The organism is Acidiphilium sp. C61, from assembly GCF_905116885.1.
Taxonomy (GTDB): domain Bacteria; phylum Pseudomonadota; class Alphaproteobacteria; order Acetobacterales; family Acetobacteraceae; genus Acidiphilium.
Window position 1 is genome coordinate 1 of record NZ_CAJHNI010000003.1, and the last position, 115,343, is coordinate 115,343.

104 protein-coding genes and 12 pseudogenes (1 of these 116 running past the window's edge) are annotated in these 115,343 nt (G+C 63.3%); 64 read left to right on the forward strand and 52 right to left on the reverse strand.

Annotation, left to right across the window (positions count from 1 at the left end; genetic code table 11):
• Both HUW10_RS00330 and HUW10_RS00335 read right to left on the reverse strand, forming a co-directional pair.
• Positions 1–217: transposase (locus HUW10_RS00330; protein ID WP_174501826.1), on the reverse strand; the 217-nt coding region annotated here is incomplete at its 3' end.
• A 119-nt stretch (positions 218–336) separates the two neighbouring features.
• Positions 337–651 (reverse strand): annotated as a pseudogene (locus tag HUW10_RS00335) (transposase); the annotation flags it as partial.
• 369 nt (positions 652–1,020) lie between these two features.
• Between HUW10_RS00335 and HUW10_RS00340 the strand changes: the two are divergent.
• Entirely contained in the window at positions 1,021–1,293 is a 273-nt protein-coding gene (locus HUW10_RS00340; protein ID WP_081432806.1) for a hypothetical protein, read from the forward strand.
• Between the two features lie 437 nt (positions 1,294–1,730).
• The gene (locus HUW10_RS00345; RefSeq protein WP_174501827.1) at positions 1,731–2,882 is read left to right on the forward strand and encodes an ISAs1 family transposase; all 1,152 of its coding nucleotides are present in this window, start codon (positions 1,731–1,733) and stop codon (positions 2,880–2,882) included.
• Here the strand turns inward: HUW10_RS00345 and HUW10_RS18195 are convergent.
• Positions 2,856–3,127, reverse strand: a pseudogene (locus HUW10_RS18195) (transposase); the annotation flags it as partial. The gene HUW10_RS00345 and the pseudogene HUW10_RS18195 overlap by 27 nt on opposite strands.
• 532 nt (positions 3,128–3,659) lie before the next feature.
• On the opposite strand from HUW10_RS18195, the gene HUW10_RS00355 reads away from it, so the two are divergent.
• From HUW10_RS00355 to HUW10_RS00385, 7 genes are all read left to right on the forward strand, one after another.
• Positions 3,660–3,854, forward strand: a complete 195-nt coding sequence (locus HUW10_RS00355) for a YMGG-like glycine zipper-containing protein (protein WP_155856290.1) — start codon at positions 3,660–3,662, stop codon at positions 3,852–3,854.
• 51 nt (positions 3,855–3,905) lie between these two features.
• Positions 3,906–4,244 (forward strand): hypothetical protein, encoded by a 339-nt coding sequence (locus HUW10_RS00360; protein WP_011930511.1) that lies wholly within the window; start codon positions 3,906–3,908, stop codon positions 4,242–4,244.
• A 13-nt stretch (positions 4,245–4,257) separates the two neighbouring features.
• Positions 4,258–4,482, forward strand: coding sequence for a hypothetical protein (locus HUW10_RS00365; protein WP_043508772.1), 225 nt, complete (start codon positions 4,258–4,260; stop codon positions 4,480–4,482).
• A 129-nt stretch (positions 4,483–4,611) separates the two neighbouring features.
• Positions 4,612–5,169 (forward strand): helix-turn-helix domain-containing protein, encoded by a 558-nt coding sequence (locus HUW10_RS00370; RefSeq protein ID WP_011930509.1) that lies wholly within the window; start codon positions 4,612–4,614, stop codon positions 5,167–5,169.
• Between the two features lie 434 nt (positions 5,170–5,603).
• Positions 5,604–5,774, forward strand: a complete 171-nt coding sequence (locus HUW10_RS00375) for a CsbD family protein (RefSeq protein WP_011930545.1) — start codon at positions 5,604–5,606, stop codon at positions 5,772–5,774.
• A gap of 349 nt (positions 5,775–6,123) precedes the next feature.
• The gene (locus HUW10_RS00380; protein ID WP_050751056.1) at positions 6,124–7,197 is read left to right on the forward strand and encodes a PHB depolymerase family esterase; all 1,074 of its coding nucleotides are present in this window, start codon (positions 6,124–6,126) and stop codon (positions 7,195–7,197) included.
• A gap of 44 nt (positions 7,198–7,241) precedes the next feature.
• The gene (locus tag HUW10_RS00385) at positions 7,242–9,224 is read left to right on the forward strand and encodes an AI-2E family transporter (protein WP_011930506.1); all 1,983 of its coding nucleotides are present in this window, start codon (positions 7,242–7,244) and stop codon (positions 9,222–9,224) included.
• Between the two features lie 212 nt (positions 9,225–9,436).
• Here HUW10_RS00385 and HUW10_RS00390 read toward each other — a convergent pair whose 3' ends face one another.
• Together HUW10_RS00390 and HUW10_RS00395 are read right to left on the reverse strand one after the other, a co-directional pair.
• Positions 9,437–9,856 (reverse strand): DUF3141 domain-containing protein, encoded by a 420-nt coding sequence (locus tag HUW10_RS00390; RefSeq protein ID WP_043508783.1) that lies wholly within the window; start codon positions 9,854–9,856, stop codon positions 9,437–9,439.
• Between the two features lie 390 nt (positions 9,857–10,246).
• Positions 10,247–10,666 carry a hypothetical protein gene (locus HUW10_RS00395; RefSeq protein ID WP_043508784.1) on the reverse strand — a complete coding sequence of 140 codons (420 nt, stop codon included), beginning with the start codon at positions 10,664–10,666 and terminating at the stop codon, positions 10,247–10,249.
• A gap of 1,065 nt (positions 10,667–11,731) precedes the next feature.
• On the opposite strand from HUW10_RS00395, the gene HUW10_RS00400 reads away from it, so the two are divergent.
• Positions 11,732–12,568, forward strand: coding sequence for a slipin family protein (locus HUW10_RS00400; RefSeq protein WP_011930502.1), 837 nt, complete (start codon positions 11,732–11,734; stop codon positions 12,566–12,568).
• Between the two features lie 174 nt (positions 12,569–12,742).
• Here HUW10_RS00400 and HUW10_RS00405 read toward each other — a convergent pair whose 3' ends face one another.
• The gene (locus HUW10_RS00405; protein WP_011930454.1) at positions 12,743–13,996 is read right to left on the reverse strand and encodes an ISL3 family transposase; all 1,254 of its coding nucleotides are present in this window, start codon (positions 13,994–13,996) and stop codon (positions 12,743–12,745) included.
• A 435-nt stretch (positions 13,997–14,431) separates the two neighbouring features.
• On the opposite strand from HUW10_RS00405, the gene HUW10_RS00410 reads away from it, so the two are divergent.
• From HUW10_RS00410 to HUW10_RS00435, 6 genes are all read left to right on the forward strand, one after another.
• Positions 14,432–15,688, forward strand: a complete 1,257-nt coding sequence (locus HUW10_RS00410) for an IS701 family transposase (protein ID WP_011930501.1) — start codon at positions 14,432–14,434, stop codon at positions 15,686–15,688.
• A gap of 187 nt (positions 15,689–15,875) precedes the next feature.
• Entirely contained in the window at positions 15,876–17,120 is a 1,245-nt protein-coding gene (locus HUW10_RS00415) for an IS1634 family transposase (protein ID WP_011930500.1), read from the forward strand.
• Positions 17,121–17,475: 355 nt separating this feature from the next.
• Entirely contained in the window at positions 17,476–18,153 is a 678-nt protein-coding gene (locus tag HUW10_RS00420) for a hypothetical protein (protein ID WP_011930499.1), read from the forward strand.
• 17 nt (positions 18,154–18,170) lie between these two features.
• Positions 18,171–18,587, forward strand: a complete 417-nt coding sequence (locus HUW10_RS00425) for a hypothetical protein (protein ID WP_011930498.1) — start codon at positions 18,171–18,173, stop codon at positions 18,585–18,587.
• A gap of 214 nt (positions 18,588–18,801) precedes the next feature.
• Positions 18,802–21,141 (forward strand): DUF3141 domain-containing protein, encoded by a 2,340-nt coding sequence (locus tag HUW10_RS00430; protein ID WP_201712556.1) that lies wholly within the window; start codon positions 18,802–18,804, stop codon positions 21,139–21,141.
• Between the two features lie 129 nt (positions 21,142–21,270).
• Positions 21,271–23,952: a plasma-membrane proton-efflux P-type ATPase gene (locus HUW10_RS00435; protein ID WP_011930496.1), complete on the forward strand. Its 2,682-nt coding sequence runs from the start codon at positions 21,271–21,273 to the stop codon at positions 23,950–23,952.
• Positions 23,953–24,205: 253 nt separating this feature from the next.
• On the opposite strand, the gene HUW10_RS00440 is transcribed toward HUW10_RS00435, so the two are convergent.
• From HUW10_RS00440 to HUW10_RS00450, 3 genes and pseudogenes are all read right to left on the reverse strand, one after another.
• Positions 24,206–25,237 (reverse strand): IS110 family transposase, encoded by a 1,032-nt coding sequence (locus HUW10_RS00440; protein WP_011941795.1) that lies wholly within the window; start codon positions 25,235–25,237, stop codon positions 24,206–24,208.
• A 124-nt stretch (positions 25,238–25,361) separates the two neighbouring features.
• Entirely contained in the window at positions 25,362–26,168 is an 807-nt protein-coding gene (locus HUW10_RS00445) for an IS5 family transposase (RefSeq protein ID WP_011930494.1), read from the reverse strand.
• A gap of 173 nt (positions 26,169–26,341) precedes the next feature.
• Positions 26,342–27,109 (reverse strand): annotated as a pseudogene (locus tag HUW10_RS00450) (IS6 family transposase).
• A gap of 29 nt (positions 27,110–27,138) precedes the next feature.
• Here HUW10_RS00450 and HUW10_RS00455 point away from each other — a divergent pair.
• Positions 27,139–27,318: pseudogene (locus tag HUW10_RS00455) on the forward strand (IS5/IS1182 family transposase); the annotation flags it as partial.
• Between the two features lie 221 nt (positions 27,319–27,539).
• Positions 27,540–28,907 (forward strand): IS5 family transposase, encoded by a 1,368-nt coding sequence (locus tag HUW10_RS00460; protein ID WP_013635006.1) that lies wholly within the window; start codon positions 27,540–27,542, stop codon positions 28,905–28,907.
• 49 nt (positions 28,908–28,956) lie between these two features.
• Here the strand turns inward: HUW10_RS00460 and HUW10_RS00465 are convergent, their stop codons facing one another.
• On the reverse strand, positions 28,957–29,334 hold the full coding sequence (locus HUW10_RS00465; RefSeq protein ID WP_174501830.1) for a LexA family transcriptional regulator: 378 nt from the start codon (positions 29,332–29,334) through the stop codon (positions 28,957–28,959).
• Between the two features lie 123 nt (positions 29,335–29,457).
• On the opposite strand from HUW10_RS00465, the gene HUW10_RS00470 reads away from it, so the two are divergent.
• Complete coding sequence (locus tag HUW10_RS00470) at positions 29,458–29,760, forward strand: SOS response-associated peptidase family protein (RefSeq protein ID WP_236656131.1); 303 nt, start codon at positions 29,458–29,460, stop codon at positions 29,758–29,760.
• Between the two features lie 80 nt (positions 29,761–29,840).
• Here the strand turns inward: HUW10_RS00470 and HUW10_RS00475 are convergent, their stop codons facing one another.
• On the reverse strand, positions 29,841–31,520 hold the full coding sequence (locus tag HUW10_RS00475; RefSeq protein ID WP_236656132.1) for an IS1634 family transposase: 1,680 nt from the start codon (positions 31,518–31,520) through the stop codon (positions 29,841–29,843).
• 70 nt (positions 31,521–31,590) lie between these two features.
• Between HUW10_RS00475 and HUW10_RS00480 the strand changes: the two genes are divergently transcribed.
• A complete protein-coding gene (locus HUW10_RS00480) occupies positions 31,591–32,013 on the forward strand; it encodes an SOS response-associated peptidase (RefSeq protein ID WP_255540005.1) in 423 nt (140 codons plus the stop codon).
• Positions 32,014–32,074: 61 nt separating this feature from the next.
• Here HUW10_RS00480 and HUW10_RS00485 read toward each other — a convergent pair whose 3' ends face one another.
• From HUW10_RS00485 to HUW10_RS18205, 5 genes are all read right to left on the reverse strand, one after another.
• Positions 32,075–32,284 (reverse strand): hypothetical protein, encoded by a 210-nt coding sequence (locus HUW10_RS00485; protein WP_155856286.1) that lies wholly within the window; start codon positions 32,282–32,284, stop codon positions 32,075–32,077.
• Entirely contained in the window at positions 32,281–32,904 is a 624-nt protein-coding gene (locus tag HUW10_RS00490) for a DUF6338 family protein (RefSeq protein ID WP_174501831.1), read from the reverse strand. The genes HUW10_RS00485 and HUW10_RS00490 overlap by 4 nt, the downstream gene beginning before the upstream one ends.
• A 100-nt stretch (positions 32,905–33,004) precedes the next feature.
• The gene (gene mobF, locus HUW10_RS00495; protein ID WP_236656133.1) at positions 33,005–37,060 is read right to left on the reverse strand and encodes a MobF family relaxase; all 4,056 of its coding nucleotides are present in this window, start codon (positions 37,058–37,060) and stop codon (positions 33,005–33,007) included.
• The gene (locus tag HUW10_RS18200) at positions 37,011–38,102 is read right to left on the reverse strand and encodes a hypothetical protein (protein WP_236656135.1); all 1,092 of its coding nucleotides are present in this window, start codon (positions 38,100–38,102) and stop codon (positions 37,011–37,013) included. The genes mobF and HUW10_RS18200 overlap by 50 nt, the downstream gene beginning before the upstream one ends.
• Positions 38,103–38,243: 141 nt before the next feature.
• Positions 38,244–38,432: a hypothetical protein gene (locus HUW10_RS18205; protein WP_236656137.1), complete on the reverse strand. Its 189-nt coding sequence runs from the start codon at positions 38,430–38,432 to the stop codon at positions 38,244–38,246.
• A 215-nt stretch (positions 38,433–38,647) separates the two neighbouring features.
• Here HUW10_RS18205 and HUW10_RS00505 point away from each other — a divergent pair, with 215 nt between their 5' ends.
• From HUW10_RS00505 to HUW10_RS00525, 5 genes are read left to right on the forward strand one after another with little or no spacing between them, the layout of a single operon-like run.
• Positions 38,648–39,250, forward strand: coding sequence for a hypothetical protein (locus HUW10_RS00505; RefSeq protein WP_035185453.1), 603 nt, complete (start codon positions 38,648–38,650; stop codon positions 39,248–39,250).
• 9 nt (positions 39,251–39,259) lie between these two features.
• Entirely contained in the window at positions 39,260–40,150 is an 891-nt protein-coding gene (locus HUW10_RS00510; protein ID WP_035185451.1) for a hypothetical protein, read from the forward strand.
• Positions 40,147–40,284 carry a hypothetical protein gene (locus tag HUW10_RS00515; RefSeq protein ID WP_174501832.1) on the forward strand — a complete coding sequence of 46 codons (138 nt, stop codon included), beginning with the start codon at positions 40,147–40,149 and terminating at the stop codon, positions 40,282–40,284. The genes HUW10_RS00510 and HUW10_RS00515 overlap by 4 nt, the downstream gene beginning before the upstream one ends.
• Positions 40,285–40,322: 38 nt before the next feature.
• Positions 40,323–40,850, forward strand: coding sequence for a hypothetical protein (locus HUW10_RS00520; RefSeq protein ID WP_236656138.1), 528 nt, complete (start codon positions 40,323–40,325; stop codon positions 40,848–40,850).
• Positions 40,851–40,854: 4 nt separating this feature from the next.
• On the forward strand, positions 40,855–41,259 hold the full coding sequence (locus HUW10_RS00525; protein WP_011930473.1) for a hypothetical protein: 405 nt from the start codon (positions 40,855–40,857) through the stop codon (positions 41,257–41,259).
• Positions 41,260–41,726: 467 nt separating this feature from the next.
• On the opposite strand, the gene HUW10_RS00530 is transcribed toward HUW10_RS00525, so the two are convergent.
• Entirely contained in the window at positions 41,727–43,934 is a 2,208-nt protein-coding gene (locus HUW10_RS00530) for a heavy metal translocating P-type ATPase (RefSeq protein ID WP_174501866.1), read from the reverse strand.
• Between the two features lie 80 nt (positions 43,935–44,014).
• Between HUW10_RS00530 and HUW10_RS00535 the strand changes: the two genes are divergently transcribed.
• A complete protein-coding gene (locus tag HUW10_RS00535) occupies positions 44,015–44,428 on the forward strand; it encodes a helix-turn-helix domain-containing protein (protein ID WP_371808602.1) in 414 nt (137 codons plus the stop codon).
• 9 nt (positions 44,429–44,437) lie between these two features.
• Here HUW10_RS00535 and HUW10_RS00540 read toward each other — a convergent pair whose 3' ends face one another.
• Together HUW10_RS00540 and HUW10_RS00545 are read right to left on the reverse strand one after the other, a co-directional pair.
• Entirely contained in the window at positions 44,438–45,685 is a 1,248-nt protein-coding gene (locus HUW10_RS00540) for an MFS transporter (RefSeq protein WP_174501834.1), read from the reverse strand.
• Positions 45,682–46,413, reverse strand: a complete 732-nt coding sequence (locus HUW10_RS00545; RefSeq protein WP_011930465.1) for an MBL fold metallo-hydrolase — start codon at positions 46,411–46,413, stop codon at positions 45,682–45,684. Before HUW10_RS00545 ends, HUW10_RS00540 begins: the two co-directional genes overlap by 4 nt.
• A gap of 85 nt (positions 46,414–46,498) precedes the next feature.
• On the opposite strand from HUW10_RS00545, the gene HUW10_RS00550 reads away from it, so the two are divergent.
• Complete coding sequence (locus HUW10_RS00550) at positions 46,499–47,164, forward strand: metalloregulator ArsR/SmtB family transcription factor (RefSeq protein ID WP_011930464.1); 666 nt, start codon at positions 46,499–46,501, stop codon at positions 47,162–47,164.
• Positions 47,165–47,336: 172 nt separating this feature from the next.
• On the opposite strand, the gene HUW10_RS00555 is transcribed toward HUW10_RS00550, so the two are convergent.
• Together HUW10_RS00555 and HUW10_RS00560 are read right to left on the reverse strand one after the other, a co-directional pair.
• Positions 47,337–47,624 carry a HigA family addiction module antitoxin gene (locus tag HUW10_RS00555; protein WP_011930463.1) on the reverse strand — a complete coding sequence of 96 codons (288 nt, stop codon included), beginning with the start codon at positions 47,622–47,624 and terminating at the stop codon, positions 47,337–47,339.
• An 11-nt stretch (positions 47,625–47,635) separates the two neighbouring features.
• Positions 47,636–47,914: a type II toxin-antitoxin system RelE/ParE family toxin gene (locus tag HUW10_RS00560; RefSeq protein ID WP_011930462.1), complete on the reverse strand. Its 279-nt coding sequence runs from the start codon at positions 47,912–47,914 to the stop codon at positions 47,636–47,638.
• 165 nt (positions 47,915–48,079) lie between these two features.
• On the opposite strand from HUW10_RS00560, the gene HUW10_RS00565 reads away from it, so the two are divergent.
• The 3 genes from HUW10_RS00565 to HUW10_RS00575 all read left to right on the forward strand — a co-directional run bounded on the left by HUW10_RS00565 (position 48,080) and on the right by HUW10_RS00575 (position 52,575).
• Complete coding sequence (locus HUW10_RS00565; RefSeq protein WP_174501835.1) at positions 48,080–48,649, forward strand: recombinase family protein; 570 nt, start codon at positions 48,080–48,082, stop codon at positions 48,647–48,649.
• Between the two features lie 359 nt (positions 48,650–49,008).
• Complete coding sequence (locus HUW10_RS00570) at positions 49,009–51,771, forward strand: AAA family ATPase (protein WP_174501836.1); 2,763 nt, start codon at positions 49,009–49,011, stop codon at positions 51,769–51,771.
• A gap of 243 nt (positions 51,772–52,014) precedes the next feature.
• Positions 52,015–52,575 carry a hypothetical protein gene (locus HUW10_RS00575; RefSeq protein WP_174501837.1) on the forward strand — a complete coding sequence of 187 codons (561 nt, stop codon included), beginning with the start codon at positions 52,015–52,017 and terminating at the stop codon, positions 52,573–52,575.
• A gap of 388 nt (positions 52,576–52,963) precedes the next feature.
• On the opposite strand, the gene HUW10_RS00580 is transcribed toward HUW10_RS00575, so the two are convergent.
• Positions 52,964–53,920 carry an alpha/beta hydrolase gene (locus HUW10_RS00580; protein WP_174501820.1) on the reverse strand — a complete coding sequence of 319 codons (957 nt, stop codon included), beginning with the start codon at positions 53,918–53,920 and terminating at the stop codon, positions 52,964–52,966.
• Positions 53,917–54,891, reverse strand: a complete 975-nt coding sequence (locus tag HUW10_RS00585; RefSeq protein WP_174501819.1) for an MBL fold metallo-hydrolase — start codon at positions 54,889–54,891, stop codon at positions 53,917–53,919. The genes HUW10_RS00580 and HUW10_RS00585 overlap by 4 nt, the downstream gene beginning before the upstream one ends.
• A gap of 49 nt (positions 54,892–54,940) precedes the next feature.
• On the opposite strand from HUW10_RS00585, the gene HUW10_RS00590 reads away from it, so the two are divergent.
• Positions 54,941–55,927 (forward strand): LysR family transcriptional regulator, encoded by a 987-nt coding sequence (locus HUW10_RS00590; RefSeq protein ID WP_174501818.1) that lies wholly within the window; start codon positions 54,941–54,943, stop codon positions 55,925–55,927.
• Position 55,928: 1 nt separating this feature from the next.
• Here the strand turns inward: HUW10_RS00590 and HUW10_RS00595 are convergent, their stop codons facing one another.
• A complete protein-coding gene (locus HUW10_RS00595) occupies positions 55,929–56,720 on the reverse strand; it encodes a hypothetical protein (protein WP_201712558.1) in 792 nt (263 codons plus the stop codon).
• Positions 56,721–56,793: 73 nt separating this feature from the next.
• Between HUW10_RS00595 and HUW10_RS00600 the strand changes: the two genes are divergently transcribed.
• A complete protein-coding gene (locus HUW10_RS00600; protein WP_174501816.1) occupies positions 56,794–57,276 on the forward strand; it encodes a GNAT family N-acetyltransferase in 483 nt (160 codons plus the stop codon).
• A 134-nt stretch (positions 57,277–57,410) separates the two neighbouring features.
• On the forward strand, positions 57,411–57,851 hold the full coding sequence (locus HUW10_RS00605; protein WP_174501815.1) for a VOC family protein: 441 nt from the start codon (positions 57,411–57,413) through the stop codon (positions 57,849–57,851).
• A gap of 143 nt (positions 57,852–57,994) precedes the next feature.
• Here the strand turns inward: HUW10_RS00605 and istB are convergent, their stop codons facing one another.
• Both istB and istA read right to left on the reverse strand, forming a co-directional pair.
• The gene (istB, locus tag HUW10_RS00610) at positions 57,995–58,870 is read right to left on the reverse strand and encodes an IS21-like element helper ATPase IstB (protein ID WP_174501838.1); all 876 of its coding nucleotides are present in this window, start codon (positions 58,868–58,870) and stop codon (positions 57,995–57,997) included.
• Positions 58,867–60,327, reverse strand: a pseudogene (istA, locus tag HUW10_RS00615) (IS21 family transposase). The gene istB and the pseudogene istA overlap by 4 nt, the downstream one beginning before the upstream one ends.
• Positions 60,328–60,542: 215 nt before the next feature.
• On the opposite strand from istA, the gene HUW10_RS00620 reads away from it, so the two are divergent.
• The 3 genes from HUW10_RS00620 to HUW10_RS00630 all read left to right on the forward strand — a co-directional run bounded on the left by HUW10_RS00620 (position 60,543) and on the right by HUW10_RS00630 (position 62,998).
• On the forward strand, positions 60,543–60,788 hold the full coding sequence (locus HUW10_RS00620) for a hypothetical protein (RefSeq protein WP_174501811.1): 246 nt from the start codon (positions 60,543–60,545) through the stop codon (positions 60,786–60,788).
• Between the two features lie 81 nt (positions 60,789–60,869).
• Complete coding sequence (locus HUW10_RS00625) at positions 60,870–62,066, forward strand: hypothetical protein (RefSeq protein ID WP_174501839.1); 1,197 nt, start codon at positions 60,870–60,872, stop codon at positions 62,064–62,066.
• Positions 62,063–62,998 carry a hypothetical protein gene (locus HUW10_RS00630; protein ID WP_174501840.1) on the forward strand — a complete coding sequence of 312 codons (936 nt, stop codon included), beginning with the start codon at positions 62,063–62,065 and terminating at the stop codon, positions 62,996–62,998. The genes HUW10_RS00625 and HUW10_RS00630 overlap by 4 nt, the downstream gene beginning before the upstream one ends.
• A 97-nt stretch (positions 62,999–63,095) precedes the next feature.
• On the opposite strand, the pseudogene HUW10_RS00635 reads toward HUW10_RS00630, so the two are convergent.
• Positions 63,096–63,428 (reverse strand): annotated as a pseudogene (locus tag HUW10_RS00635) (transposase); the annotation flags it as partial.
• 26 nt (positions 63,429–63,454) lie between these two features.
• On the opposite strand from HUW10_RS00635, the gene HUW10_RS18605 reads away from it, so the two are divergent.
• Together HUW10_RS18605 and HUW10_RS00645 are read left to right on the forward strand one after the other, a co-directional pair.
• Positions 63,455–63,790, forward strand: coding sequence for a hypothetical protein (locus HUW10_RS18605; RefSeq protein WP_371808605.1), 336 nt, complete (start codon positions 63,455–63,457; stop codon positions 63,788–63,790).
• Between the two features lie 17 nt (positions 63,791–63,807).
• Positions 63,808–64,428, forward strand: coding sequence for an Imm5 family immunity protein (locus HUW10_RS00645; protein WP_236656140.1), 621 nt, complete (start codon positions 63,808–63,810; stop codon positions 64,426–64,428).
• A 464-nt stretch (positions 64,429–64,892) separates the two neighbouring features.
• Here HUW10_RS00645 and HUW10_RS00650 read toward each other — a convergent pair whose 3' ends face one another.
• From HUW10_RS00650 to HUW10_RS00695, 10 genes are all read right to left on the reverse strand, one after another.
• A complete protein-coding gene (locus HUW10_RS00650) occupies positions 64,893–65,183 on the reverse strand; it encodes a type II toxin-antitoxin system RelE/ParE family toxin (protein ID WP_174501841.1) in 291 nt (96 codons plus the stop codon).
• Positions 65,184–65,185: 2 nt separating this feature from the next.
• Positions 65,186–65,359: a hypothetical protein gene (locus HUW10_RS00655; protein ID WP_162839082.1), complete on the reverse strand. Its 174-nt coding sequence runs from the start codon at positions 65,357–65,359 to the stop codon at positions 65,186–65,188.
• Between the two features lie 137 nt (positions 65,360–65,496).
• Positions 65,497–65,715, reverse strand: coding sequence for a hypothetical protein (locus tag HUW10_RS00660; RefSeq protein WP_174501842.1), 219 nt, complete (start codon positions 65,713–65,715; stop codon positions 65,497–65,499).
• A gap of 436 nt (positions 65,716–66,151) precedes the next feature.
• Positions 66,152–67,213: an ArdC family protein gene (locus HUW10_RS00665; RefSeq protein WP_174501843.1), complete on the reverse strand. Its 1,062-nt coding sequence runs from the start codon at positions 67,211–67,213 to the stop codon at positions 66,152–66,154.
• Complete coding sequence (locus HUW10_RS00670; RefSeq protein ID WP_174501844.1) at positions 67,203–67,391, reverse strand: hypothetical protein; 189 nt, start codon at positions 67,389–67,391, stop codon at positions 67,203–67,205. Before HUW10_RS00670 ends, HUW10_RS00665 begins: the two co-directional genes overlap by 11 nt.
• Positions 67,392–67,605: 214 nt before the next feature.
• Positions 67,606–67,809, reverse strand: a complete 204-nt coding sequence (locus tag HUW10_RS00675) for a hypothetical protein (RefSeq protein ID WP_174501845.1) — start codon at positions 67,807–67,809, stop codon at positions 67,606–67,608.
• 65 nt (positions 67,810–67,874) lie between these two features.
• Positions 67,875–68,285 (reverse strand): type II toxin-antitoxin system VapC family toxin, encoded by a 411-nt coding sequence (locus HUW10_RS00680; protein ID WP_011930441.1) that lies wholly within the window; start codon positions 68,283–68,285, stop codon positions 67,875–67,877.
• Entirely contained in the window at positions 68,282–68,584 is a 303-nt protein-coding gene (locus tag HUW10_RS00685; protein ID WP_231844541.1) for a type II toxin-antitoxin system VapB family antitoxin, read from the reverse strand. The genes HUW10_RS00680 and HUW10_RS00685 overlap by 4 nt, the downstream gene beginning before the upstream one ends.
• Positions 68,585–68,713: 129 nt before the next feature.
• Positions 68,714–69,235 (reverse strand): GNAT family N-acetyltransferase, encoded by a 522-nt coding sequence (locus HUW10_RS00690; protein WP_371808603.1) that lies wholly within the window; start codon positions 69,233–69,235, stop codon positions 68,714–68,716.
• On the reverse strand, positions 69,232–69,531 hold the full coding sequence (locus tag HUW10_RS00695) for a DUF1778 domain-containing protein (protein WP_174501846.1): 300 nt from the start codon (positions 69,529–69,531) through the stop codon (positions 69,232–69,234). The genes HUW10_RS00690 and HUW10_RS00695 overlap by 4 nt, the downstream gene beginning before the upstream one ends.
• A gap of 392 nt (positions 69,532–69,923) precedes the next feature.
• On the opposite strand from HUW10_RS00695, the gene HUW10_RS00700 reads away from it, so the two are divergent.
• Positions 69,924–70,190, forward strand: a complete 267-nt coding sequence (locus tag HUW10_RS00700) for a WGR domain-containing protein (RefSeq protein ID WP_174501847.1) — start codon at positions 69,924–69,926, stop codon at positions 70,188–70,190.
• A gap of 113 nt (positions 70,191–70,303) precedes the next feature.
• Here the strand turns inward: HUW10_RS00700 and repC are convergent, their stop codons facing one another.
• Entirely contained in the window at positions 70,304–71,704 is a 1,401-nt protein-coding gene (gene repC / locus HUW10_RS00705) for a plasmid replication protein RepC (RefSeq protein WP_174501848.1), read from the reverse strand.
• A gap of 867 nt (positions 71,705–72,571) precedes the next feature.
• On the opposite strand from repC, the gene HUW10_RS00710 reads away from it, so the two are divergent.
• The gene (locus HUW10_RS00710; RefSeq protein ID WP_013635079.1) at positions 72,572–72,985 is read left to right on the forward strand and encodes an MbcA/ParS/Xre antitoxin family protein; all 414 of its coding nucleotides are present in this window, start codon (positions 72,572–72,574) and stop codon (positions 72,983–72,985) included.
• Complete coding sequence (locus HUW10_RS00715; protein WP_236656141.1) at positions 72,982–73,671, forward strand: RES family NAD+ phosphorylase; 690 nt, start codon at positions 72,982–72,984, stop codon at positions 73,669–73,671. Before HUW10_RS00710 ends, HUW10_RS00715 begins: the two co-directional genes overlap by 4 nt.
• Positions 73,672–74,653: 982 nt before the next feature.
• Here the strand turns inward: HUW10_RS00715 and HUW10_RS00720 are convergent.
• The gene (locus tag HUW10_RS00720; RefSeq protein WP_013635080.1) at positions 74,654–75,577 is read right to left on the reverse strand and encodes a replication protein RepA; all 924 of its coding nucleotides are present in this window, start codon (positions 75,575–75,577) and stop codon (positions 74,654–74,656) included.
• 484 nt (positions 75,578–76,061) lie between these two features.
• On the opposite strand from HUW10_RS00720, the gene repA reads away from it, so the two are divergent.
• Positions 76,062–77,255: a plasmid partitioning protein RepA gene (repA, locus tag HUW10_RS00725; RefSeq protein ID WP_174501850.1), complete on the forward strand. Its 1,194-nt coding sequence runs from the start codon at positions 76,062–76,064 to the stop codon at positions 77,253–77,255.
• The gene (gene repB / locus HUW10_RS00730; RefSeq protein ID WP_174501851.1) at positions 77,252–78,292 is read left to right on the forward strand and encodes a plasmid partitioning protein RepB; all 1,041 of its coding nucleotides are present in this window, start codon (positions 77,252–77,254) and stop codon (positions 78,290–78,292) included. Before repA ends, repB begins: the two co-directional genes overlap by 4 nt.
• 776 nt (positions 78,293–79,068) lie before the next feature.
• Here the strand turns inward: repB and HUW10_RS00735 are convergent.
• Complete coding sequence (locus tag HUW10_RS00735) at positions 79,069–80,196, reverse strand: site-specific integrase (protein ID WP_174501852.1); 1,128 nt, start codon at positions 80,194–80,196, stop codon at positions 79,069–79,071.
• Positions 80,197–80,407: 211 nt separating this feature from the next.
• Positions 80,408–80,671 carry a hypothetical protein gene (locus tag HUW10_RS00740; protein WP_050751058.1) on the reverse strand — a complete coding sequence of 88 codons (264 nt, stop codon included), beginning with the start codon at positions 80,669–80,671 and terminating at the stop codon, positions 80,408–80,410.
• Here HUW10_RS00740 and HUW10_RS00745 point away from each other — a divergent pair.
• From HUW10_RS00745 to cobA, 5 genes are all read left to right on the forward strand, one after another.
• Positions 80,670–81,785, forward strand: coding sequence for a hypothetical protein (locus tag HUW10_RS00745; RefSeq protein ID WP_050751059.1), 1,116 nt, complete (start codon positions 80,670–80,672; stop codon positions 81,783–81,785). The genes HUW10_RS00740 and HUW10_RS00745 overlap by 2 nt on opposite strands.
• Before the next feature lie 268 nt (positions 81,786–82,053).
• A complete protein-coding gene (locus HUW10_RS00750) occupies positions 82,054–82,530 on the forward strand; it encodes a serine hydrolase (RefSeq protein ID WP_011930428.1) in 477 nt (158 codons plus the stop codon).
• 26 nt (positions 82,531–82,556) lie between these two features.
• Positions 82,557–83,264, forward strand: coding sequence for an IS6 family transposase (locus HUW10_RS00755; RefSeq protein ID WP_371808606.1), 708 nt, complete (start codon positions 82,557–82,559; stop codon positions 83,262–83,264).
• A complete protein-coding gene (locus HUW10_RS00760; RefSeq protein WP_011930426.1) occupies positions 83,218–85,632 on the forward strand; it encodes a molybdopterin-dependent oxidoreductase in 2,415 nt (804 codons plus the stop codon). The genes HUW10_RS00755 and HUW10_RS00760 overlap by 47 nt, the downstream gene beginning before the upstream one ends.
• On the forward strand, positions 85,610–86,395 hold the full coding sequence (cobA, locus tag HUW10_RS00765) for a uroporphyrinogen-III C-methyltransferase (protein ID WP_174501853.1): 786 nt from the start codon (positions 85,610–85,612) through the stop codon (positions 86,393–86,395). The genes HUW10_RS00760 and cobA overlap by 23 nt, the downstream gene beginning before the upstream one ends.
• Here cobA and HUW10_RS00770 read toward each other — a convergent pair.
• Positions 86,364–86,948 (reverse strand): NAD(P)-dependent oxidoreductase, encoded by a 585-nt coding sequence (locus HUW10_RS00770; protein ID WP_011930424.1) that lies wholly within the window; start codon positions 86,946–86,948, stop codon positions 86,364–86,366. The two genes, cobA and HUW10_RS00770, sit on opposite strands and share 32 nt — an antisense overlap.
• A 131-nt stretch (positions 86,949–87,079) precedes the next feature.
• Between HUW10_RS00770 and HUW10_RS00775 the strand changes: the two are divergent.
• The 11 genes and pseudogenes from HUW10_RS00775 to HUW10_RS00825 all read left to right on the forward strand — a co-directional run.
• A pseudogene (locus HUW10_RS00775) lies at positions 87,080–87,442 on the forward strand (transposase); the annotation flags it as partial.
• Between the two features lie 266 nt (positions 87,443–87,708).
• Positions 87,709–88,867: pseudogene (merA, locus tag HUW10_RS00780) on the forward strand (mercury(II) reductase); the annotation flags it as partial.
• 15 nt (positions 88,868–88,882) lie between these two features.
• Entirely contained in the window at positions 88,883–89,524 is a 642-nt protein-coding gene (locus HUW10_RS00785; protein WP_231295198.1) for a MerR family DNA-binding protein, read from the forward strand.
• A 136-nt stretch (positions 89,525–89,660) separates the two neighbouring features.
• Entirely contained in the window at positions 89,661–90,383 is a 723-nt protein-coding gene (locus HUW10_RS00790) for a TVP38/TMEM64 family protein (protein WP_011930421.1), read from the forward strand.
• 162 nt (positions 90,384–90,545) lie between these two features.
• Complete coding sequence (locus HUW10_RS00795) at positions 90,546–92,606, forward strand: LssY C-terminal domain-containing protein (RefSeq protein ID WP_011930580.1); 2,061 nt, start codon at positions 90,546–90,548, stop codon at positions 92,604–92,606.
• A complete protein-coding gene (locus HUW10_RS00800) occupies positions 92,603–93,280 on the forward strand; it encodes a heavy metal response regulator transcription factor (RefSeq protein ID WP_011930579.1) in 678 nt (225 codons plus the stop codon). Before HUW10_RS00795 ends, HUW10_RS00800 begins: the two co-directional genes overlap by 4 nt.
• Before the next feature lie 28 nt (positions 93,281–93,308).
• Positions 93,309–94,652 carry a heavy metal sensor histidine kinase gene (locus HUW10_RS00805; RefSeq protein ID WP_174501854.1) on the forward strand — a complete coding sequence of 448 codons (1,344 nt, stop codon included), beginning with the start codon at positions 93,309–93,311 and terminating at the stop codon, positions 94,650–94,652.
• Positions 94,653–94,961: 309 nt separating this feature from the next.
• On the forward strand, positions 94,962–96,128 hold the full coding sequence (locus tag HUW10_RS00810; protein ID WP_236656142.1) for a TolC family protein: 1,167 nt from the start codon (positions 94,962–94,964) through the stop codon (positions 96,126–96,128).
• Entirely contained in the window at positions 96,125–97,051 is a 927-nt protein-coding gene (locus HUW10_RS00815) for a hypothetical protein (protein ID WP_011930576.1), read from the forward strand. Before HUW10_RS00810 ends, HUW10_RS00815 begins: the two co-directional genes overlap by 4 nt.
• Before the next feature lie 9 nt (positions 97,052–97,060).
• Positions 97,061–100,162 (forward strand): efflux RND transporter permease subunit, encoded by a 3,102-nt coding sequence (locus HUW10_RS00820; RefSeq protein ID WP_011930575.1) that lies wholly within the window; start codon positions 97,061–97,063, stop codon positions 100,160–100,162.
• A 96-nt stretch (positions 100,163–100,258) separates the two neighbouring features.
• A complete protein-coding gene (locus HUW10_RS00825; protein ID WP_011930574.1) occupies positions 100,259–101,302 on the forward strand; it encodes an IS110 family transposase in 1,044 nt (347 codons plus the stop codon).
• 246 nt (positions 101,303–101,548) lie between these two features.
• Here HUW10_RS00825 and HUW10_RS00830 read toward each other — a convergent pair.
• Positions 101,549–101,830: pseudogene (locus tag HUW10_RS00830) on the reverse strand (IS5/IS1182 family transposase); the annotation flags it as partial.
• Between the two features lie 10 nt (positions 101,831–101,840).
• Here HUW10_RS00830 and HUW10_RS00835 point away from each other — a divergent pair.
• Positions 101,841–102,239 (forward strand): annotated as a pseudogene (locus tag HUW10_RS00835) (IS701 family transposase); the annotation flags it as partial.
• 94 nt (positions 102,240–102,333) lie between these two features.
• Here HUW10_RS00835 and HUW10_RS00840 read toward each other — a convergent pair.
• Positions 102,334–103,041, reverse strand: a complete 708-nt coding sequence (locus tag HUW10_RS00840; RefSeq protein WP_371808607.1) for an IS6 family transposase — start codon at positions 103,039–103,041, stop codon at positions 102,334–102,336.
• 137 nt (positions 103,042–103,178) lie between these two features.
• Here HUW10_RS00840 and HUW10_RS00845 point away from each other — a divergent pair.
• Positions 103,179–104,212 (forward strand): annotated as a pseudogene (locus tag HUW10_RS00845) (IS630 family transposase); the annotation flags it as partial.
• Between the two features lie 334 nt (positions 104,213–104,546).
• Here the strand turns inward: HUW10_RS00845 and HUW10_RS00850 are convergent.
• Both HUW10_RS00850 and HUW10_RS00855 read right to left on the reverse strand, forming a co-directional pair.
• A complete protein-coding gene (locus tag HUW10_RS00850) occupies positions 104,547–105,587 on the reverse strand; it encodes an IS110 family transposase (protein WP_011930570.1) in 1,041 nt (346 codons plus the stop codon).
• A gap of 420 nt (positions 105,588–106,007) precedes the next feature.
• A complete protein-coding gene (locus tag HUW10_RS00855; RefSeq protein WP_011930569.1) occupies positions 106,008–107,024 on the reverse strand; it encodes an IS110 family transposase in 1,017 nt (338 codons plus the stop codon).
• Positions 107,025–107,092: 68 nt separating this feature from the next.
• On the opposite strand from HUW10_RS00855, the pseudogene HUW10_RS00860 reads away from it, so the two are divergent.
• A pseudogene (locus HUW10_RS00860) lies at positions 107,093–108,134 on the forward strand (IS3 family transposase); the annotation flags it as partial.
• Between the two features lie 582 nt (positions 108,135–108,716).
• On the forward strand, positions 108,717–108,881 hold the full coding sequence (locus tag HUW10_RS00865; protein WP_231295199.1) for a transposase domain-containing protein: 165 nt from the start codon (positions 108,717–108,719) through the stop codon (positions 108,879–108,881).
• Here the strand turns inward: HUW10_RS00865 and HUW10_RS00870 are convergent.
• The 4 genes from HUW10_RS00870 to HUW10_RS18570 form a co-directional block, all read right to left on the reverse strand.
• A complete protein-coding gene (locus HUW10_RS00870) occupies positions 108,854–109,117 on the reverse strand; it encodes a hypothetical protein (RefSeq protein ID WP_155856271.1) in 264 nt (87 codons plus the stop codon). The two genes, HUW10_RS00865 and HUW10_RS00870, sit on opposite strands and share 28 nt — an antisense overlap.
• Positions 109,086–110,444, reverse strand: coding sequence for a Na+/H+ antiporter NhaA (nhaA, locus tag HUW10_RS00875; protein WP_236656143.1), 1,359 nt, complete (start codon positions 110,442–110,444; stop codon positions 109,086–109,088). Before nhaA ends, HUW10_RS00870 begins: the two co-directional genes overlap by 32 nt.
• A gap of 351 nt (positions 110,445–110,795) precedes the next feature.
• Positions 110,796–111,056: a hypothetical protein gene (locus HUW10_RS00880; RefSeq protein WP_155856272.1), complete on the reverse strand. Its 261-nt coding sequence runs from the start codon at positions 111,054–111,056 to the stop codon at positions 110,796–110,798.
• A gap of 699 nt (positions 111,057–111,755) precedes the next feature.
• Entirely contained in the window at positions 111,756–112,277 is a 522-nt protein-coding gene (locus HUW10_RS18570) for an entericidin A/B family lipoprotein (protein WP_081432801.1), read from the reverse strand.
• Positions 112,278–112,699: 422 nt separating this feature from the next.
• Here HUW10_RS18570 and HUW10_RS00890 point away from each other — a divergent pair, with 422 nt between their 5' ends.
• A complete protein-coding gene (locus HUW10_RS00890) occupies positions 112,700–113,011 on the forward strand; it encodes an SMP-30/gluconolactonase/LRE family protein (RefSeq protein WP_011930564.1) in 312 nt (103 codons plus the stop codon).
• A 10-nt stretch (positions 113,012–113,021) separates the two neighbouring features.
• On the opposite strand, the gene HUW10_RS00895 is transcribed toward HUW10_RS00890, so the two are convergent.
• Positions 113,022–114,104 (reverse strand): IS5 family transposase, encoded by a 1,083-nt coding sequence (locus tag HUW10_RS00895; RefSeq protein WP_011930563.1) that lies wholly within the window; start codon positions 114,102–114,104, stop codon positions 113,022–113,024.
• Between the two features lie 38 nt (positions 114,105–114,142).
• Positions 114,143–115,343, reverse strand: partial view of an IS256 family transposase gene (locus HUW10_RS00900; protein WP_011930562.1) — the 3' portion only. 8 nt of this gene lie beyond the right edge of the window; only the last 1,201 of its 1,209 coding nucleotides appear in the window; the start codon falls outside the window, past its right edge; the stop codon is at positions 114,143–114,145.

The following is a 115,343-nucleotide window of genomic DNA, read 5'->3' on the forward strand; positions in this document are numbered from 1 at the left end:
GCTGCAAGCTGCCAAGCCGCGTGTCCAATGCGCGTTCCCGGTAGCCGTTGCGATAGGTCGCGCGCTCGCCGCTGCGCTCGTAGCGGCTGGCGCCGATCAGCCCATCCACATCCGTCTCCATCAGCAGTTGAACCACCGCCTCCGCAACGCTGCGCAGAAAATCGCCGTCCCCGGCTTTGGCCAGTAGCTCAGCCAGTGGTAATCTATCTTCGGTCATCGGGTTCTCCAGGCTTCAGGTTGAAGTCTCGCAACTCCACCATAGCCGACTGATCCGATGGCCACCTCAAACTACACCGTTACAGGGCCCAAAAGTCCACCACGACCCCGGACACTACCGACGAACTGCGCCAAAGTTTCGGCTTCGTGTGCGTCAGTCTTGTTCCGCTGCAACGCTGTCGCCACGCGTGCATGGCGCGCATCGAGGCAGATCACCGGAAAACCGAGGTCCTTGAGCGAATGGTAGAGCCACGGCGCCAACTGTCCGGTCTCGAGCCCGACCCGAACGAGTTCGGGCGCATGCCGGCGCAGGGCCGCGGCGAGCACCTCCGGCTCGCTGGCCCTCTTGCCCCGCCAGACCAGCTTCCCGTTGTCGTCCACAACGTGAATGGCGGTGTCTTTGTCCGAAATGTCCAGTCCTGCGTAGTGCGCCATGATTGCCTCCCTCGGCTCCAACAAGCGGACCACCCGCTCGCTTCGCGCCCCCGGTTTGACAGATCAAACCGCTGGATCGCGATCACCGCATGGGGAACGCATCATTGCCTGGTCGAACCGATGCCGGGCCTGAGCATGGATTGGGAGGGCCTCAACCGAACCAACGCCCTGGCATTCATCCTCTGGGCCTCAATTCGGCTGATGCTACGAAGGCACTGTAAGAATAGAATATCATCTTGGACCGAATCTAAGTGTGACGTCGGATAGTTGGCGATGTAAGTATTTCCCGATCCTACCGGGCAATGCGATGGTCTGATATCTTGAGTTTGTTCTTGGCAAGCTATCATATGCCTCCCATGAACGGTAACCTTGGACCATTTCTGGAGAAATCACATGACAATAGCGAATCCCGCCGCGGTCAGCCCCGGCACCCACCAATCGGCCCCCAATCATCCGGCGGCCGCCGTGCATATCGCTGCGGCATCGCATCACGCCGTAGCAGAACACCATCACCTCGAGGCCGCACACCATCTCAACATGGGTGAGCACGAACCCGCCAGGCTGCATGCTGCCGCGGCCATGGCGCATTCCGAGAAGGCCCATTCCAAGACGGTTGAAGCGGCCAAACCACCTGCCAGATAGGTCTTGGTATAGCTTAAGACTTTTCCGAGTGGCCGGTCTTTCCTGAATTACCTGATCTGGCAATTCTCGGTATCATGTTTTTCGGAGCGGGCTTGCGGTGCTGGGACAGTCGATGCGGACAATAACAGGAACGATCGGCACAGGAACTTGGGATTGCATAGAGGGTGTCTGTCTAACACATGCATATCGCATATTCACACAGGTCGTGAATATGCGGCTGCGGATGCAACGTGACGATCAACTGGGTAGGCAGCCTCAACCGGACTCTTACTTAACAGTCTGTAATAGGCTACACTGGCGGTAGGGCTGTTCAACGCTGGTTTCTGAGTTGGGGTGGTCGGATGCGCAACACTGTGGGGGCGAACTGACTTTCTGGGGAATATGGGGATTCCCGACCGGCGGATTTTGGGATTCTTGGAAGGCAACCGATACGGAGGTTGTCATGGCCGCGTTCAGCTCGTTGCTCGATATCCTGGCAGAGGTTCCCGATCCGCGGCGCGCGAAGGCAAGCTCTACAAGCTGCCGCATGTCCTGCTGTTCTCGATCCTGGCGATCATCAGCGCAGCAACTCGTATCGCGGCATCGTCACCTTCATCGACGTCCATCGCCGCCGGTTGAACCGCAGCTTCGGCCTGAAATGGCGCCGGGCGCCTCGCACACGGCGATCCGCTACATCCTCCAGGGGCTCGATCCGGGCGCGGTGGAGGCCGGCGTTCCGACGCCACGCGGCACTGCTGCAGGCGGCCAGGACCAAGCCCGGCACGGCCAGCATTGCGCTCGACGGCAAGACCCTGCGCGGCAGTTTCGACAGGTTCCATGACCGCACCGCGGCTCATGTGCTCAGCGCCTTCGCCACCGACACCAAGCTGGTGCTCGCTCATGTCGAGATCGGCGAGAAATCCAGCGAGATCCCCGCCGCCCAGGCGCTGCTCGCCGAACTGGGCATCGCCAAGGACACACTCGTCACCTGGATGCCCTGCACTGCCAAAAAAGCCTTCAACGTCGCCCAGGCGGGCAACATCAGCCTCATCGTCCAGGTCAAGGACAATCAACCGACGCTGAAGCAGGCGATCCACCATATCGCCACATCGAGCGCCCCATACGACGTCTTCCGGACCCGCGACCGCGGCCGCAATCGTGACGAAACCCGCACCGTCTCCGCCTTCAATCCCGCCTGCGCGCTCGCCGGCACCGACTGGCATCCCCATGTCACCGCCATCATTCAGGTCGAGCGCGCAATCGCCACCCGCAATCCCGAAACCGGCCTGCTCAAGCTGACACACGACACCGCCTTCTACGTCGCCAACACATCCCTCACCGCCGCCATCGCCGCCAAGGCCATCCGCGCACATTGGGGCATCGAAAATTCCTCCCACTATGTCCGAGACGTCACCTTCGCAGAGGATCGATCCCGGATCCGAACCAACCCCTGGCGTCATCGCCCGATTGCGCAGCTTCGCCTTCAACATCCTGATGAACAGCAAACCCAGCGCCAGCACCCTCAGCCAGGACCGCTACCGCGCCGCGCTTGCCGACCTCTACCACATCCTCGCTCTCAATCACTATCCCAAAGCGTTGAACAGCCATGACACTGGGGCGAGGAAGAATGAGCGCACGAGTGCAGGTACTCGCTTGATGGCGGCGAGTTGGGCGTCGATCTTATCACGCAGCTTCTCACCCTTGCGCAGCGGATTCCTGGCCACGCCGGTGCGCTTCACATGGCTCCAGACCAACTTGTCCGGGTTCAGTTCCGGCGCGCAGCCTGGAAGGAAATGCAGCGTCAGACGCCCGCGGTCGAGGCCACGTAGTCCTTGACCAGGCGCGTCTTGTGGGCAGAGCCTCGGAGAACCTCCTGCCTCAATGCATCTTAATCTCGTCGCCTGACCTCGTCAGGCTCCCCAAACCAGAGACGCCGCCACAGGCAATTTCCACACAATCCAAGACGCCAACGTTCTCGGCGAAGGTGACGTCTTGGACATAGTGGGAGGAATTTTCGACTGCGCCCACGGCGCACGCTGAGAAGGGCCCACTCCAAGACCGTCGAGGTGGACAAGACTCCGGCCAAATAGCCCACAATGCCGCGCCCCGGCTTTGCAAGGCTCGGTATCGCGCGCGCTCGGAAGCCTCGGCCACATTGGCGAGATCGGATTTCTTCCACTGGGAACTACGTAGATTCCGGTCCTGCATGATCGTTTCGCGGGTCGCCATGTTGAGCAGTGCGACTATCTCGGCATGCGCGTCAAACACCCGCCTACCGGCCAACACAGAGGTGCTGCGGACCCGACGCGCGACCATGGCGCGTCCATCAGGAGCTTTAGCATGAGATCGTATAGACTGGCTTGGTTCACCGTTGCGCCGGAGCCGGGTTGCTACTCGGCGGCTGCGGCTATTCGCCGGGAGGCCGTGCCCTGTCCGGTGCTGCGATCGGCGCAGGGACGGGCGCGGTTGTCGGTTCGGTGACCGGCATCGGGCCGGGTGGTGGCGCGCTGATCGGCGGTGGCGTGGGTGCAGCCGTCGGCGGTCTCACCAGTCCGAGCACGATCAACCTCTCGCCCCGTTAACCGGAACCCGCCCAGGTGACGTTTAAACACCCTGAAAGCAGGAAAGAATCCATGAACCGCATTCAGGTTATCACGCCGCTCGGCGCCGGCCTCGCTCTGGCGACGGCTGGCGCGAACGCGCAGACGACGACCACAACATCCACCGCCCATACGCTACAGCCTACCGCGATGACGTGGACGCCGGTCATGCCGTCGCCGAGCGGCACGCTGAGCACGACCGAAACCAGCCGCAGCGTCGATGCGGCCGGGAATACGTCGCAATCGCGGAAGACGACCTATGGCAGCGAAGACGGTGCGGTCAGCCAGTCCACCAGCACCACCACGATTACACCTGTGCCACACACTAGCACCACGACCGACACAACGTCTCCATACTCGACCACGAAATGAACCGGAGGACATCATGCGATCGAACAAGACCACCGCGGCACGCATTCTGCTTGCCACGTGGATGAGCGGGGCCGTCCTGGTCCTCGCCGGCTGCGGTGGCGGTTCGCCGGACACCGCGACGACGACGACGACGCAACATACGAGCACCTCGACCACAGCGACCGCGGCGGCGCCGCCAATGCTGGGCGCGCCCGTGACCACGACCACGCAGACCACGCGCTCGACGACGATGGAGTAGCGCGATGGCGTGCGCCGCCACCGCGCTGCATGAGTAATTTCCGAGGCTGTCCGGCGAGCGGTCGGGTCTGCCAGATTGTAGGCTCGACCGCTCGCTTCGCGCGTGCCGTCAATAGGTGGGGTATGGAACATGGATGACAGAACAGGCCGTCCGCGCAACATAGTGTCATTGCAGGTCGCATCTCTCGACGCCCATATCGGCGGTCAGATCACGGCACGGCGCGCGGAAATTGGACTCTCTCGCCGGCAACTGGCGATGACACTGCGCGTGCCAGTGAGAGGGATCGCCGCCTACGAGCGCGGCATACAGCATGTCGCACCAGCGGACCTGTTCCGGTTAGCGCAGGCGCTCGGCGTGGACCTCGCCTATTTCTACACGGATTCGGCGTCCTCGCCGCAGGCGCCAAAGGCCGAAACCGGGTGTCCGGTCGGCGGTCGCGCCGCGGGCGGCGTCGGGCAGGCCGCCGTGGACATGCGCCAATATGACGATATCGACCAGATCGCCGATAGATTCAGTCGGATTCGGAATCCGGCAATTCGGCGATGCGTTACCCGGATGCTGGACAGCCTTGCCGAGCATGAGGTATCGAGTGTCACGGTCGGAGATGTCCGGACCGAGCCACTGATCTCCGCGTTCGAAGAGCTCGCCGAGTTGGCATATGCGCCGCCCTCGGCATCGCGCGGATGAGCGCGTCGCGCCGGCGCGCGTGCGCGTGAAGGCATGCCGAACCGGACGCCCGCCACGCGCCCTTCGCGGAACGCTCGGGCCGTGGCCTGGCGGGCCTCTCGCGGGCGTCGGAGCGTATATGTGTGCCCTACATTGGAGCCGCAGGTGGCGGCTGAGCTGGTCGCCGCGCCGGGGTATGCCGCGACCGCATCGTCGAACGCTTTGATGAAGTGTGATAAGCCTCCTCGAGACGCCCGCCCTGGCGCGGCCTCCACGGGGCGAGTACGCAGAGCCGGAGATGCGTAGTTTCCGAGCCTTCTATGGGAAGTGAGGCCCTGCTAATTATTGAGGCCTCGGCAGGCCGGATCACACGATCCAGTATAGCGATCGACAGCGAACGAGCCGCACCGGGTTTCGTGCAAAGCCTTAGCAGAGATCGTAACGGGAGCCGGCTGATGGACAAGGATCGCGTAGCTGGATTGGCGAAAGAGATCAAGGGCGCCGTGAAAGAGGCCGTCGGTAAACTCGTCGGCGATGCCAAGCTGCAAGCCGAAGGACGTGCCGGCAAGACCGAGGGCAGGGTGCAGAATACGGTCGGCGGTCTGAAGGATTCCGTCCGGAAATAGCATTCCGCACGCGCGCTACTATGTGGGACGGCTGCGTTCACATCCGCAGCGCGCGCTTGAGTGCCCCACCCGATGTCTGGCTCGACGCCAAGGCAGATCCATCGGCGCTCGGCGGTGGTTGATCGCAACCTGCCCAAGCGTGCCCATGTCTGAGAACATCACAGATACATTCGCTTCAAGAGCAACAGCCGATCGGATGGAAGCATATGATCGGATGATAGTCACGCTATCAGACAGCTCACGCGGTGAGACAGACAGTGCACCAAGCCGGCCGTTGGTGCGGACAAGAAGGTGTTGCAGACGTGAGGTGAGTGTCTTGTCGAAAAGGTTGACTGGAAAGACCCCATTCATGCGCATGTGGCTGGGTGGGGCGAACGCTATCGCACGCCACTCCCGCGCCACCAAAGTCGCGCGGCGGCAGGCCGCGGCGCTGGTAAAGGATGCCGCCCGCGTCTGGAAGCGGGCGTTGGTGGATCGGCCGGTGTCGGCGGCTCGCATGTCGGCAGGTTGCGTGTCGGAAGTCGTCGGGTTCGGCTCCAATCCCGGCGCATTGAGGATGCTGGTTCATGCCCGCGCCCGGCTGCCCGCGGGCCGGCCGCTGGTCGTCGTCCTGCACGGCTGCGGCCAGGATGCCGCAGCCTTTGCCAACGCGTCCGGCTGGCTCGCGCTGGCGGACGAGTTGGGGTTCGCGCTGCTGGTGCCCGAACAGGTTCACGCGAACAACCGTGGCCGCTGCTTCAACTGGTTCCGCCCTGATGACGTCCGCCGGAGCGGCGGCGAGGCGATGTCGATTCGCCAGATGCTGAGAGTCGCGGTCGCACGCTATGGGTCCGACCCAAGACGAATCTACATTGTCGGATTTTCTGCCGGCGGCGGCATGGCCGCTGCGATGCTCGCCGCATACCCTGCGGTGTTCGCTGCGGGGGGCATTGTCGCGGGCATGCCGGTCGGCTGCGCGCAAACCCAGGTCGCAGCGATGCTTCACATGCGACGGGCAAACATGTCGCGGTCGCGGCAGGCGCTCGCTGGCGACGTCCGTGCAGTGACGCAGGCCCGTTCACGACGGTCGTGGCCACGCGTCTCGATCTGGCAAGGCGGCCGAGATCGCACGGTTGATCCGGCGAACGCCGAAATACTCGCGGCGCAATGGGGCGAGTTGCATGGCCAGGATACGGCGCCGAGGACCGACAACGTGGCATCGGGGCATCGGCATCGGACCTGGGGCCGGCCCGATCGACCGCCCGCCGTCGAGATCTGGACGCTGCCCGCGATCGGGCATGGCTTTCCCGTCGATGCCAGCCTGCCCGGGAGCGGCCGCACCAGCCCGTATCTGGCGCGCGCGGATCTGTCCGCCGCGCGCCAGATCGCGACGTTCTGGCTTCTGAACAATGACCACGCCAAACGCGCGGCCTTGCACCGCTGAATGGGTTCGCCGATGCTCGTAACACCAGTACCACGGCTACGTTGATGATAGATCTGTCGCCGCCACGGGCGCGACCGGGCACGCCAGCCGCGATCAATGACACCTCGGGGCTGATGACGCTGATCAGCGTGGTGGTGGCGGTCGCCACGCTGTCGATCGCCCGCGACGTGCTGATCCCGATCACGCTGGCGGTGCTGCTGTCGTTCCTGCTCGCCCCGCTGGTAAATCTGCTCCGCCGCACCGGGCTGGGGCGGGTGCCGGGGGTAGTACTCGCAGTGCTGTTGGCGCTCGGCGTCATCCTCGGCACCGCCGGCCTGATCGGCACCCAGGTCGCCGATCTTGCCGACGACATCCCGCGTTATACGGACACCATCCAGCAGAAGGTCGATGCCGTTCAGAGCGCGACGTTTGGCCGCCTCTCCGCTTTCGTCGGGAGCATGGGCAGCCAAATCAATCGCGACAGCCACGCGTCGGCCGGCGCGCCGGCGAGCGCCGGCACGACCGTCAGTGCAGCGTCCGCCGCGGCACCCACCAACGCGGCCGCGAAGCCGATACCGGTGGAGGTCCATCAGCCGGAACCGTCGCTGATGAAGCTGGCGAGGCGCGTCCTCACGCCGATCCTATCGCCGTTGATGACTACGGCCATCGTCGTGGTTGTGGCGATCTTCATTCTGCTGCGGCCCGAGGATCTGCGCGACCGACTCATCCGCATGCTCGGCACCGGCGATCTGCACCGGACGATGACCGCGATGGATGAGGCCGGGCACCGCCTGAGCCGGTACTTCCTGACCCTGCTGGCATTGAACACTGCATTCGGCAGCATGATCGGCCTCGGTCTGTTCGTCATCGGCGTGCCGAGCGCGGTGCTGTGGGGCATCATGGCGATCCTCATGCGCTTCATTCCGTATATCGGCCCGTGGCTCGCGGCCGCGCTACCGCTTGCGCTTGCCGCGGCAGTCGATCCGGGTTGGTCGATGCTGCTGTGGACGGGGACCCTGTTCGTGGTTAGCGAGGGCGTGATGGGCCAGGTGATCGAGCCGATGGCATATGGGCACAGCACCGGATTGTCGCCGCTGTCCGTCGTGGTCGCGGCGATCTTCTGGAGCTGGCTGTGGGGGCCGGTCGGGCTGATCCTGTCGATGCCGCTCACACTCTGTCTGGTCATTCTGGGCCGCCATGTGGATCGATTGAAGTTCCTCGACGTGCTGCTCGGCGACCGTTCAGCGTTGACGCCGGTAGAGAGCTTCTACAACCGGATGCTGGCAGGCCGACTGGACGAAGTGCAAGACGACGCCGAGCAGCTGCTGAAGTCGTGTACGCTGTCGGCATACTACGATGAGGTCGCGATCCCCGGCTTGCGACTGGCCACAATCGACATCGAGCGCGGGGTGCTGACCGAGGCGCAGACCATTCGGATCATCGCCGGGGTGCAGGGACTGCTGGAGGAAATCGGCGACCATGACGACAGCGATACGCTTCTGACTGCCGCGGGACCGGCGAGGCTGCCGTCAGATCGGCAGGCAACGCCGGAATCGCGCGAGCCCGGGCCGCCTGCCGGGCTGGGCGAGCCGGTCGGCCTGTCGCCGGACTGGCAGGCCCCTTCCGCGGTGCTGTGCGTGGCCGGCCGCGGCCCGCTCGATGATCTGGCGTCGGCGATGCTCGCTCAGCTGCTCGGCAAGCGCGGGATCGGCGCCAGCGTCGTGACGCATGAAGCCGTTAGCCTGCGTGCGGCCGACACGCTCGACATCGTGGGCGTGCAGATGGTCTGCCTGACCTATTCCGGCATTGCCGGCACATCCTCCGATCTGCGCTACACCGTGCGTCGGCTGCGGGCACGCAGCCCGTCGGTTTGCATTCTTGTCGGATTTTGGCCCTCCAACATGGTGAGTGACGACAGGCTGCGTGCTGCCGTGGCCGCCGATATCTATGCAGGTTCGCTGCACGACATGGTCGTCGCCTGCCTCGCGGAGGCGCTTGGCCCGGCAAGCGACAGAGTGCGTCAGTTGGCACCTGTCCCCGAGCCGTAGCCGGACGACGGCGTGCGCCCGATGGCAGCAGGGCCCGCCACCGTCACATTCACCGCGTCATAGCAATCGACTGACCATCCCCGAGGGTCGATCGACGATCATTCCGACGCGGCTTGCCGGGCACCGTCTTGCCTGACGCGAGGCTGATCGTCTGCTTCCGACAACGCGACCAGTGCCAGCCGGGCCAGGGCTGGCCGCGATTTCGCGCCGTTTCACTCCATGATCTCGGTGCGAGGGTTCTCGACGGTGCGCTGACTGATCTTCAGTTCGTAGGCGATGTTCTTGTTCGGATGCCGGTGACCACCAGTTCCATGACCACACGGTGACGTGCAGTGAACCGCGCCGGAAATCCCGCGCTCCACCTTGAAGCCGCCGATGCCGGGTCCCTGGCCGGCCCGCGGATCCACCACCACGACCAGCCGCTTGCGCGGGTCGGCAATCATCCCCGGCGGTGGCGTGATGCGCAGCAGCGAATAGTTCATCGGGAGCAGCAGTGCGCTGTCGCTCATCACCATTTCATGGTCGAACCGCAACGCCGTCGACATCAGCCACGCGGTGCTCGCGATCTCCTCGTTGACACGCTGCTGCAGCAGCTCAAGGAACAAGACGCCGCGCTGGAACGCGTCGATCATGTATTCGGGCCAAGCGGAGGCAAGCTGGGCCGCTGCAGAGCTGGCGGCGCCGGCGACTGCCGCCGGTCCGTGCCCTGCCCAGCGTCGGCTTGTGTCGCGCTCCGAAGTCAATGGTCATCCCGATCTCCCAGGGCCGTCGCTCGGGCCCGGATGCGATTGCCACGTAACCACCGCATCGCACGGCGGCCACCAGGGCGGTTTCGTTTCTTGCAACCATCGGCCTGCTGCACGTCCTGGCCGGGCGGCAGCGTCAACCGAATGCCAGAAGCGGCATGGATACCGCGTTCAGACATATCCTTCCCCTACGCGGCGACAGACAGACTCGGAAACCATCGATCCGTCTGCGCCGTCCCGCCGGACGCCCGGCTTCCACCAGCGGACGTCCTCGCTTCATTTAATGCTGGGGCCAGCCTTCCATTGCGGCCAGATGGTCCAAGCTCCGCAAGATCGAGGGATCATTGCGAAGGCTCGCACAGGCATCCGGTGTCGTCCGGGCGGCGGCAAGTCGGATCCGCTGCAGCGATCGCCCATCTTCTCGAAATGAACCAGGGCGGTCAGCGACAAGTACTTGCCCTGCATCCCCCACAGAGCACCGGCCTGGGTATAAGCCTCGATCATCGATGCCCCTTGAATCAGCGCGTTCCACCGCCGACTTCGCAACTTGCACGACGCGGCGCGCGAAGCGACCGCCACGATACTGCTCATCGGCTGCATCTGCGCCTGATACGCTGGGGCCTTCTCTTCGGGCTGCGCCGCACCGGCAACGATCGGTGCCATAACCAGTGCGATCACCGCAACGGCCCTTATCATCAAGATCCTCCGTTGCCATCAATGCGGTAAGGTGATCGATCGGGTCGCCGGTCCTGCAGCACCGGGCACGTCGGTGTGCGGAATCGCATGGCCGCCATCCTCCGCTTCAGTCATGGAAGTCTCGCGCCCGTCGGTCGGGCCTTTCGGCGTGGTAGTCGACGTGCCGACAGCCGCCGTGGCATCAGTAACTCCCGCGTGTCCGACCCGATTGGGCAGGAGGGCCAGCACCTCGGTCGCGATGGAGGCTGGCTCCGCTGCAGGGGCGACCAGTTCGGCAGATCGGCGATCATCGCGGCAAGGCGCGTCTGCACAGCTTCCTGCCACGGCTCGAAATCGAGCCTGGCCAGTGCGGAGAGGACGCTGCCGACCAGGCCTTTGCTGTCCTCGCCCATGGTTGCGAACAGGAACGCGTCGAAGGGCGAGCGAGCATTCAGTTGCGGGCGGGTCATTTCGGCTCCCGACTTTTATGATCGCTGCAATGGGCGGATCATGATCGACCCCCACGAGGCTGAACGATCATGCGACCATAGGACAATTTCGAAATTAGCGTCAGGGTCGGAAACTACCGGCCTCTGCGCGCCGGGGCGGCGACCTCCGGGACTACGTGTACAGGTCCGCGCACGCATCGCCCCGATCTGCTCGTTTCGGATCAATGATGAGCGCGGTATGACTTGCCGATTATTCGGATATAGAAACACCTATACTCGTGAATGGCATCGGATAGCTATAGAGGTAAGTACTTCCCGATTGACATTCAGTTGCGGCCGCCCCTCACCAATGAGTAATTTCCGAGTCTGCCGCGGAAGTGCGGCCGCGCGTAGTCTGCCTTGCATTCCAAAATCGGCCCGGTGCGTTCCGACGTGACCGGCCGGACGGCGTGCCGACCGAGCATTTGGCAGATCCCCATCTACCGCGCTGAATGTCTTCCGCTAGTGTCCTGCCCCTGAAATTCGTGGGTGAATTTCAGGGATAAGGAGGTCATTAAGTTACTGATTTTCTAATGTCCCGAATATAAAATCCATCAGATTTCAGATTCGGGACACTAGGTCGGAAAGGAGCAGTGCCTTGTTTCTTTATGTCGTCCCGGTCCTGGTTCTGGCTGCGCTTGTTGTTCTCGCCGCCACGGTGAAAATTCTGCGTGAGTATGAGCGCGCCGTGGTCTTTACCCTTGGGCGCTTTCAAAGGGTGCGGGGTCCAGGCCTTGTGCTGCTTCTCCCCTTCTTCCAGGAAATGGTTCGGGTCGATCTGCGCATTCGCGTCATCGAGATCCCCAGCCAGGACGTGATCTCGCATGACAACGTGTCGATGAAGGTCGACGCCGTATTGTATTTCAACGTCGTCGATCCAGAGAAGGCGATTATCCACGTCCAAAACTATCTGCCAGCCACCAACATGCTCGCACAGACCACGTTACGTGCCGTGCTCGGGCAGCATGAGCTCGATGAGATGCTGTCCGAGCGAAAGAAGCTCAGCGCCGATGTCCAGAGCATTCTCGACGCGCAGACCGAAACCTGGGGCATCAAGGTCAGCAACGTCGAGATCAGAACGGTAGAACTGACTGACAACATGGTGCGGGCCATCGCCAAACAGGCGGAAGCGGAACGCGACCGGCGTGCCAAGATCATTCACGCGGAAGCCGAGTTCCAGGCATCCCAAACCTTGGTCAACGCCGCGCAGATCCTGGGAAGCGTCCCAGCCGCAATGCAGTTGCGCTATCTGCAAACGCTGACGGAGATCGGCGCCGAACAGAATTCGACGGTCGTTTTCCCGATGCCAATCGACATTATCAAACCGTTCCTCGAGCTGCTTGATAAGGCCGGCAAACCGGCTGGCGCAAACGGCGCCGATCGCGCGTTGCCCCTGAAAGGCGTCCCGCTGAGTGTGCCAGATGCGAATGCGTGACCACACTGTCACCTGCTCTGTAGGGAGAAACGGCTCCGATCCAGCCGATCCGGCCCGCGGGGTATGGGATGTCGTGCGGCGCTTGATGTCTTGGGCATGACCATCTCCGTTTATCCATCTATAGACCCATATCCATATCGGGATTTAGTCTATAGATGTTGGCTCTTCGACGTCTCAAGTGGAATGGAAGACGTCGAGCATGGCGTTGATGGGCGCGCCGAGCAGGTAGATGATGCACGCGAAGGTAGCGGTGTTGCGATAGCCTCGGGCGCGAGCGCGGGCTGCCTGGAACAGCCCATTGAGCGCTTCGAGGCGGGCATTGGAATGGCCTGACTTCCAGCGTCGAATGATCCGCTTGGCATTGCGCCGTACGGTATCGACGGCCTGTCGAACAGGATCGAGCAGGTGGTCGGGATCGTCCAGCCGGGCGGTGACGTGGTTGAGGAAGTTGGTCAGCCGCCAGCGCGCGGCCTGTGGCGTTGCGGCCAGGCGAACCCAGCGCAGCATCTCCTTGGCGCGATAGGCTTCGGCTGTGGCGAAGCCGCTGTTCTCCAACTGGTCGAGCGCCTGCCGCTGGGCCATGGTCAGGTTTTCCGGTCGCTTCAACGTGGCCCAGCGTACCCCCTTGGGCAGGTTGTGCTGATGCGCCTCGGCGCGCCGCACCTGCTCGACCGCGGTGGTGAAGATCTGCACGACGTGGAACCAGTCCACGGTGACCGAGGCCTGCGGGAAGCTCTCCGCCGCAGCAGCAAGGAAGGCCGCCGACATGTCACACACCACCTCGGCGATGCGGCGGGCCTCGCCGCCGTGCTCCGCCAGGAAGGCCCGGAAGGCGGTCATGCATTCCTTACCCTTTCCGGGGGTGACGAACAGCACCGGGCGCTCGGCCGCATCGAGGTCAATGAACACGGTGACGTAGCTGTGGCCTCGCTTGGCCGCGGTTTCGTCGAGTGCGATCGCCTCGACCCCGCTGAGATCGAGCCGCTCGATCGCCCGGCCGACATAGTACCGCAGAATGCGCCACAGCCGCTGGTCGGTGACGCCGATGATGCGCGCGGCAGCGGCAACCGGCATCTCGCGCATCAGAGCCAGCGCGGCCTGCTCGAACAACAGCGTGAAGCCGCTGTCGGGACGTGCCCAAGGCACAGCAATGCGGAGTACGCCGTGCTCCGGACAGTCGGTGCGTGGCACACGGGCCTCGATGATGCAGGCGTGCTGAAAGAAGTTGAGGTGCCGCCAGCTCAGTTCCTTCCAGTCGTGCGGTTTGCACAGCCGGCCGCAGGTTGGGCAGGGGAAGCGGGCGCCTGGGTCGGCGGCGACGGCCAGATGCAACTCATGCGGCTGGTAGTCGGTTTCCAACCGCTGGTCGACCACGCGCCAGGGTGGGGTCAGTCCGAGGCCGAGGGTGAAGATGTCGCTGCTTGCCATGGCGGTGCTCCGCGCAATCAGAGTGTCCCGTGCGGGCTGGCACCGCATGCCGCGCCAATGCGCGATCGGACTGCGGGATGCGGCTGCTCGGCCCGTCTGCCTCAAGACTGGCGCCGTGCTCGCCGCCGTCAAGAACGCTGCGCGTCGCTACGCGATGGCCTGCGGCCATTCTTGACCGCGGCTGTGCACGACGCCCCGCGCACGATCAGGCCGGGACGAAGAAACGGCACTCCAGCCGAACCAAGAAACTGGCCCCAGCGTGGCAGGGCTGCTACCTGCGGTGGTGGTCACGCCACTTTCAGGAACCGCCGAAGTTCCACTCGCGGCGTCGAGGAGGCTAGATGTTAGCACTACTTTGGCAGAAATCTGATTTTTAGGATTCCCATGGCACGGATTGCGTGATTCATGGGGAGCCAGCTTTGATGGAGGCTGGCGATGGACGAGGACTGGCAGGGAGATCTGGAGCGGTGGCTTGCCCCTTATCTGAAAGGTCTGGGCAACAAGACGCGACGACGGATGTGCCCGGCTTATATCGCCGGCTTGATCGGGCCGGGTGATCGCAAAAGCATCCAGCCCATGGCGGCCCGGTCGGACGCCATTTCCTATGACCGGCTGCATCATTTCATCGGGGCTGGTCTGTGGGACAGCGCGCCACTGGAAGCGACCTTGTGGGACCAAGCGGATAAATTGGTTGGTGGCAATGAAGCCTGGCTGATCATCGACGACACCGCCTTGCCCAAGAAGGGTAAGGCCTCGGTTGGCGTCGCGCCGCAATATGCTACGGCGCTCGGCAAGAATGCCAACTGTCAGACGCTGGTGTCGGTGACGCTGGCTTCGGGCGCAGTTCCGCTCATGCTGAGCTTGCGGTTATTTCTGCCGGAAAGCTGGACGAGCGATATCGCGCGCATGGACAAGGCGGGCGTGCCTGCCTGTTTCCAGGAATACCGCACAAAGCCCGAGATCGCGATCGAGGAGATCGATCGCGTCATCGCTGCCGGCGTGCGCTTCGGCTGTGTGCTGGCCGATGCCGGTTACGGGCTGTCGGCTCCGTTCCGGCAGGCGCTGAGTACACGCGGCCTTTGCTGGGCTGTCGGCATCCCCCGGCACCAGAAGGTCTATCCGGCGGATGTGCAGCTGATCTTCCCGGTCGCAGGCCGCGGTCGCCCACGGGTGCGTCATGTGCCCGACGTCAAATCCATGGCGGCACAAGCGATGCTCGAAGGCGCGAAGTGGCGGCAGCTCGGTTGGCGCAAGGGAACAAAGGGGCGTCTGACAGCCCGCTTTGCCGCCATGAGGGTACGCATTGCTGATGGCGCGCCCCAGCGAATCGGTTCTGCCGGTGCCCAGCACATGCCGGGAGAGGAAGCCTGGCTGGTGGGTGAGCATCGCTCGAATGGCGAACGAAAATACTATCTCTCGAACCTGCCTGCCGACACCCCGATCAGAGCTCTGGCTGGCGCCATCAAGGCGCGCTGGATCTGCGAGCAGGCCCATCAGCAACTCAAAGAGGAACTCGGCTTGGACCACTTCGAGGGCCGATCCTGGACTGGCCTCCACCGCCATGCCCTGATGACGATGATGGCCTACGCCTTCTTGCAATCCCGAAGGCTCGCTCAGGCGGGACGGAAAAAAAAGAGTCCCCGGTCCGCCTCCCCAACCCACCCTGCCAGCAGTGCGCCAAGCCATCCTTGACCGTCTTTCTCGCTCACCGCCGCGGCATTGCCCTCATTGCGGATGTAGCCTCATCGGACATCACAACAAACTTCTGCCAAAGTAGTGTTAGGGGTGCAGGGAGCGATCAAGTTCTGATCAGCTTTGGATCCGCTCGAAGCCGCACGCCGACACAACGCCCTGAGCAGCGAGGCGCACGGCGATTGTAGTGGGTTACGCCATCGATAGCGCGGAGGATCTGGCGCTACACCACTTCTATCGCGTGATGGCCTGGCTGGGCGAGGAACTCGGCGACAGGCAAGCGGGCGCCCTCGCGCCACGTTGCGTCAAGGACGTGATCGAGGAGCAACTCTTCGAACGCCGGCGCGACCTGTTCACCGATCTCAGCCTGGTGTTCATGGATACGACCTCGCTCTGCTTCTACGGCGAGGGCGGCGAGACGCTGGGCCGGCGTGGCCATTCGAAGGACTATCGCCCCGACCTCGCGCAGATGATCCTGGCCCTGGTGATCGATGCCGAAGGGCGGCCAATCTGCACCGAGATGGTGCCGGGCAACACCGCCGACGTGAAGATCCTGATGCCGGTGGTCACGCGCCTGCGCGAGCGCTTCGGCATCACCCGCGCCTGCGTGGTCGCTGACCGCGGCATGATCAGCGCCGATACCATCGCGGCACTGGAAGCGCTGGGGATGGAATACATCCTCGGCGCGCGCGAGCGCACCAGCCGGGTGATCCGCGACGTCGTGCTGAAGGACAAGGCCGCGATGGTCCCGCTCGTGCTCGATCGCCAGCATGGCGAGACCCAGCTGTGGGTGAAGGAGGTGCGCATGGGCAAGGGCAAGGCGGCCCAGCGCTACATCGTCACGGTGAATGAGGCAGAGGCGAAAAAGGACAGGGAGAACCGCCAGGCCATCATCGATGGGCTGCAGGCCCAGCTGAAGAAAGGCGACAAGGCGCTGGTCGGCAACTCGGCCTACCGGCGTTATCTCCGCAGCCGCGGCAACGCCTTCGAGATCGATCCGGGCAAGCTGGCCGAGGAGGCCCGCTTCGATGGCGTCAGCGTGCTCAGGACCAACGCAAGGATCACGCCCCTGCAGGCCGTGATCCGGTATCGCGACCTGCTCGAGGTCGAGGCCCTGTTCCGCGCCGCCAAGGCCAGCTTCGATACAAGGCCGATCTTTCACCAGGCTGACGCCGCGATCCGCGGCCACGTTTTCTGTTCCTTCCTGGCCCTGACCCTCGCCAAGGAACTGAAACGCCTGTGCGGCGCCAGGGGCTTCCAGCCCGAATGGCAGAAGTTGCTGAACGATCTCGACAGGCTCCAGCAGGCAACCATCGAAAAGGGCGGCAAGGTCATCACCACGAGGACCCACGTCACCGGCCAGGTCGGCAATGTCTTCAAGGCCGCCGGCATCGCGCTGCCCCACAACATCAGCGAGCACCCCGCAGACTGAAGCCGCGGCCACGCACCGCCGACACAACGCCCCAAAAATGTAGTGATGGCAACACCCGCACGCGGGCAAATAAAATATTGATATCGCCAGTATTTATTAAACCCACTGCCCAAGTGGGGCTTGATTCCATGCGGAGTGATCTGAATATTACGTATTATTTATAAATAACCTGATGCCGATTGCGGCAGCTCGCATGGATTTGCAGATATAGTGATTGACGTCCGGGCGCGCACAGCCCGTAGATTCCGACCCTGACGCGGATTTCGGAACTGTCCTATGGTCACCGCATCGCTCAGCCTAGTGGCGGTCGACCATGACCCGCCCATTGCAGCGATCATGAAAGGCGGTAGCCGAAATGGCCCGCGCGCAATTCAATACCCGCTCACCCTTTGATGCGTTCCTATTCGCACCCATCGGCGAGGACAGCAAAGGCCTGATCGTCAGCGTGCTCTCTGCGCTGGCCAGGCTCGATTTCGACCCCTGGCAGGAAGCGGCCGTGTTCGCGCGGCTGCCGAAGGAAGCCGCTCAGGCGCGGCTGACCAGGATGATCGCCGATCTGCCGAATACATCGCCCTTGCAAATGGAGCCGGGCACCATCGCGACACAGGTGCTTGCCCTCCTGCCCGATCGGCCCGAACCCACAGTAGTTCCCGATGCCACGGCGACCGTCCGGAATTCGACGACCGTGCTGCGCCCGGCCGGGCTGCTGGTCGCCTTGGGTCCGATCGTGCTGCTGATTGCATCGGCGGTCGTCTTCGCCCTGTGGTCGGCCTCGATCATCACGATGGCGAGCCAGCGGGTCCCGACGGCGAAGGCGAGTCAGGTCGATATACGCGGCGGCAATCGACCCGACGCCGCCCGCGTACCGCTCTCGGCCGCAACCGGCATCGCGGCGACCGCCGGTGCCGGGCGCGCGACCGACGGCCGAGGGACGTCCACGACTGAAACTGGAGATGGCGGAGATGCTCATGCTCGAACCGACATGCCGGCTGCTTCGGGACCGGCGACCCGGTCGATCATCTCGCCGCATTGATGGCAAGGAGGATCGCGATGATGCGGGCAATTGCGATGATCGCACTGGTTATGGCGCCGATCGTCGCCGGAGCGGCGCAAACCGAAGAGAAGGCCGCGGCGTATCAGGCGCAGATGCAGCCGATGAGCAGGATCGTCGCGGTCGCCGCGCGCGCCGCCTCGTGCGAGGTGCGAAGTCGGCAGTGGAACGCGCTGATTCAGGGCGCATCTGTGATCCAGGCCTATGCCCTGGCCGGCGCTCTGTGGGGGATGCAGGGCAAGTACCTGTCGCCTGCCGGCCTGGTTCATTTCGAGAAGATGGGCGATGCGCTGCAGCAGATCCGACTTGCCGCAGCCCGGAAGACACCGGATGCCTGCGCAAGTCTTCGCAACGATCCCTCGATCATGCGCAGCCTGGACCATCTGGCCGCAATGGAGGGCTGGCCAGAGCATTGAATGAAGCGCGGCCGGCCGCTGGTGGCAGCCGGGCGTCCGGCGGAATGGCGCAGACGGATCGATCGTTGCCGAACCTGTCTGTCGCCGCGTCGGGTAACGCCATGACTCAACGCAGGATCAGCGCCATTTCGGGCATCCGGATGGCGCTGCCGCCGGGCTGGGACGTGCAGCCGCGCCGTGCAGCGGGCCGATGGCCGCAAGCAACCAAACCACCTTGGCGGCCGCCGCGCGTTGCGGCGGTGGCGTGGCAATCGCATCCGGGCCCGAGCGACGGCCCTGGGAGATCGAGATGACCATTGATTTCGCAGCGCGACACAAGCCGGCGCCGGGCAGGGCCGGGCGCGGACCGGCGATAGCCGCCGGCAACGCCGGCCCTGCGGCGGTCCAGCTTGCCACCGCCTGGCCCAACTACATGATCGACGCGTTCCAGCGCAGCGTTCTGTTCCTCGAGCTGTTGCGGCAGCGTGGCAACGACGAGATCGCGATCACCGCACGGCCGGTAGCGACGGTGTTGCGGTTCGACCATGACCTGGTGATGAGCGGCCAAGCGCTGCCGCGGCCGATGAACTACTCGCTGCTGCGCATCACGCCACCGCCAGGGGTGATCACCGACCTACGCAAGCGGCCGGTCGTGGTGGTGGACCCGCGGGCCGGCCAGGGTCCCGGCATCGGCGGCTTCAAGGCGGAGAGCGAGATCGGCGACGCCCTGGACGCCGGGCATCCGGTCTACTTCATCAGCTTCGCGGCGACGCCCGAACCCGGCCAGCAGTTCCTCGACGTCGTCGAAGGTCAGGTGGCGTTCTTCGAGCGCGTCGTCGCGCTGCATCCCGGCGCACCGCGTCCGTTCGCGATCGGCAACTGCCAGGCGGGCTACCAGACCCTGATGGTGGCGATGCTGCGGCCGGACCTGTTCGGGCCGTGCCTCGTCGCCGGCTCGCCGATGTCGTACTGGCAAGGCGTGCACGGCAAGTATCCGATGCGCTATGCCGGCGGTCTGCTCGGCGGCAGCTGGCTGACCGCGATGAGCAGCGATCTCGGCCGCGGCAGGTTCGACGGCACCGCGCTGGTGATGAACTTCGACAGCCTGAACCCGGCGAACTGGCTGTGGGGCAAGCAGTACGACGTCTATACCCATATCGACACCGGAGGCGCGCGCTACCTCGCATTCGAGAAGTGGTGGGGCGACTTCATCCAGCTCAACGGCGATGAATTGCAGTTCCTCGTCGACAATTTGTTCATCGGCGATAAATTGACGCGCGGTCAGTTGGCGTCGAGCGATGGCAGGATCTTCGATCTTCGCAACATCAGATCGCCGATCATCGCTTTCGCCTCGACCGCCGACAACATCAGCCCGCCGCCGCAGTCGCTTGGCTGGATTCTCGATCTGTATCGCAACGTCGATGAGATCCGTGCCGCCGATCAGACGATCGTCTATTGTCTGGACCACAAGATCGGGCATCTCGCCATCTTCGTCTCCACCAAGGTGGGCGCCGAGCAGGACGAGGAGTTCGTACAGATGATAGATGTCATCGACTGTCTGCCGCCGGGTCTGCATGAAATGATCATTTCGCCGCGGCCAGCCGAAACGCCGCGTGGCGGCTTCGTAACCGGCGATTGGATCGCCCGCTTCGAGACCCGCTCACTCGACGACATCCGTGCGCTTGGCCGCAACAGCCCCGAGGACGATCGCGCCTTCGCCGCCGTCGCGCGCCTGTCGGCCCTCAACCTCGCGGCCTATCGCAGGATCCTCCAGCCGCTGGTGCGCGCGCTCGCGAACCAGCCGATGGCCGACCTCACCCGCGCCCTGAATCCGCTGCGGCTGAGCTACACGATCTTTGCCGACCGCAATCCATGGATGCAGGTTGTGCGGACGATGGCCGCCGGCGTGGACGCGGCGCGCCGACCGGTGGCGGCCGACAATCCGTTCCTCGCGCTGCAGACGCAGGTTTCCGACCAGATCATCGCCGGACTGGATGCCTACCGCGCCGCGCGGGACGTGATGGCCGAGCAGGTCTTCTTCGGTGTCTATGGCTCGCCGTTCGTGCAAGCGCTGCTCGGCATCACAGACAGGACCGAAGCAAGGCCAACGCCCGGCCCGTCCCCCGAACAACGGGCGCTGCAGGAGGTCCATGCAAAGGTATACGCCGCCAAGCTCAAGTCCGGCGGCTTCGACGAAGCGCTGACCAGGGCGGTGCTCTACGTACTCGCGGCCGACCACGTGCTCGACCAGCGCTGCGCGCTCGCGCTCAACGCCGCGCGTTGGACGATCATGCACCTGTCGCTTGCCGCGTTCAAGGCGGTGGTGCGGGATCAGGCATTCCTGCTGCTGCTCGAGCGCGAGCAGGCGATAGCGGCGCTCGCTGTGCTGGTGCCTGAGGCGGACGCGCGGACAGCGCTGCTGAGCCAGGTGCGCGCGATCGTCGGCGCGGCCGGCCCGCCGAGTTCGGCCGAGAGCGACCGCCTGCTCCGACTGAAACAAGCGCTGGCGCCGCCACCGCGCCGCCCGACCGCCACCGCCGCGGCCTCGGGAAAGCCGCAGGCGGTGTCGCACTGAATCGAACGTGCCCGATCTCGGCGAGCGGGACGGCGCGTGACGATGGCAATGCCCTGGTGACCCAGGCGTGACATCACCCATGCCGCGGCTCACCCGACGCGAGGCGCGGCGCAGACAGGACGATGAGACATGACGAAGACCGCTGTCGGTCACGCCGACGCGCCCGCCTCCAAGCCGAACGCCGAAGCCGTGGCCACGGCGGGATCGAAATCCGAGGCGAAGGACGATTTGAAGACGCTGCCTTTGGCGGCGGTCGAGAAAGAGCTGCGCTCCTCGCCCGACGGTCTCAGCCAGGCCGAGGCGGAACGGCGGCTGAAGCAGTATGGTCCGAACGAGATCGAGGAGAAGAAGACCAGCGAGCTGCTGACCTTCCTCAGCTATTTCTGGGGTCCGATCCCTTGGATGATCGAAGTGGCGGTGATCCTGTCGGCAGTCGCGCGGCATTGGCCGGACTTCGTGATCATCCTGGTGCTACTGCTGGCCAACGCCCTTGTCGGATTCTGGGAAGAGCACGAGGCGGGAAGCGCGATCGCCGCCCTGAAGGCCACGCTGGCGGTCAAGACAAGGGTGCTGCGGGACGGCAAGTGGGTCGCGCCGGCGGCGCGGGAGCTGGTGCCGGGCGACGTCATCCGCGTTCGCCTGGGCGACATCGTGCCGGCGGATGCGCGCCTGCTGGACGGCGACCCGGTGGAGGTGGACCAGTCGGCGCTGACCGGCGAGTCGCTGCCGGCCACCCGCAAATCCGGCGAGGCGATCTTTTCCGGCTCGATCATTCGTCGGGGCGAGATCGGCGCGCTGGTCTATGCCACCGGCGCGAAGACCTATTTCGGCAGAACGGCCGAGCTGGTGCAGGGGGCGAAGAGCGTCAGCCATTTCCAGCGCGCGGTCCTGAAGATCGGCAATTATCTGATCATCCTGGCGGTGGTCATGGTATCGGCGATCATCGCCGTCGCAGTAATCCGCGGCGATCCGATCCTCACCACGCTGCAATTCGCCCTGGTGCTGACGGTGGCGGCGATTCCGGTGGCGATGCCGACGGTTCTGTCAGTGACAATGGCGGTCGGCGCGCGCATGCTGGCCAGAAAGAAGGCGGTCGTCACACGGCTGGTGGCGATTGAGGAGCTGGCGGGCGTCGATGTGCTGTGCGCGGACAAGACCGGCACGCTGACGCAGAACAAGCTCACGCTGGGCGATCCGTTCGGCGTCGATGGCGTCACGCCGGCGGAGGTGGTGTTGGCCGGCGCTCTGGCGTCGCGCGTCGACAATGACGACACCATCGATCTGGCAGTTCTGGGCGGGCTGAAAGACGATCAGGCCCTCAAAGGCTATGAGCCGGGCCATTTCCAGCCATTCGACCCGGTGCACAAGCGCACCGAGGCCGCCGTCACCGGTCCTGACGGCAAGCTGTTCAAGGTGACGAAGGGCGCGCCGCAGGTGATCATGGCGCTCGCCGCCAATGCCCCGCAGGTGAAATCCGCCGTCGACAAGGCGGTCGGCGATTTCGCCGCGCGCGGCTTTCGGGCCTTGGGCGTGGCACGGGCCGAGGGCGATGGCGACTGGCAGTTCCTTGGTGTTCTGCCGCTGTTCGATCCGCCACGCGAGGACGCCAGAGCCACGATCGCGGCGGCCGAACGCATGGGCGTGAAGGTCAAGATGGTGACCGGCGATGCGCTGGCGATCGCGCAGGAGACCGCCGGCAAGCTCGGCATCGGGTGCAACATCCTCGATGCCGGCACCCTGGGCGACGAAGCGCAGCAGAAGACCCCGGCGGCGGCCAAGGCGATCGACGATGCCGAGGGCTTCGCGCAGGTGTTCCCCGAGCACAAATTCCACATCGTCGCGGCGCTGCAAAGTCGCGGCCACATCGTCGGTATGACCGGCGACGGGGTGAACGACGCGCCGGCGCTGAAACAGGCCGATTGCGGCATCGCCGTCGCAAGCGCCACGGATGCGGCGCGCGCGGCGGCGGCCATCGTGCTGATGACACCCGGTTTGTCGGTGATCATCGACGCGATCCAGGAGAGCCGGAAAATCTTCCAGCACATGAACAGCTACGCGATCTACCGCATCGCGGAGACCCTGCGTGTGTTGCTGTTCATGACGCTCGCCATCCTGATCTTCAACTTCTATCCGCTGACGGCGGTGATGATCGTGTTCCTGGCGCTGCTCAACGACGGCGCCATCCTATCCATCGCCTATGACAACGTCCGCTACAAGAACGCGCCGGAGGTGTGGAACATGCGCCTGGTGCTGGGGATCGCCACGGTGCTGGGCGCGGTCGGGCCGATCGCCGCGTTCGGGCTGTTCTTCCTCGGCAATCGCGTGTTCCATCTCAGCCATCCGCAGCTCCAGACCATGATGTATTTGATGCTGTCGGTCGCCGGTCTAATGACTATCTTTCAGGCCCGCACCCATGGGCCGTGGTGGTCGATCCGCCCGGCGCCGATCTTCCTGGGCGCGGTGACCGGCGCGTGGACGGTGGCCACTCTGCTGGTGCTGTTCGGGGTGCTCATGGCGCCGCTTGACTGGCGGTTGGTCCTGTTCGTCTGGGCCTACGCCCTGGCGTGGTTCCTCGTGACCGACCCGGTGAAACTGCTTGCGTATCGGCTCCTCGATCCGGTCAAAGACGCGAGCAGGCCCGAACCCGAAACTGGAGCCAAAGCCAGGCACAAGCCGGACTCCCGCGCCAGGCCAACGGCCACGACCGAAGTCGGTGCCAATGCCACCGCCACCAGCGAAGCCGGACCTGACGCCACGACCCAAGGCAAGTCCGCGGCAGCGCCGAAGCCCGAACCTGAGAGTCCTCTCTGATTGGGGTTATTGGTGTCAAGCTGTTCCTCTTTTCGCAGGCCATTCCCGTAGGTCACTCGCTTCTCTCCGCGGTCGGCGCGTGGCCGCCGCATGATGGGATCAGGAGGATGAGGTGTCTCAATCTGTTTCGCGACCTCCGCGGCATACATCCAGTCGCGGGGATCCGGACTCTCAACGAGATCACCTCGTCCATCGTCCCCACGGGAACGACACTGACTCCGCCCTCGTCAGGCGGAAGCTGCAACTCCTTTTCTCATGCTACGGTGGCCTGTTTGCCCCAGCAGAACTCGCTGCCATCGATCCACATGCGATGCAGGATCACCGCCAGCTTGCGCGCCACAGCGACGCGGGCGCGCGCCATGCCCCGGCGCTTGGCCACGTTCATGCCCCATGCCCGCAGCGCCGACCATTTGGTGCTGCGGATCAGCAACGAATGGGCTGCCTCGTACAGCGCCGTTCGGGCCAGTTCGTCACCACATCGGCTGATGCGGCCCTGCACGTCGGTTTCGCCGGACTGGTAGCGTCGCGGCGTCAGGCCAAGATGCGCGCCGACATCGCGCGACCTTCGAAAGCGGTCCGGTTGGTCGATCGTGGCACGGAACGCCAACGCCGTCAGCGGGCCGACGCCCGGCACTGTCATAAGCCGCCTGCATGTTGGCTCCACGCGCACCTCGTCGAGCACGCGCCTGGTCAGCCGCTCCACCTCCCGGGTCATTGTCTCGACAGCGGCCAGCAGCGATCCAGCCAGGCTCACCAGCACCGGGTCATCCGCTACCAATTCACGCACGCGAGCTCCAAAGTCCTTGCGGCTTGGCGTACCAACCTTCAACCCGACCTCGCGCAGCAACGCCCGAATGCCGTTCTCGACATCACGACGCTTGTTCAGCAGCATCCGCCGCGCCGTCAGCAACGCGCGCCAGGAGCGGCAGGGCGGGCTTTTCACATGCACCGCACGATACCATCCGGTGCGCATGATCTGCGCGATGCCGCGCGCGTCGTTGCGGTCGGTCTTGTTCGGCATCGCACCCATCGCGGCCTTCGCCTGACGCGCTTCGATACAGATCGCCGGAATGCCAGCATCCGAAAGCCCCGCTTGCAGCCAGGCCGTCAGCGAGCACGCCTCCAGACCGACCCGCGCCATCTCCATCCCGGATGCCCCGAAGAAGGCGACCAGCGCCTCCGGCTCGCTGGCAACCCGCGCTTCACGCACAATTCCACCCGTCCCATCGACCACGCAGACCGCGGTCTCTTCCAACGACACATCCAACCCGGCAAAGTATTCCACGGCTGCTCCTCCTCGATGCTTGCGGCCGATGCACACACAACCACGCTCTATCATCCCGAGAGGAGCAGCCACCCAGATCACCCGGGTGAGACCCCAATCACCCCATCTATTTCGAATCGGATAGTCAACGAGCGAGGCGCCTCAGCAAGAACACGCTGGAGGCGGCGTAGAGGAAGGCCTCGACGCTCTCGATGCTTGCCTCGAAATCCTTTGCCAGCCGCCTGTTGCGATTGATCCAGGCGAAGAACCGCTCGACGACCCAGCGTCGGGAGATGACGGCGAAGCCGACCTGGTTGTCGGCCTTCCGCACTACCTCGATGCGGATCGGGCTGGCATTCGCAACCCGAGCGCCGGCATAGCCACCATCTGCGTAGCCCAGCGCCACGAACGGCCAACTCGCACGTGACGCACGGAGCAGCGGCCCAGCCCCGTCACGATCCTGAATGGCCGCCGAATGGGCCTGCAGCTTGAGCGCCCGGCCGTCGGTATCGACCATGGCGTGCCGCTTGCGCCCCTTGATCTTCTTGCCCGCATCGTATCCCCGGGGGCCGCCACTCTCTGTCGTCTTGATGCTCTGACTGTCGATCACGGCCGCCGTCGGACTGGCCTCCCGACCCGCCCTCTCGCGGTCGCGCATCACCAGATGGTGGTTGATCCGCTCCCAGGTGCCATCGTCACGGAACCGGGCAAACCAGCGATAGGCCGTGGGCCATGGCGGAAAATCCTTCGGCAGCAGGCTCCAGGCAATACCGCCTCGCAGGACGTAGAAGATCGCGTTGACAATCTCGCGCATCTCCCACTTCCGATGCCGGCCGCATCGGCTCGGCGCGGGCAGGAACGGCGACAGCAGCAGCCATTCCGCGTCGGTCACGTCACTTCCATAGCGTAGCCCCGTGCGGCTATGCTGCGCACGGGTGGTTGGCGTCCACATGGTGTCTCCGGCAAGGCTTCGAACACCTGCCCGGAATCACATCCGGCCCAACCATCCAACCCCTCATCAAAAGCGTTCCCGTTCCATTTCGAAATGGCCTCTGAGTGAAAGCGGCTCTGTTGCAAATTTTGTGAACAGGGGGAGTGACGTATTCTGGATGGGAGCCGAGCTTATCAGGCCGCCTCGCGTTCCGTTTGTGGGCCGATGAGCTGGACTGCTTCGGCAAGGGCGCAGGCACCGAGGCCGAAGGCGCGTTCGACGATGCGCGCCTCACCGCAAATATCCCGCGTGAGATTGAACATGGCGGCCTACCCCTTACGCAGGGCCCGCATCACCTCGAAGCCCTTGCTCGTGGCATAGGCCGTCTTCAGTGTCTTGAAGCCGCGCACCGGGCGGGTCAGCTGCTTGAGCTTGCCATGGTCCGCCTCGACGACGTTGTTCAGGTATTTGACCTGGCGATGGAGGGTAACCTCGGGACATTTGCCTTCGGCTTTCAGTTCCGCAATGGCGATGGCGTAGGTCGGCGCCTTGTCGGTATTGATGACCTCCGGTTTCTCCCAGTCCTTCAACCCGTTCAGGGCCTTGCCCAGAAAGCGCTTTGCCGCTTTCGCGTTCCGCGTCGGCGAAAGATAGATATCGATCGTGTTCCCATGCTTGTCGACTGCACGATATAAATACGCCCATTCGCCACGGACCTTGATATAGGTCTCATCGACCCGCCAGCTCGTCGAGGCCGGCCGCCGCCATTGCCAGCGCAGCAGCTTCTCAATCTCCGGGGCATATCGCTGAACCCAGCGGTAAATCGTCGAATGATCAACGTTCACGCCGCGCTCACCCCTCATCTGCTCAAGATCCCGGTAGCTGATCCCATACCGGCAATACCAGCGTACCGCCCAAAGCACGATCTCATCGTCGAAATGCCGCCCTCTGAACGCCGACAACACCGCTCCTCCACCAGCCTGCATCCAATCCCATCAGAGGAAACCGGACTTTGCAACAGAGCCCTGTCGACCGCCCTCTCTACGCGCTCCGCAATCGCATCGAGCGCTGCTTCAACAAACTCAAGAACAGCCGCCGGATCGCCACAAGATACGATCAAACCGCCAGCAGCTTCCTAGGTTTCACTCTCCTCGCCTCAATCCGCCTATAGTTCAGGTTTGCCCACGCGGCCTAGTAGGATAGTCACCCGTGAAAAATCGAACTTTGCTGATCTGGGGGCGATGTTTTGGTGGCTGGCAATATTGGGATTTGCAGGGTCTGGGCGAGCTGAGGGGAAAAACCTTGCAAAACCGTTGGAGCGTTGCGCGGTGGTCGCGATCGTGATTCTCTCCCTTTGATGTCGAACATCATGCGTTTGGCGTGGAGGAAAGAATGCCGCCGAAGCTGAATGCCTCGCAGGATGATCTCGAACTGTTCCGCTCGCGGCTGGAGAACATCATCGACCAGCGGCATCCCCTGGTGCGGCTGGCCCGGCTGATCGACTGGCGGGTTTTCGAGGAACGCTTCGGCTCACTCTACGCCGAGGCGGCGGGACGTCCGGCACTGCCGACCCGCCTGATGGTGGCGCTGCATCTTCTCAAGCACATGGATGGGCTGTCCGACGAAGCGATCTGCGCGCGCTATCTCGACAGTCCGTATGTCCAGGCATTCTGCGGCGAGACGCATTTCCAGCACACGCTGCCGCTTGACCGATCCTCGATGACGCGCTGGCGCAAACGGATCGGGCCCGAGCGGATGGAGGCCCTGCTCGCCGAGACGCTGGCGGCCGCCGAGCGGGGTGGGGCCGTGGCGGAGAAGCACTACAAGCGGGTCACCATCGATACCACGGTCCAGCCAAAGGCCGTGACGCATCCGACCGACAGCAAGCTCCTGCACAGCGGCATCGAGACACTGGCGCGGATGGCACGCAAGCACGGTATCACGCTACGCCAGTCGTATCGCCGGGTCGCGCGCTACGCCAGGCAGGAGGCGGCGCGCCTGCACCATGGTGGCAAACGCCGCGAGGCCGAGGCTCGCGTGCGCAAGCTGCGAACCTGGCTGGGCCGGCTGGCTCGTGACATCACCCGCAAGATCGCAGGCAACGCTGAAGCGAAGGCCACTTTCGCCGAAACGCTGGGCCTGATCAATCGCCTGCTTCGCCAGAAGCGCTCCGACCGCGGTGCCGACAAGCTCTATTCCCTGCACGCGCCTGAGGTGGAGTGCATCGGCAAGGGCAAGGCCAGGACGCGATTCGAATTCGGCGTGAAGGTCTCCATCGCCACCACCAACGCCGCCGCACCCGGCGGTCAGTTCGTTCTCGGCATGCAGAGCCAGCCGGGAAATCCCTATGACGGCCACACCCTGGCCGGCCAGATCGAGCAGGTCGAGCGGATCACCGGCGTTGCCGTCGCCCGCGCCTATGTCGACCGCGGCTATCGCGGCCACGGCGTCGAAGCCGAGGGCAGAAGGATCTTCATCTCCCGCCAGAAACGCGGCATCACCCCCACCATCCGCCGCGAGTTGCGCCGACGCACAGCCATCGAACCCGTCATCGGCCACATGAAGACCGATGGCCATCTGGGGCGAAACTTCCTGCTCGGCTTCGACGGTGATGCCATCAACGCCATCCTTGCCGGCGCCGGCCACAACCTCCGGCTGCTCCGCAGATGGCTGATCAGGCTTCTTTGCGCCATCTTCACATGGCTCTCGGCCGCAAGACCCTCTCCAGACCTTCGCCTACCGAACTACCACATCGCTTAATTCACAGACGACAAGCTATTGCCGTCGATCAGCGCGAAGGTCGGCATTGCTAGACTTTCGTGCGGACAAGGCCGGTGACAACGGCCCAGATTTCGGCGTCATCCCCCTCAACAGCCAAGGGCGTCGTGTCCGGCCTCCCCGAAAGCAGCCACCAATGCCCGCGCCGGTAGGCGAGCTGCGCCACGAGAACATCGCCGGCAAGCATCACCACGGCTACCTGGCCCGCCGCAGGCGGCTTTGCGGCATCAGCGATCAGAATATCCCCTGACAGGATACCTCGGCCGGCCAGCGCATCACCCATGACGCGCACGGGGTAACGGCTCGGTTGCCGCAGGTCGAGAATGGCGGCAAGGTCGATCGGTCCTTCCAGGCTATCCCCGGCCGGACTGACAAAACCTGTAGTATTTCCGCCATTATATCCAGCCATAGCCCCTCCGCAGGGTTTCGGAACATAACGAGAACACTCTAGAGGGGCAAGGGGAATGTATAGAAGAGCGGCTATGTGTGGTCGGTTCGCAAGTTTTCAGTCTCCCAATGCGCGATGCGGGCCTTGTTCCGCACCACAAACCCGCTTCCCGAGGTGGCCCAGCCATCATGGAATATCGCGCCTTCACAGCCGGCGCTTGCCATCCGGCGTCACCCGGAAACCGGCGCCCGGCATCTCGACTTCCTGCTTTGGGGCTTGGTCCCGCATTGGACGAAAGACCTGAAGGCGGCCCGCCGTCCGATCAACGCGCGGGCGGAAACTGTCGCCAGCTCCCGAATGTTCGGCCGCGCCTTCGCGGCCCGGCGCTCCTTGGTGCCGGTTGATGCCTGGCCCCACTTGGACAGTTGGTTTTATAAAGTCTGGTGATATCAATAGTTTATTTGCCCGCGTGCGGGTGTTGCCACTACATTTTTGGGGCGTTGGGTCGGCGGTGCGTGGCCGCGGCTTCAGTCTGCGGGGTGCTCGCTGATGTTGTGGGGCAGCGCGATGCCGGCGGCCTTGAAGACATTGCCGACCTGGCCGGTGACGTGGGTCCTCGTGGTGATGACCTTGCCGCCCTTTTCGATGGTTGCCTGCTGGAGCCTGTCGAGATCGTTCAGCAACTTCTGCCATTCGGGCTGGAAGCCCCTGGCGCCGCACAGGCGGTTCAGTTCCTTGGCAAGTGTCAGGGCCAGGAAGGAACAGAAAACGTGGCCGCGGATCGCGGCGTCAGCCTGGTGAAAGATCGGCCTTGTATCGAAGCTGGCCTTGGCGGCGCGGAACAGGGCCTCGACCTCGAGCAGGTCGCGATACCGGATCACGGCCTGCAGGGGCGTGACCCTTGCGTTGGTCCTGAGCACGCTGAGGCCATCGAAGCGGGCCTCCTCGGCCAGCTTGCCCGGATCGATCTCGAAGGCGTTGCCGCGGCTGCGGAGATAACGTCGGTAGGCCGAGTTGCCGACCAGCGCCTTGTCGCCCTTCTTCAGCTGGGCCTGCAGCCCGTCGATGATGGCCTGGCGGTCCTCCCTGTCCTTTCTCGCCTCGGCCTCATTGACCGTGACGATGTAGCGCTGGGCCGCCTTGCCCTTGCCAATCCGGACCTCCTTCACCCACAGCTGGGTCTCGCCATGCTGGCGATCGAGCACGAGCGGGACCATCGCGGCCTTGTCCTTCAGCACGACGTCGCGGATCACCCGGCTGGTGCGCTCGCGCGCGCCGAGGATGTATTCCACCCCCAGCGCTTCCAGTGCCGCGATGGTATCGGCGCTGATCATGCCGCGGTCGGCGACCACGCAGGCGCGGGTGATGCCGAAGCGCTCGCGCAGGCGCGTGACCACCGGCATCAGGATCTTCACGTCGGCGGTGTTGCCCGGCACCATCTCGGTGCAGATCGGCCGCCCTTCGGCATCGATCACCAGGGCCAGGATCATCTGCGCGAGGTCGGGGCGATAATCCTTCGAATGGCCACGCCGGCCCAGCGTCTCGCCGCCCTCGCCGTAGAAGGAGAGCGAGGTCGTATCCATGAACACCAGGCTGAGATCGGTGAACAGGTCGCGCCGGCGTTCGAAGAGTTGCTCCTCGATCACGTCCTTGACGCAACGTGGCGCGAGGGCGCCCGCTTGCCTGTCGCCGAGTTCCTCGCCCAGCCAGGCCATCGCGCGATAGAAGTGGTGCAGCGCCAGATCCTCCGCGCCATCGATGGCGTAGCTCTGCATCCAGTCGACACAGGAGCGGTCGGAGCCCGAGACGAACAGCCGGTGCAGTGTGGCGACGAAGACGGCGCGCTCGACGGCAAAGCCGAACTGGCGGCCCTCGAGGAGGTTGTTGAGCACCTCGCCGATGCCGAGCCGGTCCCAGAGGCGGCCGAACAGCAGGGGGCCACCGATCCTGTGGGCGGCGATCCGGCCGGCATCGATATCGGAGAGGATGATGGAACGTTCGGCGTGCCGTGCGATGGAGGCGACGAGCCTGTCGAGTTCGCCGGATGCGGCGAGGACATCCTTGCGACCGAGGGGTTTGATGGTGCGCTGGCGGACGGATTTGCCCACGCGCACGCTTTCGACGAGGTAGAGATAGCTGTGGCCGCGGGCGACTCTCTCGACGACGAACATGCTGATGTTGTGACGGCAATGCCATGCCGAATTCAACAAAAAACTGCCATTCAGCCAAAACTGTTGTTACTACACATTTTTCGCGCCCAAATGTCACCCATTATATATCAATGACTTATATCCATTCGTTCCCCATCCGTTCTCACCCCACTGTCCAACTCGGGCCTGGTATGAGTGGCAGGTGACGCCAAAGGGCAAGCAACCCTTTGCCTTCGCCCGGCCGGATCGTGAAACGATGGCCTTTGCGGGCATTTGGGAAAGCTGGGTGACGCCTGGCACGGCGAAAGTGCTTCGCACCTTCGCCATCATCACCACGGCAGCCAACGCCACGGCGGCGCCCGTGCATGACCGCATGCCGGTCATCATTCGCCAGGAGGATTGGCCGATCTGGCTGGGCGAAGCGGCGGGCGAGTCTGCTGGCCTTCTTCATCCACCGCCAGATGAGTTGATTGAGGCGTGGCCGGTGGGGCAGGCGGTCAATTCGCCCCGGAACAACGGGCCGGACCTGCTGGCGACGGCTGCGGAATAGCCCCCACGCGAAGTTAAGGGGGGGGGCGATCGCTCGTGGTTAAGTTACTGAAAAATCATGATTATTTCTTGTTGTTGGTTGTTGCCGGGGCAGGAGCTTTTCCGCCTTGCGTTAGGACGGCAGGAGCTGGCGGGCGCTGCGTGATTGTAGAGGAAAGATTCCGTCCGCCCTTGGCAATATAGCCCTCTGTCAAAGGCTTAATCTTGCCAAAGCCATCCATTTCCATTCCGTGACCCGCTTTAGACTCCTTTGACATCGAAAACTCCTTCATCCACCTGCTTCATGCGGAAACTCAATATTGATCTTCTCCGGGGCACGAGCAAGGTAAAGCCTCGGGGTTTCATATAACTGCTCACCATCCAAATTATAGACGATCACCCGCAGCAAAACCAATTCTCGAAGCTTATCAGTCTCGGAAAAAGTATCCACCCAGCCCGCATAGAGAAAGCCGTGGTCCAAATCCCGGACGTGAGCGTATTCAACCGCCGCTTCGCCCGAGTTTAGCATGAAGTCCCAAACATCCTCATCCCCATATTTTTTCGTGGCTTTTATCAGTTGTAAAAAGCGCGTCAGAAGTTTGTAGGTTGAGGCATAAAGCCAGAGGAGGGCCATTATGAGGCTGATTCCCACCGCGCCTAGAACCTCATGGGCTATAGGGGCGGTCAGAACCTCATGTGAATCAGCAGCAGCAAGATCAACTATTGGAAATGGCCAATGCAACCACTCAAAAACCATATATTCAACAACATAGACAGTCAGCCCAAAAACGAAGGCTCTCACTACAAATTCGATTTCGGAGGGCTTCACTTTTGCCGCATAGGTTGCGTCTAGCTTCGCCCAGATAATTCCCGGTAGGAAGATAACAGCTACTTGCACAAGAAACAGATTCACGCTCACATCGTCCATTGCAGGCCCATAGATTTCCGAATCAGCCTATAGCATCCTTCCTCAGCTTCCCCGCAAAACCGCATAAATCGTCATACAATCGCCCCTATCGCCCGCGTCCGCGCTTGCGGCTTTCCTGCTCAAGCGGCCGTTCCTCGGCTTGGCGCTGCGCCTGGCGCCGATGCCCCTCTAGCGCTTTCTGTAGCCGCGCCCGGGCACTCCGGTGCGCGGCCTCGATCAACGGCCGCGCCCGCTCCCAGCCGGCCGCCACGGCTGCTCTTACGGCCGGGGGCGCCCGCTCGATGCGGGCCAGCGTCTGCCCCTTCTCCTCACCGGCCCGCGCCATGGTGTCGGCCAAGCCGCCTTGCGCGCCCGCACGGACCTGGCTGCGCGCAAAACGCTGGGACAGGTCAGCGGGCAAGCCAGCGGCCGCGCGCTTCTCGTCAGCCGCCAGCCCTTTGAGGAAGGCGCGGGCGGCATTGCGGCGGGCCTCCTCGCCGATCTTCACCAGATCGAGCGCATTGGTCTTTTCAGGCTGGCGCGCGATGTTCCGCGTCCAGTTCGCCCAGATGTCGTGCTCGCGGATCGGGCGCGGATCTCCAAGCGGCCGGCGGCCCCCGATCTCCTGACGCTCAGCCCCCTCCGAGGTCAGCCAGTAATCCCGCTCCCGGTGCCTCGACCCGGAGACATAGGTCTTGAAGCCGTCCGTGGTCTGCGAACCGCCTGGCGTTACAAAGATATGCTCGGTCGTGGTGATGCCCTGGGCGGTGTTGGTGGTCATGGCATAGCCATAAGCCAGCCGCATCCGGCCGGTTTCCTTGTCGGCGAGCGTGTCCCATTTCACAAAGCCTTCGCGGCCATGGTCGTTCCGCAGCACCAGACCCTCCTCGCGGATGCTGGTGATTTCGAGGATCGAGCCGTTATCGCCGATCGCGCCCTTGCCGCCATCCAGCATCGCGGCGTTGGTCCGGGCGAATAGCCGGATTTTTTCGCCCGTCGCGATCGGCATCGCGTAGTGCTCGCCGGTGTTCTTGTCGATCGCCGCCAGCGTCATGCGGCTCTGCCCCAGCTCGCCAGAGGCCAGCAGCCGTTGCCGGATTGCCTCGCCGATCGCCCGCGCATCCTGATTGGTCGGTGTGCTGATCGACAGCGTAAAGCGTGGCCGGTCAGCATTCGCTTTCCGGCGCTCATCCCAGAGCGCAGCGGCTCGCGCGATCACCTCATTATGCCCGCCCGCGACGATCTCGGCCGTGCCATCCTGCCGCTTCATGTCCAGCGCCTTGCCAACAGCCTCAGCACCACCTTTGCGCAGCAAGCCCGTAATCTCGCGCGCCCGCTCATTGGTTTGGCGCACACTGCTTTCGATTGACGGCACCTCACCCAGACCTTTTTCGAGAAGGCCGATCACCTGGCCTGCCTCGATCGACTGGCATTGCTTCGGATCACCGATCGCCACCATGCGGAACCCGTGCTGCTCCTGAAGCCGCAACAAATCGAGCATCTGGCGCGTGCCGATCGTGCCCAGCTCATCGATCACCACGACACTGCGGTTGGACAGGTCCAGCCGGCCGCTCTCCACCCGGTTGATGAACACCGATACAGCCGCAATCGTATCACGCCCGCCTGTCTCGGCCTCGGTATTCAGCCCGGCCTCGCGCAGCTCGCGCGCCTGGCGCCAGCCAAGGCTGATGCCGTGAATGTCCGCACCCTGGTCACGCCACGCGGCCACAAGCGGCTTCAACAGCGTGGTCTTGCCGGCCCCGGCTGCCCCGATCCCCACCGCGAACCGGCCGCCCATGCCGAGATGATCGATCATCCGGCGCTGCGCCGCGCCATGTGCGCCGGTGAAGCTCAGCCCGCTCGCCTCGATCCCGCGCTTGATCTGTACCGGGTTGAGCGTGCCGCGCCGATCGCGGCCAGCCTGTCCCGACAGCTCGACCAGCGCGCTCTCCTGCTCGACATGGGCGCGCGTGGTCAACCTGGTTGTAGTGATCGTCACATCCGGGTTGTCCGGGTCATCCCGCTCGGTCTCGACCGCGATGATCTGCGTGCGCGCAGACTCACCGTTGCCGCCAGCACCGCCCGTCTCGACAACCCCGCGCGCCCGCAACCGCGCGATCACCTGATCAACATCGCCGCCATCCTTGATGCCGGCCGCCACCAGGCCACGCGCTGCGGCAACGCGCTCATCCTCGGCCTTGATGACCGCCCGCCGGGCAAACTGCTCGCCCAGCACCCGCGAAGCCGCCTCATAGGCCAGATCAAGCCGGGCCGCTTCGGTCATCTTCTCCGCCGGCGCAGCATCCTGCAGAACGCTCTTGTGCTGATAGCCACGTGCCTCCGCCTGGCGCCGCCAGCTCGCAAAGTCGCTCAGATCGTCGGCCTTGGCACTGCGGCTCGCAAAGGCGCCGCCTTTCAGCAGCTTGATGCGTTCGTCGCCCGTCATGCGGTCCCAATCCGCCCCCAGCGAGGCGGCATAGGCTTTCGCGTCGGAGAGGGCATCGCGGGTCCGCTTACTGAACGCCGCCCGGATCTCCTCCGGCACGGCGCTGAGCCGCGCCGCGCCGGTGGCTCGGTCCAATTCTATACTGGCTCCCGCCCGCCGGAGATTCTGCGCAAGATGGGCCTGATAGATTGCTCCCCATTCATGGATGCGGCCGTGCATCTGCAACGTGTTCAGGGACACAACCCGGCCGCTCTCAGTGACGATGACATTCGGCACCGCGACATGCGTATGAAGTTGCGGATCGCCGGCCACTTTCACCGACACGATCTCGGTTTCCGTGCGGCCATCCGCTGTCTCGCGGGCAATTTCGAGGGTGGGCCGGGCTGTGTAGTGATCAAAGGTGATCCACCCGATGCGGCCCTGCTCGGTGCCTTCCTTGCCGCCTTTGCCCTTCCGTGCCTGGCCAATGACCTGTTCGATCTCGGCCATGGTCGCGGCCACCGCATCCTTGTGCGCCTGGGCCAGTTGGTTGCGCTCCGCCTCGGTCGGCGCGAAGGCCCATGCCAGCGAAATCGTCTTGTCCGCCGAGAAGGTAAAATCAACGTAGCCGATCGGAGTTTTCGAGCGGTTCACCGCGTTCCGCCAATCGGCCGCATCCAACGCCTTGCCGTCCGCCCGCTTGCCATCAAGGATGTTGGCCCGCTCGGTCTCGGAAAGGACGCGTCCGTCTTTGGCGCCGAGTGCCTTGTAGAGCCGCACAAGCTCGGGATGAGGCGCGGGCGGGCTTTGTTCAGCCTCTTGGGCGGGCGGGCCGTCCGGCGCCGCGCTGGGAGAGGCGGGCGCCAGCTTCGCCTCGATCCGCGCCCGGTCGGCAGCACCCGACGCCTCAGCCGCCGCCAGCGCCTGCCGCAAACCGGCAGCGCCACCTTCACGCAAGGCATCAGCCCAATCGGCGCCCTTCGCTCCGCCCGCGACATCAGCCGGCGGTTCAAGATAGACCGCCTCGCCGCCATTGGCCTCAATCAAGGCCGCGGCCTTGGCGGCCGCCTTCTGCCCGGCCTCGCCAACATCACGGCCATTATGGAGGCGGGCATTGTCGCGATCAGCCAGCAGCGCAACCGGCGTCGAGCCGGTGAACTGCCCGGCCCAAGCCACCAGGCCGCCAGCATTATAGCCGACAACACCAGCCTGCCGCGTTTCCTGCACGACACTCGCGACGGTCTCGAACCCTTCACCGGCCACCCGCGCCTGGTCATGGCCGCCAATCGGCACCGCCGCGCCAGCCGGCGGATGCAACAGCCAGGCGCCCGAGGCCCCCAACATCCGGCGGCCGATCTTCTCGCCGCCTTCGGTCAGATAGGTGCGCTGCACGCCCGTCAGCCGCACCCGGCCATCCTCATCCTGGCCGAACATCGGCGTCAGCATCACCACCGCCGCCCCGGCCGACACTTCCGCCGAATCATAATTCGGATGCGGCCGGACCAGCCGCACATGGCTCATCAGCCAATCGGCATCGAGGCCGCGCCCGCTGAGATAGGCACGGGCTGACGCCCGCAGGGCCTCGGCCTCGTCCACACGCGCCGCATGCGCCGCGCGCTGCTGCAATTTCTGCCCCACCGCCCCGTGCAAACGCGGCGCGCGCAGCTCGCCCGTGCCCGGAATCGCCTCATCCCAGAGTTTCCCGGCGATGCTCTTGCGGAAAGCACTGCGCCGCACCTCGGCCGCGCGCGCCGCCTTCGCCGCCTCGGGTCCAGCTCGACCGCCTCGGCTTTGACGCCCAGCCGGCGCACCAGGCTCTCGAACCGCCCGCCTTCGCTGGCGGCAAAGTCGGTCCATTGGCCAGTGGTGGCGTTGACCGAGACTGTCCAGCTTTCCCCTCCGCGCCAGGTCGCTTGCAGCCGCAACCTGCCGCCGCTGGTCCGGTAGGGCACACCAGCGGCATCAAGCGCCGCCGCAACATCGATCGCCCGTGGCTCCGCTGGCCGCTCCTCGGCCGCCGGGCCACGCGGCGGCACCGCCGGTTCACCGCCCCGCGCAATATCGGCCTGCCAGTCAGCCGCCAGCGCCGCATCCCGATCATGCCCGACCACCTCCTCCATCGGGGGCGGGGCAAAATCATCTGGCCAGGGCGGCGGACCATCGGCCGCCCTTCCCAGCTCGCCAAGCGCCGCCGCTTCGGCCGCAAGGGCGGCGTCGCGATCCTCCGCCTCGTTCGGCTCAACAGCCTTTGGCGCTGCGGTCTGCGGAGTGATCGCGGGGCCGCCTCGACTGGCGCGGCCGGCAGATCAAATCCGTCAGCCCGTTTGCCGGCGAGCAGGTTTTCCAGCTCCGCGCGGGTCGGCAACCGCATCGGATCAAGCCCAAACACTTCGGCAAGCGGCGTCACCGCGCGCTGATACTGTTTGCCCGCGATCTTCTCGCCATCCGCCCGATTGCCCGCCAGCAGCTCGGCAATCTCGTCACGGGTCAATGGGCGCGACGTGTCGATCCCCAGCGCGGCGGCAACGGTGGGGTGCATATCGCGGCGAGGCTCGGGAATGGTGCCAGGGCGGGCCGCGTCCAACGCGGTGGCCGCCGCGTTATCTTCCGCCGCTGCCGTGCCGGGCTGCCAAAGCCCGCCATCAACCGTCATGCCGCGCTGATAATACGCCGCCATGTCCTGCTCGAACCCCGGCAGCGTCATGGTCATCAGGTGATCCGCCATCTTCCCGGCGGCACCGGATGAGGTGGAGGCCGCACCGGCGCGGAACGTCAGCACGTCTCTCCGCCCGCCCGGACTGCGATCCGTCGTCACCCGGCTCGAGCGCCGTCGCCAGGCCACGCATCACCCCGGCCTCAACCTCCGCCCCCAACCCGTCCAGCGTCGTGCCGATTTGCAGGAGCGCGGTGGTCTGGTCGCTTAGCGCGCCGGCGATTCGCGCCAGGCTTCCTCAAGCGGGCTTTCCTCCGAAGGGGTCGCCAGCTCGATCAGCCGCGCCAGCATTTGGCTGTGCGTGTTCTGCGTTTCGATCATCAGCCGCATCGCCTGGATGACGGCATCGAGGCGGTCATCTTTCGGGGGCGGCGGGGCGGTTTCGGGCTCGGGCATCGGGCGGAACTCCTGCCGTCACCGTAGCCCCATTGTCACTTGCGCCGCAAGCTCCATAGGTGCAATGGTCTGTAACTCCTCTTCTGAACTTTCCGCTCGCATCGTGGCGGGGATTTGGCGGGCTTTATGGCGCGTATTTGCTGTGATTATGCCGTGAATTTGCATTTTATTTGCCGCGAAAATGGCGGTTGTTATGAAGTGAATCTGCTGAGGTTGTGCTGCGTTCTATTGACGTGCAGAGGTTGAAATCGGTAGGGTTCTCCATGCCCGCGCCTGATCTCGACATTGAAAAGCTCGGTGCGGCGATGGCTTCCGGCCTTCGTCGGCGCTCCCCGTTGATGGTCTGGTTTATCGAGCACCACGACGAATTTGCCGCCCTCCTCGACAAGCATGGAGCGCATTGGAAGGGGTTGGCGGAGCACTTCGCGGCGGCCGGGCTGGTCTCGCGCACGGGCCAGCCGCTCACGCCGCGCACCGTCGAAAACTATTGGCTGCGGGCGCGGCGCCTGGTCGCCAAGCAACGGGCCGAAGGGCGCCCGGTTACGGCGGCCCCAGCCAGCACGCCGGCGGCCGAACCGAAATTCAAACCCTTCACCTTGAGAAGCGAGGGGCGCGGTGTTTCCCCTGCGGAACGCCAGGCCCTCGGCGATCCCACCGCACCAGCTGACCAGGCGGCCCAGCCGGTGCCCAAGTTTCAACGATCATGGATGAGAAATGAGGGCCGGGGCGTTTCCGCTGCGGAACGCCGCGCCCTTGGTGATCCAACCGCCCCGGCCGATCCTGACGATCCAAAATGGAGAGGCGACAAATCCCGATAGGAGAATTTGATGACTGAGGCCCCCTCATCAGAAAAGAAGCCCACCGGCGCGGAAACACCCGCAACCCCCGTATTCCGCCCCGGCAGCTCGACCGCCGGGCTCAAGCCTGCGGAAATCAAACCGCTGCTGACCAGCGAGCAATCCAGCATCGAACCCGTCGCCCAGGGCCTCGATCTCGCCGATCGCCCCAAGATCATCCTGACGGCCGGCCGGGGCAAAACCGGCAAAACCACCTTCCTGCGCTGGATCGTGGAGATGGCGCAGCGGGACGGGAAAGCGCCGCTCCTGGCTGACATTGACCCCACCAACGCGACGTTCTCGACCTATTTCGGCGGGGTCGCTCGGCCGGACACCTTCAACCAGGCCGCCGTTCGCGACTGGCTCCAGGACTTCATGGAGTTCGCCATCGCCGAAAAACAAACCGCCATCATCGATCTCGGGGGTGGCGATACGATCCTCCGCACCATAGCCGGAGAAATGCCCGGCTTCGATGCAATGATCGAGGAGGCGGGCATGGCCGTGGTGATGTTCTACCTCGCCGGCCCGCATCCCGAGGATTTAACCCCTGCGGCCACGCTCGGCGCCTTGGGCTTCAAGCCCCGCGCGCGGGCCTTCGTGCTCAATGAAGGTATGGCTCCAGCCGGACAATCCCGCGACCAGGCATTCAGCCGCGTGATCTCCTCCAACGTCTATCGCGATGAAACGGCGGACGGCGCGCTCACCCTCTGGATGCCGCGCCTGCACGCGGCCGAGGCGGTCGAGGCGCGCACCGCGAGTTTCATCGCTGCACGGGACGGTCAGACAGAACCGCCGCTCGGGGTGTTCAACCGCTCGCGGGTGGGCCACTGGCTCAAGGCTATGGATGAGCAATTCGCCGGCGTGAAATCTTGGATGCCATGAGCGAGGCTGTCGATCAGGACGGAGCAGAAGCCGCGATCCGCGCTGCGCAAGCGGAGCTGGATCGGGCCGAACAGCTGGCCCGGCTCGACAATGACCCCACCGCGCAAACGCTCCACGCGCTCCGGGTGTTTTAGACTCGACCGCCGCCATTGCCGCCGATCAGCGGCGCGCCATGGCTGAACACCGCTTGCATGTCGATCGGGATTTTAGCGCCGTGCGCCAGGCGCGGGATGGCTTGGCGCAAACCATCGATCAAGCCTTTCATGCCGCAAAGGCGCAGGCCGAAGCGGCGCATGCGGATCTCTCGCGCCAGTTTGTGGCCTCGTTTGCGAAAGAGGCAGAAAAGCGCCTCAAGTCCATGTCGCGGTGGATATGGTGGCGCACGATCGCCTCGGGCGCGGCGCTGGCAATCGTGATCCTCACCCTTGGGTTCGGCCTGGGCTACTGGCGCGGCAACGCGGCCGGATACAGCCAGGCCGCCGGGACGATTCACGCTGCCGGGGCCGTTGAGCAATCCGTCCTCGCCTCACAAGGCCCGGCTGGTTTGGCACAATGGCACCAGCTCATGCGCGACAACGCGATCCTCGACACCATGAAATCCGACTGCACCGGGAAGAACGTGGCGCATCAGGACGGCCGCACGGCCTGCCATCTCTGGCTATGGACAACGCCGAATGTTGCGTCCGCAGCGCATGGGTAGGGGGATGGAGGAGCGTTTTACCCCCACCGCGGATGGGTCGGCTCGCTCGGCCGGCTTCGTCTCCCAGCTCGGCCGGGTTTTGCTCGGCCTGCTTCGGGGCACGTTGCGTTTTCTGCTGGTGGCCGTGCTCGACGTGCTGATCCTCGCGGTTCGGTTCATGCTCTGGTTCCGCCGCCTCTTGTTCTGGCTGGGCCTCTTCTCAGCTCTGTCCTGCATTTTGAATTATCAGGCTCATAAGCCGCTGCTCGCCGCGTTCGCGCTCGGGGCTGGTATCCTCATGATGACGCTCTCACGCGCCAGCCTGCTCCTCAATGACCGGCTGCGCTTCTGCCAGCTGCAACTCCATGCCTGGGCTCAAGGCTGGCCGGTAGCGCGTTATGCGTTCACCGCCCTCCCGCCCCGGCGTTGATGAGGTTGGCCGATTTAATGCCTAACCAGCAGCTGAACGGTGACATGTAAGCATGTTGTTGTGTTGGTAGGGCACAAATCGATCCTGGTCACTGGATGGCGGATTGTCTGCCTCCGAAACCAGCCGTTCAATGCCGACACGCACCGGCGACTTCGCGCCCATCCCGGTCGCCCGGCACTCCAGAGGGCATTCTCCGAAGCCGACACTAGAGGTCGCCCGCAGGTCGTCCCGCATGAGCCAAACGCCGGATGCGGCCACGAGGATCGCCGGGATCCAGAGCGTTGGAAGGGGTGCCTGGACAAATTGAGCGATAAGGCCGAGCAACGGTGCGCCAAGCACTGAGCCAGTATTGCGCCAGTAGAGAGGACAACATGAAAGTGCTTTTCATGTATGCTAGGCATGGACATTAAGTGAACGGCAATGGATTGCCGAGGTAGAAGTCCAATCTAGCGATCAATTTGGGTCGATCATGCGATTTGCGAACTAATTTTCGGGCGTGATCCATTTGCATTGATACTTGAATGAACGATTATGGCGTTCTCCTGAGTTTGCGGTTTGAAGCGCAGAAGGCGAAGTGCGTTGGCCGTGACGAGTACCGTGGCCCCGGTATCGGCAAGGATCGCCATCCAGAGCGGCGTGATGCCGGACAGGCTGGTGACCAGGAACACGCTCTTGAGCCCGAGAGCCAACGCGATGTTCTGCCAGATATTGATGATGGTTGCGCGCGATAGGGTCACCATTTCGGCGACGCCGGTGACCCGGTTCTTCAGGAGTGCGGCGTCCGCCGTTTCGAGCGCAACATCCGTCCCGCTCCCCATTGCGACACCAACCGACGAAGCTGCCAGGGCTGGCGCGTCGTTGATGCCATCACCGACCATCGCGATCGGCGCCTCGGCCTTGTAACCCGAGATAGCGGCAAGCTTGTCATCCGGCAGAAGACTGGCACGAACCTCGATCCCCGCGGCGTCGGCGATCCCTTGTGCGCACCGAAGGTTGTCGCCGGTGAGCATGACCGGTCGAATGCCAAGCGCACGCAGTGTCCGCACAGCTTCGGAAGCATCGGCTCTCAGTTCGTCCCGCAATGCGATCAGACCGATCAGGCGCTTGCCTTCGCACACCGTGACGACGGTTTTTCCCTCATCCTCGAGGGCTGAAATCCGTTCCTGTGCCGTATCATCGAGCAATGCCTGTTCAGCGGCATGAAGCGGCGAGGCGACCGTCACGAAACCGGAGCTGATCCGCCCCATGACGGACTTGCCCGGCGCCGCCACGGTGCCGCCGAACACTCGCGGCATATCAAGGCCGCGAAGTTCAGCTTCCTTGACGATCGCCGCGCCGAGCGGGTGGCTGGATCCGCGTTCCACGGCCGCGGCCTTCGCCAACACGTTCGCAACATCGCCCTCGACGGGGACGACGTCAGTCACCTGAGGCTGCCCCATCGTCAGTGTGCCGGTCTTGTCGAAGGCGACCGTTCTGATCTTGCCGAGTGTCTCCAGCGCCGCGCCGCCCTTGATCAGCAACCCGTACCGGGCACCGCTCGCGAGTCCCGATGCAATAGCCGCAGGTGTTGAGATCACCAGCGCGCAGGGGCAGGCGATCAGCAGGACAGCCAACCCCCGATAGATCCAGGTGAACCAGTCGGCGCCAAGGGCGAGAGGCGGACCCAGCATCACGAGGGCTGAGAACGCCATGGCGGCAGGCGTATACCAACGGCTGAACCGGTCAATGAACCGTGCCGTCGGGGCTTTCGTCGCCTGAGCTTCCTCGACCATGTGGATGATGCGAGCTATCGTGTTGTCGGCAGAGGTGCGGGTGATCTCGATGCGAAGCTCGCCATGTCCGGCAATGCTGCCGGCATAAACCGGCGCCCCCTCGGCTTTGACGACGGGCGCGGATTCCCCGGTCACCGGTGCTTCATTGACCTGGGACGTGCCCCCGACCACCGTTCCATCGGACGGTACCCGATCGCCGGCGCGAACCGTCACAACGTCGCCGATGGCGAGGGTCTCGACCGGCACCGTTTCAATCGCGTCGCCGCGCACTCGGCGTGCGGTGCGCGGCACGAGGCCGATCAGCCCCTCGATACCGGCCCGCGCCCGGCCAGCGGCGACGCCCTCTAGCAGTTCACCCAGCGCGAACAGGAACACGACGATTGCGGCGTCAGCACCCTCGCCGATCGCAAGGGCGCCGATCGATGCAATCGACATCAGGGTTTCCATTGTGAAGGGCGTGCCAGTCCGCATGCCCGCCAGCGCCCGGCGGACAATCGGCAGCAGGCCGACCAGCGCGGCTGCGACATAGGGCCAGGGCGACCAGGCCGGCTCTGCCTGCGTCACGACAAATCCAAGCGCGAGGAGCAACCCCGTGACGCCGACCAGTCGGACCTTGCGGGTCTTCCACCAGACGTTTCCGCTGGCTGATTCCGTCCGGACCTTATCCGCATCCGCCTGCCTGGTGCCTCCGAGAGGCGTGAAGCCGAGCGCTCTGATCCTCGCCTCGATCATGGTTCTCGCGGTGCGGTCTTCGTCCAGCATGAGCGACAGGGAGGCGGTGCTGAAACTGACAGAGACATCCGTGACGCCAGGCAACCGCTTCATGGCATTCTCGATCTTCACGGCGCAGCCGCCGCAATCCATGCCTTCGATCTTCAGCTTGACACTACTCGCGGAGGCCATGGCTTTCCCTCGACAATCCCGACAGGAAGCCAATATGATCCCTGTAGTCACTACAGGGTCAAGCGATGTCGGGTGGATCTTTGGCAATTGGCGAACTCGGCCGGCAGACCGCAACCAGGGTCGAGACCATCCGCTACTACGAACGTATCGGGCTGTTGCCGGCTCCGGCGCGAACCGCCGGCAACTATCGGGCATACGGACCCGAGCATCTGAACCGATTGAGCTTCATTCGCCGGTCACGCGATCTGGGTTTTTCACTCGATCAGGTCCGTGCTTTGCTGGATCTTGCCGATGAGCGCGCCCGCTCTTGTGAAGCTGTCGACGCAATTGCCCGCGATCATCTGGCGGAGATCGATCGCAAGATCGCCGATCTGCGTGCTCTGCGGCGCGAACTCGGCAACATGATCAGTCAGTGCCGCCAGGGGACGGTTGCCGAATGCCGGATTATCGACGCGCTATCCCCTGGGGTCAGCCAAAAGAAGCGGCGAAACTGACGAGCGCTTTCATTGAGGGCGGGGCAGATCCCGCATGAGCCAGATTCCTGATCCGGCCACGAGGACCGCCGTGATCCACAACGCCGGCAGGGTTGCCTGGGCAAATTGGGCGATAAGGCCGAGCAACAGGGCACCAAGCGCGTAGCCGGTGTCGCGCCAGTAACGGTAAGTCCCAAGAGCCTTGCCGCGGATCAACGGCGCTGCCTGGTCCGACATCGCGGCGATGAGGTTCGGGTAGAGCAGCGCCATGCCAACGCCCATGACGATCGCCCCCGGCAGCCATAGCGACGCATCGCGCCCGGCCGCCGTGATCGCGATGCCGGCGGCGAGGAGAAAAAACCCGGCGATCACCGGGGCGCGGCGGCCGACCCGGTCACCCAGATGGCCGGTCCAGAGCTGCGAGACGCCCCAGACCATGGCGTAGGTGCCGGTCAGCCAGCCGATTTCGATCAGCTTTGCGCCATGTGCCTTGAAGAACAGTGGGAACATCACCCAGACCAGCGTGTCGGCAATTTTGTTGACGATGCCGCCCTGGCAGATCGCCCGCCCGACCCGATCGCGGAAAGAGATGCGGACGAAGATCGCGCGGAGCGTGAGCGTATGATCCTGCGATGCGCCAGCACCGGCCTCGGCATGTTCGGCCTTCACCCAGGCAAGCGTGTCACGTACACGGGTGATCGTGGCGAAGGCCAGAACAATCGTGGACATGCCGAAAATTAGCAGTGCATTACGCGCGCCGACCGCCTCGGCCAGCAGGGCGGCCACGGCGCCGGCCAGACCGACGGCAACATATCCAGTAGCCTCGTTGATGCCGACGGCAAGCCCGCGCTGGTGACTGCCGGCGAGGTCAATCTGGCTGGTCACCGTCATCGTCCATGTGAAGCCCTGGCTGATCCCGAGAAACACGTTCGCGATCACGATCCACCACCAGTTGGGTGCCGCCCAGATCAGCAGCGGGATGGGAATGGCTGCGATCCAGCCGGCAATGAGGACAGGCTTGCGGCCGAACCGGTCGGCGAGCCCGCCGGCGACAAGGTTGAGCGCGCCCTTCACCAGGCCGAAGGAGAGCACGAAACTCGCGAGAAAGAGAAAGGCACCGGGTGCGACGCCGAACTCGTGCGCGAGGGTCGGCAGGACCGCGCGCTCCATGCCGATGACAAGACCGACGAAGAAGACCTGTAGCGCCTGTAGCGTAAACTGGCCGCGATTGGCCGCGATGCCGCGGATATGATCCGAGGCGTTCGCCACCGTGGTCACGCGGTGAAGCCCGCATTCCAGGCACGCAGTTCGGCTGCGCCCTCGGGGGCGGGCGGGATATTCTCGAGCATGAAGGCGACGAAGCGCTCGGCATCGTCGATGCGGAAGGCGGGGTTGTACCGCCGCTCAAAGCCGATAGTGGACACCGGTTTGCCTGAGAGACCTCGGCCACAGACCGAGCCAGCCAGAGCCCCGGGTAGCACCTCGATATGATCCGGCAGCGCCTTGAGCCGGACGAGGCTGGCGAAGAGGTCGCGCGCGCCGCGCGCGGCGTCGGTGGCAAGCTCGGTCCGGCCGACATCGCCCACCATAAGCGTGTGGCCGCCGAGTACGCTCCACGGCTCATCCGCGCGGGTGCGGTCGGTCACCGTGAGGCAGAGATGCTCCGGCGTGTGACCGGGCGTGTGCAGAACCTCGAGCACGACATTGCCGAGTTCGAGCCGTTCGCCGTCTGCGAGGCGGCGGCACGCATAGCCGACCTTGGCGGATTCGTGGATGGCGTATTCGGCGCCAGCCGCTTCGGCCAATGCGCGGCCGGCGGAGCGATGATCGGCATGCAGGTGCGTATCGATTACCTGGCGGATCGGCGTCGCCGAGGCTGATGCGGCCTGCAAATAAGGCTCGATCGGAAACAGCGGGTCGACAACCACGCCGGCGCCCTTGCCGACACAGCCGAGCAGATAAGAGGCCGCCGTGGGATCGGTGTGCAGGAACTGTCGCAGGATCATGAGTGTTGCTCCCGGCTGAGGTGGCGATCTTGTCGCCAGCGCGCTATCACATTATCATTCGCGATATTGATCGAATGAGTCGAAGATGAAGTCAAGCAGCGGTCCAAAGCAACAGATTTTCAGCCATCTCGCCGAGATCGCAGCTGCACTTGCGCATCCGCACAGGATCGAAATTATCGAACTGATCGCCCAAGGTGAGCGCAGCGTAGAGGATCTTGCCGAACGGATTGGCCTGTCGCTCTCGAACACGTCCCGCCACCTGCAGGTCTTGCGCCGTGCCCGCCTTGCGGCGCCGCGGCGAGAGGGCAAGAACATGTTCTATAGCCTGGTCTCCGAGACCGAGGTGGTGACGTTGCTGGGCAGCCTGGGGCGAGTGGGCGAGCGGAACATCGCGGAAATCGATCAGGTGCTGCAGGCGTATTTCCGGGCGCGGGATTCTCTCGAGCCCGTATCGCGCTTGACCTTGCTTGAACGCCTGCGCGAGGGCAGCGTGACACTCCTCGATGTCCGACCGGCGGATGAATTCGCGCGGGGCCATTTGCCGGGTGCGTTGAACATTCCCCTCGATCAGTTGGATGCGGCGCTGGGCCACTTCACTGAGAACATCCCGGTCGTCGCGTATTGCCGGGGACCGTATTGCGTTCTGTCATATGAAGCCGTGGCGCAGTTACGGGCGCGAGGCGTTCAGGCCAGCCGCCTGGAAGATGGCTATCCTGAGTGGAAGGGAGCGGGTTTGCCTATCGAGACCTGAGCTGCGGGGGCGGACCGGCTATCCGATCTTACGGCGACCGTGAACCGACGCGAACCCGATCACACCGGGGACGTATTTCGAATCAGCTGCTTGGAATGCCGATCGGCGTCCAGACCCTAGGTCGATAACAATAAGTCCATGAGTCTACTGGTCGCTGCCCGAACTTGGTTGTTCAGGCCGCATTTTCCTGAAAACGGCGCACTGGTGGCTGCTGGTGTTGTCGTGCAAGCCAAAGATCATAGTTTGCCTGCATCCCAAGCCATGCCTGCGCCGTGCTCACGCCAGCCTGTTCAAGCCGGATCGCCAAATCAGGGCTAATGGCAGCCCTGGCGTTCAACACACGCGACAACGCTGCGCGGGACATAGCCAGCCTCTGGGCGGCCTCGGTAACGGAAAGCCCCAGCTCACCGATGACATCCTCTCTTAGCAGTTCGCCAGGATGTGGCGGATTATTCATCATTTTACCTTCTCCTAGTGGTAGTCTTGATAATTCACCAACTCAACGCCAGCCTCAACGAACCGAAATGTCACTCTCCAATTCCCGTTGACCCACACGGACCAGTGCCCGGCAAGGTCACCTTTCAGTGGGTGCAGCTTAAACGCCGGGATGTTCATATCCTGCGGCGTCTGCGCCACATCCAAAAGGCCAAGAATGCGCTTCAACTTGCCAGCCTGTGCGGCTTGAATCCCGCGCATGGAGCCCGTGCGGTAAAAAGCCTCCAGGCCCTTATGTCGGAAACTCAAGATCACAAATCAGTGTAACGCGTAGCGCGTCACTATACAACTTCAATCAATGTGATCACGTCCAAAACCGACCGGTTTCGGACACCTCGCCGAGAGCATGCCCAAAACTATTTTGACGGCATTGTGGGCATTGTCCGATATTACAGGCAGGTTTTTGGACGTAATTGCCCTATGTCGCGCGTGTTTTTGTATGCCCGTGTCTCGACGGTCGAGCAGACCGCCGAGAATCAGATCGCCGAGGCGAAGGCCGCCGGCTTCGCCATTCGTCCGAACCGGATCATCACGGAAACGATCTCGGGCAGCGTCGCGGCTCGTCAGCGGCCGGAGTTCCGGCGCCTCCTCGACCGCCTCGAAGATGGTGACGTGCTCATTGTCACAAAACTCGACCGGCTCGGCCGCAGCGCGCTCGACGTGCGGGCTACCGTTGATGCCCTGGCGAGCCTCGGGGTACGGCTTCATTGTTTGGCCTTGGGCGGTGTCGATCTCACCAGCTCAGCCGGCCGCATGACCATGCAGGTGATCGCCGCCGTGGCTGAGTTCGAGCGAGACCTGCTGATTGAACGCACGCAAGCTGGGGTCCAGCGAGCCAGAGCGAACGGCAAGGCGATCGGGCGGCCTGCATCTTTAACAGATGATCAAAAGGCCGCTGTCAGGGAAGCGCGTGGCTCCGGCGCATCAGTCTCATCCCTCGCACGGACATATCAGGTCAGCCGCCAAACCATCGGCCGTGTCTGTGAATAACGTCAGTCCCTCTCACCAGGTTATCCAGTAGGCGCTATATCTGGAATCGACCCTACCGGGCCATGGGGAGGCCGCAACGGGAACCCCAAAACCGGTCATTCGCCGGCCCTGGCCCGCAACGGCTCTGCGCCCTTCATGGTCATTCTGAGCCCTAGCTCGGCTTCTCGGGAGCGGACATTCTTATCATGTCAATGTTCTTGATCTTTAGCGGCGATTGGCGCCCTTTGCAGATGTGGGCATGATCCAGTTTCACACCGATATCGGTGCCCTGCAGCTCTGTCCGCCGTGACCGCTGATGAACGAACACTTGCATCTCGCGACTACTCCACTGCAAACTCAGCGGGCATGGGGGTATTGCTATGGCTGCAGAGGGAACAGCGTTTGCATTCGATGAGAATGCTAGTCTCAGCGATAATCTATCGATATTCGGGGTATACGTTAAAGAGCTCGACGCCGCGCTTGGTCCCGAAATGCGCGGCCGCCTTTTGGCGCTGGTAGATGGTAATTACAAGCACGAGGAAATCTGGGATCGATTATTCGAGATCTGCAACACGTCACCGGCTGTAACTGATGACGACGCGACCGACAGGCAGGCAGCCGTACCCACAGCAAACGTGCCCGCCACGGCACAACCGGCGGTCGCGCAATCGCCGACGGTGACCGGATGGCTTCTCGAGGGCGTTTTGATCGAGGGCTTCCGGGGCGTGAACAATGAAGACCGGCCACTTGAACTCAAGTTCAAGCCTGCCAAGGTCAATAGCGTGTCGGCCGTCAACGGCGTCGGCAAGACCTCCGTCTACGACGCGGTGCGTTATGCAATCACCGGCAAACTCCCTTGGCTGGATGAACTCCCAGCCGTCGAACGCGACAGAGACTATTACCAAAACCGCTTTCACTCGACCGGTCAGGCGACGATCAAGCTCCGTCTGGTAGCCGAGCCCGGCGCGGAAAAGTGCGAGATCACCGTCGTCCGCAGCCCAACCGGCCTGCGCACTGTCAGCGCCACCGCGCCGTGGGACGCCAACGCGATACTGACCGCGCTCAATCGAGAGTTCGTATTACTCGACGGCCCGACATTTCAGAAATTTATCACCGCGCCACCGCTCGCTCGTGGCCGCACCTTTTCCGGTCTCCTTGGACTCTCTGCCTACAGCGATCTTCGCCAAGCGCTGGCAGGTTTGGCGAATACACGCGCGTTTAACAACCATTTCGACATCACGGCCCACGCCCAGACCAAGATCCGGGAGGAGAGGACCGGAGCCGAATTGTCGGCGGCCATCGCCAAAGATTATGAATTACTTGTGGGGACGCCGCTCGGGCAGCTGGATACGGCCGCCGCGAAGGACAAGTGCCATGAGGCCCTGGTCCAGATCACACCTCTGAAGCCGCAGTGCGAGGACAAGGCGTACGACGCCATCGACATCGACGTTTGCATCGACGCTATCAAGGATGCCGAAGGCGGTCCGAAGCGCGAACGCCTCGGTGCTTGCATTCGAGAGCGCGAAAATATCGCCAAAATGAACCATGAAGCTCCAACCCGGGAGCGCGCCCCGCAATTGGCCACTCGCGCCGCCGAGCGCGAGTCCGCACTGGCGAAGACTTCTGGTCACTTGATGCTTGAGCTTTACCAGGCAGGGACGAAGGTCGTGGAAAGGGCGGAGTGGGAGGACTCGTATCTTTGCCCGCTCTGCGACGGGAAAGGCACCCATAGCCTGCGGGATCACCTCGCCGCCAAGCTCTCTGAGTTTGAGATCTTGGACCAGACAACCACCGCGTTGGCGGCGGAGTGGAACGAGGCTGGTTGGACAGAGCTACTGCAGCTTGAAGCCGAGCTCGAACCGGTACCCGAGAAGCGCCTACTCGCCGCGCACCAGACCCGCGCCGGCGTCGGCGCGATCTCCAAGGCCGATGCCGATGCTTTGGTTCAGTGGCTGGATACACTGCGTACGCGCGCGGAGGGGCTTTCTGGCACGCTGGCGGCCGAGCAGACCCAGCTCGAAAAGGAGCTACCGCCATCCTCGGTTGAGGTAACGAAGAAAGTGGAGACAGCGCGGCGCCTGCAGGAAAACTGGCGGAAGCTCGAACAGTCCCGGAAAGTGCTGGCAGACGCAACCGCGCGAGATGCCTGTGTAGACCGGATCCGAACTTTCCTCGGCAGGGCATCAAAGGCTTTTGCGACGGCGGAGGCCGGCATGAGCGAGGCACGACTGACCGCCGTCGAGCCGGTGTTCAAGGATTACTTTAAGAAGATGTCGTTTCATGGTGTCGAGCCGACCGTCTCCAAAAAAGCTGGCAGCGAGGAACTCCGTATCGGGCTTGCCCAATTCTACGGACTGACGAACGTATCGCCCCAGGCGCTTCTGTCCGAGAGCTTCCGCAACGCCTTCGCGATATCGCTATATCTGGCAGCAGCATCGCTCTATGGCGGGCTCCCGAAATTCGTTGTTCTCGACGATGTGACGTCGAGCTTTGACGCCGGGCATCAGCACTTCCTTGTCGAACTCATCAGAACGACATTTGCGCGGCCGGGGAAGGCGTCCGGCCCACAGGTGATTCTCTTGAGCCACGACACGATGCTAGAGAAACTTTTCAACAAGCACAGCAACTCGGGGACGTGGTGGCATCAACGGCTGGAAGGATCACCCCAGATCGCCGTCCTTCCGCAGGCTGGGGCGGTCAACAAGGTGCGGGACCTAACGATTTCGATGCTGCAGGCCGGCCAGGTTGACTTCGCCAAGGAGGGCGTGAGGCAATATCTGGAATATCGGTTGAGTGATCTCATCAGCAAGCTCCGGATTCCGGTTCCGGTGGACATCGCTTTCAACGATGACAAGCAGCTCTCGAGCGAATTTCTGAAGGCGATCGAGGCTGCTGTTAAACTGCACAAGGCGGCCAACTGCCTAGTCCTCGACGCGGCGCAGGAAGCGGGCCTCAACACCAACATGGTGACGATTGTAAGCAACTTCCTAAGCCATTGGGGCACCGGCCAGACGGCGGCATTCTCTGCATCTTCCCTGCTCGGCGTCATGCAGGCAATCGCCGACTACTGCAACTGCTTCACCTTCGAGCCGACTCCGGGCGCGCCCCGAGTCTACTACAAGTCGCTCTCCCAGCGTCAATAGAATGGCAGCTTGCGCCCTACACTGATCGGAACCGGACCGTCGGCAGTCGGCCCATCCCAATCAAACTTAGATTGACCAAATGCCGGCTGACGAAGGTTACGACCCGAGATACCCGGAGCCATGCGTAGATCATCGACAGAGTGATAGGTATTAGCAAAGTGCTATCGATCAGCGCATAAATGCTAAAACCGACTCGGATCGAATTGGCTACAAGACATATCGACCAAAGGGCACGAAACACCGATGAGCTGGGCTGAATTTATCGCGTCGATCGTGAAATCAATGGCCTGGCCGACTGTGGTGGTCGTTGCAATCCTATTATTCCGAAATCAAATCAAAGAACTGATCGCGTCGATATCAGAACTGAAGATCGGGAAGGATGGGGTCACAGGGAAGTGGGACCGGGCAGCCGCCGAAGTGTGGGCAGGGCTACGAAAGGCGCCTACAGAGCCACGTCTGACTCAGACCGAGAAGCTTACTTTTATTCTGCCCACACTAGCGGCTGAGGATCAATCTCCTAACGCGGCGAGGATCGTCGGCGCTTGGGCTCAACTTGAAAAAGCGCTTCGCAAAAAAGTCGGGGAGACCGATGAAACCCATGTCGGGAAGGGAGATGCCGCACTCGTCCAGGCGGCCGTGAAGCGCGGTGTGATAACCGACAATCAAGCGAAGTCGCTTCGGGGGCTCTACGCTCTTCGGAACCTCGCTGCCCACGGCGGAGACAGCGATGTGAGCGACGCGCGAGTCAACGAATACCTCGCTATGGTGGAGGCTATGGAGACGTTACTGGAAATTACTGACTGACTGGTCAGAGTCAACGACAGCAAGCTGCTGGTGGTCGAGGAGATGTCTACTTTCCTGAGCCCAACACCCAAGAGTGGACCGGCAGTTTTCGGCCCAGCCTCGCCACAAAGAGAACGTCCGATATCCGCTTTCGCAAGCCGTAAGCCGACAGGCAGAAATCCCCCAACCCGGTCACTGGCTGTCGCGGATCTTTGTCGTAAGTATGCGAAGCTTTGCGACAAAGATCCGCGACAAGAAAAGTCCAGGTCGGCCGCGAGGGATGCCGGCTGTCGCGAGCTTTACAAGTTATGCGACAATGCGCTTGTAGGTTGGAAAGCTGGCAGTCGGCCTGAAACGGTCATTCGCCTCAAGGCGAATTTGAGGGCGATAGCAGGCCGGTCGTGGGGAGCTATCCATGTTGGCTACGCAGGAAAAGCAGGATTTCGCTCAGGATCTGCCACCGGTTGCGTTCCATCACCATCATATGGGTGGCTTCGCCGATCTCGATCCAGCGCCGGTAGCGGGCACCGGTGAGGCGCTGGAAAAGGGCCGACATGCGCGGCTGCGGCACATCCAGATCCCATTCGCCGTGTAGCAGCAGCACGGGGGCGGTGATCGCTTCGGGTTCATAGAAGGGCTTTCCGGCGGACCAGTAGTCGCGCACGTCCTGGATGACGCCGGCAGGGGCCCGGATCATGCCGTCCCGGGCCGCCGGGTCGCTCGCGAGGATGATGTCGGCCCAGGCGGCGAACCAGGCGCCGGGCAGGATCTCCTCCCGCAGTTCTTGCGGCACGCTTTCGAGCCAGCGATCGCGGAAGGCGTGGACATCGAAGCGGCGATAGGCCGGCACCGGGCCGCCTGGATCGATGCGCGGCGGCCCGTCGCTCAGCCACTGTGGAGCGATGAGCACGAGCTTCGCGACATTGGCGGGATGGGCGGCGCTGTAGGCCGCCGTGACCGTGCCGCCCCAGGACATGCCGATGAGGGTGATCTGACCGAGATCCTGCGCAGCGCGGATGTGATCGACGGCGGCGGCGAGGTCGCACACCGCCACCGCCGTGGAGACTTGCGGCGGGGCGGCGTCGGGCGCGCCCTCCATGCCCGCAGGGCGGGTCGAGCCGCCAAAGCCGCGCACATTCAGCGCCCAGACATCGAAGCCTGCTTCCGCCAGCACGTCCATGAAGGCACCCTCGCCGACCGGCACGTCATACAGGGTTTCGGCCGGAAGCGTCGCGCCGTGCATGAGCAGCAGGGTGCGATCGGCCCCGAAAGCGGCAATGTCGGCGCGGCACTTGCGGCGAAGATGGAGGGAAATGCCAGGTGTCTCGCTCGGGATGAGCTGGTTTTCGATGGTGAGGTCACTCATGATGCGGAAACTTCCGTGGGGTTGACGAAATGCCAGGCGAAGCCGGAGCCGTTTTGCGTGACGCGGCCGGCACCGCTTTCGGCAAAATGGGCGGTAAGGCACAGCGCACCGGTTTCGGCGGCGTGAGCCAGCATGCAGCGGCGGGACTGCTCGGCCTTGCCAGGAAACTCGCAGTAGACCGACCGTAGATCGGGCCGGTAGGCCTGCAGCGGATGATGCATGAGGTCGGCGACGAACCATGCCTCCTCGCCGCACGAGTGGAGGCGGATGGTGGCGTGGTCGATGCTGTGGCCGGGTGCGGGATGGAAGGAGAGACCATCCGCGATCTCCCGGCCGTCGATGGCGATGGCCTGGCCCAGACCGGCATCGATCACAGGTTTCAGGCTGTCGGTATAGACCTGCGGCATGGGCGGGTGATCGGGGCGGCCGAACGCTTCCGGGGGTAGGTCGGGCGCGGGTGCGAAACCGTCCAATGCCGCAGCGTAGCGCGCCTCCATCTCGGAATAGACGTGCCGCGCACGGGTAAAGAGCGGTTGCCAGATGTTATCCCGCAGCACCGTGTTCCAGCCGACATGGTCGGCATGGATATGCGTCAGCAGGACGAGATCGACTTGGTCCGGCATCACTCCAGCTGCAGCGAGGCGGGCCAGATAGGGCGTGTCGAGATGGTCCAACACCGGGGCGCGGGGCCGTGGCTTGCCGTTGCCGGTGGCCGTGTCGATCAGAATGACCCGTCCGGCATGCCGCACCAGCCAGGAATGCGTGCCCTGAGCGAGCGTGCCGGTGTCCGGATTGAAGGAACCGGCCGTGAGCTGACCGCCATGGGTGCCGAGAGCCGCAGGGTCGAGATCGGGATATAGCCGGGCCGGATCGGCATTCGTCCAGCGGAGTTCGGGAATCCGGGTCACCAGCGCATCGCCGACCCGGAAGGAGAGCGGGATTTCCACATTGTTCGAGGATTGCTGCGTCATGGACGGAGAGCTATGGTCCGCCCGATCATCATGCAAATCGATTCAAGTCATGCGGTCAATCGACCATTTCAATCTTCGCTCTTTCGACCTTAACCTGCTGGTCGCCTTCGACGCGCTGATGACCGAACGCAGCGTGACGCGGGCGGCGCAGCGGCTGAAACTCGGGCAACCGGCGATGAGCCACGCGCTGTCCACGCTGCGGCTGCTCCTCGACGACGAGGTGCTGGTTCGGGTCGGCACGACGATGAACCCGACTGCCAAGGCCATCGCGCTGGCGCCGCGACTGCGCGAATTGCTGCTGCAGATCCAGAGCACGCTGACAGAGGGCAAGCCCTTCGAACCGCAATCGGAAACGCGAATCGTGCGCCTCGGATTTTCGTCGGAGCTGGAGATTTTGCTGCTGCCCAATCTGACCGCCGATCTACAGGCGCATGCGCCAGGCATCAGCCTGCTGACGCGCTCGGTGGCACGGAGCGATGCGCATCGCATGCTGGATAGCGGTGAACTTGACCTCGCCATCGGCTGTTTCGAGTACGGGCTGGAACGGCATTGTGGAACGCCGCTGTTCGAGCAGTCGCTGGCCTGCTGTTTCAATCCGGATTTCGTGCAGCTGCGGCTGCCCTTGTCGAGGGCCGACTACATCGCGCATCCGCATGCGCTGATGACATTGAAGGACGACATCCAGGGCTGCCTGTCCGAAGCCTTGGCGCGGGCCGAGGAGACGCTGAACGTGGTGTTGGCGGCATCGGATTTTCTCACCGTGCTGGCAGCAGCGGCCGAGGCGCCGGTGATCGCCACGTTGCCGACGCGGATGGCGGCTCGCTATGCGCCGCTTTTCGGCCTTACGGTTACGGAAATTCCGCTCGATCTTCGCCTGCCTTCAGTGGCCCTGGTGTGGTCGATGCAGAATGACCGCGACCCGGCACTCGAATGGCTGCGAGCGCGGGTCGTGCCGCTTTTGCAAGCTGCATCGGCTTCCGAGATCGCTCGACCGGTGTCGGGCGACCGAAATAAGTCAATTCTGACTGTCGCGTAACTTAGGATTTGTGCGACAGCCTGCCGCCGGTGCGGACTTTCAGGACCGGGCTGGCGAAGTCGTCATTGTTGAAGACTGCATCGGCAGTAGAAGCCGGCGCGCACATACTTTCGTAAATATCGAAGGCTGGCTTATATCGAACCGCATAGAGCTGACGTGTGGCATCTGCCCCACCTAAACGCCCGGCGTCCCGATCAATACCGCGCTGTTCGGAAAGCTGCTCCGAGGTTTCTACGAAAATCGCCAAATCCCAGTCGTCGCGTAGTTCGGGCCGCTGGAGAAAAGTGCCATCTACGATCAATATGGCATCGGCCGACGCAACTTGTGGCTCCTGCTTTATAGGCTGGTCATTGTCGAGATCGAATGACGCCGTGCGATACCGCCGATCGCCGCCCGGCCCCAAGGGGGAAAGCAAAAGTGCGTTGATAGCCGGAAGATCGCGCGCGTCGTAATAGTAGCCTTCTGCGGAGTGACGACCACGCGCATAGCGTTCTACCTTGGGCCGGTGGAATCCGTCGATTGAAGTCCGAATAACCGCCCTTCCTGTCTTGCCGAGAGCTTCGGCCAGTTCATCCGCCAGCGTTGTTTTCCCTGATGCCGTCCGTCCGTCAATCGCGACCCGAATGGGCCCGGCTGACGGGATGCCTGCGATCAAAGAGGCGAGTTCATCCAGCACCGCAGCCCTATCTGAAGATTTCATGTTTCTCCCCATCAATCGTCGTGAAAATCCCGAGACCTGCGACACCTCTACACTACTGCGCCAGCGCTTGGCGCTGGCACGGTGATGGTGCATTTCTGATCCTTGTATGCGGTGGTAGAAAAGTCGGCCATGTAGCGTAGCAGCAGGTTGTGTCGGGAAAGGGTGAATGGTGGTCCGCATACGTCGCTTTGACGAGAAAGATGCTCAGGCCCTAGCCGACTTGATGATCGAGATGGCTGGTTTCTACGGAGCCACTATCAGTTCTGATCTGGTAGTCGCTGAGGACGTGCTTCGCCGTGCCCGGCAGGTGGACATCATCGTAGCCCACGACGATGTTCGACTTCTCGGCTTTGCCACGTTCACCTCTCTCTACCCCGTCGCCGGCCTGCTCACATTCACTTACGTCCAGCAGGTTTATGTCGGCCACGCTGCACGCCGCCGTGGCGTCGCACAGAAGTTGATGGCTGGGATTGCACAGGCGGCGAAGGCCGCAGGAAGCACTAGGATCGAATGGTCCACCTCAAGAGAAAACGTGGCAGCGCGGTCGCTCTATGACGGGCTGGGCGCAAACGGGTTTGACAAGATTTATTATGTGCTTGAGGGGTCAGCCCTCGATCAATTAGCCGCACGAGGACAGCAAGACGCGTAGGTCTGGTTTCCCCCAAATGCGCTGAGTCTGCACGAAAATCAGGAATTTCGCACGAGCGTGGCGAACTTGGGGGGGTAGCAGCAGCGGGCAGCTGTAATTACAGCGGTCGGATAGGGGTTAAAGGGCTTATTGGAATGGCAAACTCGGCGAGGCTGGTTCCGGAACTGGTGGTTTCGGACTTGGAGGTGAGCCTGCGTTTTTGGTGCAATCTGATCGGCTTCTCCGTAGCATTCGACCGGCCGGAAACCGGCTTCGCATACTTGGACCTTGACGGTGCTCAGGTAATGCTTGAGCAGCGCAACACGGCAGACGACCAATGGGTGACGGGGCCGCTCGAAGCACCACTTGGTCGTGGCATCAATTTCCAGATCAAGACACCGACCCTCCGGCCGATACTAGACCGACTGGCAAAAGCGGGATGTCCGCTATTCAAGGAGCCTGAGGAGGCGTGGTATCGAGCCAACACGGTTGAATTCGGCCAGCGACAGCTTCTGGTCATGGACCCGGATGGCTACCTGCTTCGTCTAATCGAAAACATTGGCCAACGCCCTTTCAGTGATACCACCAAAATTTAGTATCTGCTTGTCGATGCGCCTGAATGACCTGCAAATGTCAAAGCCCGGTCGTTTCCAGCCTCGATCTCGGCCTGCGTGTAGCGCGACAATCTGGATGAGAAGCGCGACGATCAGGATGAGAAAGTGATCGCGGCCTTGGAAGGTTAATCGGATTGGTTTGACGCTGGCAAGCGGGTTTGGGCGACTTGATTGTCGTGGCGCGACAATCTGATGTTTTCGGTGATTGTTGGGCGTGCTGGCGGCCGTCCTGGCCCGGTTCGGCGCTGGATTGCGGTTTTGCGGCGATAGCTTTCGACGTTCATCTCGAAGATGGTTGCGTGGTGGACGAGGCGGTCGACGGCGGCGAGTGTCATGGCGGGATCTGGGAAGACCTTTCCCCACTCGCCGAAGGGCTGGTTGGCGGTGATCATCAGGGAGCGGCGCTCGTAGCGTGCGCTGATGAGTTCGAAGAGAACCGAGGTTTCGGCCTGATCCTTGGTGACGTAAGCGAGGTCGTCGAGGATCAGCAGGTGGAATTTGTCGAGCTTGGCGATGGTGGCCTCGAGGGCGAGTTCGCGACGTGCGATCTGGAGCTTCTGGACGAGGTCGGAGGTGCGGGTGAACAGCACGCGCCAGCCATTCTCGACGAGGGCGAGGCCGATGGCTGCGGCGAGATGGGACTTTCCCCCGCCGGGCGGGCCGAAGGCGAGGAGATTGGCGCCGGTCTCGAGCCATCCGTCGCCGGAGCAGAGGGCGAGGACCTGGGCCTTGGAGATCATCGGCACGGCCTCGAAGGCGAAGGTGGCGATGGTTTTTCCGGGCGGCAGCCTGGCTTCGAGGAGGTGGCGCTCGATGCGCCTGCGGTCGCGCTCGGCGACCTCGTGCTCGGCGAGCGTGGCGAGGAGGCGTGCGGCGGGCCATGCTTCCTTGTCGGCGCGGGCGGCGAAGTCGGGCCAGACCTGCTTGATGGCGGGGAGCCTGAGCTCGTTGAGCAGCAGGGTAAGGCGCTGGGCGTCGACGGTGCGTGCGGTCTCGCTCATGCGGCTGCTCCCTGGAGCAGGATGTCATAGCTGGCGAGCGGCATGGTCGGGATGGTGAGTGCGGGCAGGCTGGCGGGATCGGGTGCGAAGCGCTGGCGGATGGCATTGAGGTCGGGCTGTCGGCCGGCGTTGCTATCGGCGGCGAGGACGCTGGCGAGTTCAGCCTCGCAGGCACGCTCATGGGCGATGGCGAGGAGTTCGACCATGATCCTGCACGCGTCCCTGGGCGATGTCTGCTAGAGCAGGTGCTCGAAGGTCCGGCGATAGGCATCGCGCGGGAAGAGCTGGTGGCGATAGACGAGATTGAGCAGAGCCATCGGCTTGCGGCGCAGGCTGTGGATGACGTGGCGGTAGTCGACGACGTGGCCGTGTCTGCCATCCGGTTGTGGCCGGCCGCGGGGGAGTGTCATCAGCGGGGTGGCGGCGAGGAACAGCTCGAGCCGGTTGTCATAGAGGCGGACGCGGAGCCGCTGGCCGATCAGGCGGGAGGGGACGGTGTAGAAGACCTTCCTGAGGGTGAAGCCGCCGGAGGAGGTGACGGTGACAACGGTCTCCTCGTAATCGGCGGTGCGCTGCTCGGGGAGTTTCTGCAGGGCGGCGCGCTCGGCGTCGATGCGCTCGGCGTGGCGCCGGTTCTGGCGGCCGACGATCTCGGCGATGAAGCGGCGATAGGCTTCGAGATCGACGAAGACTGTGCCGCCGCGCAGGAGAAGGGCGTCGCGGACCGCGCGCTTGAGATGGCCGTGGGGGCTTTCGATGGCGCCGTTCTCATGAGCGACACCGCGATTGTTGCGCGACGGGGTCATGCCGTAATGGGCGCAGAGCGCGTCATATCGGCGGGTCAGGTCGGCGACGTTCTCGGCGGCGAGGTTGCGAAAGGCGGCGGAGAGGCTGTCGCTGCGATGTTCGCGCGGGGCGCCGCCCAGAAGCCAGAGGGCGTTCTGCAGCCCCTCGGCGAGAGCGACGTAGCTCTCGCCGCCCAGGATGACATGGGCGTGCTCGAAGCCGGACCAGGCCAGGCGGAAGTGATAGAGCCTGTGGTCGAGCGGGGCGCCGGCGACGATGATGCCGAGCTCGTTCATATCGGTGAAGTCGGACAGGCCCATCGCGCCCGGCTCATGGGTCTGGCGAAAGATGACCTCCTGCTCCGGCCCGTGCAGCGCGCGCCAGGTGCGGATACGCCGCTCGAGCGTCCGCCGGACACCCGGGGCGAGATCGGGATGCCGCCGGCACATCTCCTCGAAGATCGCCACGGCCCTGAGGCCGGGCGCGGCTTCCAGCAGCGGCACCACCTCAGCGTCGAAGATCGTCGCCAGCGGATCCGGGCGGCGCCGGCCGCGCGGCGGCTTCGGCGATGACGGTAGGTGCCGCTCCTGCTCGAGCCGGTAGCCCGCGGCAGTGCTGAAGCCGGCCCTGGCGGACGCCAGGGCAACACCGTCTGTCTGTCGATATCTCATGAAAAGCCTCTTCTGGTGGTCGTTGATGTGGCGGCCGGGCACGAAGGTCTCCCCGTTGTGAGGAGGTATCCTCCGCGACCCGGACGGCCGCGACCACGGCGGCGCCCTGGCAAGGACGCTGCCCGGCTGGGGAGGCACCGGCTCCGGGCTACGCCCTCCGCCGGTGCCTCCCCAGCCGCATTCTCATCCTGATTGACGCTGGATTCTCACGTTGATTGCCGCGCGACAGCCTGCGCCTGCCCGAATCGCTCCGCCTGCTGCACGCGCGCCCGCCGCGACGGCGCGGGCCGGACATCCCCACCCCGGCGCAGGCCGCCTCGCGCGCACGTCACAGGTCGCACACGGAAGCCTGGGCCGTCCTGTTCCCGGCGCCGCCATCATCTCCGGGCCAGTTCCACCCGCAGGGCCGCCCGTCCGGCTATGTCCCGCCGCCGCGCACCCGGTCCCCGCCCGGTCGCTGACCATCCCCGCGCCCTCCCCGCCGGCCTCGCAGCAGAGCGCCGGCCCCCGGTCATGCGCGCCGCCCGGCCCGGCGCCCGGTCATGCCCGGCGGCACGATTTACTGGACCGCATCGCCGCCGGTAACCTCGCCCGAACAGCAGGAGGCGGTGATGGCTGGACGCGCATACCAGATGAGCTGGGGCCCCTATTTCGGCCAGGCCGAGGCGTCGGTCCACCTGTCCCGCTTCGCGGATGCGACCGTCGGCCGCGAGACCGGAATCCTCTTTTCCGACGGTCAGACCTGCATGGTGCTGCGCCAGCCGGTGCTCGACGCCGACGGGCTCGGCCATTCGATGATCGCGCGATGGATGCCGCCGCACCCGCCGGCGCCGACGCCCGGATTGATGCAGCGGATCGAGAACGTGTTCGAACGGGCGATGACGATGGAGGGCGAGGCCGCGATCGCCCGCGCCCAGGGCGAGATGGCGCTGGGACAGGCGCTCGCCCGCTTCCTCGGCAGCGAAACCGGCGAGCACGCGGTCGGCATGGCGTTCGACCTGCTCGGCCTGCTCGCGGCGGCGCTGCTGCTGTTCGTGCCCGGCGTGGGCGAGGCGGAAATCGGCGTTCTCGCGGCAAGTACCGGAAGCCTGGCCGGAACCGGCTCCCTGCTCGGCGCGATCGTCGACGGCAAGACCGAGGCCCACAAGTGGGGCCACAGCCCGGCGGCGGAGACGCTGTCGCTGCTGGCACTGGTGCTGGCCCTGCCGGACCTGCCGATCGGCGGGATGGCGACGCTGCGGGACCTGCGGAACGCCCCGCAGGCGCTCGATGAAATCGAGGCGGCGGGCAGCGAGGCCGCCGGCTTCACGGCGAAGCAGACGACCCGGCTGGCCAAGGCGGAACGGCTCGAGACCGACAATGCGGGCCTGCCCGCCTGGCGCGTGGCCAAGCGGGCGGACAAGGCCACCACGATCCGCGCCGATGCAGGCCGGCTGGCGAAACGGGCGGCGGACGCCAGCAACGAGGCGCATCGCCTCGCGTTGAAACTGGGCACCACGGCGATGGTCAATGCGCCGGCGAGCTTCGTCGGCGTGCCGGTCGTCGGTGGCTATTTCGCGCGGGACAACTGGCAGCACCCGGCCGAACCCTTCATCGCGGCCTGGCACGAGGCCGGCGCGATGCGGAACTGGGCGGCGCGGCTTCTCTCGCCCCGGGGGCACGCGGCTCGGGGACCGGGCGGCGGACTTCTGGGCATCCAGATGGGCGTCTCCAGCAAGAGCCGGGCAACGCGGCGGTGAACCGACCTCGTCCGCAGCCGCCATCCGGCAAGACCGCGCAGGCAGGACGGGCCCGGCCCTCGCGTGGCTTCAGACCGGAGAGCGCGTTCGGATTCGTCACCATCTCCGACGGCGCGCTGCTCGCCGGCATGATCGGCCAGGCGCTCGCGCACGCCGCCGGGCAGGCCGCGATCTTTGCCCCCTTCGTCCACGGCGAACTCCACGGCACCATGTTCGTGATCCCGACCTTCATGATCGGCGCCGCCCTCGGGCAGTCCTATGCGTATGTCTCGCAGCAGGTCACACTCTGGCTGCCGCTGGTGCGGATGCTGCTGCTGGCGCATCTGCCGCTGCTGGCGCTCGGGCTCCTCGACCTCGCCGTCTTCCCGCATGGCGCAGTCAACTTCCTGTTCCTCTCGGGGCCGATGGCGCTCCTGTCGACGGCCCTGCTGCCCTATATCTGGCGCGGCGCGCGACGCCATGCGACGGACACCGTCCCATCGCCCGAGGAACGCGCCCGCTCCCCCCGCGACAGGGCGGCCATCCTGGCCTGGCCGCTTTGCGCGGTCATCGTCTGGCTGGCGCTGGTGCCCATGCTGGCGATCCGGACCGCGACGAGCATCGACGATTTCGCCATGCTGGTGACCATCGGCGCCTGGTCCGTGCTCGTCCTGCCGGCCCTGGTCGTGCCGATCTACCAGATCCGGCAGCGCCGCCTGCGGCCGCGGCTGAACGCGGTGCTGTTCTCGGTGACCGGCGCGGCGCAGCTGGGGCTGACGGCGTTCTATGGCGCGATGGCCCTGCGGGTCTCGGCGCTGGGCTACACGTTCGGCGCCACCGCCGCGCTGATGCCGGTCATCCATGTGATCGCGCTGGTGCTCCTCGCCACCAGCCCCTTCGCCATCCTGCTGCTGCGCGCGGCCAGACCGGGATACCGCACCCTCCCGCCCTGACCCGAAAGGCGACACACCAGCCCGGCCAACATGCGTCCAGCGCATGGCAACATCCCCGATGCGGCATTGCAACTTCGCGCGAACCCACCGACATCACTCAGTAGTCGGTAATATAGGCGACAGTTGGTGCTTTGAAGAATGATTGCACGAGACGTGGTTTGCGCTTGATGGCGGCGAGTTGGGCTTCGATTTTGTCCTGAAGCTTTTCGCCTTGGCGTAGCGGAGTCCGGGCGACGCCCGTCCGCTTCATGTGGCTCCAGACCAGTTCATCTGGGTTCAGGTCAGGGGCGTAGCCTGGCAGAAAATGCAACGTCAGCATTCCATTGGTCGACGCCACGTAGGCTTTCACCAGCGCTGTTTTGTGGGCAGGCAGCCCGTCGAGGACCAGGTGCACCGGCCTCGTGCGGTGCCGCATCATCCGGCGTAGCAGCGCCGACAGGGGTCGGAAAATCGTGGCTGGCCTGTGCCCTCGGTCACACGGCATGTCGCGATGACAGGACCGTGCTCTATCAGCGCGCCCCCAAACTCTTCGCAGAACTCGCGGTCGCCGCCCTCAAACGAAAGTGTACGAAAAACGTGTGTTTTCCGTCATCGCGCGATCCCGGCCTCAGAACCGTGCTCTCCGCTCAAACCCGCAGAAAACCTCGATCCCAACCAGTCAACGTTCCCACTTTGTCCGCTTATGCTACAGCCTATGGCGTTTCGTTACTTCTGGCCAGACAGTCACCGATCCGGACGGAACATGGAAGTTTGGAGTTGATGGAGCGATCTCAGGGCCGAAATAATGAATAGCGATTGCGAGGCATCAATTGACGAATTCTCTTACGCTTGCACACAGCATTGACATTGCCCGGCATGAGCTGGAAGCAAGCGGCCGTGTCAGCCTGCCCAGGAGACGTGCAATCTGGCGCGCGATGTACCCTGATGTCGAAACCAAACACGGGTGCGACATCGGTCATCGCCGACTTGTTCTGCTGGATATTCTCACGGTCCAGCGCGTAATGCCGCTTTGGCACGCGGTGTTTCCCTCTGATGACTCGCCGGCTTCGATGCTGCGAATTGCTCTTGATATCGCCTTCGGGCGTTCGGATCCGATCCTGGCTGAAAAAACCCGAGACTCGTTATATGTAGATATCGTCGAGAACCGTATCTACGCAAAAGGTCAGGAGATGGCATTGTTTGTCGGCCATGCGGCGGCCAACACCATCACCACGGCTCTCTTCCAAGGCGTTCCGGACGAAAACGCCGATGTCGATGACGAGGATCTTGATCCGGAAAGCTTTGAGCCGAGCATGCTTGCAGCCGCAGCGGAGGCTGGTGGATTACCCTGGGCCGAAGCCACCAACCGGGAAAAAGAACGCGCTTTTTGGGACTGGTATCTGGGGACTGCCATTACCAGGGCCTATGAGATGACGGGTGATCCAGCTTAGTGTGCCTTCCCAGTCCGTAAAATTCATGAACGCACCAGAATTCTGCATTATGGAATTTCGCCGGAAGTCCCGGGGAAGTCGTCACATAGTCGCCGCACAGGCCGCCGGCGAACCCCAGAGTAACCCCGCTACAGAGACTGTCAAAGCACCCCGCCAGAAGCGGGCCATGGCGGCGCGAATACTTGGAGCGAGCGACTGGCGGCGATCACGAAACCGATGAGGCAACGAACCGACGCCAGGTGCGGCACGGCCTGCAAGCCGTAAACGCAAGGTCAACGGTGGTGGGCACAAAAAGAGAACGCTGACAACGGCCAGATCAGCGGGGAGCCAACATTCCGGGGAGCTAAACACAAGGAAAACCTTGGGTGAAATAGGTCTGATTGGCTGTCGTTTGTATCAAAATGAGAAATCCGGGGGGATGTTATACGAACCCCCAAGACGGCCCTGAAGGGGCCGTATCGATCTCACGGTAATGCCTCACTGCGGTCCCGTGCACCATGCCAGATGCGGAGGATTCGAACCAAATCGGCGTTCATGTCGATCTCGTAGACGATCAGATACGGCCACACGGCCACCAGTTCGCGGGTGCCGGCAACCAGGCCGAGGCGGCCCCGGTTGGGAAATGGCGCCAGGCTGTCGCCGGCGAGGACCAAAGAGCGCAAGAGATTCGCTGCCGCATGGGGGTTCAGAGGCTCGAGATAGGTGACGATGGAATCGCGGTCCGCCAAGGCGAGCGGATGCCATTCGACCCGCACGCTCAGTGACCGGAGATCTTCCGGTTCAGCCGTTCGATCTCACGCAGGAGATCGGCGCGCACCTGTTCATGCGGCACACCTGGACGAGGATCGGCACGCGCCTCGGCGATGGCGGCCTCGAGAAGCCTGCGCTCGGCCTCGAGCTCGGGATCAATCTGGGGGACTGTCTGGTTCATTCGGCGAACTCCAGGTGTAACTTCTGAGAGGCCAATCAGATCCTGCATCCATGTTGGTTGCACGCGCCAGAAGATTTGACTTCCTGACGACGGCCGGCTTCTCGGTGCACAGGAAACCGGTCGGTATTCAGTATCACCTATATCGTGTGCGGCGGGCAACCCGCCGATAGCGACAGCCGATGTCTGGAATAGGCGGTGATGTCCGGACAGTAACCTACCTGAACCACGACGAAGGCGCCGGCCGGACCCAGTGGGCGGGCGGCCATTTTTCCCCTGGGCTTTGGCTTCGCCTCGGATAGGCCGGACACCATGCCTTCTTTTCTGGCCTGGTTGATTTTGGCGTCGCTCAGGATCATGCCGGCTTCCAAGACCCCATGTCCGCCGCAGATAGCGCGTTCTTTAGCCAAGATTTCAATGCGATGTAACGCCTTCTTGTTGTGGCCGCAGATGCGTTTCCAAAGCTATGCTGCGTCGCACAAAATTCATGTTGAAGCCTCTCTTGGCTGAGCTATATCTCGTCCAACGGGGGTCATGCCCCGTTGGACGTTTCCTCCCTAAACTTGGCGGCCGCAATGGTCGCCATTTTTTTTGCGCCGATCCGATTGGCTGGAAGTGTCCGCAATGACCGAACGCCATCCTCTATCCGAAAAAAGTCCTTTTAGCCTGTCGTGGTCCGGCATTTCATCTATGGATATGGCCCGACGCACCGCGTGGATCGCCGGATAGGCCTCGGAGGACAGATTGTCGCTGGCCGGGATCGAAGCGGGCTTTTAGTTGGCAGATCCTCATGATTTACCGCCCTGCCGTTGCACGCCGTGCCTGCCGCTCCTGCTCGGGCTGTTCGGCTCGTTCCGCCCGCCGGATTTCCGCGCCGCTCTCAGCGGCCCGCTGCCAGTAACCCCGCGCCTGCTCACCCGTCTGGCTGTCAGCCTGGCCAGTGATCTGCCCTGCCTTCTGCTCGGCTCGCAGCGCCATCAAATACCCGGAAATCTTCTCGGCATCGGCAGCCGCCCGGAAGATCCCTCGCGCGTCTTGCTGCAAGGCTTTGATCCAGCTTCCGACATAGGCCGCATGCTGGCCCGGATCATGGCCGATCCCCAGCTTGTCCGCGATCATCAGCGAGGCGATCTCCGCCCTTAGCTCCTCCCGCGCGTAGGCTTCCGATCCAAACGGGGTGCCAAGATCCGGCCGGTTCAGCCGCGAGGGGTGCCCTGTGGCGTGCCCCAGTTCATGCAGCGCCGTGCTGTAAAACCGATCCGCCGTCTTGAATTGCTCGCGCTCGGGCATCGTGACCCGGTCTTGCGCCAGGGTGTAAAAGGCCCGGTCGCCGGGCCGGTAGATGATCGGCACTCCGGAATTGCTCATGATCTGCTCGGCTGCGGCGTGGCGTTCCCATTCCGCCAGGGCGGGCCGGGCCTCGATCTTCGGCATGCCGGCGATCTGCTCGGCATTGAACACCACCGCCGAAAACACCCGCGGCCGTTCCAGCTCGACGCTGCGGTAAACCTGATTGCCTTCGGCATCCTTCACCGGCCGTCCCTGCTCGCCCTTCACCGGCACCCGGTCAAACTTCTTGAAATACTGGATCAGCGTGCCCTTTTCGCCCTTCATCACCTGGGCATCGAGGCTCTGCGCCTGCTTGTAGGTGGTCCAGCGCGGATCGCTATAGCCCTTCATCTCGGCCACTGCCATCAGCCAGATCGCGTTGCCGCCTTGGTAATCCTTGCCGGTGATCGCGTTGTAGGGAATGAACCGGAGGCCGCTCGGCTCCCACGGTTTCACCCAGGGCGCGGTGCCATCCTCCAACTGCTTGACGATCGAGGCGGCAACCGTCTGGGCATAATCACCGGCCATGCGTGGCCTCGTTGGTGTTCTCTACGTCCGCATTGGAGTCCCAGGCATCCGCCTCATCGAGTGCCGTTTCCTCAACCAGTCCCAGCTGCTCGACCTCAGCCGGGTCGATCTCCACCATGACGCCCGGCCGCATCAGATCGGCCAGATCGCGCGAGATGATTGGTTTCTTCGGGTCCATCGCTCTCCTCCTTCTCAACGTGCTCTGTATCGTCCGGCGCAATCGGACGGCCCTACCGCGGCCCCCTACCCTTCCCCGGCACGCGCGGGAGGGCTGCGCAAGCCAACCTTGTTGCACAGGCCATCGGTCGGATCGGACTCATAGGATATGTTCGGAGCAGTGTTGCGGTGCGGCTCGGGATCTTCCGCCATGCCCGCAAACCGAACCGGGGGCATTAGCGCTTGCCCCGGATCGCGGCGATCATCCGGCGATCCAGGCCCGCCATGTCGGTCTCACCCCGAATGCACCGCTCATTCACAGCCTCAAGCTCCGGGTGATGAACATAACCCTGGCGGTTATTCGCTGCACGGGCCTGCTCGATCGCGCGCCAGCGCCGCATCATCTCGGATTCCGAAATTTTGCCGACCAGCCGGTCCATCCAGCGGCGCCTCATTACTACCGGAAGTAGAGGTTAAGCAGAAGCGCAGCGAAGTTCAAGGAACCTCAAAGGTTCATTTCGGCTCGGCGAATGTCTGTCTTGGAAAAATCATCACCTTTGAACAGCAGCGCCGCCCGATAAGATTTGGCAGCGCCATAGGCAAAGCAATCGCCCATATTCAAGGCGGCCGGATGCCGCCCCTTCCCGAAATCGGCATAAGCCTGGATTGCCAGATCATACTCACGCTCGCCAAGAGAAATGACCTCGATCCCGAGCGCGCTCATAAAGCTCTTCACCTTTTGCCGGGCACCGTCCATCGAAAGGCCGAAGCTGCGGCAGAGCCCGGCCGTCGCCTCCCACATGGCAACCGGCGAGACGAGACGGGTGCGTTCCTGGGCCAGAAGATCCGCCAGCATGTCGGCATCCTCCTCGCCGGCGATCATCGCGATCAGGGCCGAGGCATCGATGAAGATCATTCCCCCTCCCCCGACAGATCATCGAAAAATGCCTTGTCTGCCTTCAACCCTGTGGGCGGCGGCAGCGGATTGGCTTCGCGCCACTCACGCAGGCGCTCGCGCAAGGGCTTGGCTTCGCGGGTTCGGTCAAGCTCGGCCTGCACCGCAAGCCGCACGGCATCCTGTTTGGTTAAACCCCGCTCTTTCGCCAGTTTGGCGACAAGCTCGGCGGTCGCATCATCGCGGATATAAAGGGGCATGGGCGCCTCAAGATATTCAAATATCTGATTAAAGATATCTCGATATTCAGCCTGGAGCAAGGATATCCACCAGAACATCGCCTGCTCGACATATGCCTACGCCACGGAATGGATTTCGAGGCTCTCCCATTGCCAGTGCTACCTTCACCGCCGAACGGCTTCCATGACCGAATGCCAGGAACTTGGCTTTTACCTCCCACCCCCCACACCGAGTGACGCCGCGATATCGCTGATCGAGCGGAGCAGGACCAACGGATCGTCCCTCGATTGCTCAAAGCCGCGCCGCTGCCAGAATTCGGCGGCTTCCCTGTCGACCGCGTTGACCATCAAGGCCCGACCGCCAATAAGCGAAGTCGCCTGAACGCAGCGCTGAAGGGCGTGCTTTACAAGGCCGGTGCCGATGCCCAACCCTGCCCACCTGGTGTCGATCGCCAGTTGACCGAGTAGCATGCATGGAACGGGATTGGGTGGCTGCCCTGTCCGGATCGAGCGGGGCAGAACTGTCGGCACGATAGCGGTGGGAGCAAGGCCGTAATATCCAACAACACGACCAGCCTCATGCACAACGACGACGGCGGTAAAGCCCTTCTGCTGGTTGGAAAGCGCGCGCGATTTGAGCCATTGATCAAGCGGCGATTTCCCGCAGGAGAACTCCGATACATCGTGAGCAGCGGTAAGGGGTTCAGGCTCCGACAGCGGCAAATAGCTCACCGCTTGGCAACGTAACCGGGCTCCCACGGCGCGGGTCGCTTCAGGACTTCCACCATCTCCGGTACCGGAGCGGCGGGACGCGCCAACACCTCCATGAATTCGGCGAAGCCTTCCGCGCTCATCCGGATCAAGCCCTGCTCCATCACAACCTCTTCTGCCGCACGCACAGCGGCGTCGCGTACGAAATCCGTGCGCGAACGCCCGCGCAAGCTCGCAGCGCGATCGATCATTGCAACATCCGCCTCGGGCAAGCGCATCGAGATCGGGTATTCCTTGCGTTCAGCAACTGTGGCCATGGCTAATCTCCTTGCCTGCCATATAGCGCACCGTATCGCAGATTCCAATACATAAAGCTCGACACCATCACCAACGATCTCATGAGGAGGGGCACAGGATGACGGTGCGAGCGCAAGGTTCTTAAAAGCCTGGCTCATCAGGGCACAGGCCGCCTCGGCTTACTCGCTCCCCCTATCAATCACCCCGACATCACGCTTCATCCTTGACCCGACGGATTTGGGTGGCACGGGCATAGCCTCTTTGTTAGACTTTGCTGGTTATGAACTTCTCTCAACAAAATATCGAGGCAACCAGATCCAGTCAGATATATCGACACGCCTCGCTCCAACCTGACCGTCTGCAATATTCAGCATCTGACGCGTGTCGTGCGACAGAAAGGGATTTCAAATCGATGCAGTTGGCTCTGTTCCCAGAGCAAATCAGTCTCATCCGGGTCCGACCTGAACACAACGAAAAGCGCTACTACCAGATCGAGATCGTTACAGACCTGTTCGGTGCCGTAGGCCTCGCACGAACCTGGGGGCGGATCGGACGTTCCGCACACTCACGGTTTGACCCCCTCCCCGATCTCGGCACCGCCATCGATGCCCTCCGCCGCCTGGCCCGCGCCAAACGGCGCCGCGGCTATCAGGACTATCCATCTACAGGGTGGATCTGACAAAAATACAGTTCTGCGACAGCCAAGCTCAGGCGCATTCGAAGAGCCAAGTTCCGATCGATCAGGCCTTTGTAGCCGAGCGCGATGCAAACCACCCGGCTGTATTGCAGATATTAGATCGAGCGCGACGCGTCACATGCGTGCGACCTTGGTGGCCGCGGCATCCCGCTCGCTGCCCGGATCCCCCAGATCGATCGCGCTAGGTTCAGCTCGCCGGCCCGCGCCCGGGCCACCATCCCGTGGAAATATCCACCCGGCGAGCCGCGGAAGTGGTCGCTCGGCTTGGTCGAGACGATGGCCAGTGCCACCGCCGCCTGTTCGCGCCCCATCGCCAGGCATGCATCCCCCCATAGCGGCTTCGAGACACCGAGGTCATGACGCAGCCAGTCGGCCGCCTCCACGATCTCCGGCCATCCGGGCGAGGATTTCGCCAGGTAGGCCCGCAACCGGGGCGCCAGCCTGACCAGCTCGTCCGGCGTCATGCGGAACACCGTGCCGTCCGGCGGGATTTCAGGCTTTATCGCCCGACTGCCGGTCGACCGATGCCCGGCTTCCTTCCCATCTCCATTCCTGCCAGTCCTCGTCGAGCCTCCAGCGCTCGTGCCCGCGCCACCCGAGGTCGAGCTACGCTTTCTCAATGCAGATACGTGATCCGTAGGATTAAGAGTCTGGTTTGTATGTGTAATATGAGGCTCATCAGTGAGCCCCTTGGGGCTCATATTTGTTGATTCGACACCAGCCTTCACGGCTTCCTTCAGCGCGTCCATCGCCGCCTCGAGCCTGCCACGAAGGTCCGCCTGCCGGATTTCCAGCGTCGTCACGCCGAGCGTCACCTCGTCCAGCTCCTCGATGCGACGGATCCGCGCGACCAGGCGCCTCGCCTCATCCGCCTGGCGGGCCCACCCCTCGGCGATCCCGAGCTCTGTCGCCGTCTCCACGATCTGCTGGATCCCGCGCACGGCGATCGTCGCCCGCCGGCGCAGCTGCTTCAGCGCCTCGAAGCGGGCCCGGCCACGCTCTGCGATCTCCCGGAACTCGGCCTGGCGGACCGCAATGGGCGAGAGATCGAAGCCATACGCCTCGACGATCCGGCCGCGCAGGTCCCGCCGGCCATACCGCTTGCCGTTCGGACTGTCGCGCATGGTAACCAGCCCGAGATGGGCGAGCAGCCGGTTCAGCCGCTTCACCTGCGCCTCGCTCAGGCACAGCGCCTCCATCTGCATCGCCGCCGACGGCCAGACGATCGGCCGCGCGCCTTCCTGCCAGTCCTGCACCTGGGTGAAGCGGAACAGCCAGTCGATCGCCTGCGTGATCCGCGGGCCGAACCGCAGATACGGGGCCGCCGCCTTGAAGGCGGCCAGCACCCGGCCGGGGTCGACCTGGCCGCCCTCACTCACCGTACCGAAATCATCGGCGAGTCGCTCTGTCGCAACCATCCCGAGCGTGAGGCGCCGCGCGCCGCGCACGCCTCCTCGTTTGGGACCCGGCCCCGATTCGGGGCGGAAATTCTCCATCTTGATCCTCCATCAGTGTCGGATCGCGACGGGCAAAGCCCTCCCGTGAGCGGAAACGGCAATTTCCACTTGGCAGGATGGCTTCCGATGAGTATGTTCGGGATTGCGAAATCACCGAACGGCTCTCGGAGCCCGTAGCGAATTTAGCGAAAGCCCGCCCGGCAAGGCGGGCTTTCGCGCGTCTGGGTTATAAAGTTCTGGGTGAGGCCGCCCTCCATTCCTCAATGAGCTGCTGGAGCGCTTGGCCGCGGCTGCGCAGACCTTTTCGCTCCTTGATGGTGTCGATCAGGCTGATCGTCTCGTTCGGAAGGTGGACGAGCACACCTGTAGCGCCGCGCGCGCGTTGCCTGCGCCTGTAGCGTGCGCTCGCATCATCGCCGGCGGTACGTGTGTTCGGCATCCTGTTCACTCCACCATCTCTATGGCTAGTCAGTCACCATTCAGAGATTCACGGAGCGAGTCCACAGTTTCTTGCGCCCGAGTCGCGCTTAGCGGCTGATATAAAACGCCTTTTCCTAAAATTTTTCTTTGCACCCCCGAGTCGCAGACGGCGTAGATGGCTAGCCTGAGAGCGCCGGGCGCATGCGACTCGGGACCGGCAGTCCGACCTGCTGGATTTTGTCCGCCATCCGCAAACCACGGTCAGGGGGCAATTAGCCTGGTCCTGGGATCTTGTCCGGCTCTGCGGCACCGTGGCCGCTCGCTGCCGCAGTTCCTTAAACTGCCGCTACTGCATAGTTTCGGAATCTTCCTCGGGCCATAGGCCGACATTGTCCTTGCTGCTCCGGCCGATCGTGCAGTGACGCCCACTCACTCCCATTGCCAATTGGCACATCTCTATAATATAAGTGCCAGAGGAGAGCAGTTGTGAAATTCGCCACGGTTCAGCCACTCACGGCACGTCCTGACATTCCCGTTATCACAGATGAGGAAGCAACGGCGCTAGCTCGAGCTACCGTCAATCTTTTTCGCGCCTGGAGCCTGACCGATCAGGAAGCCCGAGTGCTCCTTGGCGAGATGGCCCAGCGGACATGGGCGCGCTGGAAGGCTGGTGACGTCGGCCGTATCGACCGTGACCTGCGTGCCCGGATGGCGATACTTATGGGGATCCATAAGGCGCTGCGCTATCTGTTCACCGACCCTGCCCGCGGATACGCGTGGATCCGCAAGCCCAACGACGCCTTCGAGGGTCGAAGCGGCCTGGATTTGATGTTGCGCGGAGAGATCACCGATCTGATGGACCTTCGGAAATACCTGGATGCAGAACGGGGCGCTTGGTGAATGTACCGATCCGCCGGGTGAGCTGGCCGCGCACCATACGCATTATCCGCTCTATCTATCCGCCGATTGATCTCTTTGAGGACATTGCCGACCCGGCGGACTGGGATGCTTTGGCCTCGGCGGAGGCCAAGTTCAACCCGCGCATCCGCGATAGCATCGGAGATCTGTCCAAGGTGCCAGTGGCGCGGCGCGTAACCGGGCCGGGCGCCAGTTGGGTTATGGCACCATTCGTTCATTGCTCACCTCTACGGCCTAGCCGATTCTCAGATGGCAGCTTCGGACTCTACTACGCGGGCGACCGCACGGAAGTCGCGATAGCCGAAACCATCCACCACCACGCCCGCTTCATGCGCGCCACCAACGAAGACCCCGGCTGGACCTCGCAGTTCCGCGAACTTGTCGGAACCATCGATGTAGATCTGGACGACGCGACCGGCCGTGCCGACCTCCTTCATCCCAATGAATATGTCGCCTCGCAGACCTTCGGAGCCGAACGACGCGCAGCAGGATCAAACGGCATCATATGGCCAAGTATCCGCTATCCGGACGGTCAGTGCATCGCTGTTTTCTGGCCCGACGTCATTCCGATTCCCATCCAGGGCGCGCATTATGCCTATCACTGGAACGGCAGCGCGGTGGATTACATCAAGCGTCTCGACGATGGCGTGGTCTGGGAGGTGGCGTAGCCGGCAACACCGCCCTGCACGTGGCCACACTCAGACACTCCGGACTCTTCCACCGCGGAGCCCCCCCCCGCGCCGCACATCACTCGCGTCACCAGGCGGATGGTATGGAGAAGGCTGAGGGGGGCGCGACCTGCTCCCCTGGGAGGTCCTCGGTTTAAGGTTTGCCAGTTCTCTCAAGCAGGAGCCAGGCAATAGGGCCGGCAAGGTTCGAACGAGCAGAACATTGGCATTTTGAAAGAGTATCAGGCGGGCTTGTCTGCGACTGATCTGTGCAGCAAGCACCGGGTTTTCCGTCTGCTCATGGGCTGATTTCCGGGCCATTGTCGTCCGGCGCCGCGCTTTACATCGCGTCATTCAGCATGCCGCGCACCCGATCGATCCGATTGGTGCCCATTTCGTCTGGTGAAGACCCGATCCCCTCACCAGAGTCCACGGGGTCATGCCGAAATCACGCTTCAAACCAGCGTCGGCTCCCGGTGCAATGCCGAGGTACCCATTCGGCACAAACCGTGGACTCTGGTGATATGCTTGGACCATTGCTCACTAAAGTCCACGGTTTGTGCCCAGAGTCAGGATGCAAACGAGTGTGGATTTTGGTGAGAGGCAGCGTTGGTGGGTGCGCAACCAGCCATATCGACCCTGTCAGCTGACAAGGGTGAGCGGCGGATAAACCTTTGATCTCGTGATGTTGACCTTGCGACCACAAATGATTCCGGATCTCGGGAAAAGCTCGACGACTAGGGCGTGGACTCTAGTGAGTTGCCATAGAACCGGCACCAGGGCGTGGACTCTGGTGAGATGCCATAGGACCGGCACCAGGGCGTGGACTCTGGTGAGATGCCATAGGACCGGCACCAGGGCATGGACTCTGGTGAGATGCCAAGAAAACAGAGATCAGGATGTGGACTTTGGTGAGGAAATCGAGCCTGGCGTGCTGGCGTGGACTCTGGTGATGCCAGCCTTGATGCGGAACAGTAGGTGTCTATCGGATCGATTGCACGCGAGGACGCACCGGTGGCCGGCTCGATTTCAGAATTACACCCTCGTCCACGATATCCACCTGCGCATCTGGATATACCGCAAGAGCCAGCTTCAGCGCACTCGGCCAGCGAGCCTTGAAATGATATACTTCTCGATAGCCGCAGCCGAACTGCGCCTTCAGAGCCTTCCAGGTGACTAGCTTTGCGGCGGGCAGTGCGTGCAGGCGGTAGGCCAGCCAGAGGTAGCAATCCAGCGCCCCGGGGTTGTTGTTGATGGCCTTGATGGCAGCTTCCTCAAGCGGAACCGGATGCTTTTGCAGCTGCTCGAAAAAGCCCTCCGAGAGTCGCGCCATTGAGAGCATCGGCTTTCCGCTGCCCTCCTCGGTATCTTCGACGAACAGGGCGCCGTCCATAATCGACTGGTTGATCAAACCGACTGATTTGCCGCCCTGAATGTGAAATGTCAGGCGGCAGCGGCTGATCCTCTCGGCCTGATCTTTGACCAACTTCGCTGTCTTGCCGCCGACGCTTACCCCGATTCGACTCAGCCAGTCCCGCAAAGAGCGCCCGAGCTCGATTTCTCTCGACCCGGTCCTGATCGCCTCGGTCTGAAGGTAGAGAAGGATAAGTCGTGCATGTGCCCCAAACGGTACACCGACGAAATCTAGAGGGCCTTCTTCGCTCCTGGGCTTCCGACCAGGCTCGACGACAAGCCTTGTTCTTTCAATGCTGATTTCCCATGGTTGATCATCCGCCAGCCTGCGATGAGGGAGGGCGCACTGAGCCCAACCCGAATAGGCAAAGCTCAGGGTCGTGTCCTCGTCCCCCATATACTGGGCCGCAGCTTCAACAAAACTGCGCTCGATACCGGCATCAAGCGCCCCTGCCCTTCCCCTCGCCTCGATTAGATTATGGATTTCTCCCATCGCATTTTCCAGTGACTCGGTGATCGGACAAATCCGATATAGCAAAGTTATCAACATCTGTCGCTGTGGACTTTGGAGAGGAAGCTATTTGGTAGAATATTAGATTCTTATTATTAGTTTCATCGCAAGGGTCCACGGGATAATCCTGTTAAGTCGTTGATTTTCCACTTCTGGTCTCTCTCAAGAGTCCACAGATTTTATCACTGAAGTCCACAAGAGAGGCTCACGACCTGTGGATAAGATCCTGCCGACCGGATCCGACTCGGGGTGCCTCCCCCCGCGAATCGCGGAACGCTGGCTCACCAAAAAAATGGATAGAACCGCATCTCAAGCACTTAATGGCAGTTCTTCAGCTATCATAAGAAGCCGAATTTTCTGGACAACAAGTTTCAAGGCCCATATGACATGACGGATAACGCCTGTCAGGGCGCATTTTTGCCGTCAGATCGAGGCGTCATTTAGTCTTCGGAGGGTTTCAATCATAATGGACCAGATCGAGTCGCCGCCTGACAAAATCGTCCGACATGCGACACTTTTGTCCAATCAACTTCATATATTGCGACAGCGCATGTATCCACCGGAGGCACAGAAATCCCTCAGGCCGTTTGCAACGCATGAAGTCTCGTCACTGACGTCTATCCCCGAATCGACGCTGCGGACGATGTCGATTGAGGGTAAGGGCCCGATCCCTTCGCGGCGTGAAAACAACCACCGGACTTATACGCTTGAGCAGGTCAACGAGCTCAGGCAATTCTTTGCCGCACAGAAGCCGAACGATGCTCTCCGCTACCTACCTCGCCGGCGCGCTGGCGAACACCTCCAGATCCTCGGAGTCGTGAATTTCAAGGGCGGTTCGGCCAAGACCACCTCAAGCGCGCATCTCTGCCACTACCTGGCGCTGCAGGGTTATCGGGTGCTGGCGATCGATCTCGATCCCCAGGCCAGCCTTTCCGCAATGTTCGGTGCCCAGCCCGAACTTGATGTCGGTGCCAACGAGACGATTTTCGCATCTCTGCGAAGCGGCGAAGACAGACGCCCGATGCGCGAGATCGTGCGCAAGACATACTTTACCGGGATCGATCTCATTCCTGGCAACATCGAAGTCATGGAGTACGAGCACGAGACCCCTCGCCTTCTTGCTGAGAGCAACGGCGGCGAAGCGGCTCTGTTCTTCGAGCGTCTCAGGGTGTCGATTGCCGAGGTTGAAGACGACTATGACATCGTCATTCTCGACACGCCGCCATCACTTGGCTTCCTGACTCTTGGCGCCATCTGTGCGGCCACCGGGCTAATTGTTACGGTTCATCCGGCAATGCTCGATATGATGTCAATGTCCCAGTTCCTTTTGATGATGGGGGATCTGATCAGTGTGATCGGTAGTGCTGGCGCAGCCCTGCAGCAGGACTTCCTCAAATACCTGATCACGCGACATGACCCTAACGACCAGCCGCAGACGCAAATCGTCTCGTTGATGCGCCACCTTTTCGCCGATGACGTCTTTATTCCGACCGCGATCGAAAGCACTGCGGTAGAGAGCGCCGGACTGCACAAGAAGAGCATCTACGAACTGGCACCCGGTGATGTCGGTCGTGACACGTATCGGCGTGCGCGGGATTCCATGGATGCCGTCAATTTCGCGATCCTCGAGATGATCAACAGGGCCTGGGGGCGCAAATGAGCAAGAAGCCATCACGATCGATCGTCGGCAGCTTCAACCTGCTTTCCGAATCCCTGCGCCCCGACAAAGAACCGGTCGAACCAAACAATCCGTCTTTCTCCCCCGCACCTCACCACACACCCAGGATGCCGGCCGGCGTTGTCGCGGCCACCGAGCGGTCGATCTCCCAACTCCGCGAGGAGCGTGACCAGCTTAGGGCCAGGCTTTCGAATATGGCCCCCGATGAGTTGGACCCGGCCATCTTGGAGCCCTCCCCGATCCCTGATCGTCTGCCGGACGATGATCAGGAAGGCTTTAATGCCCTGGTGGATTCAATTTCTGCCGAGGGACAGAAGCTTCCGATTCAAGTCCGCCCCCACCCATCCAAGCCCGGTCGCTACCAGATCGTCTATGGCCACCGTCGTTGGAGAGCCGCCCAGCATCTGGGTGTCAAAGTCAGGGCGTTCGTTGTCGCCCTGGACGACAGGGAACTGATCATCACGCAAGGACTGGAAAACGAGTCTCGACAGGATCTGAGCTGGATTGAGCGTGCGTCGTTCGCCAGAAAGATGGAAGACCGCAGGATAGATCCACGCGACATCAAAGGCGCACTGAGTATCGATGACGCCGAACTCTCGAAGATGCGGATGGTGACCCGCGTGATTTCGCGCGAGCTGATCGAGACCATCGGTCGTGCACCCAAGATCGGTCGTCCCCGGTGGCTCAACCTTGCCAAAGCGCTGGAATCCGATCCATCCAGGGAAGCGGACGTTCGCCAAACCTTGTCAGGTGACAAGGCCCCGGCCTCGTCGAACGAGCGCTTTAGCCTCGCCATGGCGACGCTTCAGGCAGAGCATTTGAAGTCGTCTGACGAGATCGATCTTCTGACCTCGAAAGATGTTCGAATTGGCACGGCAAGTTTTTCCGGGTCCAGCGTCACCATTCGGTTTAGCAAAGATCATGCTGCGCCGCTGCGGGAATTTATTCGAAGCGCACTCCCAGAACTCGCTGATGCCTATGAGCGGCAAGTTGCGTCCAACCGGTCCAAAAATGGCTGATCCAACCCCCAACCGAGTCAGACCAACGGCGCGTCCATTTTTTCCAAGGTTCGTCAGCTGTGTTATTGTACCGGATAGACCTTGTCAGATGACAAGGCGCTTGAGGGAGCGCGGCACCATGCCTCCGGTTCTATAAACAAAATCAGGAAAATTGTGTATTTGCGCAGCCCGTGCCCACCTTCCAGAACGGGTAGAGTCACTTCTCGCCGCGAACTTGTCAGCTGACAAGGCTACACTCGCGATAAGATTATGAGACATCAAGACAGATGTCCGTGAAAGGGGAGGGGCCGAATACACGGAGATGTCCGCCGTCTAAGGCGTCCTTGCCTTATCGGCACTCTCGTAGGCGACAATAAGCTGATTGCACTGGCGGCCTCAAGAACTCCCCGGGAGTTCCGTTTATGTACCTAGCGATGGTTCGCTCTCCATCGGCAGTCCCTTCGCATACGCAGCCTGCGGTGCCTGCTCGAGAACCATCGCGACAGCCTGCCGTTCGCCGTGTTCAATCGAAACCCGGGCGAACGAGATCCCCAACTAGTTCAGGATCCCGATGATCCGCTCATCGATCTGCTCGACCTGGTCACGTTCGTGGACGCGGCCATAGTCCCTGTATCACTCCGACCGGTCGACGAAGAGGTTCAGTGACGAGTACGCGAAATGCGCTTCGAGTGCCGCTAGCTTGATGCCAGGGCTGGTCTGGTAGGCGCAGCACAGCAGGCAAGGGCACTTTGCGCCTGCAGGTGATCCGGATTGGCCTGAAACGGAGTCCGACGGATTTAGAGCACCCCATCCAGCGGGTGCCCGTCAAACAGGTCGCCGAACTCCAGATACTCCCCGAGCACGTCATAGCTCTTGTGGCGGCCGAGCCGCTTCAGGCGGGCCGGATGGACGCCGCGCTCCATCCCGGTGGTCAGCGCGCCGCGCTTGAGGCTGTGCCCGCCCAGGTCACGCCGGCCGAACCCGGCCGCCATGGCCCGGCGCTGGATGATCAGGGCCACGCTTTGCGGGGTGAGGGCCCGCTCGCCGATGACCGGCCCCGGCGGCGCGGTCCGCTCGCGCCCCTTGCGGCCGGATGGCGGAGACCAGATCCGGCGGAACAACGGACCCCGCTGCAACCCCGCGGCGACCCGCCAGCGCTCAAGGGCATGCACCGGGCAGAGTTCGGTATCGCCGTAGGGCAGGGCGACGGTGACCGCCTCGGCCTGGCTTCCTTTGGTCTGCGGCAGGGTCAGCCGGAGCCCCCGCTCTGACGGTGTCAGGTGCTCGATCCTGATGCCGGCGAGTTCCGAGCGCCGCAGCGCGCCGGCGAAGCCGACCAGGATCAGCGCGCGGTCGCGCAAGTCGATCAGCCCGGTATCGCCGATCGGTGCCAGCAGCCGGCGGATCACCGTCGTAGTCGCCGCCACCTTCTTGCGGCGGATCTCGCCGCGGGAGGCGGCGTCACGCTGGATGCCCGCCATGGTCTCGGCGACGCAGGCATCATCGGTCGGCACCGGGCAGCCGGCGAGCCGGTGAAGGTAGCGGATCGCGGCGCGCCGGAGCTTCAGCGTTTCGGGTGAGACGCCGCGGCCGCGCTCATCGGCGAGGAAGGCCGCGACATCCGCGCCGGAGGCGGGGAGGGGCGTCAGCCCGTGGCGGTCGCACCAGAGGCACCAGACGCGCACCGCGGCCCGGTAGGCCCGCCTGGTGTTGTCCGCCTTGGCCCGGCGGGCATAGGCGCTGGCGGCGCTGCGGGCGCCGGCGAGCGTGCCATCGGCCACCGGGACCGGCTCGTCCTCGATCTCGCTGAACCAGCGCCGGACCGCGTGCCCGTCGCCGGCGAGCGGGGGAGGGGAGGGCACCAGGCTGCCTACGGATGGCGCGTCGAGGCGGTCTTGCGGTGCGAATGCGGTGTCATCGGGCACGAGGGGCCTCTCCTGAGCGCGAATCGGGCGGTTCTGCGCCCGGAATCCTACGAAATTTATGTAGTAGCGACAACCATGCTTATCAGGAAATCAGTTAAAAAATCCCGATCACCCCCTGAAAAAGACGGTTATTTCGTGCTATACGGCATATGGCGCAAAATTACGGATCAAGATATTGATTTTCCGTTCGAGGATTTTCCCAGCTCTCCGCTCAGCCCAGGCCCGATTCCTTTCCTCCATCAGGGGCCGGAGCAGAATCAGCGCGCCCGCGGCGGTTCGGGGTTTTGCTCCATGGCCGCTCGTCGGGCGGTCCGGTCGAGACGACCGGCACAAGGTGGCCGGCGTGCCGCGCCTGCCAGGTCGGGGCGGTGACGGCGAGGTCGCGCATGGACGGCAGACGGTCGACCGTATCCACGAAATGCTTATGCACCCTCACCATCAGCCCGGTCAGGACGGCGGGGCCAAGGCACTTCATGGCTCCCCCTGAAATGCAGGCCCAGCAGAAGCTGATGATCGCCTTCGAGCGGGCGGCCGGAGCGTTTGCCCGGCTCGACCAGGCCCTCTCGATGCACCCGCTCCGCGGCGCCTTCCTCTACCGGTTCCGTCTCGATGCGGTGCGCCGCCAGGCGATGGTGGACGGGCAGCTGATCGAGCCGTGGCATCTCGCGGCCCTGCTCGAGGGGGTTCGGCTCCGCATGGATCCATGGCTGAGCCTCGCCGAGCGGGGTGACATCTTCGATGCGGCCCGCCACGCGTTCTCGATGCACCAGTGGATCGTCGAGCCCGATTTTGATCAGGAGGGTGAGATCCAGGTGGCGATGAAGGCGATCGAGCGCGATGTCGCGCGCGCCTCCCCGCTGCTCGGCGCGGCGCACGCGGCCCATGCCTGGCTCGCCGGGGGCGGGAGACGAGCTCCACTGCGGGGCGCACTCATCCGCTTCTGGCAGCAGAGCGGACTGCTGCACCTTCCGGTGCCGATCACCGGACCGCAGGCCCTCGGCGGCGACCTTCCCTTCGATCGGGAGAGCTGGATCCCGCTTCTGCTCCACGCACTGGCGAACGAGGCCGCGGCCGCCCAGGACCTCCTCCGCGACCTTGAGCGGGCCTGGCAGGTCGCGCGCGGTTCGATCGGCAAGCGGCGCAAGAACAGCCGGGCCGCCACGGCGGTCGATATCCTGGCGGCAACCCCGATCATCTCCGCGAAATCGCTCGCCGATCGGCTCGGTATGAACGTGGCGAACGCCCACGCCCTGCTCGGCGAGCTGCTCGAAGCCGGGCTGGTCGTCGAGCTGACCCACCGCAGCAAGCGACGGCTCTTCGGCCTGTCGGGCATGGGCCGGATGCGCGACTACGTGGCACCGCCACGCCGGCCGCAGCCGGGGCGGGGAAGGGGGAGGCCCCGGATCGAGCCCGAAATGCCACACTCTGCGCCGCCCGCCGATCTTCCGCCGGCGCCATCCGGTGGCGTCCTGCCCCGGCTTGCGTTCGACTTCAGCGATCTGGAAGAGGCCATGGCGGCAGCCGATGAAGCGATCCGTGAAACCAGGATCAGCCTCGATCGGATCCGTCAGGCCGGACCGCCGGAGTAGGGACTACCTCGACCGGTGCGCCTTGGGGAGCAGGTGAAACCTATACGGTTCAGCGGAATGACCCGGCGTTCGTCTCGAACAACGCCGCGCATGAGCTCGCCGCTTCTGGTTTGGACGAAGCTGGCCTCTCCGCGTTAATTGCGACCTCACCGTCGCGACAGCGAAGCATCTTTGGTCATGCTTGCGACAACATCGTCTTGCCTGCCAACATCCCGGTACGACTGGAATGGGACGCAGCTCGGAACATTAAAGGAGAGGAGGCACAGATATGGACAAGGGTAGTGGCGGCTCGGTGGGGATGAGCGCGGGACGGCTCGAGCGTATCGGGGCGGCGATGCAGGGCTATGTCGATCGGGGAATCTATGCCGGCATCAACACCGTCGTCGCGCGGCGCGGCGTGGTTGTGCAGCAAGGGCAGTATGGCTTTCGCGATAAAGAGGCCGGCTTACCAATGGCTGCGGACACGATTTTCCGCCTTTATTCGATGACGAAGCCGGTCGTGTGCACGGCGTTGATGACTCTGGTCGAGGAGGGGCGGCTCCGGCTGTTCGATCCCGTCGCGCGCTACGTTCCCGCGTTGGCCGGTTTGACCGTGCTGCGGCCGGACGGCTCGCGCACTGCGCCGGCCCGGCCGGTCATGGTGCGTGATTTGATGACGCACACAAGCGGGCTTTCCTATCATTTCCTCGAGGAGACGCCTGTCGGGCCGATGTATGCGGACAGCATTGTCAGGTTGACGTGGTGATCGTGTGCCCGTAGCGATTTCGGATGATGGCTTTGACTCTGCCTGCACGTTTGAAGGGATATCGCTTCCCTCGATCGGTGATCGCGTATGCGGTCTGGAGCTATTACCGGTTCAATCTCAGCCTGCGGGACGTTGAGGATCTTCTGGCCGCTCGCGGCGTGATAGTATGCTACGAGACGATCCGCGTCTGGGTCGATCGGTTTGGCCCGCAGATCGCCGCGCAAATCCGTCGCGATCGGCTGCCGGCCGGCGACAAATGGCACCTCGATGAAATGGTGATCACCATTGGCGGCGAGAAGCATTGGCTTTGGCGGGCAGTTGATCATCGCGGTGACGTGCTGGAAATCCTGGTCCAGAAGCGGCGAGATGCCCGAGCCGCCCGGCGTTTTCTCCGCAAGCTGATGCGCCGATGGGGTCAGCCGCGCGTCGTGGTGACCGATAAGCTACGGAGCTACGACGTTGCCCTTCGCACGGATTGCCGCAGCGCCGATCACCGATCGCACAAGCGGCTGAACAACCGGATCGAAGCATCCCATCGTCACACCAGGCGACGAGAAAAGATAATGGGTCGGTTCATATCCCCAGGTCATGCCCAGAGATTTCTCGCCACCCACGACCAGATCACCACCCTGTTCCGCCCAAAACGCCATCGCCTCTCCGCCAGATCCTACCGCCACGCAAGAGCCGATGCATTTTTGCTCTGGACCGACTACGCCGCCAATCTCGCCGCCTGATCGATCGCGTCTCGGTCAAATCACACCTCGTTCGATCAACCTGACAATCCCGTCCGGACAGTTCCTGACCGAGGATTACTACGTGGCCAACAAGCTGATGAAGGGGTTCATCGGCAGTGCCAATATTGACACCAATTCCCGGCTTTGTATGGCGTCCGCGGTGGCCGCCCACCGCCGGTGCTTCGGCGAGGACGTCGTCCCGGGGATCTACGAGGATTTCGACGAGGCGGAACTGATCATCTTCGCCGGCTCGAACGCCGCCTGGTGCCATCCGGTCCTGTTCCAGCGCGCACTTGCCGCCCGGGCGACGCGCGGGACGCGGATTGTCGTGATCGATCCCCGCCGTAGCGCGACCGCCGAGTTCGCCGACCTGCACCTCGCCGTGCGCCCCGGCGGCGACCTCGCCCTGTTCTGCGCGCTGCTCGCCGCCTGCGCGGACCGCGGCGCGCTCGATCGCGACTATATCGCGCGGCACACCGCCGGGTTCGACGCCGCGCTGGCCGCCGCGCGGCAGGCCGAGCACGGGATCGATCCCGCCGCATTCGAAACCCTCGCCGGCTGGGTCGCCTCCACCCCGCGCATGGTGACCGCCTTTTCGCAGGGCGTGAACCAGTCCGAGACGGCGACCGACGCAATCGGCGCGATCCTGAACCTCCACCTCGCCACCGGACGGATCGGCCGGCCCGGCGCCGGACCGTTCTCGCTGACCGGCCAGCCCAACGCGATGGGCGGCCGCGAGGCGGGCGGCCTCGCCAACCAGCTCGCCGCGCATCTCGGCTTCGACGACCCCGACGACCACGCGACGCTCTCCGAATTCTGGGGCGCCCCCAACCTCGTGCGCCGGCCCGGGCTGAAGGCGGTCGACCTGTTCCGTGCCGTCGCCGACGGCAAGATACGCGCCCTCTGGATCGCCGGCACCAACCCCGCCGAATCCCTGCCAGCGAGCCTCGACGTGCGCGACGCGCTATCCCGTTGTCCGCACCTCGTGGTCGCCGATTGCTGGCCCACGGCGACGACCGCCCATGCCCATGTCCTGCTGCCAGCGGCAGGGTGGTCCGAGAAGGACGGCACCGTCACCAATTCAGAGCGCATGATCTCCCGCCAGCGGGCGTTTCGTCCCGCTCCCGGTGCTGCTCGACCCGACTGGTGGATGTTCGCCGAACTCGCCCGGCGGCTCGGCCATGGCGCGGCCTTCGCCTGGGACGGGCCGGCCGCGATCTTCCGCGAACACGCGGCACTCTCCGCTTTCCGCAACTTCGGGCGACGGCGGTTCAATATCGGCGGGCTCGCTGCCATCCCGGATGACGATTACGACGCAATGCGCCCGCTGCGCTGGCCTCTGGCCGGAGATCGCCTCTTTGCCGAGGGAAACTTCCCGACGCCAGACGGGCGGGCCCGCTTCGTCGCCATATCACCGCTCCGCCACGCGCGCACGGATTTCACCCTCAATACCGGCCGGCTGCGCGACCAATGGCACACCATGACGCGCACCGGTCGCGTCGCCGAACTGATGGCCCACCAAGATGCCGCGACCCTGGAACTCGCACCGACGGACGCGGCGCGACTCGGCGTGCTGCCCGGTGATCTTGTCGCCGCCGGGAGCGAAGGGGCGCGCATCGTCTTCCCGGCAGCGATCTCGCCGGGACAGTGCGAAGGTTCGGTGTTCGCTGCGATACACTGGACCGCAGCGCAGGGCAGCGCCGGAAGCGTCAACCGCCTCACTGTTTCAGCGACCGACCCGATCTCCGGCCAGCCGGCCTTCAAGCATTCGCCAGTGAAACTTGCGGCGGTGCCGACGCTCTGGCGGGCCATTGCTATCGGACGTGCCGCTTCCTGCGCGATGACGGCTGGCAAACAAGCCGTCTGGTCGCAGGCACTACGCCCGGGCGGGCTGGCGCTGTCGCGCTTTACCGGGTTTGCCCCGCTCGCCGCCCGCAGCGCCGTGGACGCGGCACGGTGGCTGCTGGTGCTGCCGGAGGGTGCCGAATTCCTCGACTACGCCGACCCGGCGCGCGGGGTCTTCCGCCTCGCCGTGCTCGACCGGGCCGGCGTCCAGCTCCTTCTCCACGTCGCGCCGGCGGAGCTTGCGCTGCCGGACCCCGAGGCGCTGGAGGCGCTGTTCGCGGCCCCACAAGCAGGAGCCGATCCGACGCTCCTGCTTGGCCAGCCCGCCCGCGCCACCGCGACCCGCGGGCGGCAGGTCTGCGTCTGCAACGCGGTTGCCGAACCCGCGATCCGTGCCGCGATCCGCGCCGGCTGCCGGAGCGTCGAGGCGATCGGCGCGGCCACCGGCGCCGGCACCGGCTGCGGTTCATGCCACTCCGAACTGAAGGGATTTCTCCGCCATGACCTCGTTGCCGCCGAATAGCAAGGCGCATCCCGTCATCCTCGCCGGCACCGGGCCGGGCGATCCGGATCTTCTCACCCTGCGGGCCGTACGGGCGATCGGCGCCGCCGAAATCATCCTGCATGATGCGCTGGTCGATGTTCGCATCCTGGTCCTTGCCGCCCCGGATGCCGTCCTCATCCATGTCGGCAAGCGGTGTGGCCGGCACGCGATGAGCCAGACAGAGATCAACCGCCGCCTTGTCGAATGCGCGCGCACCGGCGCTCGGGTGCTACGGCTGAAGGGCGGAGATCCGATGATCTTCGGCCGGGCCGGCGAGGAGATCGCGGCCTTGCGGGCCGCAGGCATTGCGGTCGAGGTGATCCCGGGGATCACAGCGGCCTCGGCGGCGGCGGCGTCTGCCTGCGTCTCGCTGACCGCGCGGGGCAGGGCGCGCGCTGTCACCCTGGTCACCGGCCACACCGCCGATGGCGGGCTACCGCCTCAGGACTGGGCGGCACTGGCCCGGCTCGATTCGACCCTCGTCTTCTACATGGGCTCCCGCCACGCCCGAGCGATCGCCGACCGCCTGATCGAGGCCGGGCTCGATCCCGCCACGCCGGCGATGCTGCTGACCAATGTCAGCCGCCCGGGCGAGACGCGCCGGCTTGCCCGCCTCATCGACCTCGCAGACGGAATCGCCGCCGCCGATCTCGCGGCCCCGGCGCTGATCCTGATCGGCGCCGCGCTCGACGCGGCGGTTCCGGTGGCGACTATTCAGGCGGACGCCCGCGAGCTGTCGTGAGCCAGCCCCGCGCCTCGACATGGTCGGCGATCCGGCGAGCCGTTTCGGGCATCGACATCCCTTCGGCGCGCCATCGCTCGCGAAGTACCGCGATTTCAGACAGCCGTGCGGCCCAGTCCGCCCCGAATTCGACTTCGAGATGCCGACGCAGCACAGAGGACAGGCCGGCTGCCTGACCGCCGGTCGAGACCGTCAGCAGCAGATCGCCGCGCCTCACCTGCGCCACGGAATGAAAGTCGCAGTCGGGCAGGCGGTCCTCGACATTCACCAGCACGCGCGCCGCCCGCGCCGCCGCGACCAGGCCCGCGCGAACCACGTCCGGAACGTCGACGATCCAGAGCGCATGCAGTCGCGCGAGGTCATCGCCCGTCGGCATTCTGCGGCATAGCGCGGCGCCAGCTTCCGCGATTGTCGCCGCATCCGGATCCTCACTGAACAGAAGGGCGGCATCGGCGCCGCCTTCACACAGCGCACGCAGCCTGCGAAGCGACATAGGACCGTTGCCGCATACGCCGAGACGGCAATAGCTCGGATCGAGCACGATCGGAATCATGAGATCATCCCAACAGGAAACGGAACCGCATCAAGGCTAGCAACCGCAAGATCGCTCACAATCGTGCGTCAGGAGGATAGCGGCGCCTTGTCTGCTTTCAGAAGTTCAAAAATCGCTGCGTTACGACCGAAACCCAGACAGAGGCCGCCCATGGCGAGGCGCATGCATTCAAACGTGGGCGGGACATGGCGGCGTGGCTGGGGCTCGTTCCACGGCAAATGACAACGGGTGGAAAACCGCGCCTGCTCGGCATCAGCAAACGCGGCAATCGTTATTTGCGGAAGAACTTGATCCATGGCGCACGAGCGGCGCTGCCTTATCTTGTCGAACGTGATACGCCGTTGGGCCGCTGGGCGCGGGGATTGCTCGATCGAGCGCATAAGAACGTGGTCGTAGTCGCGCTGGCCGCGAAGCTGGCTCGGATCGCATGGGCCGTTTTGGCGCACGGTTGCGATTACGACGCCCAATTCGAAGCGGCGGCTGCGGCCGCATGACGGAATCGCCCGAACAGCGCTCACAGTTGGGCGCGAAAGGGCAGTCGATGTCTGCGTGAGGTGAAAGGAAGATGGCCTGACAGTCGAACGGCGGCTTGAAAACCTGACGCAGTGAACGGCCTCCGAGGCCGGTGTGATTATGAGGATCAGGCCGCGCGGATCTCCATCTTGGCCGGGTTCGAAGCCCGAGACCGGATACGTTGAAGCAGACTGATTAGAGCCAGATGAAAATCACCCCTTGCGGACGGGGCGGGCCATACGTTCTCCGCGACCGGCTGCTCGCGCAGCAACAGAGCCGGATCAAGGAACTCCGCCATGCAAAGTACGAAGACGTTCTGACCGCAAATCCGTCCATCACCGTGCTGCGCGGCGCGGTTCGACTCAGCACAGGCGCTGACCGTGAGCCTGACCGATGGAAACGCGCGAACCGTCGCGTTCGACCGCTGCCTGATCGCCACCGGCGGCAGTCCCGCCATTCCGTCGATCCCGGGCTTGAGCGAAACCCCTTACTGGACCTCGACCGAGGCATTGGTCAGCGACACGATTCCCGGGCGACTAGCCGTGATCGGCTCCTCGGTTGTTGCGGTCGAACTCGCGCAAGCCTTCGCCCGGCTGGGCAGCCAAGTAACGATCCTGGCGCGTCACACGCTGCTTTTCCATGAGGATTCACTGATCGGCGAGACCATTGCCGCTGCCTTCCGCGCCGGGGGGATCGAAGTCCTCGAACATACCGAGGCCAGCCGGGTTGACTACCGGAATGACGAATTTGTCCTCGCGACCGGGAAGGGTGAATTGTGTGCCGACAGGTTGCTCGTCGCGACCGGTCGTGCGCCGAACACGCGGGATCTGAATCTCAGCGCGGCTGATGTCACCGTGAACGCCAACGGTGCAATCGTCACCGATCGGAGCATGCTGACCAGCACGCAGGGAATCTACGCAGCTGGAGATTGCACCGACCGACCGCAATTCGTCTATGTGGCGGCCGCGGCAGGCACACGGGCGGCGATCAACATGACCGGCGGCAGCGGGACGCTCGATCTCGCGACGATGCCGGCTGTGGTATTCACCGATCCGCAGGTCGCCACCGTGGGCTTGAGTGAACAGGAAGCGCGCCAAGCCGGCATCGAAACCGACAGCCGCACGCTTACCCTCGACAACGTGCCTCGCGCGCTCGTTAATTTCGACACGCGCGGCTTCATCGAGCTGGTGATCGAGGAAGGTAGCCGTCGGCTGATCGGCGTACAGGCGGTGGCCCCAGAGGCTGGCGAACTGATCCAGACGGCGGCGCTAGCGATCCGTACGCGGATGACAGCGCAGGAGCTGGCCGACCAGCTATTCCCCTACCTGACGATGGTCGAGGGCTTGAAGCTTGCCGCGCAGACCTTCAGCAAGGACGTGAAGCAACTCTCCTGCTGCGCCGGCTGAGGTGAGGCAGCCGACGTGCTGGATACAGATATGCTCACGCCAACTCACAATATCGTCTCCGCGAAGATGATCCGCCACTATGAGACGATCGGCTTGATCGCAAGGCCGGTTTGGCAGGAGAACGACTACCTCACCTATGGTTCTGATGATGTACACTGGCTGAGGTTCATCAGGCGGGGGCGCGCGCTCGGCAACCTGATCGCGACAATCTGTCAGCTTCTCGCACTCTGGGGTGACACCAACCGGCCGAGCGCGGATGTCAAGCGGATTGCTCTGGCTCATCCGGAATCCATGCGCAGCAAGATTGCCGAACTCGTTTCTATGGCCAGAGCGATCGAACACCTTGCAGATTTTTGCATGAGCGATCATCAGCGAGATTGTCCGATCCTCGACGATCTCACCAGCGCATCTCTTCTACCTGACGACGGTGATCGCGGGTTATCCGATCGACGCAATCATTGCTGCCTTCGGCGCCGTGCCCCGCATCCGCAACGAGACCGTCGCACTTGCCCATATTTCCTTGAATTACACGCCGATCCTCAACATCCTGCTCCTGGCGGTATCATCACTCCTAGCGCTGCGGTTCCTGAGCACTGGTGCACCGGACATGTTGCGCATGATGGTGGCGCTATCCGAAGGCCAGGATCATCACCATGACCATATCTGAACCACCCGCCGCCTCCCCCCGCATGCAGGAAGCCTTCGATCCTGCGCCCAGACGCCCTATGCCGGACAGCGACAACCATAGAGGATACTGGGCGTCTCCGGCCTGAAGCCGGCGAACGCTACAGTTATGGTGCAAGGCAACAAACCCAATCCGGCACGTCTGCGGATCGTTCTGGCCTTCGGCGCGCTCGGGCTATTCGCCGTGGCGGGTGTTGTTGCGCTTGCGGCGGGCCTGTCCTTCCATGGGCTGACCGCCTCGCCGGACGCAATCGTCCGCATCATCCGCTCCTGGGGCGCATGGGGCGCGCTCGCCGCGATCTCCCTGATGATCGCGCATTCCTTCCTGCCGCTGCCAGCCGAGGTGATCGCGGTTGCAAACGGCATGATCTTCGGGCCCGTCTGGGGAACCGTGATCACCTGGACCGGCGCGATGCTCGGGGCCTGGGCCGCCTTCGGCCTCGCGCGCCTCTTCGGCCGCCCCCTCGTCGAGACATTCGTCCCCGCACGATATCGGCACACGCTCGATGACTGGGCGGAAACGCGGGGCGCGATACCACTTCTCATCCTCCGCCTGATTCCGATCGTCGCGTTCAACCTGATCAACTACGCGGTCGGCCTCGCGCGTATCTCGTGGTGGACCTTCACCTGGACGACCGGCCTTGGAATCCTCCCCATGACCCTGTTGATGGTGGTACTGGGAGATCGTCTGGCCAGCGTTTCCGGCGAAGCGGGGCTGGTCGTCCTCGCCGGTGTGCTGCTGGCCTGGCTCGCGGTCAAGCTACTGCGGAAGCGTCTCCCACCGCACCGGCCGGGCCGGAGATCGCCGGCCCGCCCACGCTCTGGATCATGAAGCGTCCCGATGTATTGGCTCGCCAGTAATGAACGCCGCAAAGCGGGGGCAGTTGGGTTCGACTGCACCCGCGCCCGATCTCGCCGCTAGTATTCCCCGCCAGGCAAAGTTTGGAGTAGTTCATGGGGCGGGCGATGACCACAAAAACGGAGCCTTCGGGATTTGCTGGGTCACCTCTCTGACACGATCGTTCATGCAGCCCGGACGCACGCGCTACTGGCGTATGGTCTAGCCTTCGTGCTGACCGCGGCGGAAGCGTTTCCCGTCATCGGCGCGCTGGTGCCTGGAACCGCCATTATTGTCGGATTGGGCGCTCTCGTGCCGACGGGCGCCCTGCATTTCTGGCCCCTGGTGGCCTGGTCGACGGGAGGAGCCATCCTGGGCGACGGGCTGCCCTTCTGGTTTGGCTCCCGGTTCCGGCACCAGGCGACAGGGCTCTGGCCACTGAGCCTGCATCCGGATCTGCTGCCGCGAGGCAAGGCATTCTTCGAGCGCCATGGCGGGTCCGCCGTTATCATCGCACGGTTCACGCCAGGCGTGCGGGCTGTTGTGCCCATTGTGGCCGGAGTCAGCGGGATGCGTTCGCTCCGCTTTTATGTGCTCGACGTCGTTTCAGCGGTCATCTGGGCGCCCGCGCATGTCGGCGCCGGGGTTCTCGTTGGCGCCTCGTTGGCCATTCTGGGCGTCATGGCAGGCAGGCTCGAGGCCCTGCTCATCGGCTCGATCGTCAGCCTCGTGCTCCTGCTCTGGCTGGTTCCACGGCTTCTCCGTTTTGTGATTAGCTGGTTGGAAAGCAAGCGCGGGCCAGCGCTAGCCTGGGCCCACGCCGGCAAAGGCAGGATTCGCAGTAACGTGGCTTCCATCCTCGATCCGGCACGGACGGAACTGTCCGGCCTGATCACCCTCGCCGGGGCTCTTGCGGGCAGCCTCTGGCTTTTGCTCGGCGTTCTGCAGGACCTGATCGCCGGAGATCCGCTGGTTTATGCCGATCACGCGATTCTGCATTTCCTTGAGCCCTATCGAAGCGGCATACCGATGGAAGCGGCGATGGCGTGCTCCCGGCTTGGCAGCGGTGCGGTCACGCTTGCTGTCGCAGCGGTCGCGCTCGTCTGGCTCGACCGGCAGAGTGCGTGGCGTGGTGCGGCCTATGGTATTGCCGCTGTGATCGGTGCCTCCCTGTTCACCGCGGGGCTCGATCTTGCCCTGCATCGCGCGCCACCGTCGCCGATTGCGCCCGGCTGGAGCCTTATTCCGTTTCCCGGCGGCGATCTTGCAACCTCATGCGCGGTTTATGGCATCCTGACCGTCATCGCCGGCCGACGGCTCGGCGCGCGCCCACGTATTGGGCTGATCACGGCAACGGTCCTTTTCGCTGCACTGCAGCTCGGCAGTCGGGTCTATCTCGGGCTGGACTGGTTTTCATCCGAACTGGCTGCGCTGGGCTTCGGGTTCGCGTGGGCGGCCGGTCTCGGCCTCGCCTATGTTGCGCGTCCGGTCGAACCGGTGGCACCCTGGCGCCTCGTCGCCATTACGGCGGCTACGCTCGCCATCGCCGGTACGCTGGCGGTCGCCCTCAACCGCAATGCCGATCTGGCGCGTCATGACGTGGGGCGCATGAGCACGACGATGACGTGCCCTGACTGGCTTCAACACGGTTGGCAAAACCTGCCAACACGCAGCCTCGGCATGCTCGGCAGTTTTTCCGGCTCACTGACGATCCAGTGGATTGGCCCGGCCGACGGGCTTCGGCACGCTCTCGCCCAGCTCGGCTGGCGCTCGCCCGCGCCCTGGACATTTCGCAATGCTCTTGAATTTCTAGCCCCGCACGCAAGCCCAGCCGAGATCCCGGCGCTGCCACGCTGGGATGACGGCCGACGCGCAGACCTGATAATGGTTTTCGTCGGACACGGCCTTGCCGCCGATAAACGGCTGGTGCTGCGCCTCTGGAAGACGAGTGTATCTGTAACCATGCCGACAGGATCGGTACGGACGCTCAGGATCGGGGAGATCGAGATGCAAAGGCTGCGAAGGATGGTCTCAACCCTGACAATCCCTGTCTCGGAAGGTTCCGCTTCTACCGTCCTGCCTCGAATCGCGGCGGCATTGCCTGCCTCGCGGCTGGTGACGCGTGCCGCCGATGGCGCCACCGTCCTGCTCGCCGGTGATCGTGCCGTGGATACGGAGGGATGCCTGACGCAGCACCGTGGGGACGGTGCGCAATGAGGGTTCTTATCGTCGAGGACGAGGCGAAGACCGCGGCTTATCTCCGAAAGGGTCTCGAAGAGAACGGCTTCACGGCGGATGTGGCTACTGATGGAGAGACGGGGCTCGAATTCGCCCGCCACGGCGGCTACGATGCCATTATTCTCGACATCATGCTGCCACGGCGCAACGGCTTCGAAATCCTCGACGAAATCCGGCGGCGAGACAGTCAGACCGCCGTGCTTCTACTCACGGCGCGGGACCAGGTGACAGATCGCGTCGCCGGGCTGGAGGCCGGGGCTGACGATTACCTCGTCAAGCCCTTCGCGTTTTCCGAGCTGCTTGCCCGTGTGCGCACCATTCTGCGGCGAGGGCACGCGCGGCAACCGGCGCTGATCCAGATCGCCGATCTCGAGATCGACCTCTCGGGACACCGGGCAACGCGAGCGGGTCAGGCGCTCGATCTGACGCCGAAGGAGTTCCGCCTGCTTTCGTTGTTGGCCCGCCGCGCGGGCGATGTCATCTCCCGAACGGTCATTGCCGAACAGGTCTGGGACATCAATTTCGATTCTGGCACGAACGTCGTCGACGTCCACATGTACCGCCTCCGCGCCAAGCTGGACGACCCGTTCTCCCGCCGCCTGATCCACACCGTTCGTGGCGTGGGTTACGTGCTCGAAGACTGTGGCGGCTGATCCTGAAGCGCCGAGCGCTGGCGGATCGATGTCCCTGCGGATGACCGCGTGGTATGCAGGGACGGCGTTCCTGCTCGTCCTGCTGGCCACTAGTCTCCTGACCTGGTCGTTTGGCGCGCGCATCGCCAGGCAGGAAGACCGCACGCTGCACGTGCTCGCACAGATCGCCCGCCCGCTGGGCGGCGCTGCCGATCCGTCCGCATCGCAGGCCATTGCATCGGCGCTTGAGCGAGCGGGCAACACCCGCGAGATCCAGTTCCGCGTCATCGGCCCGCACGGTCGGATCACAATCCAGTCAAAGGGCAATCATCTGCCTCTGCCATCATCGGTCGGCTTGCCGAACGTCGCCACGCTTGATAGCGGCGGGATGGCGTTTCGTGTTCTCACCCAGCCCCTGCCGAACGGCTTCATGCTGCAGATCGCCATCGCCAGCCCCGGCTCGCAGGCCCTCCTGCTCCGTTACCGCGAAACCCTTACCCTGATTCTTGCGGTGTCGATCATCCTCTGCGCCGTGCTCGGATATCTCATCGCCCGTTCGGGCATGCGCCCGATCGAGCGCATTGCCGAAACGGCCGAAAACATCCGCCTTTCGACCCTGCATGAACGTCTCGACGTCGCAGGGCTTCCCGCCGAACTCGCCGCGCTCGCCAACACGTTCAACCTGATGTTGGACCGGCTTGAGCAATCCTTCCTCCAGCTCTCCCAATTCTCGGCTGACCTCGCGCACGAGCTGCGCACGCCGATCAGCAATCTGCGCGGCGAGCTGGAAGTTGCGTTATCGAGGCCCCGCTCTGACGATACTTATCGGGAAGTCCTCGGCTCCGCACTCGAGGAATACACTCGCATCAGCCGGGTCATTCAGAGCCTCCTGTTCCTTGCCCGCGCCGAGATGGTCGGGGCTCCACCCGCCGTTGAAGCTCTTGATCTTGCCAGCGAGATCGCAACGGTTCTCGAATTCTACCAGCCGATGGCGGCGGAGGCGGGGCTGTCGCTGACCGCCCGCGTCCGCCCGGGACTACCGATCAGGTTCGACCGCATTCTCCTCCAGCAGGCGCTCGGCAATCTGGTGGCCAATGCAATCGCCCATACCGGCACCGGCGGGCAGATCACCATCGAAGTTGCGGAGGTGCTGGAACAGCTCTCCATCCGCATAAAGGATACCGGGCAGGGGATCGCACCCGAGCATCTGCCGCATGTGTTCGACCGGTTCTATCGCGCCGATCCCGCGCGTTCGCATGTCGGCGGCAATCTCGGGCTCGGCCTCGCCGTGGTTCGCGCGATCATGGACCTGCACGGGGGCCGGGTTTCCATTGAAAGCACGCAGGGTCAGGGCACCACCGTATCGCTACTGGTGGCAGCGACCGCGCGCTAATCCCGAAACGGTGAGCCCAAACTGACGAAATCGTCATTCTGGCGAGGCGGAAACGTCATTCTCGCCGGCTAAAGCGCGAACTCTTTTCCGCTTGAAGCCATGAAGAAAACGTCCCGACACCTCCGTTTCAGACCCAGCCGCGTCGGTGCTCTTGCGCTTGCGACACTGCTTGCCGGCTGTGCGCGGTATCAGCCGGCGCCGTTGCATCCCGGTACTTCGGCCACGGCACTGCTCGGCCGCCGTCTCGACGAGCCGGCGCTTGGCCAATTCCTCGCGGCTATGGGCGTGCATCCGCGCGGACACTGGGGATTGCGGGCTCTGACGCTCGTCGCCGTCTATGAGCGGCCAGATCTGCGGATCAGCGTCGCCGCCTATAACGCCGCGAAGGCGGCGGTGACGACGGCCCAGCAGATCCCGAACCCCACGCTTTCCCTCGCGCCCAGCTTCAACGCGACGCAAGCCTTCCCTTCGCCAATCAAGATCGGGCCGGTCATCAGTTTTCTCGTCTCCAATCTCGGTGCTCGCGAGGCTGGCATCGCCGCCGCGCGGGATCGCCAGCAAGCCGCGCGAATACTCATCGCTGCCGCGGCATGGCGGGAACGCAGCAACGTCCGCAACGCGCTGCTCACACTCTGGCTCGATGAACGGATCGCCAGGATCAAGGCGCGCGTCGCCAGCTATGCCGCGACAGCGTCCCGCCTCGTAGCACAGCGCGTGACCTCTGGGATGCTTGCTGATACCGTGCTCGCCAGCACAACCGAGGCGGCGAACAAGGCAAGCTTTGGCGCCGCTGAAGCGCGGGTCCAGATCGGAATGGACCGGGCCCACTTGGCCGCTGCGATCGGAATGCCGGCGGCGGCGCTTCGAGGTAAGCACCTTTCATTCACCGCCTTTGAGCATCCGTTGCCGCCGGCCAATCTCGCCGCTCTTACACGCACGGCGCTGGTAACCAGTCCATCAGTCGTCGGGGCCTACAAGAATTATCGCGCGGCCGACGCTTCTCTCCGCAAAGCGATCGACCAGCAGTTTCCAGGCTTTCGTATTGGCTCCGGGTATCACTACGATCAGGGCGCCAGCAAGTTCATACTTGCCCTCTCGCTGCCGCTGCCAATTCTCAACCAGAATCAGGGCCCGATCGCCGAGGCGCGTGCAAGGCGCCAGCTTGCGGCGGCCCTGTTCGATCGGGCGCAGGTGCGCGTTCTCCACGAGATCGACGCAGCCAAGGCCGCTCTGCAAGGCAGCGTGAGCGTTGCGCGCGCGGCACGGCTACTCCTCGCAACCGCCCGCGAGCGCGAACGCCAGGCTATTGAAGCTTACCGCGCCGGTGCGACCGGCCAGCTGCGCATGGTCGAGGCCGAACAGCAGGCAACCCTGGTCCGCGAACAGGAGCTGACCACGGATGCTCAGCGATTACGCGCCCTCGCAGCCCTGGCCGACGCGCTCCATCACCCCATTTTCCGGGAGAGCCACTCATGAAGCAGCATCTGCAGGCCATCGCGGCAAGCCTATCACTTGTTTGCGCCGCAGCTGTCGCGCATGCCGCGGCCCTGCGCAGCGTGACGATCAATGCGGCCACGATGAGCAGCGGCCTCATCAAGACGAGCGTCCTGCGCCTTGAGACTAAACATCCCGGCTTCGCGGCTTACGGCATGGTGATCGATCCCACGCCGGTCATCACCTTGCGGCACCGGATCGTCTCAGCACGCGCAAAGCTGACGCTGGACGATGCAAATCTCGCCCGCGCCCGGAAGCTTTATCGATCTGGAGGTAACGTCTCCAAGGCCAGCCTGCAGCAGATCCAGGCTAAAACCGCCATTGCGCAAGCGCGTGTCGAGGAATTGCTGGCCCAGGCGAAAGCGCGCTATGGCGCCGCCCTCGGAGCGGCGATCGCCGATAATGGCCCCTCGTTCAGGACAATCAGCACTGGCGGTTCGCTTGTCTCGGTTGTGCAGGCAGTTGCCACACTTGTATCCCCGCCGGCCGCATTCGCTAGGGCGCCGGATGGGTCTCGCGTCACGCTACGCCCTGTCGGGTCTGCCGGCAGGATCCCGAAGGGCTTGCTGGGGCAAACCTTTTTCTACACTGGCCCCGCACTGCCCATCGGCGCACCGCTCGCCATCACGCTCCGCGCGCCTGGCGTTGTCACCGGCTACGATATACCCGCGGCTGCGCTGGTCTGGCACGACAATGGGCCCTTCATCTTCGTCCGGATCGGCGCCAGCCGTTTCGCGATGTACCGTGTTACCAGATCGCACCCGCTGTACCATTCGGGCACCATCTCGGGCTTCTTCGTGCCCGGCACAGACCTGCCGGCCCACCCGGCGATCGTAACGGCGGGGGCCGGACTGCTGAACTCGGCGCTGGCCGGCGGCGACGCATCCGCTGCGAACGACGACTGAGATAATCTTATGCTGTCCCCTATCGTCCGTGCCGCCCTGCGCTACCGCCTCGTCGTCGTGCTTCTGATCTCAGGCTTGGCAGCCCTCCAGCTCTCCCGACTGCCTACCGCCCGCTATGATGTCTTCCCGACCTTCACCGCCCCCACCGTCGTGATTCAGACAGCGGCGCCCGGCTTCAGCGCGCTGCAGACCGAGCAAGTGGTCACCGATCGCATCGAACGCACCCTTACCGGCCTGCCCGGCCTTGCGAAGATGCGCTCATCCTCGGAGTCGGGCCTGTCCGTCATCCATCTCGTCTTTCACGGCGGCACCGATCCGTATCAGGACAGGCAGCGCATCGCCGCGCGCCTGAGCGAGCTTGGCGGGGCTCTCCCGGCCGGGATCCTGCCCCGCCTCGCGCCGATGCAGTCCTCCACCGGCACTGCACTCGAAATCGGCCTCTATCCCAAGCGCGACATGTCGCTCGAACATCTGACCGCCATCGCCGAAACCGGACTGCGACCCGCCCTGCAGGCGGTGCCCGGCGTTGCGAATGTCGTTATCTTCGGCGCACGCCCGCCACAGCTGGATGTCGAGGTCCAGCCCCGATCTCTCATCGCCACGGGCTTCACCATGCAGGATGTGGCGCGTGCCGCCAGGCAAGGCAGCGCCGTGCTTGGCGCCGGCTTCATCGACAACGGCAACCAGCGGTTTGTGCTTGCCCCTCACGGCCAGGCACGCACTGCTGCCGCCCTCGCGAAGACCTGGCTCGGCACCAGCGATGGTGCGCCGATCAGCCTCGGCGATGTGGCAAGTGTTCGGTTGTCGGCACCGCCTAGGTACGGCGCGGCGCTGATCCACGGTCATCCTGGCCTGCTGATGATCGTCTCCTCGCTCTACGGCGCGAACACGCTTGCGGTGGCCGACCAGGCGGCCCGAACGGTCGCGCGGCTGACGCCGGGCCTTGAGGCGCAAGGGATCGAGATTGATCCCAAAGCCTTCACGCCGGCTACGTTCATTCATGTCGCACTGGCCGATCTCGGCCATGTGCTGCTGATCGGCGCAGCGCTCATCCTGCTTGTCCTGCTCATCGCGCTGCGAGACTGGCGGGCCTCAGTCATCTCTTTTGTGGCTATCCCGGTCTCGCTGCTTGCCGCCACTGCGATCATCACGGCCCTCGGGATCACGCTGAACACGATGGCGCTCGCGGGGCTTGCGATCGCACTCGGCGAACTCGTCGATGATGCGGTCGTCGATGTCGAAAACATCACCCGCCGCCTGCGCGAGAACCGTATCGCCGGCAGCCCGGAACCACCGCTCCGCGTCATCTTCAGGGCATCGCTGGAAGTGCGGAGTGCCATCATTTTCGCCAGTGCCGCCGTCGCCATCGCCTTCACCCCGGTGATCGCACTCGGTGGTGTCGCAGGCCGGCTCTTCGCCCCCCTCGGGATTGCCTACATCGCCGCGATCGGCGCGTCACTCGTCGTCGCGCTGGTCCTTACTCCGGCCCTCGCCGCGCTGCTCCTGGTTCGGCCCGCCGCGGCAGCGGACCACACGCCGCCGATCGCACTGCTGCGCCCGGCTTATCGCAGCGCGCTCGGCAGGCTGGAACATCACGGACGTGCCTTCATCGCCGGCGCGCTCGCCCTGATCCTGCTGGCCGGTATCAGTATCCCGCTGCTGCAAACTCGGTTCCTGCCGCGCTTTCGAGAAAACGACGTCATCGTCCATTATCTCGCCGCACCTGGCACGTCGATCGACGCGATGCTCGCCATTGGCAGGCTCGCGATCCACACGCTCGAGAACCTCCCCTCGGTCGGGGATGTCGTGATGCATATCGGCCGCGCTTCGATGAGCAACGGCCATGCTGGGGTGAACAAGGCCGAGATCGACATCACGCTCAGCAAAACCGGCAACCACCATGTCGAACGATCGACGCGGCAGATCCTGGCGTCGGTCGACCATATCGACGGTCTGTCCTGGTGGTCGCGCACATTCCTCAGCGAGCGTGTCGATGAAAGCCTTTCCGGCGTCACCGCCCCGGTGACCGTTTCGGTATTTGGCCCCTCCCTCGATGCGATCGACATCGCAGCGGCGCGGATCGTGGCGGCGGCACACGGGGTGCCTGGCGTGCGCGCAGCAAGCATGGCGGCTGTCCAGCAGGTGCCCGCCCTCACGATTGACCTGAACCGCGCAGCGATGCTGCGATACGGCATCACCCCTCGCGCGGCGCTCGAGGCGATGAAGATCGCTTATTCAGGCGGCACCGTCGGCCATGTCTATCGCGGTACTCTCGTTGAGCCGATCGTTGTCACGCTGCCCGCAGCACTCCGCCATCAACCGGCTGCGATCGGCGACCTCCCGGTCGCGGCGGAAGGCGGCATGATCGTGCCCCTCGACCGTATCGCAACAATTCGCCAGACGCTGGTTCCGGCGCAGATCCTGCACAACGACGGTCGACGCGTTCAGGTCGTCACTGTCCAGGTTGCGCATGGCCAGGCAGCCCCGGTGATCCGCGGCCTACGCCAGCGGCTTGCCAAGCTGCGGCTGGGCACGGATGTTTACGTCCGCTATGGCGGCACGGCCGTTGCCGGAGGCACTGCTCGGCGCGAGCTTGCCGTCCGCGCCGCCATCGCTCTTGCCGGCATTCTGATCCTGATGGCGCTCGCCCTGCGCGAGACACGAGCTGTCGTGCTCATCATGGTGATTCTTCCAGTCGCCTTCTCGGGCGGCATCGCGGCGATATGGACCTTCCTCGGCGGCCATCTCGAACTTGGCGCCATGGTCGGACTCGCGACGCTGTTCGGCCTCACGCTGCGCAACGGCTTGCTGCTCCTGATTCACATGCGCCGGCTCATGGAGGGCAGCGGCAAACCATGGTCAGCAGAGATAGCACGCCAAGCCGCGGCCGACCGGCTTCCGGCAATCCTGATCACCGCCTGTGTAACCGCCCTCGGCCTCCTCCCGCTCGCACTGGCTACCGGCTCCCCCGGCGACGCCATCGAGGGGCCAATGGCGATAGTCATCCTCGGCGGCCTCGCAACCGCAACGATCCTGACGCTGTTCGTCCTGCCGATCCTTGCGCCGCGCCTTCTGCGGATCGCCTTACCTAAAGCCGATAGCCTCGATTGAAGGAACATGCGGTGATCGCGATCCGGCGGTTTGATCTGTCAAACTGGGGCGCGAAGCGAGCGGGTGGTCCGCTTGTTGGAGCCGAGGGAGGCAATCATGGCGCACTACGCAGGACTGGACATTTCGGACAAAGACACCGCCATTCACGTTGTGGACGACAACGGGAAGCTGGTCTGGCGGGGCAAGAGGGCCAGCGAGCCGGAGGTGCTCGCCGCGGCCCTGCGCCGGCATGCGCCCGAACTCGTTCGGGTCGGGCTCGAGACCGGACAGTTGGCGCCGTGGCTCTACCATTCGCTCAAGGACCTCGGTTTTCCGGTGATCTGCCTCGATGCGCGCCATGCACGCGTGGCGACAGCGTTGCAGCGGAACAAGACTGACGCACACGACGCTGAAACTTTGGCGCAGTTGGTCCGGACTGGCTGGTATCGGGAGGCTCGTGTGAAAGGCTGGGCCGCACACGCCATGCGCCGTCTGGTCGGTGCCCGTTCGCAACTCGTCGGCATTTCAATCGATTTGTCGAACCAGATCCGCAGCACGCTGAAGACGTTTGGGCTGAGGGCGACAGGCGGGGCCGGACGCGTCTTCGAAGCGAAGGTGCGCATCGCGCTGGAGGGCCGGCCCGAGGTCGCCGGCGTGGTCGAGCCGTTGCTTGCGGCCTGGCGCGCCGTCCGCGATCAGATCGCCGTACTCGACCGCAAGCTGATGGCCGCGGTCAAGGCCGACCCGACATGTCGGCTGCTGATGACCTGTCCGGGTGTCGGCGTAGTGGTTGCCGCGAGCTTCAGCGCCACCGTCGAGGCCCCAGCGCATTTCCGGCACTCACGCTCGATCGGCGCCTATCTCGGACTTACGCCCCGACGCAACCAGTCCGGCGAAATCGACCACAGCGCCGGCGTGTCCAAGCGCGGGGACCGGTTGCTGCGGAGCTACCTGTTCGAGGCGGCGGCCTCGCTGCTGGTGCGGGTGCAAAGCTCATCAGCATTGAAAACATGGGGGCTGGCACTCGTGCAACGACTTGGTTTCAAGCGGGCAGCCGTTGCCGTCGCCCGTAAGATCGGCGTTGTGCTGCACGCCATGTGGAAGTCCAACCAGCCGTTCGAGGCTTGGCACGGCGCAACACCCAAGGCCCGAGCCGCCTGACGGTTTCGCCAGTTTACTGAATCCGCCCCTCAGGCGGACGCAGGCGTCCTCGCCGGACGCGACGAGGCTACCCCGAGTTGGGTCTTGCTGCCGGACTATCCGGACCGCGCTCTCGACATGGTGGGCCTCGCCTTCGAAAAGCATGTTGCGGCGACCAACGAGGGTCGACCCCGGAAACAACCAAGATCCGGCGATGATGCAGCAAGCTGCAAGAAAGGAGTTGACAGGTCAGTCGCGATCAAACAACCCGTCGGCGGTGTCGGAGCGTTTGACGATCTGTATGATCCATTTGCCGATTTTGGCGAGGTGTCCATTGAGTTTGGGACCGGCATAGCCGCCGTCGGCGAATCCGTGCCGCAACCAAGGATACAGGGATTTGACCGATTTGAGCACGTCGGGCGCCCCATCCCGATCCTGAATGCCGGCATGATGAACGACGGCGCCGACGAGGTGGCCGATTGTATCGGTGATGATGTGGCGCTTGCGCCCCTTGATCTTCTTTCCGGCATCAAACCCGCGCTGCCCGCCGGTGGCGCAGCTCGGTTGGCGCAAGGGAACAAAGGGGCGTCTGACAGCCCGCTTTGCCGCCATGAGGGTACGCATTGCTGATGGCGCGCCCCAGCGAATCGGTTCTGCCGGTGCCCAGCACATGCCGGGAGAGGAAGCCTGGCTGGTGGGTGAGCATCGCTCGAATGGCGAACGAAAATATTATCTCTCGAACCTGCCTGCCGACACCCCGATCAGAGCTCTGGCTGGCGCCATCAAGGCGCGCTGGATCTGCGAGCAGGCCCATCAGCAACTCAAAGAGGAACTCGGCTTGGACCACTTCGAGGGCCGATCCTGGACTGGCCTCCACCGCCATGCCCTGATGACGATGATGGCCTACGCCTTCTTGCAATCCCGAAGGCTCGCTCAGGCGGGACGGAAAAAAGAGTCCCCGGTCCGCCTCCCCAACCCACCCTGCCAGCAGTGCGCCAAGCGGGATTGTCAGGTTGATCGAACGAGGTGTGATTTGACCGAGACGCGATCGATCAGGCGGCGAGATTGGCGGCGTAGTCGGTCCAGAGCAAAAATGCATCGGCTCTTGCGTGGCGGTAGGATCTGGCGGAGAGGCGATGGCGTTTTGGGCGGAACAGGGTGGTGATCTGGTCGTGGGTGGCGAGAAATCTCTGGGCATGACCTGGGGATTTGAACCGACCCATGATCTTTTCTCGTCGCCTGGTGTGACGATGGGATGCTTCGATCCGGTTGTTCAGCCGCTTGTGCGATCGGTGATCGGCGCTGCGGCAATCCGTGCGAAGGGCAACGTCGTAGCTCCGTAGCTTATCGGTCACCACGACGCGCGGCTGACCCCATCGGCGCATCAGCTTGCGGAGAAAACGCCGGGCGGCTCGGGCATCTCGCCGCTTCTGGACCAGGATTTCCAGCACGTCACCGCGATGATCAACTGCCCGCCAAAGCCAATGCTTCTCGCCGCCAATGGTGATCACCATTTCATCGAGGTGCCATTTGTCGCCGGCCGGCAGCCGATCGCGACGGATTTGCGCGGCGATCTGCGGGCCAAACCGATCGACCCAGACGCGGATCGTCTCGTAGCATACTATCACGCCGCGAGCGGCCAGAAGATCCTCAACGTCCCGCAGGCTGAGATTGAACCGGTAATAGCTCCAGACCGCATACGCGATCACCGATCGAGGGAAGCGATATCCCTTCAAACGTGCAGGCAGAGTCAAAGCCATCATCCGAAATCGCTACGGGCACACGATCACCACGTCAACCTGACAATGCTCTCGCACTCATTACTATCCCAAAGCATTGAACAGCCCTGCGGCTTGGGCGGGTATGATTCGCTGAGCTTCCCCGAAGGAGGTTTGCGATGACGGTAGCGATAACGCGTTTGGACTTGTCGGCTATGGCGCTGCGCGAGCGGGCGGCTCGTGCGACGGATGCGAAAGTTTCGAGGCGGCTGCTGGCGATTGCTCTTGTTCTCGAAGGCTGGTCTCGGCGCGATGCGGCCGAGGCTTGTGCCATGGACCGGCAGACGCTGCGCGACTGGGTGCACCGTTACAATGGATTGGGGCCTGAAGGACTGAGCGCCGCGCCGCGCCGCAACGGCCCGCCACCCCGATTGTCGGCTTCGCAGCAGGCACAGATCGCGGCATGGGTCAGGCAGGGTCCGGACCTGGAGCGTGACGGCGTGGTGCGGTGGCGCTGTGTCGACCTGCAGCGGCGGATCAAGTCCGAGTTTGCGGTCACCCTGCACGAGACGTCGATCAGCCGACTGTTGCGGCGGCTCAAGTTCACGCGGGTCCAGCCACGTCCGTATCATCCGAAGAGGGACGCTGCGGCACAGGACATTTTTAAAAAGACTTCGCCGGCCTGGTAGCGGCGGCGATCCCGGCCAGGGCGGCCCGTAAGCCGATCGAGGTGTAGTTCGCCGATGAGGCCCGTGTCGGTCAGAAGGGAACCCTGAGCTATGTCTGGGCAGAGCGGGGTTCCCGACCACTGGCTGTGCGCGACAACCGCCATGATTCCGCCTATCTGTTTGGTGCCGTCTGCCCGGAATGCTGTATTGGTGCCACCATCATCATGCCGGTGGTCAACAGCGAGGCGATGGCCGAGCATCTTCGGGAAATCAGCACGCAGGTCGCGCCGAGCGCGCACGCCGTGCTGGTGCTTGACGGTGCCGGCTGGCATCAAGCCGGCGAACGTTTGCCAGTGCCAGACAATATCAGCATGCTGCCGCTGCCACCCTATGCGCCAGAGCTCAACCCGGTCGAAAACATCTGGCAATTTCTGCGCGGCAACTTCCTCAGCCATCAAGTCTGGAACAGCTACGACGAAATCCTTGCCGCCTGCCGAAACGCCTGGAACAAGTTCATGCAGATGCCAGAACAAATCGCTTCAATTGATCTGCCCCCTTCTGAGTGGTCCGGGATCTGTTTTAGATTTTGGCCTGAAGGAGGACTGGGATGGCGAGGAACGTATGGCCCGCCCCGTCCGCAAGGGGTGATTTTCATCTGGCTCTAATCAGTCTGCTTCAACGTATCCGGTCTCGGGCTTCGAACCCGGCCAAGATGGAGATCCGCGCGGCCTGATCCTCATAATCACACCGGCCTCGGAGGCCGTTCACTGCGTCAGGTTTTCAAGCCGCCGTTCGACTGTCAGGCCATCTTCCTTTCACCTCACGCAGACATCGACTGCCCTTTCGCGCCCAACTGTGAGCGCTGTTCGGGCGATTCCGTCATGCGGCCGCAGCCGCCGCTTCGAATTGGGCGTCGTAATCGCAACCGTGCGCCAAAACGGCCCATGCGATCCGAGCCAGCTTCGCGGCCAGCGCGACTACGACCACGTTCTTATGCGCTCGATCGAGCAATCCCCGCGCCCAGCGGCCCAACGGCGTATCGCGTTCGACAAGATAAGGCAGCGCCGCTCGTGCGCCATGGATCAAGTTCTTCCGCAAATAACGATTGCCGCGTTTGCTGATGCCGAGCAGGCGCGGTTTTCCACCCGTTGTCATTTGCCGTGGAACGAGCCCCAGCCACGCCGCCATGTCCCGCCCACGTTTGAATGCATGCGCCTCGCCGACCGCCGCCGCCAGCGCCGTAGCGTTTATCGTTCCAATTCCTGGGATTTTGGTCAAACGTCGCACAGCCACGTCGTCACGAGCCAACTGAACGAACTCGGCGTCGAAGCCGGTGATCCTCTGGTCGAGTGAACGCCATTCCGCCCGAAGATCTTCGATCAACGTCCGGATGCGCGGGCTCAACGCGGCAAAACCGCCATCTTCGGCCAATGTCTCAAGCTCGGCTTCCAGTTTCCTCCGGCCTTGCGGAACGACGATCCCTCGCTCCAGCAGCAACGCCCGCAAGTGATTGATCAGCGCCGTCCGTTCCGAGACGAGGCGCTCCCGGGCTCGGTGCAAAGCCTGGAGATCAGATTGGTCCTGGCTCTTCACAGGCACGAAACGCATCGTTGGCCGCGTCGCAGCCTCTGCGATCGCCTCCGCGTCGAGATCATCGTTCTTCTGCGCCTTCACGTACGGACGGACATATTCCGGCGACATCAGCCGCACCTCGTGGCCCCGCGCGGCGAAAATCCGCCCGAGGTGATGAGCGCCGCAACATGCTTCCATTGCCACAATGCACGACCCAAGCTCGCCAACGAAACTTTCCAACGTTCCCCGCCGAAGTCTCCGCCTCAAAACAACCCGGCCGGCGGCGTCCATGCCCACCACGCTGCAAGAGTTCTTCCCAAGATCGATGCCGAGAATCATGATATCCATCGGTCTGCTCCTCTCTCCAAACCAGCGGCGATACTACCCGATCGCCACGAGAGGGGCGGGCCATCCCATAATCACAAGCCGGAAGAGATCATCGGCAAGTTGCGCGAGGCTGAGATTGTTCTGGCGCAGGGCGGGACGGTTGCGGATGCATGCCGTCGGATCGGCGTTACCGAGCAGAGCTATTATCTCTATGGACGGCTCTCCCGTTGCAAGTAGATTTTGAATGATCCTGCGTGATCAGTTGCAAACATCTATCCGGCGTCAGCCGGCCTTGGCCGGAGCGCCCAAATGGCAAATCCGCACGCGCGCACCTCTACAGCTGGTAGGCTTCGGAAGCCTCGATAATAGTCAGGTTCGTCACGCGCCGGTTCGATCAGTGCAGCCCATTTCTCCGTCTACCCGCAAACTGTAGTCCAACCTTCAGGCGGCCGGGCGGTACGGTTCGCCCGTTCGCAGCACGGCCCAGATGATCCGTGCATTCTTATTGGCGACCGCAACCGTTGCCCGGTTGAAGCCCCGCCGCTCCTGAAGCTGGGTGACCCATTGGTTCATGGGATCATTCCTTGTCCCGGCAGTTCGAACCACCGCGCGTGCGCCGTGAACGAGCAGGCTGCGCAAGTGCTGGCTCCCACGCTTGGAGATGCCCATCATGATCTGCCGATCGCCGCTCGAATGCTGGCGCGGGACCAACCCGAGCCAAGCGGCCATATGACGGCCGTTCTTGAATTCAGCGCCATCACCGACGGCGGCGACGATCGCGGTGGCGGTCTTGGGGCCGACGCCCTTGATGCGGGCGATACGCTGGCAAACTGCGCTGCTCTTGAACACGGCTGCGATCTTCGCGTCGAAAATGGCAATACGTCGGTCGAGGTCGCAAAACAGGTCCCAGAGCTCGCCGATTGCCTCCCGGGCCATCGCCGTCAGTTCATTGTCCGGATTGGCCAATATCTCCGGAATCATTCGCCGCGCGCGGGTGATGGACTTGCCGAAGGCGATGCCGCGATCAAGCAGGAGTCCGCGGATCTGGCTGACCACAGCAGTGCGGTGGTTCACCATGCGCTGGCGCGCCCGATGCAGGGCCTGGACATCCTGCTGCTCGACTGTCTTCTTCGGCACCAGCGGAATATGCGGTTGGCGAACCGCCGTGCAGATCGCCTCCGCATCATTGTTGTCGTTCTTCTGCCGACGGACGAACGGCTTCACGTATTGCGGGCTGACGATCTTCACCTTGTGCCCGAGCGCTTCAAACTTCCTCGCCCAGCAGAAGGCACCGGTACACGCCTCGATCGCGATCGTGCAGGGCTCAATACCGGCCAGCACCGACAACAACTGGTCACGCATGACCCGGCGCCTGAAGACAGGATGCCCCTTCCGGTCGACCCCGTGCAGCTGAAACACGTTCTTCGCCAGATCAATCCCCAGAACATCAATCGTCATGGTCGCTCTCCTCCAGGTTCAACAACGGCACAGCCTGCCGGTGGGGAGGGAGAGCCGTCCATCCCATTAGGTGGCGCAAGGAGTATGGCGGCCTGAAGATGGACCAGGCGCGTCGCATGAAGGAACTGGAGCGGGAGAACGCCCGGCTGAAGCGTCTGGTGGCCGATCTGTCGCTGGACAAGGCGATCCTGACGGAGGCGGCACGGGGAAACTTCTGAGCCCCGCGCGGCGCCGGCGCTGTATCGATCACATCAGAGGAACGATGTCTGTCTCCGAGCGGCGGGTGTGCCGCGTGCTCGGACAGCATCGATCGACGCAGCGCAAGGTGCCACGCGGGGCGGATGACGAGGCGGCCCTGACCGGGGACATCATCGCCTGACCCGGCAATATGGTCGTTACGGTTATCGGCGGGTGACGGCCTTGCTGCGGGATGCGGGATGGCATGTGAACCGCAAGCGGGTGGAGCGGATCTGGCGGCGCGAGGGTCTCAAGGTGCCGCAAAGACAGCCGAAGCGCTCACGCCTCTGGCTCAATGACGGGTCGTGTATCCGGCTGCGGCCTGAGTATCCCGGCCATGTGTGGTCCTACGATTTTGTGGAAGGACGGACCCACGACGGCCGCAAGTTCCGGATCCTGTCGATCATCGACGAGGCCAGCCGGGAGTGCCTGGCCCTGCCGGTCGCGCGCCGGCTCAGGAGCGAGGATGTGCTGGGCGCTTTGGCAGAACTGTTCGTCACCAGAGGGCCACCGGCGCATATACGGTCGGATAATGGTCCTGAATTCATCGCCCGGGCGGTGCGGCAATGGCTCGGGAAGGTCGGTGTGAAGACGCTCTACATCACGCCAGGTTCGCCATGGGAAAACGGCTACTGCGAGTCCTTCAACGGTTCGCTGCGCGATGAACTGCTCAACGGGGAGGTCTTCTACTCCCTGGCGGAAGCGCAGATCCTGATCGAGGCCTGGCGGCGGCACTACAATACCGTCAGGCCACACAGTTCGCTCGGATATCGTCCGCCGGCCCCGGAAACCGCGACGCCGCCACGGCCGCCCTCCGGTTCCGCTTCGCTCCACCGACAGCCGGCCATGGCGGCGGAGACAACAATGCACTAACTTCCAACACGGACCACTCAATGGGGGCCGGTCACAATCACCCAACGAGACTGGATCAAAAAAGTCATCGGATAGGCAGATTGGTATAACGCCTATATCCTGTTGTTTTTGCTTGTATATTCCAAGTTGTCTGTCGGTGAGAGAAAATCCGGCGGTTCAAAGAGTTCAATGATGGCGCAGCAAGCTGGGACCGCGTCGAGCGGATCATCGCCCGTGTCGAGGCCGGCGGGAGGACTATCACGTCTCGACCGTGCGCAGGCTGGCGCGGAGGCTGCATCACAGACCTGAGACGAAACGAAATAAATCGGTTACTAAAGCAGGTTATATGTACCCGATTGATATTTCCTGTTTTCCCGACTGGCTATACGTTTCAGCCAAACTTCTTCTTCAACCTCTGTTGTTAATTTCAGTCCAGAATGGCCCCGGAGTGATCCGGGGTTTTTTTTCTCAGGGCAAGGATCAAAAGCAAAGTGGAGCCGGTTGAGGCGATAGGAGCCGCTCTTGCGAGCACTCGTAGGAGTGCTTCGAAGGACCGGACATCATGAGGTCGCATCGGACACCGGCGAAGAGCACTGTGCGCTGATGGCGACGCTGATCGGGTCCGCCAGGCTCAGCGGCGTCGAACCGCTCGCCCGGCTCACCGACGTACTCCAACGCATCGTCGCCGGACGCACCAAGTCCGACGAAATCGGCAGCCTGATGCCGTGGAACTGGAAAACTCAGGCCGCTCTGCCAGCCGCCGTGTAGCGCTCGCTCGCCAAAGCAAGGCCGTCATTCAGATAGCGATTACGCACCGGGCGCACGCGATGGCGCACCAACTGACACACCAGATGCACGAACAGTTCGGCGGTCAGGCCGCCCTCATAGGTGCAGTACCAGAACCCGCCCTTGGCGTTGACGGCCGACGCAGCGCTGAACGTCTGACGCTGACCCGGGCGCTCGACGACCGGTTCAGTGGAAATCGGCATCGAGCGTTTGGTCACGCTTGGGGAACATGCACAGCAGCGTGAGACCAGCAACAGAAGAGACGACTGAGGCAGCAAGGATACCCAGTTTCGCTGCGTTGAGGGTGGCATCTTGAAATGCCTGGCCGGCGATAAACAGCGCCATGGTGAATCCGATACCGGTAAGAAGAGCCCCACCGACAAGTCCCCCCCAGGTGAGCCCCGCCGGCCGAATGGCGACACCCGTGCGCACCCCCAGCCATGCGAATGCTGTGACGCCGATCGGCTTGCCGAGGACGAAGCCCGCCATCACCGCCAGCGAGACTGGGTTGATAAGTCCCTTGATCGTGATCGATACCCCCGCGTTTGCAAGCGCGAAAAGCGGCATAACGCCGAAGGCGACCCAGGGATGGAGCATGGCCTCGAGCCTCTCGACGGGCGACAACGTCTCGCGCACCGCGATACCGGCAACCTGCAGCGCCAGGTTATCCTCGGTATCGCCACTCCAATGATCTCCCGGGGGATAGGAGAGCACCTTTCGCAAGATTTCCCCCAGACGCTGGTCGCTCACCCAGCCAGCCGTCGGTGTCATGAGCCCGAGGATAACACCAACAATCGTCGCGTGGATGCCGGACGCATTGACGGCGAGCCAGATTATTGCCCCAGCCAGAAAGTAGACGCGGATGTTACGAACGCCGAGTAATGCCATCCCCCGAATTATCACCAGTCCGACGGCGCCGAGCGCAAGGGCAGTCCAGTCGATTGATCGACTGTAACCGACGGCGACCACGAGGATGGCGGCAAGGTCGTCGACGACCGCAAGCGATAGCAGGAAGACGCGTAGGCCCGGAGGCACACGCGAACCAAGGAGCGCCAGGCAGCCGATGACGAAAGCTGTGTCGGTCGGCATCACGACGCCCCAACCATGCTGCCCAGGTTGGCCATGCTGCAGCGCCAGATACAAGCCCATGGGCACAAGCATGCCTCCTGCCGCAGCTACGACCGAGAGAGCCACCATGCGCGGGTTCCGAAGTTCACCAAGCACCACTTCGCGCTTGATCTCGAGCGCGACGATGAAGAAGAACAGCGTCATTAGACCGTCGTTGATCAGATCCCGCAAAGAGCGCAGAAACTGGAACGCACCGATCTGAATGCCGATTGGTGTCTCCCAAAGAGATCTGAAGCCATCGGACCAGGGTGAGTTGGAAAGCGTCAATGCAACGACGGTGGCCAACAGGAGAACGGCACCACTCGTGGCTTCGATGCGCAGGAACTGCGAAAACGAGTTGGTCAGCGCGTCGATGTGTGTGGTCGGCAGTTCGCCTTGCTGCGGCTTACTGTTCTGGTCCGTAATCAAATCGGCCATCTCCCCTTATATCTCGAGAAAACCCACCCCGCCCGGGGTGTCGAGGCGGTTACCCGTCCCGGCAAGCCCAATTTTTCCCGGCATCAGGCTGAATGCGGGCAGTGCGTGTCGGAATATGCCGTAGCCAGCACTCTCGCAGGATGCGGATCCGGCGTCCGGAATCCACCCGAACGGGGTCGGACCACACCGATCAATGGGACATCGGGCCGTGAAAACTTCCACCAAACAACAGGAATAGCACGAGGATGACAATGAGCAGGGTCAGGATGCCCCCCATAGCCGCGTCCTCCATAATAACCCGACCGGTAACCGGACTGATCGAAATACGCTCTAAGTGTATCCGTGAGCGCGCTAGCCGCCCGACGAGGTGCGCGTCGTCCAACGAATGCCCTCGGCATCAGAGCGAAAACGCACCGTAACGTTTCTATCCGAATGGGTTACTGACCAATCAATCCCCGCCTTTCCGAATTCCTTCGAGAGAAGTTGCAACCATGTCATATTACGGCTGCGATCATAATAGCCTTTCGGCATCGGATACTGCTGTGATTGCAAGGCGACTCTTTCCACTGAGCCTGGCGGAAATGGCGCAATCATTTGTTCGTTGGCTAACATGAATTCATTCCTTCAACTTGAGACCATGGCGATCCTCCAGTCGATTTTCCTATCCTACAGGAAACACATTGCAATCTTGCCAGTACGGGGTGGAGCGTCCGCGTTGGCTGTAGGCTTGATAGCCAATTAAGGAGCCAGCGGCCCGCCTGGCATCTCAGCAACCGTTACCCCATGATCTCCCTAGCGATCTGATACTGCAAAGTACGAATAACGGCGCACCCCTCGAAAGAGACGTCTACAGGGACACTGCCAGAGCGTGCTCGCACAAGCCAAAAGGCACCTAGCTGCGGTCAGTATTAGACCCAGCGATGAATGCCGCCGAATAGCATTATCAGAACCAAGGCGATGATGGTTAGGCCGAGTAGCCCTCAAAAGCTACGACCGCTATAATAGATGCAAAAGTAACCGTAGTAACAGTCGCCACCCTACAAGAGGACGATTGGAAGTATCAGAATGATCGACGCAATGGATCATGATTCTTCGAAATGGGTAGCAGCTAGGCCGATGGGTCTCGCTGCGGACGTGATTGCTATACGCCGACGTTCGCTTGTCGTCGAGCAACACGGTCGCCGTTATCGAGATTTTGGCCGACGCCTTGGTAGTATATGTTATGCGGATCTTTTACACACACACAGATCATCGTTGCCAGGGTAAGGATCTGCGTTATGGCCTTGTTTTGGATTGATTTGGTGCGGGCCGTCATGGCGTGTGCTTTACCGCGCTGTTTGTGAGCGCATTGCCTCCCGAAGAGATGTCCCTACCGACACCGGCAGTCGTATGGCAGCCGTCAAGCAGTGGCGCTACGGCTATCAAGACGAGTAGCGCCAGTGCAATCGTGAAACTCTTTTGCATGGTAATCATCCTTTCCGTTTTCCGTCGTAAGATGACGAGTGGATCCCGATGTGTAATTGGACGGTTCCCTGAAACCACTGTTTGACGTAATGCCCGCCCCGAACGCACAAGTGTATCTGCGATAGTCGGCGGGTGGTATGCACCTAGTCTGACGAACAAAAATTTACTCGTCGGTCTGGTTTTAAGCCGACAGCGTATTAGTGGGCACGCAGATGTAGCGCCGATTGTTTCAGCTTCAGTGCCAAAAAAAATTGTCGACCGCTGCGTGGGTTCGTCGCAATTCAGATCAGGGGCAACACGGCAGGCGGATCGCGGTGGGCGTGGTCTACTCGACGGTGTCGATCGGTTGTCCCAGGGGCGCTTAGCCATCGCCGTATGTGCTTTGTGGGCCCGTCTAGCATACCGGAACAAATCCGAAGATTTGGCTGCATTTTGTATAATTCCTGGTGGATCCACTGGCGGGATTGTGCGCGGTTGGATCGCCGGACAACTGGCTTACGATGTGGTCGTTTCCGCAAGCGACGTCGTCATCATGGCGGATACTCCCGAAACACCGTTTCGAAGGCGATCGCTCGCGTGTTCAGTTTTACAAAATAGGTGATTCGCGCCGACAATGATAGTATCGGAAATTACTTAGTGTCCGTACGTAAACAAACTGAGTCGGCCGATTCGGTTATGCGCCGCAGGGTCTTGCGTCGTCTGAATCACTTGTGTTGGGGTGGACGGCCCACCGGCATCGAATGTGCCGATATAAGGTCGAGCAACGAACCTAATGAAAGGGCCGCCTCCGGATGGCGGATTTCGAGCAGCCCAATGGCCTCGCCTTCACCGCCGATGGCGCGACGATCTACGTATCCGACACGTCACTGTCGCTCGGCGAGGTGCCCGGGCATAAAGCCGGAACGAAGCACGAGATCATCGCATTCGATGTGGGCGATGGCGGCATGCTCTTCAATCGGCGCTTCTTCTCCCACACCGACCACGGCTATCCCGACGGATTTGCGGTCGATGTGCGCGGCTGGGTGTGGACGAGTGTGGCAGACGGCGTGCATATCTGGTCCGCGGATCGGCGCAAGCTGGGCTTCGTACCAAGTCGCCTGTGAACTATGTGATCTAGCGGTGGGCGAAGCCGAGGCTTGGTGAGCGGTTTGCGGCAGAGAGCCATGCGAGGAGGGCACAAAGAAGCCTGATCAACCATCTGCGGAGCAGCCGGAGGTTGTGTCCGACGCCGGCGAGGATGGCGTTGATGGCATCACCGTCGACGCCGAGCAGGAAGTTCCGCCCCAGATGGCTGTCGGTCTTCATGTGGCCGATGACGGGTTCGATGGCGGCGCGTCGGCGCAACTCGCGGCGGATGGTGGGGGTGATGCCGCGTTTCTGGCGGGATATGAAGATCTTTCTGCCCTCGGCTTCGACGCCGTAGCCGCGATAGCCGCGGTCGACATAGGCGCGGGCGACGGCAACGCCGGTGATCCGCTCGACCTGCTCGATCTGGCCGGCCAGGGTGTGGCCGTCATAGGGATTTCCCGGCTGGCTCTGCATGCCGAGAACGAACTGACCGCCGGGTGCAGCGGCGTTGGTGGTGGCGATGGAGACCTTCACGCCGAATTCGAAGCGCGTCCTGGCCTTGCCCTTGCCGATGCACTCCACCTCAGGCGCGTGCAGGGAATAGAGCTTGTCGGCACCGCGATCGGAGCGCTTCTGGCGAAGCAGGCGATTGATCAGGCCCAGCGTTTCGGCGAACGTGGCCTTCGCTTCAGCGTTGCCTGCGATCTTGCGGGTGATGTCACGCGCCAGCCGGCCCAGCCAGGTCCGCAGCTTGCGCACGCGAGCCTCGGCCTCGCGGCGTTTGCCACCATGATGCAGGCGGGCCGCCTCCTGCCTGGCGTAGCGCGCAACCCGGCGATACGACTGGCGTAGCGTGATACCGTGCTTGCGCGCCATGCGAGCGAGTGCCTCGATGCCGCGGTGCAGCAGCTTGCTGTCGGTCGGATGCGTCACTGCCTTCGGCTGGACCGTGGTATCGATGGTGACCCGCTCGTAGTGCTTCTCCGCCACGGCGCCACCCCGCTCGGCGGCCGCCAGCGTCTCGGCGAGCAGGGCCTCCATCCGCTCGGACCCGATCCGCTTGCGCCAGCGCGTCATCGAGGATCGATCAAGCGGCAGCGTGTGCTGGAAATGGATAGCGTCCGTCAATGTGGTGGAAATTCTGGTGTAGCTGAAGCGGCCAATGGTCACGCGGCGACGGTGGAAATTCGTGGTGTATCGGCATCGATGGCGGGTGCCATGAGTTCGACCATTCCCTCGATCTGCATATAGCGGTTCTGTGTCTGCCATTCGTCGTTGGCCTCGAGCAGCACGGCCCCGATCAGGCGGATGATCGAACCTTCATTGGGAAAGATGCCGACGACATCGGCGCGGCGCTTGACCTCCTTGTTCAGGCGTTCGAGCGGGTTCGTCGAGTGAATTTTGGTTCGGTGCTGGGCGGGAAAGTCCATGTGCGCCAGCACGTCGGTTTCACTGTCGTCGATGAACGCGCCAAGTTTTGGCCATTTGCCCCGGAGCTGGTCGGCCACATGGCGCAGGGTCTGGCTGGCACTGACGCGATCCGGCTGGATAAACGCCTGACGCAACGCTGCAGACACCATGCTCTGCTGCCCCTTCGGCACATAGGACAAGGCGTTGCGCATCCAGTGAACGCGGCATCTTTGCCAGGATGCCCCCATCACCCGGCGGATCGCCGCCTTCAACCCTTCATGAGCATCGGAGATCACCAGTTTCACCTCACGCAACCCACGGCGGACCAAGCTCTTGAGAAAGGTCGACCAGAAGGTCTCCGCCTCGGACGGGCCGATGTGCAGGCCGACGATCTCGCGCCGACCGTCGGTGTTCACCGCCACTGCGATTATCGCTGCAACTGAGACGATCCGCCCACCTTCGCGCTGCTTGAGATAGGTCGCATCCAACCACAGATACGGCCACTCGCCGGCGAGTGGCCGGTCGAGGAAGGCGTTCACCCTCTCATCGATGTCCTTGCACAGTTTCGAGACCGTGCTCTTGCTGATCCCCGTCAGCCCCATGGCCTGCACCAGCTCGTCTACCCGCCGGGTCGAGACGCCGCCAATCCAGGCTTCCTGGATGACCGCGGCCAGCGCCTTCTCCGAGGTCCGGCGAGCTTCCAGGAACGGCGGGAAGTAGCTCCCCTGCCGCAGCTTCGGGATCCGAAGCTGCAAGCTGCCAAGCCGCGTGTCCAATGCGCGTTCCCGGTAGCCGTTGCGATAGGTCGCGCGCTCGCCGCTGCGCTCGTAGCGGCTGGCGCCGATCAGCCCATCCACATCCGTCTCCATCAGCAGTTGAACCACCGCCTCCGCAACGCTGTGCAGAAAATCGCCGTCCCCGGCTTTGGCCAGTAGCTCAGCCAGTGGTAATCTATCT

Bases quoted from the DNA above. Each gene is read 5' to 3' on its own strand.
- cobA (WP_174501853.1), top strand. From the start codon at position 85,610: ATGACCTCGTTGCCGCCGAATAGCAAGGCGCATCCCGTCATCCTCGCC.
- HUW10_RS00460 (WP_013635006.1), top strand. From the start codon at position 27,540: ATGCCGCCGAAGCTGAATGCCTCGCAGGATGATCTCGAACTGTTCCGC.
- HUW10_RS00510 (WP_035185451.1), top strand. From the start codon at position 39,260: ATGACTGAGGCCCCCTCATCAGAAAAGAAGCCCACCGGCGCGGAAACA.
- HUW10_RS00740 (WP_050751058.1), bottom strand. From the start codon at position 80,671: ATGAAGTGCCTTGGCCCCGCCGTCCTGACCGGGCTGATGGTGAGGGTG.
- HUW10_RS00750 (WP_011930428.1), top strand. From the start codon at position 82,054: ATGGACAAGGGTAGTGGCGGCTCGGTGGGGATGAGCGCGGGACGGCTC.
- repA (WP_174501850.1), top strand. From the start codon at position 76,062: ATGGACCAGATCGAGTCGCCGCCTGACAAAATCGTCCGACATGCGACA.
- repB (WP_174501851.1), top strand. From the start codon at position 77,252: ATGAGCAAGAAGCCATCACGATCGATCGTCGGCAGCTTCAACCTGCTT.
- HUW10_RS00565 (WP_174501835.1), top strand. From the start codon at position 48,080: ATGTCGCGCGTGTTTTTGTATGCCCGTGTCTCGACGGTCGAGCAGACC.
- HUW10_RS00890 (WP_011930564.1), top strand. From the start codon at position 112,700: ATGGCGGATTTCGAGCAGCCCAATGGCCTCGCCTTCACCGCCGATGGC.
- HUW10_RS00850 (WP_011930570.1), bottom strand. From the start codon at position 105,587: ATGGATATCATGATTCTCGGCATCGATCTTGGGAAGAACTCTTGCAGC.
- HUW10_RS00550 (WP_011930464.1), top strand. From the start codon at position 46,499: ATGAAGTCAAGCAGCGGTCCAAAGCAACAGATTTTCAGCCATCTCGCC.
- HUW10_RS00820 (WP_011930575.1), top strand. From the start codon at position 97,061: ATGCTGTCCCCTATCGTCCGTGCCGCCCTGCGCTACCGCCTCGTCGTC.
- HUW10_RS00585 (WP_174501819.1), bottom strand. From the start codon at position 54,891: ATGACGCAGCAATCCTCGAACAATGTGGAAATCCCGCTCTCCTTCCGG.
- HUW10_RS00625 (WP_174501839.1), top strand. From the start codon at position 60,870: ATGCCCGGCGGCACGATTTACTGGACCGCATCGCCGCCGGTAACCTCG.
- HUW10_RS00410 (WP_011930501.1), top strand. From the start codon at position 14,432: ATGGACGAGGACTGGCAGGGAGATCTGGAGCGGTGGCTTGCCCCTTAT.
- HUW10_RS00425 (WP_011930498.1), top strand. From the start codon at position 18,171: ATGATGCGGGCAATTGCGATGATCGCACTGGTTATGGCGCCGATCGTC.
- HUW10_RS00790 (WP_011930421.1), top strand. From the start codon at position 89,661: ATGGTGCAAGGCAACAAACCCAATCCGGCACGTCTGCGGATCGTTCTG.
- HUW10_RS00390 (WP_043508783.1), bottom strand. From the start codon at position 9,856: ATGATCGACGCGTTCCAGCGCGGCGTCTTGTTCCTTGAGCTGCTGCAG.
- HUW10_RS00700 (WP_174501847.1), top strand. From the start codon at position 69,924: ATGCAGTTGGCTCTGTTCCCAGAGCAAATCAGTCTCATCCGGGTCCGA.
- HUW10_RS18205 (WP_236656137.1), bottom strand. From the start codon at position 38,432: ATGCCCGAGCCCGAAACCGCCCCGCCGCCCCCGAAAGATGACCGCCTC.
- HUW10_RS00825 (WP_011930574.1), top strand. From the start codon at position 100,259: ATGGCGCACTACGCAGGACTGGACATTTCGGACAAAGACACCGCCATT.
- HUW10_RS00605 (WP_174501815.1), top strand. From the start codon at position 57,411: ATGGCAAACTCGGCGAGGCTGGTTCCGGAACTGGTGGTTTCGGACTTG.
- HUW10_RS00675 (WP_174501845.1), bottom strand. From the start codon at position 67,809: ATGGACCGGCTGGTCGGCAAAATTTCGGAATCCGAGATGATGCGGCGC.
- HUW10_RS00665 (WP_174501843.1), bottom strand. From the start codon at position 67,213: ATGGCCGGTGATTATGCCCAGACGGTTGCCGCCTCGATCGTCAAGCAG.
- HUW10_RS00840 (WP_371808607.1), bottom strand. From the start codon at position 103,041: ATGGCTTTGACTCTGCCTGCACGTTTGAAGGGATATCGCTTCCCTCGA.
- HUW10_RS00555 (WP_011930463.1), bottom strand. From the start codon at position 47,624: ATGATGAATAATCCGCCACATCCTGGCGAACTGCTAAGAGAGGATGTC.
- HUW10_RS00760 (WP_011930426.1), top strand. From the start codon at position 83,218: ATGCATTTTTGCTCTGGACCGACTACGCCGCCAATCTCGCCGCCTGAT.
- HUW10_RS00865 (WP_231295199.1), top strand. From the start codon at position 108,717: ATGGCGACGCTGATCGGGTCCGCCAGGCTCAGCGGCGTCGAACCGCTC.
- HUW10_RS00580 (WP_174501820.1), bottom strand. From the start codon at position 53,920: ATGAGTGACCTCACCATCGAAAACCAGCTCATCCCGAGCGAGACACCT.
- istB (WP_174501838.1), bottom strand. From the start codon at position 58,870: ATGAGCGAGACCGCACGCACCGTCGACGCCCAGCGCCTTACCCTGCTG.
- nhaA (WP_236656143.1), bottom strand. From the start codon at position 110,444: ATGGCCGATTTGATTACGGACCAGAACAGTAAGCCGCAGCAAGGCGAA.
- HUW10_RS00465 (WP_174501830.1), bottom strand. From the start codon at position 29,334: ATGGCTGGATATAATGGCGGAAATACTACAGGTTTTGTCAGTCCGGCC.
- HUW10_RS00420 (WP_011930499.1), top strand. From the start codon at position 17,476: ATGGCCCGCGCGCAATTCAATACCCGCTCACCCTTTGATGCGTTCCTA.
- HUW10_RS00655 (WP_162839082.1), bottom strand. From the start codon at position 65,359: ATGAACCAGACAGTCCCCCAGATTGATCCCGAGCTCGAGGCCGAGCGC.
- HUW10_RS00435 (WP_011930496.1), top strand. From the start codon at position 21,271: ATGACGAAGACCGCTGTCGGTCACGCCGACGCGCCCGCCTCCAAGCCG.
- HUW10_RS00755 (WP_371808606.1), top strand. From the start codon at position 82,557: ATGGCTTTGACTCTGCCTGCACGTTTGAAGGGATATCGCTTCCCTCGA.
- HUW10_RS00515 (WP_174501832.1), top strand. From the start codon at position 40,147: ATGAGCGAGGCTGTCGATCAGGACGGAGCAGAAGCCGCGATCCGCGCT.
- HUW10_RS00595 (WP_201712558.1), bottom strand. From the start codon at position 56,720: ATGCACCATCACCGTGCCAGCGCCAAGCGCTGGCGCAGTAGTGTAGAG.
- HUW10_RS00745 (WP_050751059.1), top strand. From the start codon at position 80,670: ATGGCTCCCCCTGAAATGCAGGCCCAGCAGAAGCTGATGATCGCCTTC.
- HUW10_RS00380 (WP_050751056.1), top strand. From the start codon at position 6,124: ATGCGCATGTGGCTGGGTGGGGCGAACGCTATCGCACGCCACTCCCGC.
- HUW10_RS00545 (WP_011930465.1), bottom strand. From the start codon at position 46,413: ATGATCCTGCGACAGTTCCTGCACACCGATCCCACGGCGGCCTCTTAT.
- HUW10_RS00800 (WP_011930579.1), top strand. From the start codon at position 92,603: ATGAGGGTTCTTATCGTCGAGGACGAGGCGAAGACCGCGGCTTATCTC.
- HUW10_RS00445 (WP_011930494.1), bottom strand. From the start codon at position 26,168: ATGTGGACGCCAACCACCCGTGCGCAGCATAGCCGCACGGGGCTACGC.
- HUW10_RS18570 (WP_081432801.1), bottom strand. From the start codon at position 112,277: ATGGCTAAGCGCCCCTGGGACAACCGATCGACACCGTCGAGTAGACCA.
- HUW10_RS00880 (WP_155856272.1), bottom strand. From the start codon at position 111,056: ATGTTAGCCAACGAACAAATGATTGCGCCATTTCCGCCAGGCTCAGTG.
- HUW10_RS00365 (WP_043508772.1), top strand. From the start codon at position 4,258: ATGCGATCGAACAAGACCACCGCGGCACGCATTCTGCTTGCCACGTGG.
- HUW10_RS00670 (WP_174501844.1), bottom strand. From the start codon at position 67,391: ATGGACCCGAAGAAACCAATCATCTCGCGCGATCTGGCCGATCTGATG.
- HUW10_RS00695 (WP_174501846.1), bottom strand. From the start codon at position 69,531: ATGGCCACAGTTGCTGAACGCAAGGAATACCCGATCTCGATGCGCTTG.
- HUW10_RS00395 (WP_043508784.1), bottom strand. From the start codon at position 10,666: ATGATAAGGGCCGTTGCGGTGATCGCACTGGTTATGGCACCGATCGTT.
- HUW10_RS00660 (WP_174501842.1), bottom strand. From the start codon at position 65,715: ATGATCCTGAGCGACGCCAAAATCAACCAGGCCAGAAAAGAAGGCATG.
- HUW10_RS00770 (WP_011930424.1), bottom strand. From the start codon at position 86,948: ATGATTCCGATCGTGCTCGATCCGAGCTATTGCCGTCTCGGCGTATGC.
- HUW10_RS00855 (WP_011930569.1), bottom strand. From the start codon at position 107,024: ATGACGATTGATGTTCTGGGGATTGATCTGGCGAAGAACGTGTTTCAG.
- HUW10_RS00525 (WP_011930473.1), top strand. From the start codon at position 40,855: ATGGAGGAGCGTTTTACCCCCACCGCGGATGGGTCGGCTCGCTCGGCC.
- HUW10_RS00600 (WP_174501816.1), top strand. From the start codon at position 56,794: ATGGTGGTCCGCATACGTCGCTTTGACGAGAAAGATGCTCAGGCCCTA.
- HUW10_RS00805 (WP_174501854.1), top strand. From the start codon at position 93,309: ATGTCCCTGCGGATGACCGCGTGGTATGCAGGGACGGCGTTCCTGCTC.
- HUW10_RS00680 (WP_011930441.1), bottom strand. From the start codon at position 68,285: ATGATCTTCATCGATGCCTCGGCCCTGATCGCGATGATCGCCGGCGAG.
- HUW10_RS00385 (WP_011930506.1), top strand. From the start codon at position 7,242: ATGATAGATCTGTCGCCGCCACGGGCGCGACCGGGCACGCCAGCCGCG.
- HUW10_RS00485 (WP_155856286.1), bottom strand. From the start codon at position 32,284: ATGAAGGAGTTTTCGATGTCAAAGGAGTCTAAAGCGGGTCACGGAATG.
- repC (WP_174501848.1), bottom strand. From the start codon at position 71,704: ATGGAGAATTTCCGCCCCGAATCGGGGCCGGGTCCCAAACGAGGAGGC.
- HUW10_RS00570 (WP_174501836.1), top strand. From the start codon at position 49,009: ATGGCTGCAGAGGGAACAGCGTTTGCATTCGATGAGAATGCTAGTCTC.
- HUW10_RS00375 (WP_011930545.1), top strand. From the start codon at position 5,604: ATGGACAAGGATCGCGTAGCTGGATTGGCGAAAGAGATCAAGGGCGCC.
- HUW10_RS00590 (WP_174501818.1), top strand. From the start codon at position 54,941: ATGCGGTCAATCGACCATTTCAATCTTCGCTCTTTCGACCTTAACCTG.
- HUW10_RS00360 (WP_011930511.1), top strand. From the start codon at position 3,906: ATGAACCGCATTCAGGTTATCACGCCGCTCGGCGCCGGCCTCGCTCTG.
- HUW10_RS00815 (WP_011930576.1), top strand. From the start codon at position 96,125: ATGAAGCAGCATCTGCAGGCCATCGCGGCAAGCCTATCACTTGTTTGC.
- HUW10_RS00405 (WP_011930454.1), bottom strand. From the start codon at position 13,996: ATGGCAAGCAGCGACATCTTCACCCTCGGCCTCGGACTGACCCCACCC.
- HUW10_RS00530 (WP_174501866.1), bottom strand. From the start codon at position 43,934: ATGGCCTCCGCGAGTAGTGTCAAGCTGAAGATCGAAGGCATGGATTGC.
- HUW10_RS00370 (WP_011930509.1), top strand. From the start codon at position 4,612: ATGGATGACAGAACAGGCCGTCCGCGCAACATAGTGTCATTGCAGGTC.
- HUW10_RS00520 (WP_236656138.1), top strand. From the start codon at position 40,323: ATGGCTGAACACCGCTTGCATGTCGATCGGGATTTTAGCGCCGTGCGC.
- HUW10_RS00575 (WP_174501837.1), top strand. From the start codon at position 52,015: ATGAGCTGGGCTGAATTTATCGCGTCGATCGTGAAATCAATGGCCTGG.
- HUW10_RS00720 (WP_013635080.1), bottom strand. From the start codon at position 75,577: ATGGGAGAAATCCATAATCTAATCGAGGCGAGGGGAAGGGCAGGGGCG.